Annotated in this window: 113 protein-coding genes, 2 tRNA genes, 3 pseudogenes and 1 riboswitch (1 of these 119 only partly in view); of the genes and pseudogenes, 72 read left to right on the forward strand and 46 right to left on the reverse strand. The window is 51.3% G+C overall.

The features are described from left to right. On the reverse strand, window positions 1-609 hold the beginning of the coding sequence (rlmKL, locus tag QLH52_RS00270) for a bifunctional 23S rRNA (guanine(2069)-N(7))-methyltransferase RlmK/23S rRNA (guanine(2445)-N(2))-methyltransferase RlmL (protein WP_033158554.1). The gene continues 1,587 nt to the left of window position 1, outside the view; the window shows 609 of its 2,196 coding nt (coding positions 1-609); its start codon is at window positions 607-609; its stop codon lies beyond the left edge, outside the window. 415 nt (window positions 610-1,024) lie between these two features. Between rlmKL and QLH52_RS00275 the strand changes: the two genes are divergently transcribed. Further along, window positions 1,025-1,600, forward strand: a complete 576-nt coding sequence (locus tag QLH52_RS00275; protein ID WP_033158609.1) for a chemotaxis protein CheD — start codon at window positions 1,025-1,027, stop codon at window positions 1,598-1,600. A 672-nt stretch (window positions 1,601-2,272) separates the two neighbouring features. On the opposite strand, the gene QLH52_RS00280 is transcribed toward QLH52_RS00275, so the two are convergent. The 3 genes from QLH52_RS00280 to QLH52_RS00290 form a co-directional block, all read right to left on the reverse strand. Next, complete coding sequence (locus QLH52_RS00280) at window positions 2,273-2,755, reverse strand: hypothetical protein (RefSeq protein WP_064006850.1); 483 nt, start codon at window positions 2,753-2,755, stop codon at window positions 2,273-2,275. Between the two features lie 597 nt (window positions 2,756-3,352). Then, the gene (locus tag QLH52_RS00285) at window positions 3,353-3,838 is read right to left on the reverse strand and encodes an FKBP-type peptidyl-prolyl cis-trans isomerase (protein ID WP_192392074.1); all 486 of its coding nucleotides are present in this window, start codon (window positions 3,836-3,838) and stop codon (window positions 3,353-3,355) included. Between the two features lie 36 nt (window positions 3,839-3,874). Then, window positions 3,875-4,465 (reverse strand): transglycosylase SLT domain-containing protein, encoded by a 591-nt coding sequence (locus tag QLH52_RS00290; protein WP_033158557.1) that lies wholly within the window; start codon window positions 4,463-4,465, stop codon window positions 3,875-3,877. A gap of 66 nt (window positions 4,466-4,531) precedes the next feature. On the opposite strand from QLH52_RS00290, the gene QLH52_RS00295 reads away from it, so the two are divergent. Next, on the forward strand, window positions 4,532-5,164 hold the full coding sequence (locus QLH52_RS00295; RefSeq protein WP_033158558.1) for a PilZ domain-containing protein: 633 nt from the start codon (window positions 4,532-4,534) through the stop codon (window positions 5,162-5,164). A 28-nt stretch (window positions 5,165-5,192) separates the two neighbouring features. Here QLH52_RS00295 and QLH52_RS00300 read toward each other — a convergent pair whose 3' ends face one another. Next, complete coding sequence (locus tag QLH52_RS00300; protein WP_033158559.1) at window positions 5,193-6,191, reverse strand: glycosyl transferase family protein; 999 nt, start codon at window positions 6,189-6,191, stop codon at window positions 5,193-5,195. Then, window positions 6,188-7,078, reverse strand: a complete 891-nt coding sequence (gene cyoE / locus QLH52_RS00305; RefSeq protein WP_033158560.1) for a heme o synthase — start codon at window positions 7,076-7,078, stop codon at window positions 6,188-6,190. The genes QLH52_RS00300 and cyoE overlap by 4 nt, the downstream gene beginning before the upstream one ends. Before the next feature lie 107 nt (window positions 7,079-7,185). Between cyoE and QLH52_RS00310 the strand changes: the two genes are divergently transcribed. The 17 genes from QLH52_RS00310 to QLH52_RS00390 all read left to right on the forward strand — a co-directional run bounded on the left by QLH52_RS00310 (window position 7,186) and on the right by QLH52_RS00390 (window position 22,408). After that, a complete protein-coding gene (locus QLH52_RS00310; RefSeq protein WP_319960168.1) occupies window positions 7,186-8,556 on the forward strand; it encodes a M16 family metallopeptidase in 1,371 nt (456 codons plus the stop codon). Next, window positions 8,546-9,844 (forward strand): M16 family metallopeptidase, encoded by a 1,299-nt coding sequence (locus QLH52_RS00315; RefSeq protein ID WP_319960169.1) that lies wholly within the window; start codon window positions 8,546-8,548, stop codon window positions 9,842-9,844. The genes QLH52_RS00310 and QLH52_RS00315 overlap by 11 nt, the downstream gene beginning before the upstream one ends. 1 nt (window position 9,845) lies before the next feature. Next, window positions 9,846-10,430 (forward strand): 16S rRNA (guanine(966)-N(2))-methyltransferase RsmD, encoded by a 585-nt coding sequence (rsmD, locus tag QLH52_RS00320; protein ID WP_319960170.1) that lies wholly within the window; start codon window positions 9,846-9,848, stop codon window positions 10,428-10,430. 26 nt (window positions 10,431-10,456) lie between these two features. Further along, on the forward strand, window positions 10,457-10,942 hold the full coding sequence (gene coaD, locus QLH52_RS00325; protein ID WP_033158564.1) for a pantetheine-phosphate adenylyltransferase: 486 nt from the start codon (window positions 10,457-10,459) through the stop codon (window positions 10,940-10,942). A gap of 2 nt (window positions 10,943-10,944) precedes the next feature. Then, on the forward strand, window positions 10,945-11,190 hold the full coding sequence (locus QLH52_RS00330; protein WP_171696737.1) for a YfhL family 4Fe-4S dicluster ferredoxin: 246 nt from the start codon (window positions 10,945-10,947) through the stop codon (window positions 11,188-11,190). A gap of 107 nt (window positions 11,191-11,297) precedes the next feature. After that, a complete protein-coding gene (locus tag QLH52_RS00335) occupies window positions 11,298-12,347 on the forward strand; it encodes an NAD(P)-dependent alcohol dehydrogenase (protein ID WP_319960171.1) in 1,050 nt (349 codons plus the stop codon). 186 nt (window positions 12,348-12,533) lie between these two features. Next, on the forward strand, window positions 12,534-16,496 hold the full coding sequence (locus QLH52_RS00340; protein ID WP_319960172.1) for a CHASE domain-containing protein: 3,963 nt from the start codon (window positions 12,534-12,536) through the stop codon (window positions 16,494-16,496). A 135-nt stretch (window positions 16,497-16,631) separates the two neighbouring features. Beyond that, entirely contained in the window at window positions 16,632-17,258 is a 627-nt protein-coding gene (locus QLH52_RS00345; RefSeq protein WP_319960173.1) for a glutathione S-transferase family protein, read from the forward strand. Window positions 17,259-17,286: 28 nt separating this feature from the next. Further along, the gene (gene murI / locus QLH52_RS00350; protein ID WP_033158568.1) at window positions 17,287-18,129 is read left to right on the forward strand and encodes a glutamate racemase; all 843 of its coding nucleotides are present in this window, start codon (window positions 17,287-17,289) and stop codon (window positions 18,127-18,129) included. Window positions 18,130-18,187: 58 nt separating this feature from the next. Beyond that, window positions 18,188-18,664, forward strand: coding sequence for a cupin domain-containing protein (locus QLH52_RS00355; protein WP_033158569.1), 477 nt, complete (start codon window positions 18,188-18,190; stop codon window positions 18,662-18,664). Window positions 18,665-18,678: 14 nt separating this feature from the next. Next, window positions 18,679-18,960 carry an antibiotic biosynthesis monooxygenase gene (locus QLH52_RS00360; protein ID WP_033158570.1) on the forward strand — a complete coding sequence of 94 codons (282 nt, stop codon included), beginning with the start codon at window positions 18,679-18,681 and terminating at the stop codon, window positions 18,958-18,960. Window positions 18,961-19,053: 93 nt separating this feature from the next. Beyond that, window positions 19,054-19,737 (forward strand): TIGR04283 family arsenosugar biosynthesis glycosyltransferase, encoded by a 684-nt coding sequence (locus tag QLH52_RS00365; protein WP_319960174.1) that lies wholly within the window; start codon window positions 19,054-19,056, stop codon window positions 19,735-19,737. Next, window positions 19,737-20,528: a sterol desaturase family protein gene (locus QLH52_RS00370; protein WP_319960175.1), complete on the forward strand. Its 792-nt coding sequence runs from the start codon at window positions 19,737-19,739 to the stop codon at window positions 20,526-20,528. The genes QLH52_RS00365 and QLH52_RS00370 overlap by 1 nt, the downstream gene beginning before the upstream one ends. Window positions 20,529-20,665: 137 nt before the next feature. Then, entirely contained in the window at window positions 20,666-20,815 is a 150-nt protein-coding gene (locus QLH52_RS00375; RefSeq protein ID WP_165385908.1) for a hypothetical protein, read from the forward strand. A gap of 155 nt (window positions 20,816-20,970) precedes the next feature. After that, on the forward strand, window positions 20,971-21,246 hold the full coding sequence (locus QLH52_RS00380; RefSeq protein ID WP_319960176.1) for a DUF5710 domain-containing protein: 276 nt from the start codon (window positions 20,971-20,973) through the stop codon (window positions 21,244-21,246). A 25-nt stretch (window positions 21,247-21,271) separates the two neighbouring features. Continuing rightward, window positions 21,272-21,775 carry a YgjP-like metallopeptidase domain-containing protein gene (locus tag QLH52_RS00385; protein WP_319960177.1) on the forward strand — a complete coding sequence of 168 codons (504 nt, stop codon included), beginning with the start codon at window positions 21,272-21,274 and terminating at the stop codon, window positions 21,773-21,775. A 165-nt stretch (window positions 21,776-21,940) separates the two neighbouring features. Then, window positions 21,941-22,408: a CBS domain-containing protein gene (locus QLH52_RS00390; RefSeq protein WP_319960178.1), complete on the forward strand. Its 468-nt coding sequence runs from the start codon at window positions 21,941-21,943 to the stop codon at window positions 22,406-22,408. Between the two features lie 76 nt (window positions 22,409-22,484). On the opposite strand, the gene QLH52_RS00395 is transcribed toward QLH52_RS00390, so the two are convergent. Further along, window positions 22,485-22,850 (reverse strand): Rieske (2Fe-2S) protein, encoded by a 366-nt coding sequence (locus tag QLH52_RS00395; protein WP_319960179.1) that lies wholly within the window; start codon window positions 22,848-22,850, stop codon window positions 22,485-22,487. A 125-nt stretch (window positions 22,851-22,975) separates the two neighbouring features. Beyond that, window positions 22,976-24,061 carry an AI-2E family transporter gene (locus tag QLH52_RS00400; protein ID WP_319960180.1) on the reverse strand — a complete coding sequence of 362 codons (1,086 nt, stop codon included), beginning with the start codon at window positions 24,059-24,061 and terminating at the stop codon, window positions 22,976-22,978. Window positions 24,062-24,214: 153 nt separating this feature from the next. Between QLH52_RS00400 and moaB the strand changes: the two genes are divergently transcribed. The 35 genes and pseudogenes from moaB to QLH52_RS00570 all read left to right on the forward strand — a co-directional run bounded on the left by moaB (window position 24,215) and on the right by QLH52_RS00570 (window position 55,759). Then, window positions 24,215-24,736 carry a molybdenum cofactor biosynthesis protein B gene (moaB, locus tag QLH52_RS00405; RefSeq protein ID WP_319960181.1) on the forward strand — a complete coding sequence of 174 codons (522 nt, stop codon included), beginning with the start codon at window positions 24,215-24,217 and terminating at the stop codon, window positions 24,734-24,736. Beyond that, the gene (locus QLH52_RS00410; protein ID WP_319960182.1) at window positions 24,736-25,107 is read left to right on the forward strand and encodes a DUF423 domain-containing protein; all 372 of its coding nucleotides are present in this window, start codon (window positions 24,736-24,738) and stop codon (window positions 25,105-25,107) included. Before moaB ends, QLH52_RS00410 begins: the two co-directional genes overlap by 1 nt. Next, window positions 25,108-25,656, forward strand: coding sequence for a phosphate-starvation-inducible PsiE family protein (locus tag QLH52_RS00415; RefSeq protein ID WP_319960183.1), 549 nt, complete (start codon window positions 25,108-25,110; stop codon window positions 25,654-25,656). Window positions 25,657-25,659: 3 nt separating this feature from the next. Next, on the forward strand, window positions 25,660-28,302 hold the full coding sequence (gene pepN / locus QLH52_RS00420; RefSeq protein ID WP_319960184.1) for an aminopeptidase N: 2,643 nt from the start codon (window positions 25,660-25,662) through the stop codon (window positions 28,300-28,302). 49 nt (window positions 28,303-28,351) lie between these two features. Further along, complete coding sequence (gene hisB / locus QLH52_RS00425) at window positions 28,352-28,945, forward strand: imidazoleglycerol-phosphate dehydratase HisB (protein WP_033158582.1); 594 nt, start codon at window positions 28,352-28,354, stop codon at window positions 28,943-28,945. A 47-nt stretch (window positions 28,946-28,992) separates the two neighbouring features. After that, window positions 28,993-29,634: an imidazole glycerol phosphate synthase subunit HisH gene (hisH, locus tag QLH52_RS00430; protein ID WP_319960185.1), complete on the forward strand. Its 642-nt coding sequence runs from the start codon at window positions 28,993-28,995 to the stop codon at window positions 29,632-29,634. Between the two features lie 68 nt (window positions 29,635-29,702). Further along, window positions 29,703-30,449 carry a 1-(5-phosphoribosyl)-5-[(5-phosphoribosylamino)methylideneamino]imidazole-4-carboxamide isomerase gene (hisA, locus tag QLH52_RS00435; RefSeq protein ID WP_026147134.1) on the forward strand — a complete coding sequence of 249 codons (747 nt, stop codon included), beginning with the start codon at window positions 29,703-29,705 and terminating at the stop codon, window positions 30,447-30,449. Between the two features lie 24 nt (window positions 30,450-30,473). After that, complete coding sequence (gene hisF, locus QLH52_RS00440; RefSeq protein WP_205452890.1) at window positions 30,474-31,247, forward strand: imidazole glycerol phosphate synthase subunit HisF; 774 nt, start codon at window positions 30,474-30,476, stop codon at window positions 31,245-31,247. Then, entirely contained in the window at window positions 31,244-31,630 is a 387-nt protein-coding gene (hisI, locus tag QLH52_RS00445; RefSeq protein ID WP_319960186.1) for a phosphoribosyl-AMP cyclohydrolase, read from the forward strand. The genes hisF and hisI overlap by 4 nt, the downstream gene beginning before the upstream one ends. Before the next feature lie 10 nt (window positions 31,631-31,640). Next, window positions 31,641-31,716 (forward strand) — tRNA-Thr (locus tag QLH52_RS00450). Window positions 31,717-31,890: 174 nt separating this feature from the next. Beyond that, window positions 31,891-32,022 carry a hypothetical protein gene (locus QLH52_RS00455; RefSeq protein WP_319960187.1) on the forward strand — a complete coding sequence of 44 codons (132 nt, stop codon included), beginning with the start codon at window positions 31,891-31,893 and terminating at the stop codon, window positions 32,020-32,022. Window positions 32,023-32,107: 85 nt separating this feature from the next. Next, the gene (locus QLH52_RS00460) at window positions 32,108-33,658 is read left to right on the forward strand and encodes a type I restriction-modification system subunit M (RefSeq protein ID WP_319960188.1); all 1,551 of its coding nucleotides are present in this window, start codon (window positions 32,108-32,110) and stop codon (window positions 33,656-33,658) included. Then, complete coding sequence (gene fic / locus QLH52_RS00465; protein WP_319960189.1) at window positions 33,655-34,260, forward strand: protein adenylyltransferase Fic; 606 nt, start codon at window positions 33,655-33,657, stop codon at window positions 34,258-34,260. Before QLH52_RS00460 ends, fic begins: the two co-directional genes overlap by 4 nt. A 129-nt stretch (window positions 34,261-34,389) precedes the next feature. Then, on the forward strand, window positions 34,390-34,920 hold the full coding sequence (locus tag QLH52_RS00470; protein ID WP_319960190.1) for an REP-associated tyrosine transposase: 531 nt from the start codon (window positions 34,390-34,392) through the stop codon (window positions 34,918-34,920). Between the two features lie 59 nt (window positions 34,921-34,979). After that, window positions 34,980-36,182: a restriction endonuclease subunit S gene (locus QLH52_RS00475; protein WP_319960191.1), complete on the forward strand. Its 1,203-nt coding sequence runs from the start codon at window positions 34,980-34,982 to the stop codon at window positions 36,180-36,182. Between the two features lies 1 nt (window position 36,183). Next, window positions 36,184-37,311, forward strand: a complete 1,128-nt coding sequence (locus QLH52_RS00480; RefSeq protein ID WP_319960192.1) for an anticodon nuclease — start codon at window positions 36,184-36,186, stop codon at window positions 37,309-37,311. Then, window positions 37,301-37,660 carry a virulence RhuM family protein gene (locus QLH52_RS00485; RefSeq protein ID WP_319960193.1) on the forward strand — a complete coding sequence of 120 codons (360 nt, stop codon included), beginning with the start codon at window positions 37,301-37,303 and terminating at the stop codon, window positions 37,658-37,660. Before QLH52_RS00480 ends, QLH52_RS00485 begins: the two co-directional genes overlap by 11 nt. Before the next feature lie 82 nt (window positions 37,661-37,742). Next, window positions 37,743-38,780 carry a PDDEXK nuclease domain-containing protein gene (locus tag QLH52_RS00490; RefSeq protein ID WP_319960194.1) on the forward strand — a complete coding sequence of 346 codons (1,038 nt, stop codon included), beginning with the start codon at window positions 37,743-37,745 and terminating at the stop codon, window positions 38,778-38,780. Continuing rightward, entirely contained in the window at window positions 38,777-41,875 is a 3,099-nt protein-coding gene (locus QLH52_RS00495) for an HsdR family type I site-specific deoxyribonuclease (protein WP_319960195.1), read from the forward strand. Before QLH52_RS00490 ends, QLH52_RS00495 begins: the two co-directional genes overlap by 4 nt. 477 nt (window positions 41,876-42,352) lie before the next feature. Then, entirely contained in the window at window positions 42,353-43,477 is a 1,125-nt protein-coding gene (locus tag QLH52_RS00500) for a fatty acid desaturase family protein (protein WP_319960196.1), read from the forward strand. Window positions 43,478-43,629: 152 nt separating this feature from the next. Beyond that, window positions 43,630-43,815, forward strand: a complete 186-nt coding sequence (locus QLH52_RS00505; protein WP_171696716.1) for a hypothetical protein — start codon at window positions 43,630-43,632, stop codon at window positions 43,813-43,815. 354 nt (window positions 43,816-44,169) lie between these two features. Beyond that, window positions 44,170-44,232 (forward strand): annotated as a pseudogene (locus QLH52_RS24560) (zinc-ribbon domain-containing protein); the annotation flags it as partial. A 6-nt stretch (window positions 44,233-44,238) separates the two neighbouring features. After that, a complete protein-coding gene (locus QLH52_RS00510) occupies window positions 44,239-44,637 on the forward strand; it encodes a DUF805 domain-containing protein (protein ID WP_319960197.1) in 399 nt (132 codons plus the stop codon). Between the two features lie 279 nt (window positions 44,638-44,916). Continuing rightward, the gene (locus QLH52_RS00515) at window positions 44,917-45,192 is read left to right on the forward strand and encodes a J domain-containing protein (protein ID WP_319960198.1); all 276 of its coding nucleotides are present in this window, start codon (window positions 44,917-44,919) and stop codon (window positions 45,190-45,192) included. 234 nt (window positions 45,193-45,426) lie between these two features. Then, window positions 45,427-45,585 (forward strand): hypothetical protein, encoded by a 159-nt coding sequence (locus tag QLH52_RS00520; RefSeq protein WP_319960199.1) that lies wholly within the window; start codon window positions 45,427-45,429, stop codon window positions 45,583-45,585. A gap of 554 nt (window positions 45,586-46,139) precedes the next feature. Next, on the forward strand, window positions 46,140-46,493 hold the full coding sequence (locus tag QLH52_RS00525) for a response regulator transcription factor (protein ID WP_205453090.1): 354 nt from the start codon (window positions 46,140-46,142) through the stop codon (window positions 46,491-46,493). Further along, the gene (locus QLH52_RS00530; protein ID WP_205453092.1) at window positions 46,483-47,106 is read left to right on the forward strand and encodes a chemotaxis protein CheC; all 624 of its coding nucleotides are present in this window, start codon (window positions 46,483-46,485) and stop codon (window positions 47,104-47,106) included. Before QLH52_RS00525 ends, QLH52_RS00530 begins: the two co-directional genes overlap by 11 nt. A gap of 2 nt (window positions 47,107-47,108) precedes the next feature. Continuing rightward, window positions 47,109-50,102, forward strand: coding sequence for a response regulator (locus QLH52_RS00535; protein ID WP_319960200.1), 2,994 nt, complete (start codon window positions 47,109-47,111; stop codon window positions 50,100-50,102). A gap of 1 nt (window position 50,103) precedes the next feature. Beyond that, window positions 50,104-52,179: a two-component system response regulator gene (locus tag QLH52_RS00540; protein WP_205454378.1), complete on the forward strand. Its 2,076-nt coding sequence runs from the start codon at window positions 50,104-50,106 to the stop codon at window positions 52,177-52,179. Window positions 52,180-52,541: 362 nt separating this feature from the next. Further along, complete coding sequence (locus QLH52_RS00545; protein ID WP_319960201.1) at window positions 52,542-53,165, forward strand: tyrosine-type recombinase/integrase; 624 nt, start codon at window positions 52,542-52,544, stop codon at window positions 53,163-53,165. A 770-nt stretch (window positions 53,166-53,935) separates the two neighbouring features. Next, window positions 53,936-54,004 (forward strand): annotated as a pseudogene (locus QLH52_RS24565) (hypothetical protein); the annotation flags it as partial. 22 nt (window positions 54,005-54,026) lie between these two features. Continuing rightward, a pseudogene (gene cas6e, locus QLH52_RS00555) lies at window positions 54,027-54,410 on the forward strand (type I-E CRISPR-associated protein Cas6/Cse3/CasE); the annotation flags it as partial. Window positions 54,411-54,457: 47 nt separating this feature from the next. Then, window positions 54,458-54,733: a type II toxin-antitoxin system Phd/YefM family antitoxin gene (locus QLH52_RS00560; RefSeq protein WP_319960202.1), complete on the forward strand. Its 276-nt coding sequence runs from the start codon at window positions 54,458-54,460 to the stop codon at window positions 54,731-54,733. Continuing rightward, a complete protein-coding gene (locus QLH52_RS00565; protein ID WP_319960203.1) occupies window positions 54,730-55,059 on the forward strand; it encodes a type II toxin-antitoxin system RelE/ParE family toxin in 330 nt (109 codons plus the stop codon). The genes QLH52_RS00560 and QLH52_RS00565 overlap by 4 nt, the downstream gene beginning before the upstream one ends. 478 nt (window positions 55,060-55,537) lie before the next feature. After that, a complete protein-coding gene (locus tag QLH52_RS00570) occupies window positions 55,538-55,759 on the forward strand; it encodes a hypothetical protein (RefSeq protein ID WP_319960204.1) in 222 nt (73 codons plus the stop codon). A gap of 242 nt (window positions 55,760-56,001) precedes the next feature. Here the strand turns inward: QLH52_RS00570 and QLH52_RS00575 are convergent. The 3 genes from QLH52_RS00575 to metG all read right to left on the reverse strand — a co-directional run bounded on the left by QLH52_RS00575 (window position 56,002) and on the right by metG (window position 58,905). Continuing rightward, window positions 56,002-56,078: transfer RNA gene (locus QLH52_RS00575), tRNA-Arg, on the reverse strand. A 136-nt stretch (window positions 56,079-56,214) separates the two neighbouring features. Continuing rightward, window positions 56,215-56,805, reverse strand: a complete 591-nt coding sequence (locus QLH52_RS00580; RefSeq protein WP_319960205.1) for an RnfABCDGE type electron transport complex subunit B — start codon at window positions 56,803-56,805, stop codon at window positions 56,215-56,217. 30 nt (window positions 56,806-56,835) lie between these two features. After that, window positions 56,836-58,905, reverse strand: coding sequence for a methionine--tRNA ligase (metG, locus tag QLH52_RS00585; RefSeq protein ID WP_319960206.1), 2,070 nt, complete (start codon window positions 58,903-58,905; stop codon window positions 56,836-56,838). A 259-nt stretch (window positions 58,906-59,164) separates the two neighbouring features. On the opposite strand from metG, the gene QLH52_RS00590 reads away from it, so the two are divergent. From QLH52_RS00590 to QLH52_RS00605, 4 genes are all read left to right on the forward strand, one after another. Further along, the gene (locus tag QLH52_RS00590) at window positions 59,165-59,566 is read left to right on the forward strand and encodes a hypothetical protein (RefSeq protein WP_033155831.1); all 402 of its coding nucleotides are present in this window, start codon (window positions 59,165-59,167) and stop codon (window positions 59,564-59,566) included. A gap of 286 nt (window positions 59,567-59,852) precedes the next feature. Then, a complete protein-coding gene (locus QLH52_RS00595) occupies window positions 59,853-60,101 on the forward strand; it encodes an EexN family lipoprotein (protein WP_033155832.1) in 249 nt (82 codons plus the stop codon). 583 nt (window positions 60,102-60,684) lie between these two features. Continuing rightward, window positions 60,685-61,023, forward strand: coding sequence for a hypothetical protein (locus tag QLH52_RS00600; RefSeq protein WP_033155833.1), 339 nt, complete (start codon window positions 60,685-60,687; stop codon window positions 61,021-61,023). Beyond that, window positions 61,020-63,287 carry an EAL domain-containing protein gene (locus tag QLH52_RS00605; RefSeq protein WP_033155834.1) on the forward strand — a complete coding sequence of 756 codons (2,268 nt, stop codon included), beginning with the start codon at window positions 61,020-61,022 and terminating at the stop codon, window positions 63,285-63,287. The genes QLH52_RS00600 and QLH52_RS00605 overlap by 4 nt, the downstream gene beginning before the upstream one ends. Window positions 63,288-63,300: 13 nt before the next feature. Here QLH52_RS00605 and QLH52_RS00610 read toward each other — a convergent pair whose 3' ends face one another. Beyond that, window positions 63,301-64,638, reverse strand: a complete 1,338-nt coding sequence (locus QLH52_RS00610; RefSeq protein WP_319960207.1) for a L,D-transpeptidase family protein — start codon at window positions 64,636-64,638, stop codon at window positions 63,301-63,303. 259 nt (window positions 64,639-64,897) lie between these two features. Between QLH52_RS00610 and apbC the strand changes: the two genes are divergently transcribed. Beyond that, complete coding sequence (gene apbC, locus QLH52_RS00615) at window positions 64,898-65,989, forward strand: iron-sulfur cluster carrier protein ApbC (protein ID WP_319960208.1); 1,092 nt, start codon at window positions 64,898-64,900, stop codon at window positions 65,987-65,989. A 43-nt stretch (window positions 65,990-66,032) separates the two neighbouring features. Here apbC and proB read toward each other — a convergent pair whose 3' ends face one another. From proB to rplU, 4 genes are all read right to left on the reverse strand, one after another. After that, window positions 66,033-67,154, reverse strand: a complete 1,122-nt coding sequence (proB, locus tag QLH52_RS00620) for a glutamate 5-kinase (protein ID WP_319960209.1) — start codon at window positions 67,152-67,154, stop codon at window positions 66,033-66,035. Beyond that, window positions 67,141-68,199 (reverse strand): Obg family GTPase CgtA, encoded by a 1,059-nt coding sequence (gene cgtA, locus QLH52_RS00625; protein WP_319960210.1) that lies wholly within the window; start codon window positions 68,197-68,199, stop codon window positions 67,141-67,143. Before cgtA ends, proB begins: the two co-directional genes overlap by 14 nt. An 82-nt stretch (window positions 68,200-68,281) precedes the next feature. Next, window positions 68,282-68,539 carry a 50S ribosomal protein L27 gene (rpmA, locus tag QLH52_RS00630; RefSeq protein ID WP_020484554.1) on the reverse strand — a complete coding sequence of 86 codons (258 nt, stop codon included), beginning with the start codon at window positions 68,537-68,539 and terminating at the stop codon, window positions 68,282-68,284. Window positions 68,540-68,556: 17 nt separating this feature from the next. Further along, a complete protein-coding gene (rplU, locus tag QLH52_RS00635) occupies window positions 68,557-68,868 on the reverse strand; it encodes a 50S ribosomal protein L21 (RefSeq protein ID WP_033156113.1) in 312 nt (103 codons plus the stop codon). 206 nt (window positions 68,869-69,074) lie between these two features. Between rplU and ispB the strand changes: the two genes are divergently transcribed. Continuing rightward, a complete protein-coding gene (gene ispB, locus QLH52_RS00640) occupies window positions 69,075-70,079 on the forward strand; it encodes an octaprenyl diphosphate synthase (RefSeq protein WP_319960211.1) in 1,005 nt (334 codons plus the stop codon). A 4-nt stretch (window positions 70,080-70,083) separates the two neighbouring features. Here ispB and QLH52_RS00645 read toward each other — a convergent pair whose 3' ends face one another. Further along, window positions 70,084-70,488, reverse strand: coding sequence for a hypothetical protein (locus QLH52_RS00645; RefSeq protein WP_319960212.1), 405 nt, complete (start codon window positions 70,486-70,488; stop codon window positions 70,084-70,086). 195 nt (window positions 70,489-70,683) lie between these two features. Further along, window positions 70,684-70,791: riboswitch (TPP riboswitch) on the forward strand. Window positions 70,792-70,823: 32 nt separating this feature from the next. Here QLH52_RS00645 and thiC point away from each other — a divergent pair. The 7 genes from thiC to yacG all read left to right on the forward strand — a co-directional run bounded on the left by thiC (window position 70,824) and on the right by yacG (window position 78,359). Continuing rightward, a complete protein-coding gene (thiC, locus tag QLH52_RS00650) occupies window positions 70,824-72,692 on the forward strand; it encodes a phosphomethylpyrimidine synthase ThiC (protein ID WP_319960213.1) in 1,869 nt (622 codons plus the stop codon). 201 nt (window positions 72,693-72,893) lie between these two features. Next, on the forward strand, window positions 72,894-74,609 hold the full coding sequence (gene pilB, locus QLH52_RS00655) for a type IV-A pilus assembly ATPase PilB (protein ID WP_171696693.1): 1,716 nt from the start codon (window positions 72,894-72,896) through the stop codon (window positions 74,607-74,609). Between the two features lie 2 nt (window positions 74,610-74,611). Next, on the forward strand, window positions 74,612-75,829 hold the full coding sequence (locus QLH52_RS00660; protein WP_205452935.1) for a type II secretion system F family protein: 1,218 nt from the start codon (window positions 74,612-74,614) through the stop codon (window positions 75,827-75,829). Between the two features lie 75 nt (window positions 75,830-75,904). Then, the gene (locus QLH52_RS00665; protein WP_319960214.1) at window positions 75,905-76,771 is read left to right on the forward strand and encodes a prepilin peptidase; all 867 of its coding nucleotides are present in this window, start codon (window positions 75,905-75,907) and stop codon (window positions 76,769-76,771) included. 3 nt (window positions 76,772-76,774) lie between these two features. Then, the gene (coaE, locus tag QLH52_RS00670) at window positions 76,775-77,386 is read left to right on the forward strand and encodes a dephospho-CoA kinase (RefSeq protein WP_319960215.1); all 612 of its coding nucleotides are present in this window, start codon (window positions 76,775-76,777) and stop codon (window positions 77,384-77,386) included. Further along, window positions 77,383-78,156 (forward strand): cell division protein ZapD, encoded by a 774-nt coding sequence (zapD, locus tag QLH52_RS00675; RefSeq protein ID WP_051669750.1) that lies wholly within the window; start codon window positions 77,383-77,385, stop codon window positions 78,154-78,156. The genes coaE and zapD overlap by 4 nt, the downstream gene beginning before the upstream one ends. After that, window positions 78,156-78,359, forward strand: coding sequence for a DNA gyrase inhibitor YacG (gene yacG, locus QLH52_RS00680; protein ID WP_319960216.1), 204 nt, complete (start codon window positions 78,156-78,158; stop codon window positions 78,357-78,359). The genes zapD and yacG overlap by 1 nt, the downstream gene beginning before the upstream one ends. A 16-nt stretch (window positions 78,360-78,375) precedes the next feature. On the opposite strand, the gene QLH52_RS00685 is transcribed toward yacG, so the two are convergent. The 11 genes from QLH52_RS00685 to QLH52_RS00735 all read right to left on the reverse strand — a co-directional run bounded on the left by QLH52_RS00685 (window position 78,376) and on the right by QLH52_RS00735 (window position 92,461). Continuing rightward, the gene (locus tag QLH52_RS00685; RefSeq protein WP_319960217.1) at window positions 78,376-79,320 is read right to left on the reverse strand and encodes a Nudix family hydrolase; all 945 of its coding nucleotides are present in this window, start codon (window positions 79,318-79,320) and stop codon (window positions 78,376-78,378) included. Window positions 79,321-79,333: 13 nt separating this feature from the next. Continuing rightward, window positions 79,334-80,548, reverse strand: a complete 1,215-nt coding sequence (argJ, locus tag QLH52_RS00690; protein ID WP_319960218.1) for a bifunctional glutamate N-acetyltransferase/amino-acid acetyltransferase ArgJ — start codon at window positions 80,546-80,548, stop codon at window positions 79,334-79,336. A gap of 679 nt (window positions 80,549-81,227) precedes the next feature. Continuing rightward, window positions 81,228-81,695, reverse strand: a complete 468-nt coding sequence (locus tag QLH52_RS00695; RefSeq protein ID WP_033155849.1) for a hypothetical protein — start codon at window positions 81,693-81,695, stop codon at window positions 81,228-81,230. Between the two features lie 267 nt (window positions 81,696-81,962). Beyond that, entirely contained in the window at window positions 81,963-82,451 is a 489-nt protein-coding gene (locus tag QLH52_RS00700) for a hypothetical protein (protein ID WP_033155850.1), read from the reverse strand. Window positions 82,452-82,814: 363 nt separating this feature from the next. Next, a complete protein-coding gene (locus tag QLH52_RS00705; RefSeq protein WP_319960219.1) occupies window positions 82,815-83,039 on the reverse strand; it encodes a sulfurtransferase TusA family protein in 225 nt (74 codons plus the stop codon). Then, entirely contained in the window at window positions 83,036-84,079 is a 1,044-nt protein-coding gene (locus QLH52_RS00710; RefSeq protein ID WP_205452956.1) for a tRNA (5-methylaminomethyl-2-thiouridylate)-methyltransferase, read from the reverse strand. Before QLH52_RS00710 ends, QLH52_RS00705 begins: the two co-directional genes overlap by 4 nt. 184 nt (window positions 84,080-84,263) lie before the next feature. Next, complete coding sequence (locus QLH52_RS00715) at window positions 84,264-86,018, reverse strand: methyl-accepting chemotaxis protein (protein ID WP_033155853.1); 1,755 nt, start codon at window positions 86,016-86,018, stop codon at window positions 84,264-84,266. Window positions 86,019-86,136: 118 nt separating this feature from the next. Beyond that, window positions 86,137-88,683 (reverse strand): putative bifunctional diguanylate cyclase/phosphodiesterase, encoded by a 2,547-nt coding sequence (locus tag QLH52_RS00720; protein WP_051669752.1) that lies wholly within the window; start codon window positions 88,681-88,683, stop codon window positions 86,137-86,139. Beyond that, window positions 88,680-89,102: a hypothetical protein gene (locus QLH52_RS00725; protein WP_129871332.1), complete on the reverse strand. Its 423-nt coding sequence runs from the start codon at window positions 89,100-89,102 to the stop codon at window positions 88,680-88,682. Before QLH52_RS00725 ends, QLH52_RS00720 begins: the two co-directional genes overlap by 4 nt. A 141-nt stretch (window positions 89,103-89,243) precedes the next feature. Next, on the reverse strand, window positions 89,244-89,876 hold the full coding sequence (locus QLH52_RS00730; protein ID WP_033155855.1) for a response regulator: 633 nt from the start codon (window positions 89,874-89,876) through the stop codon (window positions 89,244-89,246). Next, window positions 89,873-92,461: a PAS domain-containing sensor histidine kinase gene (locus QLH52_RS00735; RefSeq protein ID WP_319960220.1), complete on the reverse strand. Its 2,589-nt coding sequence runs from the start codon at window positions 92,459-92,461 to the stop codon at window positions 89,873-89,875. Before QLH52_RS00735 ends, QLH52_RS00730 begins: the two co-directional genes overlap by 4 nt. A 188-nt stretch (window positions 92,462-92,649) precedes the next feature. Between QLH52_RS00735 and QLH52_RS00740 the strand changes: the two genes are divergently transcribed. Continuing rightward, window positions 92,650-93,807: a PilT/PilU family type 4a pilus ATPase gene (locus tag QLH52_RS00740; RefSeq protein WP_033156117.1), complete on the forward strand. Its 1,158-nt coding sequence runs from the start codon at window positions 92,650-92,652 to the stop codon at window positions 93,805-93,807. Window positions 93,808-94,043: 236 nt separating this feature from the next. Here the strand turns inward: QLH52_RS00740 and QLH52_RS00745 are convergent, their stop codons facing one another. From QLH52_RS00745 to QLH52_RS00810, 14 genes are all read right to left on the reverse strand, one after another. Continuing rightward, window positions 94,044-94,367, reverse strand: a complete 324-nt coding sequence (locus QLH52_RS00745; RefSeq protein WP_026602326.1) for a YqfO family protein — start codon at window positions 94,365-94,367, stop codon at window positions 94,044-94,046. A 48-nt stretch (window positions 94,368-94,415) separates the two neighbouring features. Then, entirely contained in the window at window positions 94,416-94,565 is a 150-nt protein-coding gene (locus QLH52_RS00750) for a hypothetical protein (RefSeq protein WP_165385910.1), read from the reverse strand. A gap of 9 nt (window positions 94,566-94,574) precedes the next feature. After that, the gene (gene lexA, locus QLH52_RS00755) at window positions 94,575-95,204 is read right to left on the reverse strand and encodes a transcriptional repressor LexA (RefSeq protein ID WP_319960221.1); all 630 of its coding nucleotides are present in this window, start codon (window positions 95,202-95,204) and stop codon (window positions 94,575-94,577) included. 396 nt (window positions 95,205-95,600) lie between these two features. After that, window positions 95,601-95,861: a hypothetical protein gene (locus QLH52_RS00760; protein ID WP_319960222.1), complete on the reverse strand. Its 261-nt coding sequence runs from the start codon at window positions 95,859-95,861 to the stop codon at window positions 95,601-95,603. A gap of 182 nt (window positions 95,862-96,043) precedes the next feature. Continuing rightward, complete coding sequence (locus QLH52_RS00765; RefSeq protein ID WP_319960223.1) at window positions 96,044-96,517, reverse strand: winged helix-turn-helix domain-containing protein; 474 nt, start codon at window positions 96,515-96,517, stop codon at window positions 96,044-96,046. A gap of 184 nt (window positions 96,518-96,701) precedes the next feature. Further along, on the reverse strand, window positions 96,702-97,421 hold the full coding sequence (locus tag QLH52_RS00770) for a cytochrome c1 (protein ID WP_033155859.1): 720 nt from the start codon (window positions 97,419-97,421) through the stop codon (window positions 96,702-96,704). Between the two features lie 3 nt (window positions 97,422-97,424). After that, complete coding sequence (locus QLH52_RS00775) at window positions 97,425-98,822, reverse strand: cytochrome b (RefSeq protein ID WP_319960224.1); 1,398 nt, start codon at window positions 98,820-98,822, stop codon at window positions 97,425-97,427. After that, window positions 98,819-99,418, reverse strand: coding sequence for a ubiquinol-cytochrome c reductase iron-sulfur subunit (gene petA / locus QLH52_RS00780; RefSeq protein ID WP_033155861.1), 600 nt, complete (start codon window positions 99,416-99,418; stop codon window positions 98,819-98,821). Before petA ends, QLH52_RS00775 begins: the two co-directional genes overlap by 4 nt. 148 nt (window positions 99,419-99,566) lie before the next feature. Next, window positions 99,567-100,646: a histidinol-phosphate transaminase gene (hisC, locus tag QLH52_RS00785; RefSeq protein ID WP_319960225.1), complete on the reverse strand. Its 1,080-nt coding sequence runs from the start codon at window positions 100,644-100,646 to the stop codon at window positions 99,567-99,569. Window positions 100,647-101,008: 362 nt separating this feature from the next. Further along, window positions 101,009-101,560 carry a formaldehyde-activating enzyme gene (fae, locus tag QLH52_RS00790; protein WP_319960226.1) on the reverse strand — a complete coding sequence of 184 codons (552 nt, stop codon included), beginning with the start codon at window positions 101,558-101,560 and terminating at the stop codon, window positions 101,009-101,011. A 256-nt stretch (window positions 101,561-101,816) separates the two neighbouring features. Further along, window positions 101,817-102,263, reverse strand: a complete 447-nt coding sequence (locus tag QLH52_RS00795) for an ankyrin repeat domain-containing protein (protein WP_319960227.1) — start codon at window positions 102,261-102,263, stop codon at window positions 101,817-101,819. 5 nt (window positions 102,264-102,268) lie between these two features. Then, window positions 102,269-102,949: a hypothetical protein gene (locus QLH52_RS00800; RefSeq protein ID WP_319960228.1), complete on the reverse strand. Its 681-nt coding sequence runs from the start codon at window positions 102,947-102,949 to the stop codon at window positions 102,269-102,271. Continuing rightward, entirely contained in the window at window positions 102,936-103,718 is a 783-nt protein-coding gene (locus QLH52_RS00805; protein ID WP_319960229.1) for a 4Fe4S-binding leucine-rich repeat protein, read from the reverse strand. The genes QLH52_RS00800 and QLH52_RS00805 overlap by 14 nt, the downstream gene beginning before the upstream one ends. Continuing rightward, window positions 103,719-104,273 carry a flavodoxin gene (locus QLH52_RS00810; protein WP_319960230.1) on the reverse strand — a complete coding sequence of 185 codons (555 nt, stop codon included), beginning with the start codon at window positions 104,271-104,273 and terminating at the stop codon, window positions 103,719-103,721. A 363-nt stretch (window positions 104,274-104,636) separates the two neighbouring features. Here QLH52_RS00810 and QLH52_RS00815 point away from each other — a divergent pair, with 363 nt between their 5' ends. Both QLH52_RS00815 and QLH52_RS00820 read left to right on the forward strand, forming a co-directional pair. Next, a complete protein-coding gene (locus QLH52_RS00815) occupies window positions 104,637-105,635 on the forward strand; it encodes a hypothetical protein (RefSeq protein WP_319960231.1) in 999 nt (332 codons plus the stop codon). 179 nt (window positions 105,636-105,814) lie between these two features. Next, window positions 105,815-106,192 carry a hypothetical protein gene (locus QLH52_RS00820; RefSeq protein WP_033155869.1) on the forward strand — a complete coding sequence of 126 codons (378 nt, stop codon included), beginning with the start codon at window positions 105,815-105,817 and terminating at the stop codon, window positions 106,190-106,192. Between the two features lie 140 nt (window positions 106,193-106,332). On the opposite strand, the gene QLH52_RS00825 is transcribed toward QLH52_RS00820, so the two are convergent. The 4 genes from QLH52_RS00825 to dcd form a co-directional block, all read right to left on the reverse strand. Next, window positions 106,333-108,756, reverse strand: coding sequence for a sensor domain-containing protein (locus tag QLH52_RS00825; protein WP_319960232.1), 2,424 nt, complete (start codon window positions 108,754-108,756; stop codon window positions 106,333-106,335). A 116-nt stretch (window positions 108,757-108,872) separates the two neighbouring features. After that, the gene (glk, locus tag QLH52_RS00830; RefSeq protein WP_319960233.1) at window positions 108,873-109,856 is read right to left on the reverse strand and encodes a glucokinase; all 984 of its coding nucleotides are present in this window, start codon (window positions 109,854-109,856) and stop codon (window positions 108,873-108,875) included. An 8-nt stretch (window positions 109,857-109,864) separates the two neighbouring features. Then, window positions 109,865-113,080, reverse strand: a complete 3,216-nt coding sequence (locus QLH52_RS00835; protein ID WP_319960234.1) for a glycoside hydrolase family 15 protein — start codon at window positions 113,078-113,080, stop codon at window positions 109,865-109,867. Window positions 113,081-113,122: 42 nt separating this feature from the next. Continuing rightward, window positions 113,123-113,689 carry a dCTP deaminase gene (gene dcd / locus QLH52_RS00840; protein ID WP_319960235.1) on the reverse strand — a complete coding sequence of 189 codons (567 nt, stop codon included), beginning with the start codon at window positions 113,687-113,689 and terminating at the stop codon, window positions 113,123-113,125. A gap of 300 nt (window positions 113,690-113,989) precedes the next feature. On the opposite strand from dcd, the gene QLH52_RS00845 reads away from it, so the two are divergent. Beyond that, window positions 113,990-114,586: a TetR/AcrR family transcriptional regulator gene (locus tag QLH52_RS00845; RefSeq protein WP_319960236.1), complete on the forward strand. Its 597-nt coding sequence runs from the start codon at window positions 113,990-113,992 to the stop codon at window positions 114,584-114,586. A gap of 52 nt (window positions 114,587-114,638) precedes the next feature. After that, window positions 114,639-115,010 (forward strand): lysozyme inhibitor LprI family protein, encoded by a 372-nt coding sequence (locus QLH52_RS00850; RefSeq protein ID WP_319960237.1) that lies wholly within the window; start codon window positions 114,639-114,641, stop codon window positions 115,008-115,010. Window positions 115,011-115,087: the final 77 nt, after the last annotated feature.

The following is a 115,087-nucleotide window of genomic DNA, read 5'->3' on the forward strand; positions in this document are numbered from 1 at the left end:
CGGATCGAGCAAGGATCCGCCTTGCTCGGCGATTTTCGGCCAGCCGGCGCGCAGCAAAATTGCTGCCGCCAGGTTTTCCTTGATCGGCGCGGCGATGTTGACGTCACGGTAGCCGCGCTTGTGCAAGCTCTCGCCGGATAAGTCCAGGCTTAGCTGGGCAGTTTCGTTATGCAGATACACATTGACGCGAATGCTGGGCCGGTCGGTATCGATATTGGGCCGCTTGTTGAACTTGGCGCGCATCTGGTCGACGATGGCGTCCTTGACTTTCAAGGCGCCGAAATGGGTGTTGTTAATGGCCGGATTGTTTTTGCTGCTAAACGATACCGCCAGGCTGTCGTCCGGTTTGATGTGTTCGAACCAGTTGATCTTTTTGACGCCATCGTACAAATCCTGCTGGGATTTGACCTCGAAACTGCTCAAGGGCAGAAACACCCGGTTGGCGGTGCGCGACCACAGGCAGACCCGGTAAGCCAGTGCCAAATCACCCTCAAAAGCCACGCCGGCCATTTTTTCGCGGACGTTTTGGCCGCCCAGGGCTTTGATTTCGTTGGCAAGGATGCCTTCCATCGCTTTAGGCGTGGTGGCAAAAAGTGGGTATTGGCTCATGGTTGACGGCTGGGTACGGAATGGCTGGCTAGGATACTAAAATGTGCTGCGACTGCGGCGGATATTTTTATAGCAAAATTGCAAACCACGGTTCCATTCGACATCGTTCGCCCGGTCTGCCGAACGATATGCCGGTGATGACTTGGGTTGGGATAATAGCAAGTGCGCCAATCGCGAGCGCTACGCACCACTCCGGCTCGTTGCTCGTTCTGACTGTCGATAGCCCGGGTGCTTGTGTCTCGGCGCGCTGAGACAGATACCCAATCAATCAATAGTTGTCGAAGCGGTTTACAATCGCTTCGGCAAGGTGGCGCGCTGAAATGCTAAAGATTTGAGGTGGAAACCAAATTTTATAGTGGCCGATTTATTGCTTGATAAGTATTAATGTTCTGCAACTCTCAAGATGGTCCTGGCTATGCATCCGCAAAAATACTCCGAAACCTACTACGACCCGCACCAACGCATCCGCGCCTGCAAAATCACTCCCGGCGAATATTGTGTCACCAATTCCGGCGAGCTTATTGTCACCGTGCTGGGGTCCTGCGTGATTGCCTGTATCCGAGATAGGCGGCGGGGCATAGGCGGCATGTATCAATTCATGGTGGTGAACGTCAACGAAGACCAGCCGCTCAATCAACGCATGGAGAACATGGCTAGTAACGGCATGGACAATTTCATCAAGCACCTGGTCGGCATGGGTGCGGAAGAGAGCGAGTTGGAAGCCAAAGTGTTTGGCGGCGGTAATATTCTTAACGGCATGCAACGCAACAATGTCGGCGCGCGTAGTGCGCAGTTTTTACGCAGTTATCTGGCCGGCCGGAATATTCCGGTCCTGGCTGACGACATGCTCGGTATCTATCCCCGCAAGGTGTATTTCTTTCCGGAAACGGGGGAGGTGTTGGTGAAAAAACTCAAGGATATAAAAAACGAAACTATTTTGCAGCGGGAGCAGGAATATTCTCACAGGCTGTTTGCTAGGGTGTTGGCGTAGGGGATTTGTGTTTTTGTGTCGCTGGCGTGACGGCTGATTTTGAAGTCGGGTCTCGGCCCGACAGCCGAGATACTTTCTTTTGCTTGGCCAAAAGAAAGTATCCAAAGAAAAGGCCACCCGGATGCCGCTTTGATCCTGCGCGCCGGAACTTTTATCGAGGGTCGGCAGAAGGGGCTTCCCAGCCCCTCCGCCGACGTGCGGCATCCCTGCCGCACCCCTTCGGGCTATTCTCGATAAAAGCTCCGGTGCTCGGCGCGGCATGCGGGAGAAAACCCTCGCGCGATTTGCGGGGTTTGAGTTTGCAAAAATGTAGCCTCAGGGGAGTAGCTCCGAATAGCGAAGCGTATTCGGAGGAATGGAGGTCGCTCTAGCATCGTTTGGCTTATTAGCCACAACGCAGAGCAGCGTAATCCAACATGCGTCCGATTACGCTGTGCTAATCAGAATCTACGGCTCTAATTATCTTTAGGTGTAAGTTCGACATCAATCTGTTGAAGCACTTGATGCAAGTCATGATTTAGCTCTTTCCATTTGTCAATTATCTCTGTCATGGATATGAAATAAGGTTTGAAGCGAGGCAGGACCATAAGCGCCTAACGTGGGGCTAAGGGGCGCGGAGCCTGCATTGCAGGCGGAGCGTCCCTCTTAAGCGCAGTGTTAGCCATAGTTCGGTTAATCAGCCGCATATTGCGGGGTGACGCCACCGCGATAACCAGTGGGGATTTGCGCTTTGCAAACAGGGCAAGCGTAGTGAACCCACTTTTGAGAATCCTCGACCGGATTAAGGATGGACTTGCGCCCAATCTCGTAGCAGTTTGTACATATCAAATGCGGTGGTTCGGAGTTGCTCATGGATTCTATAAGAGCATAGGCAACACCGGCAGACCAGGGTTGTACCAGTTTGTACCTTTGCTTTTGTGTGTCCCATGCTTTTACGCGAGCAATTTCTTCTTTCAGTGCGCGTATTTCCTCAACCATCGCAGATTGGTCCGCATTAGCAGAAAGTGCATTTCCTTGGGCGGACAGAATGGCGCTCTGAAGTTCAATTACTTTTCCCTGAACTTCGGAAAGCGTCTTGAGTTCAAGGAGGCCCTTTGCGATGTCACCAGCTACCTTGAGTCCGGAAATCGTACCTTGGATAAGAGACAGGTCCATAGTGGCTCCGATATTGAAGTGGATAACAAGTGATTACATAGTTTCTGGATATCTTCATGAATCCGGTGATATACATATTCTGTGAATTCACGGGATAGTCTAGCTGGAAAAAGGATTCGGATTTTGTTCGAGCCAAAACAATATTCCTACAGGGTTGAGGCTGAAAATCGAATTAGGTTGGTTTGGTTTGGTTTGGTTTGGTCTTCGATTGTGGGATGGGTTTATCCCGTATGCCGCGCCGAGCACCGGAGCTTTTGGCGGGACAAATCGGCAGGATAGCCGATTTGCATGCGCAGCACCCGAAGGGCGAGGTACAGGGAGGTACCGAGTGAATAGCCCGAAGGGGCGCCGCAGGGATGCGGCGCGTTGACGAAGGGGCAGGAAGCCCCTTTCGTCAACCCCCGGCAAAAGCGAGGAGCGCAGGGAATAAGCGGCGTCCGGGCCGCCTTTTCTTTGGATACTTTCTTTTGGCGGAGCAAAAGAAAGTGTCTCGGTTGTCGGTCCGAGAACCGACATTAAATCAAACCGTCGCGTTAGCGACACCTCAATAAAGTCTTAAGCCAACAAACAACCGTTAGTTAAAAAGACAAAACAAACTCAGTTGACCTTAATCAACTCAACATCAAAAATCAGCGCCGCATTAGGCCCAATATCCCGTCCCGCGCCACGCTCGCCGTAAGCCAGGTTAGAAGGAATAAAGAAACGGTATTTCGCGCCTTCTTTCATCAATTGCACGCCTTCGGTCCAGCCCGCGATGACGCGGTTCAATGGGAAAGTGGCGGGTTCGCCGCGGCCGTAGGAGCTGTCGAATTCCTTGCCGTCGATGGTGGTGCCTTTGTAATGGACGGTGACGTTATCGGTGGCTTTGGGTTGCGCGCCGGTGCCTTCGGTGAAGACCACATATTGCAGACCGCTGGCGGTGGTTACCACGCCGGCGGTTTTGGCGTTTTCGGCCAGAAATTTTTCCCCGGCTGCTTTATTTTCGGCTGGGGTTGGGGCGTTGGCGTTGGCCAGTGAGAACATAGCAAATCCTGTAATAAATGCGATTAAAATGGCGATGACACGTTGTTTCGTGGATTTCATGAAAACTCCCGATAGATGATTGGGGCGGCTAGTTTATCAGTTTTTTTGTTCCAACTCCTGCCGGCAACTTGCCAGTTGCGCGTCGTAACGCAAGGCGCGTTGATGGACTTTTTGCGCGGTATTCATCAGCCATTGCTTGGATAAAAAGCTGTTGCGCTGATAGCCGCCTAAGCCTTCGTGATAGGTTAAATACAGATTGTTGGCGTCTGAGGTGGGGATGCCCAGCTTGCGGTTGCTGGTGGCGCAATACCAAGCCACAAAGTCGCAGCTGTCGGCAAAATCTTCTCTATCGGCCCAGCCGTTGCCGGCTTTTCGCTGATAGTCCGCCCAGGTTTCGTCCTTGGCTTGCGGGTAACCGTAAGCGCTGCTGGAACGAAACCAAGGGATAAAGCCGAGAATCAATGGTCGGGGCGGTTGGGCGTCGGCGACGAAGCTGGATTCCTGATGGATGATCGCCATCTGCACCGCAATGGGGACGCCCCAGCGCCGCGCGGAGCTTAAGGTTGCTTGATACCAGTCGTCTTTTTCCCGGAAGATTTGACAGATATTTTCCGGGTTTTTCGGCGGCATGGTTGTACACGCCGATAAAACGGCTAGACTAGCCAGACAAATTATTCTGCTTTTCATATCCCAATAAATTAGATTGCTAAAAGGATTTACCTTTAAAAAGCCCTGCCAAACAGAAGGATTATTATGCCAACAACCGAAAAACGCGCCTATCGCAAAAACCTGGCTAGCCAAGGATTGCTGTATTTAGGCTTTGAAGAGCACGAAATTTGGGTCGTGAATCTGTCGCTTTCCGGCTTGCTGGCAGTGCTGAAGGTCGAGCCGCAGGTCAATGGCATCAAAGACATTTTTAATGCTTTGCAAGTTTCGCCGATAGTCGATTTTTATCTGCCGAGCATGCGCTTGGCTGGAGAGGCGGAAATGGTGCGCGCCGAAGCTACCGAGGGCGGATTTGAAATTGCCATCGAGTTTCGCAACTTGTCTTACGATACCGATAATTTACTCTACAGCCGCCGCGCCTACCGCAAAAACATGACCGCGCCCGGTCATATTGTCTTCAACGGCAATGATTATGCGTTTAATACCGAAAATGTCTCGGTGGACGGTTTGATGATACGCATGCTGGGCAGAATTGAAGTGGCGGACGGTACGGTGGCCAAATTCGATTACAAGCACTTGAATCTGGAAGGCGAGGTTAAGGTAGTGTGGGTCGATCACGACGATATTTCCACGCTGATGGGCTTGCAGTATCTGCATTTGCAACGCGACTATATCAAGGGTATTCCAAACTTTAGCTATCCGCCTCTGGAAGCCGGCTAGAACTGAGGGTTAAACCGTCGTCGGCCACTCAAAAACGTTGCCGGTTACGCGCCTGCCAAAATTCGGTCGCCAATTGCTGAGCTTGTTCCTGATTATCGGCTTTGCCCAATAGCTTTAACGCAACCGCGGCAGTCGCTATCACGGTTGCCTCGCCAAATTCGTCGTTAAGCTCTCCACGCCAGCATTGCGCCAATAACTGCGGGTCCATGTCTTCGGCTTTCATGTGCCGGCGTTCGAATAGGGCCGGCCAGGTCTCGTCGTTCAGTTCGCCGTTATTGACGCTTTGTACCAGGCATTCCACGTCCGGATTGCGCTCGGTTTCGCCGCCTTCGCCTTTTAACACCGCCATGTTTTTCTGATTCAGCAGCAAAGCGGCTTTTTGATGCACTTGCCGGTAGCTGGGATGGAAGATGCCTTGAATGCTGGCCGTGGCATCGAACGGATTCAACAATCTGACCAATGTATGCACTGGCGAACGCAAGCCCATCACCGGTCGCAGATTGATCATGTCGTACAGTTTTGGGCAAATATATTCCAGCGACAGATAGCTGAAATTATCTTGCTCCAATTGCTGGCCGGCTTCGGTTATCGAGGTTGCAGCTTTGATGCCTAAGGCTTGCAGCACATTTTCAGTGTACAAACGCCCTTCGGTATGACCACCGGCGCCGTGCATGAATACTTTTATGCCGTTCTCGGCCAGCAGCAGGGTGGATAATAAAAACCAAGGCAGATGGCGGCGTTTACCGGCATAAGACGACCAGTCCAGATCGACAGCTACTTTGGCTTCGAAGGCAAAACTTTCTCGTGCGGCTTGCACGAAGCCGGCCAGCTCTTCGCAGGTTTCTTCCTTCACCCGCATCAGCATCAAAAATGCGCCGAGTTGAATCGGCTCGACCTGGCCGTCGGCCAATATCATTTGCATCGCCCGATAGGCTTCGTCTTGGGTCAGCGGCCGGGCGCCTTTTTTGCCCTTGCCGAGTATCTTGATAAATTCCGCGAACGGATGTTCCTGGGTCAACAAGCTCATGAGAATGACAATGGAAAATAATGATCGATCAGCAATGCTGCGAAAATCAGCATCAGATAAATAATGGAGTAGCCGAAGGTGCGCATTGCGGTTTTATTGTCCTTTTTACGCATCATTTGCACGGCGTAATAGATAAAACCCAAGCCCAATACTACGGCGGCCAGTAAATAAATCACGCCGCTCATGCCGGTTAGATAGGGCAGCAGCGTACTAATCAGCAACAAAATGGTGTAAAGCAGAATCTGTAGGCGGGTGAATTCCACGCCATGCGTCACCGGCAGCATCGGGATGGCAACTTTGGCGTATTCGTCTCGCTTAGCGATCGCCAAAGCCCAGAAGTGCGGCGGGGTCCAAACGAAGATAATCAAAAACAACAGCAAAGCATGCGGATGTACTTCGCCGGTGATCGCCGCCCAGCCCAACACCGGCGGCGCTGCGCCGGCCGCGCCGCCAATGACGATATTCTGCGGCGTTAATTTTTTAAGGTATACCGTATAAATCAGCGCGTAGCCGATCAGTGACAAAAAGGTCAGAAAGGCGGTCAATACGTTGATTTTGATGGTCAATATCGCCATCGCTACAAGGCCGATAAAGCTGGCGAATACCAAGACCTGATGAGAGTTCAAATGACCGGTGGGTAGTGGTCTATTCTTGGTGCGGCCCATTTGCGCATCGGCTTTTTGGTCGATGAAATGATTGATCGCCGCTGCCGAGGATGCCGCCAGGGCGATGCCTATGCTGCCGTAGAAAAAGTTATCCAGCGGCGGCATCCCTGGCACGGCCAGCAACATGCCGACGATGGCGGTAAACACGATCAATGCCACGACTCTGGGCTTACAGAGTTCTAAGTAGTCTTTCCAGGATAGCGCTGAAGTGGTGTCGGTCATCAAGTACCAAATAGATTTGCGGGTCTTTAAACATATAGAATAACAGTGAACCATTGATTATTAAAATAATCACAAGCGCTCACCATCTTTTAGTCAACGAGGGATTTATGAACTATAGGCTCGCGGCGTTAGCGCTGCTTTGCCCTGCTGTCGCGGCGCATGCCGAGGCCGGCAAGGTACACGAACATGTTTTTAGCAACGGCTTGAAACTATTGGTAAAGGAGGATCATCGTTCGCCGGTGGTAGTATCGCAAGTCTGGTACAAGGTCGGCTCCAGTTACGAGCCCGGCGGCATCACCGGTATCTCGCACATGTTGGAACACATGATGTTTAAAGGCACCGCAAAATATCCGGCCGGCGAGTTTTCCCGGATCATCGCCGAAAACGGCGGCAACGAAAATGCCTTTACCGGTCAGGATTACACCGCCTATTTCCAAACCCTGGAAAAGTCCCGTCTGGAAATCAGCTTTAAACTGGAAAGCGACCGGATGCGCAATCTGGACTTGAAAGCCGAGGAACTGAAAAAAGAACTGGAAGTAGTCACCGAAGAACGGCGCATGCGCACCGACGATCAGCCTCGTTCGAAAGTACATGAGCAATTCATGGCTACTGCTTTCACCAACAGCCCATACCAAAATCCGGTGATCGGCTGGCCGTCCGACATCGCCAATTACAAAGTCGAAGACCTGCAAGCCTGGTATCAGCAATGGTACGCGCCGAATAACGCCACGCTGGTGGTGGTGGGCGATGTCGATGCGCAGCAAGTTGAAAAGCTGGCGGAGCAATATTTTGCGCCGCTGCAACCCAGCGTGTTGAAGCCGGTAAAGCCTCAGGATGAAAGCGAACAGAGAGGTGTGCGGCGCATCACCGTGAAAGCCCCCGCCAAACTGCCTTATCTGATGATGGGTTATAAAGTGCCGGTACTGAAAACCGCCAAGCCGGAATGGGAGGCCTACGCGCTGGAAGTGCTGGCGGGTGTGCTGGACGGTGGTGATAGTGCCCGCTTGTCTTCGCGTCTGGTCAGGGGTAAGCAAATCGCGGTATCGGCGGGTGCGGGTTACGACTTCACTTCGCGCTTGCCCGAGATATTCCTGTTGGAAGCCACCCCCGCCGAAGGTAAAACCGTATTTGATCTGGAATATGCTTTGCTGGACGAGGTATATCAACTCAAGAACCAGTTGATCGACAAGGATGAATTGCAACGCATCAAGGCGCAAGTATTGGCCAGCGCGGTGTATCAGAAAGATTCCAACTTCTATCAAGCCATGCAATTGGGCACGCTGGAAACCGTGGGTATCGGTTGGCAGAAAGCTGACGAGTATGTCGATAAGATCAATCAAGTCACCGCCGAGCAGGTCAGGGAAGTGGCGCGTAAATACCTGATCGAAGACACGCTGACCGTAGCCTATCTCGACCCGCAACCCATCACCCAAGCCGCCAAACCCGCAAAAGCCATAGGAGGCCATCATGCGTTTTAATTTAATCGGCTTGGTACTATTGCTGTTGAGCCAGACCGTCTGGTCCGCCGCCAAAATCGAAAACTGGCAAACCCCGCAAGGCAGCCGGGTTTACTACGTGCGCACCGCCGGTTTGCCGATGGTGGATGTGCGGGTGGTATTCGATGCCGGCAGCGCCCGCGACGAGGCGAAGTTCGGCGTCGCCGCGTTGACTTCCGCCTTGCTGGATAGTGGGGCCGGCGACTTGAGCGCCGATGACATCGCCCAGCGCTTCGAATCGGTAGGCGCCAACTATTCAGCTGGTGTCAATGAAGATATGGCTTGGCTGGCGATACGGACCTTGACCGAAAAAGCCTTGTTCGACAAAGCTTTGGCGACCTTCGAAACCGTATTGAGCAAGCCGGCCTTTAATCAAGCCGATTTCGAGCGGGAAAAAGCCCGCACCTTGGCTGGTTTGAAACACCGGGAAGAATCACCGGGCGAATTGGCCGGCATCGCGTTTAACAAAGCCTTGTATGGCGATCATCCCTACGCCCATCCCGAGACCGGCGTGGTGGAAACCGTGGCCGGTTTTAGCGCTGACGATTTGAAAAGCTTTTATCAAAAATACTATGTGGCTGCTAACGCGATGGTGGTCATCGTCGGTGACGTCAGTCGCGAGCAAGCCGAGCAGACCGCTAACCAGTTACTGAGCAAGTTACCGGTTGGCAGTAAGCCTGCCGAAATTCCGGTGGTGACGATGCCTAGCAAAGCCAGCAAACAGCACATCGAGTTTCCGTCCACGCAAACCCACGTACTGGTTGGCTTGCCCGGCACCTATCGTAAGGACCCGGACTATTTCGCCTTGTATGTAGGTAACCATATTTTGGGGGGCGGCAGTATGGTGTCAAGGTTATTCGAAGAAGTGCGGGAGAAGCGCGGTTTGGCGTATGGTGCTTATAGCGTGTTTGCGCCCTTATACCGGCAGGGGCCGTTCATGATGAGTTTGCAAACCCGCAATGACCAAACCGAACAGGCTTTGGATGTGTTGCTGAAGACCTTCAACGAGTTTCTGGACAAAGGCCCCAGCGATAAGGAACTGACCGCCGCCAAGCAAAACATCACCGGCGGTTTTGCGATGCGCTTCGATACCAACAGCAAGCTGACCGATTACGTAGCGATGATTGGGTTTTATCAGCAGCCGCTGGACTATCTGGATACCTTTCAGAGCAATGTCGAAGCCGTCAGTATCGAGCAGATCAAGGATGCATTTAAACGCCGGGTAAAACCGGAGTTGTTGCAAACCGTGACGGTCGGTGCCGGTAAATAAAATGGCTAACCAAATCCGCATCATTGGCGGCGAATGGCGTAGCCGGCAAATCGTATTCGACGACGCGCCGGGTTTGCGGCCGACGCCGTCGCGGGTGCGGGAAACCTTGTTCAACTGGCTGCAAGCCGACGTTCTGAATAGTCGTTGCCTGGATTTGTACGCCGGCAGCGGCGCGCTAGGGGTGGAAGCGGCTTCCCGAGGTGCCAAGCAAGTGGTGCAGGTGGAAAACAATCCGGTCAGCTGCCAAAAGCTGCACGAGAACATCGCCAAATTGGCGGCAAAGCAGATTCAGGTGGTGCAGCAAGACGTTGGGCAATTTCTAAACGCGCCGGCTCAACCGTTCGACTTGGTGTTCCTCGATCCGCCGTTTGGGCAAGGTTTGATCGGGCAGACCTGCCGACTATTGGACGCCCAAGGCTGGCTGGCCGATTACGCCAAAATCTATCTGGAATGCGAACGCAATCGGCCGCTGGACGATCTGCCCGCCGGCTGGCGATTGTTGAAAGCCAAGACGGCCGGCGAAGTCAGCTACCACCTGCTGCAAAAGCAATCGGATACTTTTGCCGCGGCGAATGGTTTAAAATAAGCCGCTTTTGCCTGTTTCCAAAGCCGATGAACATTACCGCGATTTATCCCGGCACCTTCGATCCCATCACCAATGGTCACCTGGACTTGATCCACCGCGCTTCCCGGCTTTACCGGCATGTGATTGTTGCCGTCGCGGTTAGCCGCGGCAAACAGCCACTGTTTTCCTTGGAAGAGCGCGTGGCGTTGATTCAGGAAGTGGTCACGGAATTCAGCAACGTCCGCGTGATTGGCTTCGACACCTTGTTGGTCGAATGTGCCAAGCAACATCAAGCCAGCGTCATCATCCGCGGCTTGCGCGCGGTGTCCGATTTTGAATACGAATTTCAATTGGCCGGCATGAACCGCCGTTTGTCGCCCGATATTGAAACGGTGTTTCTGACCCCGGCCGAACAATACGAATTTATCTCGTCCAGCATGATCCGCGAGATCGCCCAATTGAACGGCGATGTGTCCAGCTTCGTGCCTGATGTGGTCAAACAACGCTTAACCGAAAAATTTTCCGAGGAGTAATTATGGCGCTCATAATCAGCGACGACTGTATCAACTGCGATGTCTGCGAACCGGAGTGCCCGAACGGCGCCATTTCGCAAGGCGACGATATATACGTGATCAACCCGTCCCTATGCACCGAGTGCGTCGGTCATCATGACAAGCCGCAGTGCATGGAAGTTTGTCCGGTGGATTGTATCGATAAAGATCCGGATGTGGTCGAGGACAAGGACAGTCTGTACAAGAAGTATTTAAAACTGACGAGTTGACATGCGTTAGCAGCGTCAGGCGCGTATTTGCACCTGACGCAAACAAAATCAATCGACGGGCTGAGCCCTGGTGCCGGCACCGTACAATCTAAATTTCGGGGATCGATATGCTCAAAAGTGTTGGCTATGCCGCCTATAACCCGCAAACGCCGCTACGCTCGTTTCATTTCGAACGCCGGCAACCCGGTTCCGAGGATGTGCGTATCGAAATTCTGTATTGCGGGGTTTGCCATAGCGATTTGCATCAGGTGCGCAACGAATGGCGCGGCACGACGTTTCCGATAGTGCCGGGCCACGAAATTGTCGGTCGGGTAGTGGAAGTCGGTTCCCAAGTGACTCATTTTAAGGTGGGTGATTTGGCCGGGGTAGGCTGCATGGTGGATTCCTGCGGCGTCTGTCCCGATTGCCTTGATCATCAGGAACAGTTTTGCGACCAAACGGTGTTCACTTACAACAGCCCGGATAAACACACCGGCAAAATGACTTACGGCGGCTACTCGAATCAGATCGTGGTCGATCAGGATTTTGTGTTGCAGGTGTCCGATAAGCTGGAGTTGGCGGCGGTAGCGCCGCTGCTGTGCGCCGGTATTACGACCTATTCGCCGCTGCGGCATTGGCAAATCGGCAAGGGCCATAAGGTTGGCATCGTCGGTTTGGGCGGTCTGGGGCATATGGGCGTGAAGTTTGCCCACGCCTTTGGTGCAGAGGTCGTGCTGTTTACGACATCGCCAGGCAAGGAAGCAGATGCCAAACGCTTGGGGGCGAGCGAGGTAGTGATTTCCAAAAACGCCGACGAGATGGAAAAGCATTTAAACAGCTTTGATTTCATTTTAAATACCGTCGCCGCGCAGCACGATCTGGATCAATATTTAAGCCTGTTGAAGCGCGACGGCACGATGTGTCTGGTCGGCGTACCGTCCGAGCCGCATCCCTCGCCGAACGTCGGCAACCTGATATTCCGTCGCCGCGCACTGGCTGGGTCGCTGATCGGTGGCATCCGTGAGACCCAGGAAATGCTGGATTTCTGCGCCGAGCACGGCATCGTGTCCGATATTGAGCTGATTCCGATGGCCGGCATCAATGATGCTTATCAACGCATGTTGAAAAGTGACGTGAAATACCGCTTTGTGATCGATATGGCAACCCTGCCGGGCTGACGCACTATCCTAACCTCCTAAATATCGTCGCTCCCGCGCAGCCGGGAGCCCAGTTGCTAAACTGGATTAGCGATGAGTCCTCGCAATGCCGGATGGCCCAGGTTTTGGCCTATCCGCATCCCTAGCAGAACATTTGACCTATAATCACCTTCTCTCACTTTTCTTGGCTTGTTGGGCAGAGAAGGAATGCGTTTGAGCTTTTACCGATATATTTTGCTGATAGCCAGTATTGTGTTCGCGGGGTGGGCAGGGCTGCGTCTGGCCTTACCGCCGGGCTATGCCAGCCCGATTTGGCCGCCGGCCGGCATTGCGCTGGCTGCGGTATTGCTCTGGGGAAAGAAAGTCTGGCCGGCGATAGGGTGCGGCTCGTTCCTGACCAATCTCTCGCAAGGATATGATTTAAGCGGCGAATTAACGCCGCCGACGGTCTTCGTCGCGATGGGCATCGCGATCGGCAGCACATTGCAAGCATTGACCGGTGCTTGGCTGTCGCAACGCTTTCTAGGGACCGGCGTACCGCGTTTGGATAAAGGCAAAAACATTTTTCGGTATGTGTTACTAGTCGGGCCTTTGACTTGCTTGATCGCCGCCACCGTCGGGGTCAGCACCTTGCTTGGATTCGGTGTTTTAACCGATGCCAATGTTTTGGTGGCTTGGTGGAATTGGTGGATAGGCGATTGTCTCGGAGCCATCATCATATCGCCTTTGGTTTTTTGCTTGTTTGCAGAGCCAAGAGCGCTTTGGCGTCCCCGGCTGGTAGGTGTGGCTATGCCGCTGGTAGCCATGTTGGCTGGGCTGATCATTACTTTTCTATTGGTTTTACGAGCGGAAGACAGTCGGCTGCAACTGCAATTTGACAGCAATGCCGGCGCGGTTAATAAAGCCTTAGCAGACAATTTTTCCGCCGTGTTGAAAGCGTCTTTTTCGCTCAATAGTTTCTTTCAAGCGGCCGGACCGTTAGACCGGGATAAATTCGGCGTTTTTGCCAATGGCGTGCTGACACAGAATCCGCACATTCAAGCGCTGAGCTGGGTATCGCAGATCCCCAGCGAACAGCGGGCGTCTTACGAACAATCGATCCGCGACGAAGGATATAAAGATTTTACGATCAAGGAACTAGGTGCGGATCGCCAGTTCATCAAAGCTCAGGAGCGTACCGAGTATTTCCCGGTTACCTTTATCGAGCCTTTATCAACCAATAAGCTGGCGCTGGGTTTTGACTTGAATTCGGAGGCCAATCGCCGAGCAGCGCTGACAGAAGCCAGGGCCAGCCAAGCAGTCAGCGTCACCCGGCCTATTCAACTGGTGCAGGACGGGCAAGCCAATCAAGCTTTATTGCTGATGATGCCTGTATACCTGGCTAATGCCAATAGTTCGGAGCCGGCGTTTAGCGGGTTTTTGTCTACAGTGGTGCGTATCGATTCCCTGGTGAAGGCGGCCATGCAAGACTTAAATCTTGACGATATGAACGTGGCGCTACTGTATTACGATGCGGAAAACCACGCCATACCGTTATACGGAGCGCTGAAAGCATTGACGACCGGTGTTAATGAGTCCAGGCATTCCATCCGTTTTGGCAATCGCTTGTTGGAAGTGATTGTCCAGCCGGAAGCCGTATTCATTGCGACGCATGCCTCCTGGTTACCGTGGCTGGTGTTGTTGGGCGGATTGCTGTTTACCATGCTGCTAAGCGTGTACTTGTTATCCGCCACCGGCAGGGCGGCTATGGTGGCGGCACTGGTCGATCAGCGCACCGCTCAGCTTGATGCGGCAAACTCAAGTTTAAAGGATGCGTATATTCGTTTGGCGGAAAAAGGCCAAAAGCTCCGCGACTTATACGAGCTGTCCCCCTTAGGCATCGCTTTGCTGGACGTGCACGGCAAATTCGTTGAATTCAATCATGCTTTTCAACGCATGACCGGGTACACGGAAGAAGAACTTCAACGGCTCGATTACATGAGTTTATCCGCCGATAAAGAGCAGAGTTTGGCCGAACAATTAAGTTGGTTAGCCAGAACCGGGCAGTATGGTTCGGACGAAGCGACGTTTATCCATAAAAGAGGGCGGCCGGTATCGTTGCAACTAAGCGGCACCAAAGTCGCCGGTACCGAGGATCAGGATTATATTTGGTTTATTGCCGAGGACGTCACCCAAGCCAAAGCCAATAAAGAAGTGCTGCGACAAAGTGAGTTGAAGTATCGAAAGCTGTTCAACAGTTCCAGCGATGCGGTCATGATGGCCGATAGCAGCGGATTTCTGGATTGTAATCAGGCCACCTTGGATTTATTTGGTTACGACGCTGTGTCCGAGTTCTGCCGCTTGCACCCCGGTAAAGTTTCGCCGCCAAATCAGGCAAACGGCAGGGATTCGGTAGAATTGGCGAACGAGTATATGGCTACGGCGATCAAAAACGGCCACTTGGAATTCGAGTGGCTGCATAAGCGTGCCGACGGTCGTATTTTTCCGGCTTTGGTGACGCTGGCGCGGGTTAGTCTGGACGGCCACCTGGTATTACAAAGCGTGGTGCGCGATCTAAGCGAGCAAAAGCGGGTGGAGCAGGCCTTGATCGAAGCCAAAGAAACCGCCGAGAGCATGGCAGCCTTCAAATCGGAGTTTCTGGCGAACATGTCGCACGAAATCCGCACGCCGATGAACGCGGTGATCGGTTTGTCGCAGTTGGCATTGAATAAGCCGGTATCCGCTGAGGTAAGGGATTATCTGCAAAAGATTTACAGCAGTTCCGTCAGTTTACTCGGCATACTCAACGACATTCTCGATTTCTCCAAAATGGAGGCCGGTAAACTGGGACTCGAACAGGTCGAATTCAACCTGAATACCGTATTGGATAACCTGCATAATCTGTTTGCCTTGTACGCCGCGGAAAAATGCCTGGACATCAAGATAGACGTTGCGCCGGATGTGCCCTTATGTTTGGTGGGGGATGCGTTGCGTTTGCAACAGATTCTCTCCAATCTAGTGGGAAATGCGCTGAAGTTTACTGAGCAAGGCAGTGTCACATTGCAAGTGGCTTTGCTGGAATGGCAGGATGCTCAGGCCAAGCTGCGTTTCAGCGTGATGGATACCGGTATCGGTATTCCCGAAGCGGATCTGCCTAAGTTGTTCCGTTCCTTCAGCCAGCTGGATGCGTCGATTACTCGCCGCTTCGGTGGTACAGGCTTGGGCTTGAGCATCAGCCAAAAGTTGCTGCAACTAATGGGCAGCGATTTTCATGTCGAAAGTAAGCCGGGGCAGGGTTCGAATTTTAGTTTTGACTTAATGCTGGGCGTTAGCGCGCAGCAAGCCGACTTGCCGGCGGCGCGGCCGGATAATGACACCCAGGCCGGTGGCTTGTCTAAGACTCTTGCCGATCAAGGTAGCGCATTGCGGGGCATGCGTATCTTGGTGGCCGAAGACCACGCTATCAATCAGAAAATTTTGCAGGAATTTTTGGCCTTATGCGGGGTTAGTGTCGATCTTGCCGGTAACGGCCGCGACGCCTTGGCCATGCTGGCAGAGCAAGCTTATGATGCAGTGCTGATGGATATTCATATGCCGGTGATGAGCGGCCTGGCCGCCACCGAACAGATCCGCCGTAACCCCGAGTATCAATCGCTACCGATTATCGCGCTGAGTGCCGGCGTGACCCAAGAGGAGCGGGACAAATGCCTGGCCAGCGGTATGAACGAGTTTGTGGTCAAGCCGATTCAACCGATGCAGTTGGTTAAGGTGTTGTGCCAGCAGATAGGTCGAAGTCCGGTTGGCGCTTCGGTAAACGGGCCTGTTACAAATGCGCGTGACGTTTCAGCGTTTTGCTTACGAGATTTGCCCGGTTTTGATTTCAGCAACACGCTGGATTTGCTGGATGGCGACGAAAGCTTTTTGAGCGAGTTGCTGGGTAGTTTTAAAAATAGCACCGCAAGCACCTTGATAGCGCTGGATGATTTGCTGGAGAAGCGCGATTTGCAAAAGGCGCGAGACGTGCTGCACGGTTTGAAAGGCGTCGCCGCTAACTTGGGGGCAAATCGTGTGGAGCAGGCCGCGACGAGATTTTGTCTGTCACTCAAGCAGGACAGTTTAAATCCTGCTGACTATGCCGAATTCAAACGGATAATGACCGAAGCGCTGACTGCACTGGAACCGTTGGGATAGTCGCTCGACATTGTTCCTGATGGAACAGTGTCTACAGCCGGTCCCAAAACATCGTCTGAGTCCGGTCCGGTTTATCGGTGTAAAATCCGCCGCCATATTGCCTTTAGTAAAACATCCCGCCAAGGAGAACGCACAATGAACGATCTGGTGTTTTATACCAATCCGCAGTCGCGTGGGCGCATCGCTCACTGGATGCTGGAAGAAATCGGCGAGCCTTACGAAACGGTCTGGCTGGCGTTCGGCGCCGCGATGAAAAATGCCGACTATCTGGCTGTCAATCCAATGGGCAAGGTGCCGGCGCTGAAACACGGTACTGCGTTCGTCACCGAAACCGCGGCCATTTGCGCGTATTTGGCGGATCGTTTTCCGGAGAAAAATCTGCTGCCGGCCGCAAACCATCCCGCGCGCGCGGACTATTTCCGTTGGCTGTTTTTCGCGGCCGGTCCGCTGGAACAGGCCGTTACCGCCAAGACGCTGGGTTGGCAAGTGCCCGAGGGCAAAAGCGGCTTTGTCGGTTTCGGTAGTTACGAAGCGACCTTAGCCGCCGTCGAAACAGCCCTGCAGCCCGGACCTTACATTTGCGGCGAGCAATTTACCGCCGCGGACGTGTATGTCGGCTCGCAGCTTGGTTGGGGGATGATGTTTGGCAGCATCGACAAGCGTCCGCTGTTCGAGGATTATGTGGCGCGGATCTACGCACGCCCGGCAGCCCTGCAAGCCATTCGTCTCAACGAAGAATATTTGCAACAGCGCCAGGTCTGATCGATTGGATAATAGACAGCATCCATCCATGACAGCGTTGCGCACCGAGGCCCCCATTGGCGTATTCGATTCCGGCGTCGGCGGCCTGTCCGTGCTGCGAGCCATCCGTGCGGAACTGCCCATGGAAGACTTGTTGTATGTGGCCGATTCCGGCTACGCGCCCTACGGCGACCGCGATGCGGAGTTTATTGCGGATAGGGCGACAACGATCACCGAGCGGCTGCTCGATGCCGGCGTGAAGGCCATCGTGGTGGCCTGCAACACCGCCACCGTGGTCGCAATCGAAAAACTGCGCGCGTGGTGTCCGGTGCCGGTGGTGGCGATGGAGCCGGCCATCAAGCCGGCGGCGCAAACCACCCAATCCGGAGTGATCGGCGTGCTGGCCACCAGCCGCACGCTGGCCAGCCCCAGCGTCGCCAGGTTGTGCGCGGCCTACGGTAAAGACATTGAAATATTGTTGCAGCCTTGTCCCGGTCTGGTCGAACAAGTTGAAAAAGTCCAATTGCACAGCGATACGACGCGCGAGCTTTTGCTCGGTTACCTGTCGCCGTTGCTGTTGGCCGGTGCCGATACCATCGTATTAGGCTGCACGCATTACCCGTTTCTGGCAGAGCTGATTCGGGACATTGTGGGGCCGGATCTGACGATAATCGACCCGGCTACCGCCGTGGCAAAAGAGCTGGTGCGGCGTTTGCAGGGCCATCTTAGGCCTGTTCCGAGTGCGCGAACCGCAGAGGTCCGCTTTTTTTCCAGCACCGCGGTCGAAGAGGCCAGCCAGATCATATCCGCGCTCTGGGGTAGTCCTGTACTTGTTCAGGCGCTTGCTCGGAGCGCTAAGGGCAAGCAGATCGGTTCGGCAGCTTTGGGCTAGTCTCCACCGGATTTTTAATAAACCGTTCGAGCCGGTTATCTTCCATTTGTAGACCATCATGAACGATAAACACACTCCAATAGCCGTGTCTGCGGCAGATGTCGAGTCACGCACCACATCGCTGTATCCGGAACCGTTTGCCTCGCGCATGGCGGGAAGGGAGAAACGCCGTCTCGGCGATTTATTCGATCTGGCAAATTTTGGCGTCAATCTAACCACGCTAGCACCCGGTGCCAGATCGGCGTTGCGGCACAGCCATTCGCGGCAAGACGAGTTTATTTATATATTGCAAGGCCATCCGACATTGGTGACGGATGCAGGCGAAACCCAGCTGGCGCCGGGTATGTGCGCGGGATTTAAAGCCGGCACCGGCAATGCGCACCAGTTGCTGAATCGCTCGAACGCAGACGTGCAGTACCTGGAAGTTGGCGACAGGACGGCCGGAGACGCGGTGATCTATCCGGACGACGATTTGCAAGCGATGTCGGTTGACGGGAGCTGGCGTTTTGCCCACAAAGGCGGCGAGCCATACTAAAAAACGGAGTCTGCATGCCACACGTATTAATCATCCATGAGGTCGCCGACTATCCGGCCTGGAAGCGGATTTTCGATCAGGCCGTCGAGATCAGAAAACGCGCCGGAGAAATCAGCTACCAACTGCTGCGCTACGACGACGATGCCAATAATATCGTGCATTTTTCTGCCTGGACCTCGCTGGATAATGCCCGGCGCTTTTTCGAATCCCCCGAGTTGGTGGAAATCAGGGAGCAGGCTGGGGTAAAAGCCCCGGAATTTATCTATTTGCAAGAGATAGAGCGGGGCGTGCTTTAATCGCGGCCTTGCTGAATGCTACTGGTATAAGCGTTGCTGCCTCTGTTAGCAACGAACTGTAATCGGTAGCGCTGACGAAGATGTGCTAGCGCAATGAAACCGCAGATTAGTATTGTCATTCCGGTAGTCAACGAGGCGGCGCGGCTTGCCGATACGTTGCAAGCCTTGCAGTCTCTGAGACCGCGCTGCGAATTACTGGTGGTCGATGGCGGCAGTCTTGATGTCAGCCCGCTTATTGCGAAGCCTTTGGTCGATCAGGTTTTGCCCAGTCAGCCTGGCCGGGCCAGGCAGATGAACCTGGGTGCGCATCACGCCCAAGCTGACGTGTTGCTGTTTTTGCATGCCGATACCCGGCTGCCGGATCAGGCTATCGCTTTAATTTTGTCGGCGGTCGAGCTGGGCTGGTCGTGGGGGCGTTTTGATGTGCAATTTGACAGCCCACAAGCCATTTTTAAATTGATTGCCGGCATGATGAACGCGCGCTCCCGCTTGACCGGTATTGCTACCGGCGATCAGGCCATCTTCATAACACGCCAAGCATTTCAGGCTGTGGGCGGTTTTCCGGAGATTGCCTTGATGGAAGATATTGCCATCAGTGCGGCGCTGAAAAAGCTAGGTAAACCTTGCTGTTTAAAGACTAAGGTCGTCACTGCCGCGCGGCGTTGGCAACAACACGGTATCCTCAGAACGATCTTATTGATGTGGTGCTTGCGGCTGCGGTATTTTTTCGGAGCTAATCCGGATGAACTGGCAGCGCAGTATTATCGGAGACGGTGATGGAAGCAATGGTGCGCTTGGGCGTGTTTTTGGGGATATTTTTGCTAATGGCGGCTTGGGAGTGGCTGCGGCCCAAGCGGCGATTGGCGGCAGAGCGCCGCCGCCGTTGGTCGGTCAATTTGGGACTGGCGATTCTGAATGTCGGCGTGATGCGGCTCAGCATCGGTGCCGCGGCCTGGCTGGCGGCGAACTGGGCTGCCGAGCAACAAATCGGCGTATTCAATCTGCTGCCGGTGCCGAATTGGCTGTCGATAACACTGAGTTTGCTGCTGCTGGATTTGGCCATTTACGCCCAACATATCGCCGCCCATCGCTGGCGCTGGTTTTGGCGGCTACATCAGGTACACCATAGCGATATGGATTTCGATACGACGACTGCCGTGCGCTTTCATCCCCTGGAAATCATGCTATCCATGCTCTACAAGGTCGCACTGGTGCTGTTACTCGGGGTCGATCCGCTCGCGGTGATCGCTTTTGAAGTGATATTGAACGGTTGCGCGTTATTCAATCACGGTAATGTCGGCTTGCCGCCTGCGCTGGAGCGCGGCTTGCGCTATTTGATAGTGACACCCGACATGCACCGCATTCATCACTCGGCATTTCAACCGGAAACCGACAGCAACTACGGCTTCTCGCTGTCATGCTGGGATAGATTGTTCAAAACCTATTGTCCACAAGCGCGCGAAGCACAGACTGCCATGATGATAGGTTTGTCCGAGTTTCAAGATAGTAACCAAATGGGATTTGTCGGCCTGTTGATGCTGCCGTTTCGCCGTCTACGCAGTCGATAAGCCGAGGTAAACCGGCTTGCGGTTTGGCTTATTGGGTTGTTTCCTTTTAGCGATTAATCAATGCGTTTTTAGTGTCATTGTTAATTAATGTAGGCGGGCATATAGTCTAAATGCCTTAATTACTTTGGGAAGCGACCATGAAACGCTTACATAAAGACATTTTGACCGGGCTGGTGTTTGTGACTGGCGTTATCGAGTTTATTTCGGGTGATTTTATTGTTTCCTCGGCATTGTTCGCGGCGACCACTTTTGCCAGCACTATGGGTTCGAGCCGCAAAAAACCGTAGGACTGGATTGTTCTGCGGTGTAGCCGAACCGGCAGATGTTTTGATAAATGCGTTCAGCGTTAGGTTTTCTGGGTAACATTGGATTATCCGAACCACTTGCATAAGCAATGTTTTACAATATTGCGATGCAATTAAACTTTGACCGGCTGCGGTAAATGGCTGACGCGAAAACTTATCTGAATGTACCCTATGCCGAAAAGGATGCGGCGAAAGCGCTTGGCGCCAGGTGGGATGCTGCTGTCAAGAAATGGTATGTCCCCGCCAATAAAGACGTGGCGCTGTTTGCCAAATGGCAGGTGGAGTTCGGGCTTGGGCAATTGCCCAACGGCGAGGCGAAAAATTCAAAAGCCGACAGTGTCGGCGGCGGCACAACCCGGTCAAGCGATAAAAACTTCGTAGCCTATGACGGGGATGAGCCGCCATGGGATTGAGCCAAGCGGTGCGCGGTTTTAGCTTGTGCGCCCGTTAAAATACCTGGCTGGCTATGCGCCCGCCATCACCGCGCAAGTGCATGCGCTGATCGACAGCGACAAACTGCCCGCGCTGCTGCTAAAAAAATACCCCCGGCCGCATGATATAAAGACCGACAAGGCGCTTTATGTCTACACGATGGATCTTAAAAATCAATTTCTGCGGCAATCCAACCCTCTCAGCAAAGTCGTTTACGACGACAAAATCGATGTATTGCATCAGGCCTTGGGCTTACATTCCGTGGTCTCGCGGGTGCAGGGCGGCAATTTAAAAGCAAAAAATGAAATTCGTATCGGTGCGATCTTTAAAATTGCGCCGCCGGAGTTTTTGCAGATGATCGTCGTTCATGAGCTCGCGCATCTGCGTGAAAAACAGCATAACAAGGCGTTTTACAAATTATGCGAGCACATGGCGCCGGACTATCACCAATTAGAGTTCGATATGCGGCTTTATCTGACCTGTCTGGATTTGGGCCGGGCGATTTATTGAGTCGATCCAAGCGCCGCGGGCGAGGGATTCACGGCCGTGCTTCGCGAATGAATGGTTGTGTGTAGCCATCAAGCAGCGATATTTCTTAATTTTGCCTGGCTATAGTGGCACTATTGCGTCAGAATTTACTTACTTTTATACAGACATTTTTATGGGAGAAACAGCATGCGCGTAGCAGAGTTAATGACCAGCAAGGTATTTACCGTCGAACCTCACGATCTGATCGATCGCGTGTTCTTTTTGATCCATTACGAGAAAATCCGCCACTTGCCTGTGGTTGAAAAAGGCAAATTGGTCGGTATCGTTTCCGACCGGGATTTATATAAAGCCCTGGGCCCCAAAAGTAATTCCAATGCGGTGGAAGCTAGTAAAGACAGCACCCAATTGCATGTGGTCACGCAAAAAGTCGTGCATATCATGCATCGCGGCGTTTATACCGTTACCCCGGAAACGCCTGCGTCGGAAGCGGCGGCGATGATGGCGGAACACCGCGTCGGCGCGCTGCCGGTGGTGGAAAAAGACAAACTGGTAGGCATATTGTCCGCTACCGATATTTTAAGAGTGTTTGCCAAGTTGGAACGCGCGCACGAAAAGCTGGAACAACAGATCAAGGAAGGCGCGGCGCACGGCTAAGGTAGGATGAGTTTGCGGCGCAAACCGTCTGAAAGCAAATGGGGCGATGCTTATTGTTTCGCCCCGGGCCAAAGCCTCAACCGGTAATCGCGGCTCTTTTATCCACTAAGTAAATCCAATCGTCTTGTTCTTTGACCTTCAACGCGGTCAGCTTTTTGCCTAGGCAAATTTCGCTTAAAGACTCGCCGCTGATTGGGTCGTAGCAAATGCTGTGCATGGAACACTGCAAATAGCGTCCCGTTTCGTCGAAAATGTTGCTGTTCTCACAATCCAATGCCCTGGGCATGTGGACGCATTGGTTTAGATAAGCGTATACCTCGCCTTGGAAACGCACCAGAACCGCAGCGCGTGGCGAGCCGCGATAGAGCAGTTCAAACGGAAATTTGCCTAGCTCGGGAACTTGTTGAGCAGGGCAGATGGCAAATGGGTGTTTCACCGACATGGCTGTTTATCCTCCCACACGTTTGCCAGCAAACCTTGGGCCACAATGCTTTATTTTTTCGATGGATTTTCGGCAATTGAGCAAGCGCACGGCGTTACTCGGCAAATCAAACTGACAGCGAATATCTAGCAGTCTTTACCTTCAGTGCTCGTTTGGTTGTCCAGCTCCTGCTGTTCATTGCGAATCAGCCAGTCCAGCACCAAGGCGTAGCTGGTGGCCAGCAAGGTCGGGCCGATAAATACGCCGATAAAGCCAAACGCCAACAGCCCGCCGAAAATGCCGAACACGATCAACACGAACGGCAATTCCACTTCCCGGCTGATCAGAATTGGCCGGAGCCAGTTGTCGATGGTGCCGACGAATAACAAAAACCACAGTGCGATAAAAACCGCCCAACCGGTCTCGCCTTCAGCCAGCAGCCACAAGGCAATCGGCAGCCAGATCACCGTGCCGGCCGCTGGAATGATCATCAAAAAGAAGGCGATGACGCCCAGCACAAAGGCGTAAGGCACGCCGGCAATCACAAAACCCAGGATAGAAGCCAGTGCTTGCACCAGCGCGGTGCCGAGGATGCCGTATACCACTGCGCGCAGACTGGAACGCACGATATGCAGGATGCGTTGGGTACGCTCGCCGGCCAAGCGTTCGACGCCAATCACGACATGCTGAGCCACGTGTTCACCGTCGCGATAGAAAAAAAACAGCACCAAAATAGCCAGGCCCATATGCATCAGTTCGCCGGCCAAGCCAATGCCTTGTTGCAGCAACCAGCTACTGGCGCCCAGAGCATATTGCCGGGCCAGATTGACGAGGCGGCTGGAGTCTTCGCCGACACTTTGCCAGGCGGCAACAGCGTTGTCGCCGACTACCGGCAACGATTGCAGCCAAGCCGGAGGTTCCGGCCACACATGCCGGCTTTGATTAAGCCATTGCAGCAAGTGGTTTATATCTTCGGTAAATGTCAGCGTGGCGGCGACGAACGGCGTCAGCAGTAATATGCCTATCGGCAGGACCATGGCGGTAGCAGCCCAGTTGGCGGTCAACTTCCAATCGCGCAAACGCAAATACAGGGGCCAGGTGACAAAACACAGAATCGCCGCCCACAACAAATCGAAAATAAACGGTTTTAATACCTGATAACAGGCAAACAGCAGCAGGCACAAGGCCGCCAGACTGGCGATTTTTTCGTAACGGGAAATCTGGATAGGCATGATCGAGTGGGCGGCAGCTAACTGAATTGGAATCAATGTCCGGAGTTTACGGCATTATCGGTTAAGCCGGTATGACAGGTGCGAATTAAACAATGCTTGCTTGTCCGGCGGCGCTTTACATAGAATGCGGTAGCCTTTACCTGGAGCCCTGCCGTGAGCGAAGTCCGAGAGTTTATCCCTATCAATATCGCCGTATTGACGGTATCCGATACGCGGACTGAATTGGATGACGTATCCGGGCAAACCTTAGTCACCGGTTTGACCGCGGCCGGGCATAATTTGATCGACAAAAAAATCGTTCCCGACGATATTTACCAAATCCGCGCCGCCGTCAGTCATTGGATCGCCGATCCGCAGGTTAATGCGGTTATTTCCACCGGGGGTACCGGTGTGACGGGCCGCGACGGCACACCGGAAGCGATTCAGCCGTTGTTGGATAAGGTGTTGGATGGCTTTGGTGAAGTGTTTCGGATGATTTCCTACCAGGACATCAAAAGCTCAACGATGCAATCGCGGGCTATTGCCGGCGTGGCCAACGCTACTTATATATTTTGCGTGCCCGGTTCGTCCGGTGCTTGCCGTACTGCCTGGGACTCCTTAATCAAGGAACAATTGGATTACCGCACCCGGCCGTGTAATCTGGTGCAACTGATGCCGCGCCTGTTGGAGAAATAATGCGTCCACCTTTTTTGTTTCTGGCCGCCGTCGGCGGATTTGTCGGCGTGGCGATGGGTGCATTCGGTGCGCATGGCTTGAAGCATTTATTATCCGAGCATCTGCTGGAAGTTTATAAAACCGCGGTAAGCTACCAGATGTGGCACGTATTGGCCTTGGCCTTGATTGCGGTGTTACCGGAACATAAATTATTGCGAAGGGCCGGCTGGTGTTTGGTGGTCGGCATCGTGCTGTTTTCCGGCAGTCTATACTTACTGGCGATATTCAATATCGGTTGGCTGGGGATCATTACGCCGTTTGGCGGCCTAGCCTTTTTAGCGGCATGGGCCTTATTGGCTTATGTGGCTTGGCAGAAAAACCAGGAGTTGTAGATGGACACTAAACCGCCCGTTCGACCTTCCATGCCGCCACCGGCATCTTCGCGGCCCAGCGCTAACCGCAATTTGCGGGAGGAAAGCCACGAAGTAAAAGTGCCGCCGGTTCCAGAAGATGCCATGCTCAAGGTCCTGCACGCGGTAATTCATTTCGCGGTCAGAATATTGGCGGTACTGATGGTGCTGGTGATTTTGTGGGGCGTGGCTGATGTGGGCTATGTGATGTACCAGCGAGTGGTCGCAGCGCCGTTTTTGATGATGACGGTCTCAGACATACTGGTGATTTTTGGTTCGTTCATGGCGGTCTTGATCGCGATCGAGATATTTATCAACATCACGCTGTACATTAAACACGACACACTACCGATTAAAATGGTCATAGCCACTGCCCTGATGGCCGTGGCCCGAAAAGTCATCATGCTGGATTTCAAGGATTTGGATCCGGCTTATATTACGGCCATTGCTGCGGTCATCGTGGCTTTGGGCCTTACTTACTGGCTGATTTCTTATAAACCGCCACAACCTGTCAAACAAGACGAGCGATAAATAATGCGTGATGCAAGCCCGCAAACTGTTTTCCTGAAAGACTACACCCCACCGGAATATCTGATCGAACAGATTGAACTGAATTTTGATTTGGATGAGCAACATACGCAGGTCCGCTCGACCTTGAGTCTACGCCGCAATCCGCAGAGCCAGGACAGCAGTGTCGCATTGAAATTGCTCGGCGAGGAATTGCAGTTGGTCAGTATCGCGATAGACGGCCAGCTGCTTGAGCAAGGCCAGTATGTGCTGGGCGAGGAAGTCTTGGTCTTACATGAAGTGCCGCAGGATAGACCGTTTCAGATCGTCATCGAAAATGTCATTAATCCGCAAGCCAATACCGCGCTGGAAGGTTTGTATTTATCCAGCAGCATGTTGTGTACCCAATGCGAGGCGCAGGGCTTTCGCAAAATCACCTGGTTTCTGGACCGGCCGGATGTTATGAGCCGTTTCAAAACCACGTTGACCGGCGACAAGAGCAAATATCCGGTTTTGCTGTCCAACGGCAATAAAGTCGGTCAAGGTGAGCTGGAAAACAACCGGCATTGGGTGAGTTGGGAAGATCCGTTCGCCAAGCCTTGCTATTTGTTTGCGCTGGTAGCCGGACAACTGGAATGCGTCGCTGACGAGTTCATCACGATGACCGGTCGGCGTATCGCACTGGAGATATTCGTCGAGAAGCACAATGTCGACAAATGCGACCACGCTATGCAATCCTTAAAAAACGCCATGGCTTGGGATGAAGAAACCTACGGTCTGGAATACGACCTAGATTTGTACATGATCGTCGCGGTCGACCATTTCAATATGGGCGCGATGGAAAACAAGGGGCTGAACGTATTCAACACCAAGTTTGTGCTGGCTCGGCCGGATACAGCTACCGACAGCGATTACGAACATATCGAAGGCGTGATCGGTCACGAATATTTCCATAACTGGTCCGGCAATCGCGTCACCTGTCGCGACTGGTTTCAGTTGAGTTTGAAAGAAGGCTTTACCGTCTTCCGCGACCAACAATTTAGCGGCGATCGTACCTCGCCAGCCGTAAAACGTATAGAAGACGTCAACGCCCTGCGCACTCGGCAATTTGCCGAAGATGCCGGCCCGCTGGCGCATCCGATTCGTCCGGAAGCTTATATCGAAATCAACAATTTCTACACGCTGACCGTCTATGAAAAAGGCGCGGAAGTGGTGCGGATGCTGCACACCTTGCTGGGTGCGGCCGGTTTCAGAAAGGGCTGTGATTTATATTTTCAACGCCATGACGGGCAGGCGGTGACTTGCGAGGATTTTGTCAAGGCTCTGGAAGATGCTAACGGCGGGGAATTAAATCAATTTCGTCTTTGGTATTCACAAGCCGGCACGCCGGTATTGACGGTGAATCAGCAATACGACGCCGAATCGCAACAACTGCATTTGACCATTCAGCAAAGCTGTCCGCCTACCCCAAATCAGCCGGTGAAAGCGCCGCTGCATATTCCTTTAAAACTGGGTTTGCTGGCCGCCGATGGCTCGGCTGCGCAGATTCACTGCAACGGTGCCAGTCAGACGGAAATCACCTTGAATGTCACGGAAGCGGAGCAAACTTTTAGCTTTGATAAGTTATCTCAGCAGCCGGTCGTGTCACTATTAAGAGGTTTTTCCGCGCCTGTTACCTTGAAGATTGAGCGTAGCCTGGAAGAATTGGCGTTTTTGCTGCGGCACGACAGCGATACATTTAACCGCTGGGAAGCGGGACAGCAACTGGCCGTGCAGGTAATTTTCAAGCTGATCGATGCGATAGAATTGGGCCGGCCTTTGCAACTGGAGCCGGTTATCGTCGATGCCTATCGCAGCGTGTTGACCGATAGCGGCGGTGATTTGTCTTATCAAGCGTTGTTGCTGGCGCTGCCGGAAGAAAGTTATTTATCCGGGCAAATGGCTGTTATTGATGTTGAAGCTATCCATCAAGCCCGCGAGTTTGTCAAAAAGACCTTGGCAGACCAATTGCAAGCCGAGTTTAAGCAGTTGTACCAGCAACATCACCGCGACGAATCCGGTAGTTTCGATGCCGGTGCGGTCGGGCGGCGGCGCTTGAAAAATGCCTGCTTGAGCTATTTGAGCAAGCTGGAAAATCAGGATGTTTATCATATCGCCGAGCAGCAGTTTTATAGCGCCCGGAATATGACCGATCAGTTGGCGGCGTTGTCGGTCATCGTCAACAGTAACCATCCGGCCAAGGCCAGAAGTCTGGATAGTTTTTACGTGCAATGGCGGCAGGAAGCGCTGGTGATAGACAAATGGTTTACCTTGCAAGCCACAAGCAGCATGCCCAATACCTTTGCTACTGTGCAGGCCTTGATGAAGCATCCGGCTTTCGATATGAAAACGCCCAACCGCGTGCGCTCATTGATTGGTGCCTTCAGCCAGGCCAATCCACTGCATTTCCATGCCATAAACGGCGAGGGCTACCGCTTCCTGGCCGACCAAGTGTTGGCGCTGAATACCCTCAATCCGCAAATCGCCTCGCGGATGGTCACCGGGCTGGCGCAATGGCGGCGTTATGATGCAGCCCGGCAGGGCTTGATGAAACAGCAATTACAGCGTATCGTCGCTACCGAGCATCTGTCCAAGGATGTCTATGAGATCGCCAGCAAGAGTTTGGCGTAGTTGTCACAATCACGTAAACTAGCGCCGAAATAAGCCATCCGCATCAAGCATGAACCCACGCACCGCCCAGGTTGAGCGCAATACGCTCGAAACCCAGATCAAAGTTTCCATTAATCTCGACGGTAACGGCTCGGCTTCGTTTACCACCGGTTTGCCGTTTTTGGACCACATGCTGGATCAGATAGCCCGGCACGGCTTGATAGACATAGAGGTTGTCTCGCACGGCGACCTGCACATTGATGCCCATCACAGCGTGGAAGACATCGGCATTACGCTCGGTCAAGCCTTTGCCAAAGCGCTGGGCGATAAAAAAGGCATTTACCGTTACGGCCACGCTTATTGCCCGTTGGATGAATCGTTATCGCGGGTGGTGGTGGATTTCTCCGGCCGTCCGGGCTTGTTCTATCAAGTGGAATTCAAACGCGCGTTCATCGGTAATTTCGACGTGGATTTGTTTAAAGAGTTTTTTCAAGGTTTTGTGAATCATGCCGGCGTGACCTTGCATATCGATAATATCAAGGGCGGCAATGCGCATCATATTGCCGAAACCGTATTCAAGGCATTCGGCCGGGCCGTGCGGATGGCAATCAGCCATGACGAGCGGATGGCCGGTATCATGCCTTCCACTAAAGGCAGTCTATAATTCCCCCATTTTTCGCCTAGAAACCCCGACCTTGTATCTCTAGTTTTATGTCATCAGTAGCCGTTATCGATTACGGAATGGGAAATCTGCATTCCATTGCCAAAGCGCTTCAACATGCCGATAGCCGGGTAAACGTACAAATAACCGCCGAAGCCTCGTTGATCCGCGCGGCGGATCGCGTGGTATTTCCGGGGGTCGGCGCGATACGCGATTGTATGCAAGCCTTGAACGAGAGTGGTTTGGCGGATGTGATCCGTGAAGTAGCGCAAAGCAAGCCTTTTCTGGGCATCTGCCTGGGGATGCAGGCCTTGCTGACCGACAGCGAGGAAAACGACGGCATCGCCTGTCTGAATATATTCCCCGGCCATGCCCGCCGTTTTGCCGATCACATGTTGGATGCCAACGGCAATGTTCTGAAAATTCCGCATATGGGCTGGAATCAGGTCAAACAACATCCGCATCCGCTCTGGCGCGACATTCCGGATCGTAGTCGCTTTTATTTTGTACACAGCTATTATGCGGCGCCGGACGATTCGCGCCACAGCGCCGCAACGGCCGATTATCCGCAAGCCTTTACCTGCGCACTGGCAAAAGACAATATGTTTGCCGTGCAATTTCATCCCGAAAAAAGCCAGACTGTCGGATTGCAGCTATTGCAAAACTTCCTGGCTTGGGATGGGACCGCGTAACTCCCCAACCCTTAGATGTTGGCTTTACTAACCTTTAGATTTAGTGTTTTAACTGTCGAGATTTAAATATGTTGCTGATACCCGCAATTGACTTGAAGGAAGGAAAATGTGTCCGTTTGCGCCAGGGTCGTATGGAAGACGATACCGTATTCTCGGACGATCCGGTGGCTGTGGCCGGGCGTTGGGTTGAAGCAGGGGCGAAGAGATTGCACCTAGTGGATTTGGACGGCGCCTTCGCCGGTAAACCGAAAAATGCCCAGGTTATTAACGCCATCGTCCAAGCTTATCCCGATGTGCCGGTACAAATCGGTGGCGGTATCCGCGACGAAGACACCATCCAGGCTTACTTGGAAGCCGGCGTACAGTACGTAATTATCGGCACCAAGGCGGTGAGCGAACCACATTTCGTGCGCGACGTATCGATCGAGTTTCCCGGCCACATTATCATCGGCCTGGATGCCCGCGACGGTAAGGTAGCAATCGACGGCTGGTCGAAACTGTCCCGCCACGACGTGATTGACCTGGCGCAAAAATTTGAGTCCAACGGCGTCGCGGCCATTATCTACACCGATATTTCCCGTGACGGCATGATGCAAGGCGTCAATGTCGAAGCGACCGCCAAATTGGCGCGCTCGGTGCACATCCCGGTCATTGCCTCCGGCGGCATCACTAACTTGGACGACATTCGCGCGCTGGGCGAGGTAGCCCACGAAGGCATCATGGGAGCCATCACCGGCCGGGCCATCTACGAAGGCACGCTGGATTTTGCCGAAGGCGAAAAACTGGCCGAGTCTTTCGGCGGAGCAGATGTCTGAGCTAATGCTGCTAAATCGTAAACCATGAGCCTAGCCAAACGTATTATTCCCTGCCTGGATGTCGATAACGGCCGCGTCGTCAAAGGCGTGAAGTTCGTCGATATTCGCGATGCCGGCGACCCGGTGGAAATCGCCCGTCGCTACGACCGAGAGGGTGCCGACGAGATCACCTTCCTGGACATCACCGCCACCCACGACAACCGCGACACCATCGTCCATGTGGTCGAGCAAGTGGCCAGCGAAGTATTTATCCCGCTGACCGTGGGTGGCGGCATCCGGGTATTGGAAGACATCCGCCGCATGCTCAACGCCGGCGCGGACAAAGTGGGCATCAACAGCGCTGCGGTATTTCGCCCGGAGTTTGTTAAGGAAGCGGCTGAAAAGTTTGGTTCGCAATGTATTGTGGTGGCTATCGACGCCAAAAAAGTCAGTCAGGAAGGCGAGGAAAACCGCTGGGAGATCTTTACCCACGGCGGCCGTAAACCGACCGGTATCAATGCCGTCGAATGGGCCGTCAGAATGAAAGACTACGGCGCGGGTGAAATTCTTTTGACCAGCATGGACCGCGACGGCACCAAATCCGGCTTCGACTTGGCTTTGACCCGTGCGATCAGCGAAGCGGTCAGCATCCCGGTCATCGCTTCCGGCGGTGTCGGCAATCTGGACCATCTAGCCGACGGCATTACCCAAGGTAAAGCCGATGCGGTCTTGGCCGCCAGCATTTTCCATTTTGCCGAATATACGATAGAGCAGGCCAAGAAACATATGCAATCCAGAGGCATAGAGGTGCGTTTATGAGCTTGGCTTGGTTGGAGGAAATCCAGTGGACCGAAGACGGCTTGGTGCCGGTCATCGCTCAACTGCAGGATAGCGGCCGCGTGGTGATGTTTGCCTGGATGAATCGCGAGTCACTGGCCTTGACGGTTGCCGAAGGTTATGCGGTATATTGGTCCCGCTCCCGCAACCGTTTGTGGCGCAAGGGTGAGGAATCCGGGCATAGGCAAAAAGTGATCGATATGCAACTGGATTGCGATGCTGATGTAATATTGCTTAAAATTGAACAGGAAGGTGGCATCGCCTGCCACACCGGTCGGGAAAGCTGCTTTTTCCGCAGTCTGGCTGATGGCGAATGGCAAACCACCGAGCCAGTATTGAAAGACCCTAAAGCCATCTACAAATAGATAGTCACACGCCGGCATAGCTCAGCAGGTAGAGCAGCGCACTCGTAACGCGAAGGTCGTAGGTTCGATTCCTATTGCCGGCACCATTTAAATGTTTGATTTGTAATAATTTTCAACAAGATTGCCCGTCGAGTTGCAGCAACAGTCCGTAGCAAGGCGCAAATTTAGGCGCAGTGCTGCTTAACTTTGCTCAATGAGGTGGCGCATGAGCCTCAAAAAATATCCAATTCGATTTCATTTTTCGTTGTTGGAGGTATGTGATGGCCTACATCAGACCCTTGGCAAACGGAATCTTCCGCGCCGATGTTCGCATGAAAGGCATCGTCAAAAACAAAACCTTTCCTTCCAAAAAACTTGCTCAAGCCTGGGCGGATACCGTTTGCAACCAGTGATTAATTAGAGCGCCTTTGCTTGTTAAAATGCCAAGTTGCTTATTAGCCGATAACTATTCAAAACATCTATAAACAGGACGACAGGATGACCAGCACCCAACAACGCGCTGCGCTGCAACGCCAAATCTGGCAAATCGCCAACGATGTACGCGGCGCGGTGGATGGCTGGGATTTCAAGCAGTACGTACTCGGCACCTTGTTCTATCGCTTTATCAGCGAAAACTTTGCCAGTTATATAGAAGGCGGAGATGAGAGCATCCATTATGCCGAGCTGCCGGACAATGTCATCACCCCGGAAATCAAGGACGATGCCGTTAAAACCAAGGGTTACTTCATTTACCCGAGCCAACTGTTCGTCAACATCGCCAAAGGCGCGAATAGCAACGACAGCCTGAATACCGATCTCGCAAAAATCTTTTCTGCCATCGAAAGCTCTGCCAACGGTTACCCCTCAGAAGGCGACATCAAAGGCCTGTTTGCCGACTTCGACACCACCAGCAACCGCCTCGGCAACACCGTAGCCGACAAAAACAGCCGCTTGGCCGCCGTGCTCAAAGGCGTGGCGAAGCTAGATTTTGGCGATTTTGACGACAGCCACATCGACCTGTTTGGCGATGCCTACGAGTTTCTGATCTCCAACTACGCCGCCAATGCCGGTAAATCCGGTGGCGAGTTTTTCACGCCGCAGCACGTGTCCAAGCTGATTGCCCAGCTGGCCATGCACAAGCAAACCAGCGTCAACAAAATCTACGACCCTGCCTGCGGCTCGGGCTCGCTGTTGCTGCAAGCCAAGAAGCAATTTGACGACCATATCATTGAAGACGGTTTTTTTGGGCAGGAGATCAACCACACTACTTACAATCTGGCGCGGATGAACATGTTCTTGCACAACATCAACTACGACAAGTTCAACATCCAACTCGGCAATACTCTGATCGACCCGCACTTTGGCGATGACAAACCCTTCGATGCCATCGTCTCCAACCCGCCTTATTCGGTGAACTGGATAGGCAACGACGACCCCACCCTGATTAACGACGAGCGCTTTGCTCCCGCAGGCGTGTTAGCACCCAAATCCAAAGCCGACTTTGCTTTTGTGCTACATGCGCTCAGTTACCTGTCCAGTAAAGGCCGGGCGGCCATTGTCTGCTTTCCCGGCATTTTTTACCGGGGCGGCGCCGAGCAGAAAATCCGCCAGTATCTGGTGGATAACAACTATGTCGAAACCGTGATTTCACTCGCGCCCAACCTGTTTTTTGGCACCACCATTGCCGTGAATATTCTGGTGCTGTCCAAACACAAAACCGACACTAAAACCCAGTTTATTGACGCCAGCGGTCTGTTTAAGAAAGAAACCAACAACAACGTGCTGCAGGATGAGCACATTGAGCAAATCATGACAGTGTTTGACAGCAAGGCCAACGTCGATCACTTTGCTCAGTCCATCCCGCTTGAGAAGGTGGCCGCCAATGATTACAACCTGTCCGTCAGCAGCTACGTCGAGGCCAAGGACAACCGCGAAGTGGTGGACATCGCAAAGCTCAATGCCGAGCTGAAAATTACCGTCGCCAAGATCGATCAGCTGCGTAAAGACATTGATGCCATCGTCGCGGAGATTGAAGGAGATACCCAGTGATTTTGGAAAACAAATTCAACCTCACCGACCAAATCGAACTGGCCAAGACGGAAGAAAAAATCAGTAAACAAAAAGCCAAGCAGCTTTTTGATTCCGGCGACATTGCCAAGGTGGAAGTCGGCACTTTTGCCGGGCTTAGCTATATCCATGCCTATTTGTTTGGGGATATTTATGAATTTGCCGGCAAAATCCGCGACGTCAATATCGCCAAGGGTAACTTTCGTTTTGCGCCGCTGATGTATTTGGAGCCATCGCTGAAACATATCGACACCATGCGGCAAGGCACGTTTGATGAAATCATCGAAAAATATGTCGAGATGAACATTGCTCACCCCTTCCGTGAGGGCAACGGCCGCGCCACTCGAATCTGGCTGGATCTGATGCTGAAAAAAGAAATCCGGCAGGTGGTGGATTGGAATCGAGTGGATAAAGACGAATACCTATCCGCCATGAAGCGCAGTGTGGTGAAAGACCTGGAAATTAAAGCCCTGCTGAAATCCGCCCTCACCGACCGGATTGATGACCGCGCCTTGTTTATGAAAGGGATTGATGTCAGCTACTACTACGAAGGCTATAGCGAATTTAAAACTGAGGAGCTATAGGGATGAGTCATTCGAGTTTTATGGAAAAGCTGCTGGATGGTGTTGAGATGGAGTGGAAGGCGTTAGGAAAAATCTGTGAAGTTTCTCGTTCCCACGCTCCCGCGTGGGAATGCATACGGACGCTGAATAATGGGTAGAAGCCGCTACAAAATAACTCAACCCCAACAGCCGCACTTCGTCACCCTGACAGTGTTACATTGGATTCCGGTATTCACCCGCCCTGACACCGTCAACATTCTGCTAGAGTCCCTGCGTTTTTTAAGCAAGGATGGGCTTCAAGTGTATGCGTGGGTCGTGCTGGAAAATCACTGCCATTTTGTACTTCAAAGCCAGGGTTTGGATCATGACATTGCCCGATTCAAATCATGGACGGCGAAAAGCCTGATTCAATATCTTGCGGCCCATAATGTCAGGCAAATTCTGGATCAGCTGGCGTTTTATAAAAAAGCTCATAAGGATGATCGTGCGTATCAATTCTGGCAGGAGGGCGTTCACCCTGAACTGATCCAGGGCGAGGATATGATGCGGCAAAAGATTGAATATATTCACCAAAACCCGGTGAAGCGCGGTTATGTAGACGAAGCCGCACATTGGCGCTATTCCAGTGCCAGAGATTATGCTGGGAAATCAGGGTTATTGGAGGTTAGTCGAAGATGGTGAGTAAGGTATGCATTCCCACGCGGGAGCGTGGGAACGAGAAAAACCGAGGAGCTATAGGGATGAGTAGATTAAGCTTTATGGATAAGCTGCTGGATGGGGTTGAGGTGAAGTGGAAGGCGTTGGGCGCAGTTGGAAATTTTATTCGTGGCAACGGATTGCAAAAAAAGGATTTCGTTGATGCCGGATTTCCAGCGATACATTACGGCCAAATCCATACAAAATACGGCTTATCTGCCGACAAAACCTTTACTTATGTGTCAGAAGAGTTGGCGAGCAAATTGAGAATGGCTCGTAAAAATGACCTCTTGCTGGCAACAACCTCAGAAAATGATGAAGACGTAGTCAAGCCACTGGCATGGCTTGGAAAGCAGGCAGCCATTTCTGGCGATATGATGGTTTACAGGCATAATCAAAACGTTAAATACCTTGCTTATTTCTTTCAAACAGAAGCATTCCAAGAGCAGAAGAAAAAGTACATTACTGGGGCGAAGGTGCGCAGGGTTTCAAGTGGTGATTTAGCTAAGATAATTGTCCCCATCCCGTGCCCTGAAACCCCCGAAAAATCGCTGGAAATCCAAGGTGAAATTGTCCGAATTTTGGACAATTTCACCGAGCTGACCGCCGAGCTGACCGCCGAGCTGACCGCCGAGCTGACCGCCCGCAAAAAACAATACAACTACTATCGCGACCAGTTTTTGAGTTTTGAAGCAGGGGAAGTGGAGTGGAAGATGTTGGGTGAGGTGGCTGAATTTCGTCGAGGCACGGCAATTACACAAAAGCAAACAACGGCCGGCGATATTCCTGTTGTTGCAAATGGCCCAACTCCAACATACCTCCACGGAGAGAGTAATAGGGAAGGCGAAACTATTGTCATCGCAAGATCAGGAGCCTATGCGGGCTATGTGAGCTTTTGGAATCAGCCAATATTTCTAACTGATGCTTTCAGCGTTCATCCTGATTCTAAAATTCTAAAGTCAAAGTTTGTTTACTACTTTCTTCAAAACAAACAGGAACATATTCACACAATGAAGAAAGGTGCTGGAGTTCCTCATGTTCGTGTTAAGGAATTTGAGTTATACGACATACCTATTCCCTCACTGGACGAACAAGCCCGCATCGTAGCCATCCTGGACAAATTCGATGCCATAACCAACTCCATCACCGAAGGCTTGCCAAGCGAAATTGCATTGCGCCAAAAGCAATATGAGTATTACCGAGATTTACTATTCAGCTTTCCCAAGCCTGAAGAGGTAGGCGCCTAATATGAGCAAAACGCTAACGGAAATAGCACAACAGCTGAGAGACGCCAATAAAAAAGTGCAGTTGATCTATGCCTTTAATGGCACGGGTAAAACTCGACTATCACGCGAGTTCAAAGAGTTAATTTCGCCAAAAACTGATACTGAAGACGCTCTGCAATCAGCGTTGGCACAAAAGAAAATCCTTTATTACAGCGCTTTTACGGAAGATCTGTTCTATTGGGATAATGATTTGCAGCTTGATGCCGAACCAAAATTAAAAATCCATACAAATGCTTTCACTAGATGGGTTCTGGAAGAGCAAGGCCAAGATCAGAACATTACCGCTATTTTCCAGCACTACACTAATGAAAAATTAACGCCGCATTTTAGTTCGGATTTTTCAGCAGTCAGCTTTTCATTTGAGCGTGGCAATATTGAGCAAGAATCAAATATTAAGATTTCCAAGGGTGAGGAAAGTAATTTTATTTGGAGCGTATTTCATTCGCTGATTGAGCAAATGATTTCCGAATTAAACATTGCTGAAGCTTCCGAACGATCAACCGATGCTTTTAATAATTTGGAATACGTTTTCATTGATGACCCGGTCAGCTCGCTGGATGAAAATCATTTGATCGAGCTGGCAGTCAATTTGGCGAGCCTGATCAAATCAAGCCAATCCCCTGATCTACGGTTTATCGTTACGACGCACAGCCCGCTTTTTTATAACGTCCTCTTCAATGAGCTGAACGGCAAAACTTGTTATCTGTTGGAGCGTTTTGAAGATGGCACCTTTGCCCTCACAGAAAAACACGGCGACTCCAACAAGAGCTTTTCATATCATCTGCATTTAAAGCAAACTATCGAACAGGCGATTGCTGAAAATAAGGTTGAAAAGTATCACTTCACACTGCTGCGTAACCTTTACGAAAAAACGGCTAGCTTTCTGGGTTATCCAAAGTGGGCGGAGCTCTTGCCTGATGACAAACAGCTCTATCTGAGCAGAATCATTAATTTTACAAGCCATAGCACGCTATCCAATGAAACCGTTGCAGAGCCAACGCCGGCAGAGAAAGCGATGGTCAAATTATTGCTCGATCACTTGAAAAGCAATTATGGTTTTTGGCAGGGGGAAGCAAATAATGCCCAATAAGAACCTAAGCCTGCGAGACCAAAGCACGGAGTTTTTGCTCTACACCGCGCCCAATGGCGCGATCAAGGTGGAGGTGTTGCTCAGTAATGAAACTATCTGGCTAACGCAGGAACGCATGGCGGAGCTGTTTGGCGTGCAGCGCCCAGCTATTACCAAACACCTGAAAAACATTTTTGACAGCAATGAGTTACAGGAAGAAGTGGTATGTTCCATTTTGGAACATACCTCTACGCATGGTGCGATTGAAGGCAAAACCCAAACCAGCAAGACCAAGTATTACAACCTGGATGCGGTGATTTCAGTCGGTTACCGTGTCAATTCGGCGCAGATAAGTGTTTGCGCAATATGAAAAGTTTAACAAGCAATAAGGCATCGAATCCGATTTCGACCGTGAAGTGAAAAAGCTACTGTAAAGCAAGGGACACAGAGGCATGAGCGAGATTACCCATCACAGCGATTACCGTCAGGCGATGGCAGTGATTAAACAGCGCATTCAAACATCGCAAATCCGTGCGGTGTTGGCGGTTAATTCTGAGCTTTTGAGCCTGTATTGGGATATCGGTCGTCAGTTGGAGGCTTGGCAACGCGAGCGTGCTTGGGGCTCGGCGGTGGTGGAGCAAATGGCGCTGGACTTGCAGGCCACTTACCCAGGTATGAAGGGGTTCTCGCGGACAAGCCTGTTTGCGATGCGGCAGTTTTACGCCTTCTTCAGTCCGCAGTTTGAATTTGTCCCACAACCTGTGGGACAAATGCCATGGGGGCACGTGCGCACCTTGCTGGCCAAGGTCAAGTCAGTGGAGGTGGTTTTGCTGTACGCGCAGGCCTGCATTGAGCATGGCTGGAGCCGCACGGTGCTAGCGTGGCAAATTGAGCAACGTTTTCACGAGCGCGTAGGCAAGGCAGTCGGCAATTTTGTTCAAACTTTACCAGCACCCCAATCTGAGCTGGTGCAACAGAGCCTGAAAGACCCTTATGTATTCGATTTTTTGACTCTCGCACCACAGGCAGTTGAACGCGATATCGAAAACCAGCTGGTGGCACAAATCACCCGATTTTTGCTGGAGCTAGGCAAGGGCTTTGCCTTCCTGGGGCGGCAATACCCCTTGGCCGTAAATGGCAAGGATTACTTTCTGGATTTGTTGTTTTATCACGCTCGCCTGAAGTGCTATGTGGTGATCGAATTAAAGGCCGGCGAATTCAAGCCCGAGTACATTGGCAAGCTCAATTTTTACTTGTCGGCAGTAGACGACCAACTGCGTGCCGAGGATGATCAGCCCACGATTGGCCTAATCTTGTGTAAGGACAAAGACAAGCTGGACGTGGAATACGCCCTGCGCGACATCAACAAACCTATGGGGGTGAGTTCGTTCATCACCAAAGATATTCCCTTATCAGTGCAGTCACAGTTGCCAACGGTGCAAGAGATAGAAAGCGAATTCGCACAGGGATATGGAGAATCAAACCAGTGACCGACTATAAAACCATCGCCGAATCGAATAATTTTATCGTTCTGGATAAATACACCAAGGCATCGCAAGTTAGCGAAAGCTACCAAAGCGAATACGATTTGGAGCGGGAATTCATCCAGGATTTGCAGAATCAGGGCTATGACTATCTGTCCGATTTAAACACGCCGGAGAAACTGCTGACCAATGTGCGTGAGCAGTTGCAGGCCCTGAATAACATGCAGTTTTCCGACGGCGAATGGTTACGCTTTGTGGAAACCTGGCTGGACAAACCGAGTGATAGCATCGTGGACAAAACCCGCAAAATTCACGATGACTATGTTCACGACTTTGTGTTTGACGATGGTCGCATCCAGAACATTTACCTGCTGGATAAAAAGAACATTGCCCGCAACAAGGTGCAGGTGATCAAGCAGTTTGAACAAACCGGTAGTCACGCCAATCGCTACGATGTGACAATTTTGGTGAATGGCTTGCCGCTGGTGCAGATAGAGCTGAAAAAACGCGGTGTGGCGATTCGTGAAGCCTTTAATCAGGTGCATCGTTACAGCAAAGAAAGCTTTAACAGCGCGCATTCGTTGTTCAAATACTTGCAGCTGTTTGTGATTTCCAACGGTACGGATAGCCGTTATTTTGCTAATACCACCCAGCGCAACAAAAACAGTTTCGATTTCACCATGAATTGGGCGAAATCAGACAACAACCTGATTAAAGATTTAAAAGACTTTACCGCCACTTTTTTCCAGAAAAATACGCTGCTTAATGTGTTACTGCATTATTCGGTGTTCGATGTGAACGATACGTTGCTGGTGATGCGTCCTTACCAGATTGCCGCGACCGAGCGCATTCTGTGGAAAATCAACAGCGCCTATCAAGCGAAAAACTGGAGCAACACGGAAAGTGGCGGCTATATCTGGCACACCACTGGTTCCGGCAAAACTTTAACTAGTTTTAAAGCCGCGCGATTGGCAACGGAACTGGACTTTATCGATAAGGTATTTTTTGTGGTGGACCGCAAGGATCTGGATTATCAGACGATGAAGGAATACCAGCGCTTTTCGCCGGACAGCGTGAACGGCTCTGACAGCACTGCCGGTCTAAAGCGCAATCTGGATAAGGACGACAACAAAATCATTGTCACCACCATCCAGAAACTCAACAACCTGATGAAAGCTGAAAACGATTTGCCGATTTACAACAAGCAGGTGGTGTTTATCTTCGATGAATGTCACCGTAGCCAATTTGGCGAAGCACAGAAAAACCTGAAGAAGAAGTTCAAGAAGTTTTACCAGTTTGGTTTTACCGGCACCCCTATCTTTCCGCAAAACGCCCTCGGCGCGGAAACCACCGCCAGCGTATTTGGCCGTGAGCTGCATTCCTATGTGATTACTGATGCCATCCGCGATGAAAAAGTGCTCAAGTTCAAGGTGGATTACAACGATGTACGTCCACAGTTCAAAGCGATTGAAACGGAGCAGGACGAGAAAAAACTTAACGCCGCAGAAAACAAGCAAGCGTTGTTGCATCCTGAGCGCATCCAGGAAATTTCGCAGTACATTTTGAAGAACTTCCGGCAAAAAACCCATCGCCTCCAGGCGCGAGCCCAAGGTTTTAACGCCTTATTTGCCGTCAGCAGTGTGGATGCCGCTAAGTTGTATTACGAGTCGTTCAGGGACTTGCAAAAAGCCAGCGATAAGCCACTAAAAGTCGCTACGATTTTCTCGTTTGCCGCCAATGAAGAGCAAGATGCGGTGGGCGATATTCAGGATGAAAGCTTTGATGTTTCCGCTATGAATAGCAGCGCCAAAGAGTTTTTGAGCGCGGCCATTGCTGACTATAACGCGCTATTCAGAACCAACTTCAGCGTTGAAAGTAAAGCGTTTCAAAACTACTACCGCGACCTTGCATTGCGGGTAAAAAATCAGGAAGTGGATTTGCTTATTGTGGTGGGCATGTTTTTAACCGGCTTTGATGCGCCGACCTTGAACACCTTGTTTGTTGATAAAAACCTGCGTTATCACGGTTTGTTGCAGGCCTATTCGCGCACTAACCGTATTTATGATGCGACCAAGACTTTTGGCAATATCATCACCTTCCGCGATTTAGAGAAAGCCACGATTGACGCTATTACCTTGTTTGGCGACAAGAACACCAAAAACGTGGTGTTGGAAAAAAGCTATAAAGAGTACATGGAAGGTTTTACCGATGTGATCACCGGGGAAGCTCGACGTGGCTATATGGATGTGGTGACGGAATTACAACAGCGCTTCCCTAGTCCAGATGAAATCGTTACGGAAAAGGATAAAAAGGACTTTGCCAAGTTGTTTGGTGAATATTTGCGCGTTGAGAATGTGCTGCAAAACTTTGATGAGTTTGCCGGCTTAAAAGCCTTACAAGGCTTGGACATGAATGACCCTGCGGCTGTGGAGGCGTTTAAAACGCAACACTATTTGAGCGATGATGATTTGGCGGCCATGCAAGCGGTTCACATACCCGCCGAGCGTACTATTCAGGATTACCGTTCAACTTATAACGATATTCGTGATTGGCTGCGTCGCGAAAAAGCCGCCAACGAAAAAGCCACTTCCACCATTGACTGGGATGATGTGGTGTTTGAGGTGGAACTGCTCAAATCGCAGGAAATTAATCTGGATTACATTCTGGAATTGATTTTCGAGCACAATAAAAAGCTTAAAGATAAAAGCGCACTGGTTGAAGAAGTGCGCCGATTGATCCGTGCTAGTCTGGGCAACCGCGCCAAAGAAAGTTTGCTGGTGGATTTTATTAACCAGACCAACTTGGACGAAATTGTCGACAAAGCCAGCATTATTGATGCCTTCTTTACCTTTGCTCAGGCTGAACAAAAGCGCGAAGCGGAAGAGTTAATTAATGCTGAAAATCTGAATGCAGAAGCGGCCAAGCGTTACATCGGTGCATCGTTGAAACGCGAATTTGCCAGCGAAAACGGTACTGAACTAAATGCCATTCTGCCCAAAATGAGCCCACTTAACCCACAATACCTAACAAAAAAACAAAGCGTTTTCCAAAAAATTGCCGCGTTTGTTGAAAAGTTTAAGGGTGTGGGTGGGCAGGTTTGATTCAGGTTCTTGTGGTAACGAAGTTATTGGTTAAATACTCTAGGCGTTAATTTATGAGTACATATCAAACGAATTGAGTCAAAAGCAACTCATATTGAAACATACTGGAACTTACGATATATAATGCCTGCGCAGTAGTTTCCGGTTGTTTCAATTCGTCCAACAAGCACTCGTAACGCGAAGGTCGTAGGTTCGATTCCTATTGCCGGCACCATTTAAATCAACACTCTATCCTTTTTAGACATTTGCAAAAGTTGCTTCGTTATACTCGCGCGCGGGATGTCGGGGAGTTTGATAGCACGTGCAAAGATGCGGATGGTTTATAGACTTATACCGTTTTGGCCGGCCAGTTTTGGTTAGTTCCGACCCTATAGGCCGCAACCGCTAATTTTAAGCGCCGTCCGGACGCTTTAAATCCTGACTTTTTATCCGAAGGTATTCAAATCCTTTCCTTGCACTTTACAGAGACAACACATTTTGAGTTTAAATAGTTACCAGTCGGTTGATCGCGAACAATTAGCCAAAGACATCAGCCAAATTCATAAACAAGCGTTAGCCGATATTGGTCCTGCCGATTTCGAACATTTAAAAAAAGTCGAACGTTGGGGCAAGGTTTGCTCTCTCGTGGGTTACGCGACCGCCTGGGTTTTTCCCAATCCGGTTTCCGCGTTGTTGATCAGTCAGGGCAGTTTTTCCCGCTGGACCGGGGTAGGCCACCCCATCGTGCATAAAGCCTTCGATAAAATGCGGGATGTGGACAAAAACTACACCAGCAAGAAGTTTGCAAAGGGTTGGCGGCGGTTTTTGGATTGGCCGGATTGGATGACCCCGGCCGGCTGGCATCACGAACACGATTTATTGCATCATTACAACCTGGGTGAGGAGACCGATCCCAACAATGCCCAGCACAACATGGAATGGCTGCGGCAATCCAAACTGCCGATGTGGCAACGCTATGCCATCGTGGCTTTGTTTTCCGGTATCTGGAAAATTATTTATTACACGCCGCGCACGCACAAAGAATTGGTTTTAAATGCCGCCCGCCTGCAAGGTAAACCCAAGCCCGAGACCACACGTATCGGTGCCTGGAGCCTGTTTACCCCGCAAGGTAAGGCGCTATGGCTGCAAAGCGTATTGCCTTATAGCGCGTATCGTTTTGTATTAATACCGCTGCTATTCTTGCCGCTGGGCGGGTTTGCCGCTGTCAGCGTATTGATCAATTCGATTCTGGCGGAAATTTTCACCAATATGCATAGCTTTTTGGTGATGATCCCCAATCATGCCGGCGACGACGTGATGATGTTCGATGAAAAATCGCATAGTAAAGGCGAGTTTTATCTGCGGCAGATTTTGGGTTCGGTCAATTACCCAACCGGGTCTAATTTGAATGATTTTTTCTACGGTTGGTTGAATTATCAAATTGAGCACCATTTATGGCCGGATTTGCCGCTAAGCCAATACCAAAAATTGCAGCCGCAAGTGAAAGCGCTGTGCGAGAAACATAATATTCCTTACTGCCAGGAATCGGTGTTTAAGCGCATGCTGAAAGCCGCGGATATTATGGTAGGCAAAACCTCAATGCTGAAGCCGGCGGTTGTTTAATACGTCCAGCGCGAGTTGTTTAAATAGCCCACTGAATCAAACTTTATGTTTTAGGCGAAGTGCCTATGCGATTCTGGGTGACTGGCGATGCGCGCTAATTTATGTCAATGCAGTTAATCTGCCCACAAACGAGTGTAATCAACGAAAATACTATGAGCGACATCAGAGATACCAAGCCCGAACCCATCGCAGCAAAACCAAACTGGAATTACGACTCGTACTTTCTAGCCCAGCTTGAACGGATCAATCAGCAGACCGCTATCAAGAAGCCGAAAAAGCGTGTTGTCGATGCCGCCCCGAAAGACGACAACGACACTGTGGATGAGCAGAATAAATAGTTAACCCGGGTAAACCGTGCAACGCGGTTTAGTCGTGTTACGCCGCCTTTTGGCGGAGGACTGCCAGCGGTTTTGTGGTAAACGCATTCAGGCAAGGTTTCACCTGCTTTTTCTGAGTCTTACCGTGTCGTGGAAAATGGCGATAAACCTGGTGAGGCGGTGCGTTCGCTATTTGTCGGGATTGCTTTATTTGCTGGCGTGCATTGCAAGCATGGTCACTGGTCAGCATTGCAAAGTGTTTGATCCCTATCGTCAAAGCCGCTAAACGAAACTAAATGAAAAATGTGCGAACGGGCTACACATTTTTCCATATCGCAGTAATATCGTCACTTAAAGAGTCTGTCGGAGCGCAAAATGTACTGCCCAAACTGTGGAAAACAAAACCCGGACAATGCAAATTTCTGCCTTGAGTGTGGCGCAGCCATGCAAGCGAATAACGGCTATCGCGGGCCAGTGGCTAACGGACGGAATATGACGTTTACCGAATCGGTGTCCGGCTGTTTTGCAAAGGCATTTGTTTTTACAGGTAGAGCATCACGCGCTGAATACTGGTGGTTTGCGCTGTTCACGCTATTGGTATCGATGATGGCTGGAATCATCGATCAATCGTCCTACGGCGAGCCGGCTACCGTCACGGCGATCACCAATTTGGTAATTCTATTTCCGTCGCTGGCTGTTAATATCCGCCGATTACACGATACCGGGCATAGCGGCTGGTGGTATCTGATTATTCTGACCATCATCGGCATCATTCCGTATTTCATCTGGATGGTGTCAAAAGGCGATGACCGTGCAAACGAGTATGGGGCGCCGCCTGTTTAACCCCCTTCATTTTAAATTTCGTCGATCAGTCAATTAGCCGGGATGATGATCAATATTGTTTTGTCCGCATCGCTAATATTGAACATTATTTTGGTCGCGCTGCTGGTCTTCAATGCCCGAAAAGTTCGACGCAAACATCAAAATCAAAAGCAGCCCACCCTTAGAACGCCTGCCAATGTAAGGACAATTTCCTGTCCATCCTGTGCGCAACACATTAAATTTACGTTACCCATCGAAGGTAACAAAGCGCGATGCCGAAAGTGCCATGCACAATTCAAATTGGATATCGACGAACATCGCAATGTGTATATAACCGAAATAAAACTGCCTGAAGATGGTCGAAACATCAAATCGTTAGCGGATTGTTATTTAATTCTCGGCCTGACTGCCGATGCCATACCGATAGACATCAAAGCAGCATACAAAAAGAAAATTTCCGAATACCACCCGGACCGAGTCGGCGTGTTTGGCGAAAAAATCAAACAACTCGCCGAGGAAGAAACCCGGCAAATCAACGCCGCCTACGCCATGCTGCAAGAGCAGGGCATGGTGTGACATCGCCAAGTTGGTTTTAGGATGATTGGCGCTGACAAAAGCTAAAAGATTTTAACCGGCCATCGATTTTTAACATTGGCGTGTAAGCATCACCAGCGGCGTAGCACTTAACAAACGCCGAACTCTTGCTGTGCCGGATCGACTCAGCATTTATGAATACCTGCAAACGACTACACTACCTGGCGGCGTAACATATCTGTCGGATATGGGTTTCAATCAAATCAAGGACTGAGCGTGACAGCACCGTATTTCCAATATTGGGGTAAAGCCAAGCCAGAATCCGATGACGGTCTGGCTTACCATTGTGTGGATGTGGTGGTGGAGTGGAAATTGTTTAAGTTACTGACCGGCAATGATCGTTCACTGAAGTTGCGTATTTCGACCCATTTTTGACGGTCGCGTTTCTCAAAAGCAGCCAGTCAGCAAGATCAAGATTCTGCGAACTAGAGGGCTACAAAGCAGCCATTGGGGACCTCACACAACGGCTAAAAGGAGACTTTGGATGAGGTTGAAGATGAATGGGTCTTACAGACTGCTATGGGTAGCATTGCAGCTCATCAAAAGGGTCGAGTGATAACATTGAATAGTTGATTCTGGAAATTTTCCAAAAACCCGCTTGTACCATCTTTACTAGGGGTTGTAAGCCCGTTTCGGCCTGACAATGCTGTATACACTCCGCTCGGGTAATCGGCAGCACATGTCCAGAATCGAGCCTTGTTGGTATGCCGGGGGCGCAAGCACGAAAGGCTCCTAGGCACAACGGTATCAGGAGGCTTTGATAGATGGTGCTGACAGGCCACGTTAGAGATTCATTCCAAATTTAGAACTACACTTATCATCTTTAAAATGAGTAGGCGATTATTTTCTGCTAATTTTCATTTATCGTCCTTTTTTAAACTTTCATGAGCAAGATAAAACCCTTACAAACTATCGAGGACCTAAAAAATATGACTGTAAAAAACTGTCTAATCGTTGACGACAGCAAGATGTCGAGAATGATGGTTAAAAAAATTATTCTTGATGCGCACCCCGATTGGATTCTTGCGGAAGCCCAAAACGGCCAAGAGGCCATTGACCGGGCCAGCGAGGCTGGGTTTGATATTATTTTGTTGGATTACAACATGCCGGTGATGGAAGGTGGTGCGGCGGCAGCGGTGATTCGACCGTTGCAACCTGAGGCCCAAATTGCTTTTTTAACCGCAAATGTTCAAGAGGCGGTAAAAAATCTGGCAATTCAATTAAGGATTGATTTCATCCCCAAACCTATTACTGAAGAAAAAATTAAAAGATATGTCGGATAACATCGATAACACTGATGAAGATTTTCTGGATGCCGTAGCTGAAATTCTCAACATCGGCATGGGGTATGCCGCCAGCGCACTCAGCGAGATGGTCAATGAGGAAGTCAAGCTGAGTGTGCCGGGTGTCATGTTTGTGAGCCGGCCCGATGCCTTAAAAATCCTGCAAGCCAAGACCGAGAAGGAAGTCAGCGGTGTTTGTCAGCATTTCGACGGGATTATGGGGGGCGACGTATTATTGCTGTTCCCCGAGGAGAAAAGCCTGCAATTGGTCAGGGCTGTTTTGCAACAGGATATTTCTCTAGACGATTTGACCGAAATGGAGCAAGAAGCCATGGCGGAGATCGGCAATGTCATTCTAAATGGTTGTTTGTGTGCGATAGCCGATTTGTTCGAGCAGCAAATTACCGGCGGTATTCCGGAATTCGTAAAAGGATCCTTGACCAGCATTCTCACCGATGAGCCACTTGTGAATAAGGTCGAAGCCTGCGTCCTGCTCTTGAATATGGAGTTTTCATTGGCTAAACAGCATGTTGAAGGGTATGTCTCATTTTTAATGGATGTAGATTCAATGGATGTCTTCAAACAAAGTGTTAAGACCTATTTAGGTCTGTAATTTTGGAACAAACACTGATGGCCAGCGGCAATACATTGATTCAAGAGCTATATCCAGCTATTTTCGAGAATTGCCAGTTTGGATTGATCGTGCTCGATACACAAGGGTATGTTATAGATTGGAATAACTGGGTCACTAAATTCAGCGGCCTGAAACTTGAAGAGATAAAGGGCAAACAATTACGGGAGATATTTCCCCGCGCCATGAGTGGCAGCCTGGGTCGAGCCGTAAAGTTGGCGCTGAGCCGTGGCATGAGTTCGGTTATTTCACACACCTTAAATCCAAACATCCTGCCCTTGTTTTCTAGTTCTGGAGCGGCAATCGATCAGCAGCTTAAAGTCCAACCGTTAAATGTCAATGAACATAGCCAGTTGTGCCTGATCCAGATCACCGATATTACCGCCGCGGTTAAACGTGATAAACAGTTGCTCGAAAACTTGGCTGAAATGAATTTCCAGAAGTCTGCGTTGGATCAGCATGCCATAGTGGCTATTACCGATGCAAAAGGGACGATTACTTATGTCAATGATTTGTTTTGCCGGATTAGTCAATACGGTCGCGAGGAGCTGTTAGGGAATAATCATCGCTTGATTAATTCTGGGGTTCATCCGAAAGAGTTCTTCCGCGATATGTTTCGCAGTATTACTAGGGGTAAAATCTGGGCAGGTGATATTTGCAATCGAGCCAAGAATGGCGATTTGTATTGGGTATCGACCACGATAGTGCCCGACATGGGTAAAGACGGTAAACCCAAACGTTATTTTGCGATCCGGGCGGATGTCAGCAAGCTAAAACGCGCCGAAGAGGCTGCCAACGCAGCGGCGATTGCCAAATCGCAATTTCTGGCCAATATGAGCCACGAAATTCGTACCCCGATGAATGCGATGTTAGGCCTAACCCGCCAAGTGTTGGAAACCGAATTAACCCATGATCAACGCGATCAGCTTAACAAGGTATCCACATCCAGCCAGGCCTTGGTGCGCATAATTAACGATATTCTGGACTTTTCCCGGTTTGAATCCGGCTACATGGTGCTGGAACAGGTACCGGTCAAACTGGAAGCCGTTCTGATGGAAGTGTCCAATTTGTTCGGCGCTCAAATTGAAGAAAAAGGTATAGAACTATTTGTTGAGATTGATCCGGACACGCCGTTGTATATCAGCGGAGATGCCTTGCGGTTGGCGCAAATACTTAACAATCTGCTCGGCAACGCCGTCAAATTTACCGATCACGGCGAGATATATGTGTCGGTGCAAACCGAACGTCGAGATGGTGAGTCGCTCTTACTAAGCTTTACTGTGAAAGACACCGGGATAGGCATTTCGTCGGAGCACATTAAATTGCTCTTTAAACCTTTTGTGCAGGCCGATAACTCCACAACGCGTAAATTTGGTGGCAGCGGACTTGGTTTATCGATCGTCAAAAAGCTGGTCGAACTGATGGGCGGCGACATTCAGGTAAGCAGTGTGTTCGGTCATGGTGCCACTTTCAAGTTCACCATCAAAGCCGGGGTGGTACCCGATGAAATGCAACTTCCGTACAAAGCTCACCACGATTTGCAGCGTTTACGTGGCAAGCGCGTGCTGGTGGTGGACGATCAAGAGACCTCACGCCATATCTTGTCGCGATTATTGACGGCTTGGGGAATTCAAGCAGTTACTGCTGAGTCCGGCGATGAAGCTTTGCTGCTGCTCGCCCAAGCAGATTGGGAGAACCAACCTTTTTATGCGGTATTGTTGGATTGGCGAATGCCTGGAAAGAACGGTTTGGAAGTAGCAACGGAAATTAAGAGGCAACTGAAGCAGGGCGGCAAGGAAGTCGAATTAAAACTGCTGATGGTGACAGCTTATGATAAACAAACTTTGCTAAATAGTTCGGGCGTCGAATGTGTGGATGGCATTTTAAATAAACCGATCGTGCCCTCCATATTGTTCGATGCACTATTGCGTCGTCAAGCGCCTGAAACGAACGACCGCGATAAACATACTGATCGAACCTTCAACGGGTTGCGGGTATTGCTGGTCGAGGATCATGAGCTAAATCAGGAAGTCGCTGCCAATTTTATGAAAAAACGGGGTGTAGCCGTCACGGTTGCTTCGCATGGCGGCGAAGCCGTGGAGATAATCAAGCATAAAACCTTCGATCTGGTTTTCATGGATTTGCATATGCCGGTTATGGGAGGAATCGAAGCCACACAATTAATTCGCGAACTACCCCAAGGTCAAAATCTGCCTATTGTGGCCATGACCGCAGCTGTATTGGAGGAAGATAGGAAAAAATGCGCGGATGCGGGTATGGACGATTTTATTTCCAAACCGGTGGAACCCGAGGATTTGCTGCGGGTAATGAGCCGGTATTTTCTCGTTTCTGACCAAGCCGAGTTGGCGAATTCGACTGTGCTGCGCAATGAATCCATCCTGGATTTGGCGCAAGGCCTACATCGTTTAGATGGAGACAAAGTGTTACAGCAGCGGCTCTTGTTACATTTCAGCGAGCGGTGTCAGTTTATTGCAAAACGTTTCGAGACATTGATCTCGGACGCGGATACCGAGGCCCTCATTGAGTTGATTCATGGACTAAAAGGCGTCTCCGCCAATCTTGGCGCTGTTGGTTTGGCCGAAGCTTGTCGGCGCGTGCTCGAGGAAGTGAAAGTCGGCGGCAAACTATCTCGCGCTCATTTTGAAGCCACTCTGTTAGAAACTCGGACGCAGATACAACAATATCTTATGGATTACACGCCACCCAATATGGATAACCAGGTGGCGGAATCCGTTTCCATAACCGAATTCCTGGGAGAGCTGGAACGGTTTATCAGCAAACAGGAAGTGATTCCGGATGATTTACAAGCACTACTGGCTCAACTTGCTGATTCTGAATTGCCGTATTCGCCTGGATTACGCCAATTGCAACATTATCTGAGTCACTTCGATCACCAAGGGGCCGGTGAAGTCTTAACGGTGTTAATGTCCAATTTTACGAACAAGCATGATGAGTAATATGGCGGAACAACCCGATAAACCACTCGTTTTGCTGGTAGACGATTTACCGGCCAATCTGCACGTTCTCGTCTCGGCGCTGAAGGCCGATTACCGGCTAAAGACCGCGACCAGCGGCCTGGATGCATTGAAATTATTGCAACAACCGGATAAGCCCAAGTTAGTTTTGCTGGATGTCAAAATGCCTGGTATGAATGGTATAGAAGTGCTTCGCCGCATGCGGGACGATTTACAAATCAGTGATATTCCGGTGATTTTATTGAGTGCCGACGCGTCCGAACAAAGCGAGCTAGCCGGATTGCATCTAGGCGCGGATGATTATCTGTTCAAACCCATATCACCCAACGTACTCACGGTAAGAGTGCGTAATCAAATACAACGCTATGCTGATCGCATTCAGTTGCGTTTGGCGGCCCACGTGTTTGAACATAGTGGCGAGGCGATTCTGATTACCGATCAACATAACCGCATTATCGACGTCAATTCGGCCTTTGTCGCATTGACGGGGTACGATAAATCCGAAGCCTTGGGTAAGGATCCTCGCTTCCTGTCCTCCGGACAAACCGAACGTGAAGTCTATACCTCAATGTGGGAGGCGATTCATAAAAATGGGTTCTGGCAGGGGGAGTTGTGGGACAGAAGTAAGTCGGGGGATATCTATCCTAAAATGGCAACCATATCGGTGGTGCGCGACCGCACAGGCAACATCGAATTTTATTTGGCCAGTTACATAAACATCAGCAATATCAAGGAAGCGCAAGCCCACATCCAGCATCTGGCTCATCACGATCCATTGACGGGATTACCCAACCGCCTGCATTTACAGGTATTTTTGGAGCAATCCATGATGATTGCCAAGCGCCAATCAGAGCAATTGGCGGTCATGTTATTGGACTTGGACCGCTTTAAAAATATCAACGACACCCTGGGTCATTCGATCGGCGATGAATTGTTGATACAGGTGGCGAACCGTATCAAATCCAGCATACGGAAAAATGATTTGGTTGCCAGACTGGGGGGCGACGAATTTGTCGTGGTGCTGAGAGGCGAAAACATACAGAGTATGGCGGCCTCGGTAGCGCAAAAGATCTGCGAAAATTTGCAACGTCCTTTCGGATTGGCGGGTACTAACTTGCGCACCGCAACCAGTATCGGCATTGCGATTTATCCCGACAATGCCCAGCACATGGAAGGCTTGATGAAAAATGCCGATATGTCCATGTATTTTGCCAAATCCGAGGGCGGCGATGGCTTTCGGTTTTTTTCGGCTGAAATGAATCGGCATGCGCATGAACGTATGGATTTGGAAAATCAGCTGCATTTTGCGGTGGAAAACCAACAGTTCGAGTTGTATTACCAGCCACAGTTTTCTTTACCCGACCTGCATCTCATCGGCGCGGAAGTATTGTTGCGTTGGCAGCATCCGGAAAAGGGCTTTATTTCTCCCGCCGTATTCATTCCCTTATCTGAAGAAACCAATCAAATCTATAAAATTGGCGAATGGGTGCTGGAACATGCCTGTGAACAGGGAGTTAGTTGGATACGGGAAGGGTTTCCGTTAAAAAGAATCAGCGTCAATGTTTCGGCAAAACAGTTTCAGAATAAACATTTTTCCGAATTGGTAGCTTCCGTATTGGCAAAAACAGGCCTCCCCAGGGAAAAATTGGAATTGGAGTTGGAAATTACCGAGACCGCAGTGATGACATCCCCCGGCGACGCTGGCGCCTTACTCCAGTCTTTTCGGGAAGGCGGTATTATGGTGGCGCTGGACGATTTCGGCCAAGGGTATTCATCACTGGGTCAATTGAAAAACTTACCCCTCGACCGATTGAAAATCGATGCCGCGTTTGTGCGGGATATTTCCGGGGATATGCACGACAAAAACAATGGTGCCATTGCCGCAGCGACTATTGGCTTGGCACACAATTTGGGATTTCAGGTGATTGCGGAAGGTGTCGAAACCCAAGAGCAATTGGCGTTTCTGATCGCACATGGCTGCGATGAAGTACAGGGTTTTTACTTTGCTAAACCTATGCCAAAACGTGAGTTCGAGAAATATTTGCGTGATTGGCTGTGAGTAATTTAGTGGTGTAAGGGGGGCTCAACGGGAAATACCCTAGAGTTGCGGGTCGATATTAGAACTACTCTTTACTCACGACCAGTATGTATTACTTGTAGATTCAAGTTTTCCCTGAGGTAGGCCGTCCGATGACTTTTCCTTGCATGAGATATGCTTGACATTGAGCACCAGATGATCACATCCAGCTATATATTCATAACACAGTCTGATCTTAACTTTGAATAGTAGCTCAGTGACTTTCACCTGCCGTTGACTTGAAAAGCGCGACAGTCTGCAATTTGGCCGTCAGCGCCCGTTCCAGCAGATTCAATTTAGTAGTTTGACAATAAATCTCCTTAAACAAAAGCTAGGAGTATGTCATGAACCCGGAAAATCAAAACAATCAGCACACACCCTGGAATAAAGGCAAGTTGATTGGACAAAAATCGCCACTAAAATTGAAGGAAATCTGGGCCATTCGGATGCGTTTACAAATGGCCAAAAATACACGCGAACTAGCGTTATTCAATCTTGCCATTGATAGCAAGCTCCGAGGCTGTGATTTGGTCAAGCTTAAAGTCTGCGATGTGGCTCAAGGTGGCCGGGTGTTATTACGCGCAATGGTCATGCAGCAGAAAACGCATCGACCGGTTCAATTTGAGATAACGGAACAAACTAGAGAGTCTTTAGCAAACTGGATTAAACAAGCGCAATTAAAATCTGATGAGTATCTTTTTAACAGTCGAATTCATCGGTCACCTCACCTTTCCACACGACAATATGCGCGAATAGTTGAACATTGGGTAACATCCATTGGTCTTGATCCGGCTGCTTATGGCACTCATACCATGCGCCGCACAAAGGCGACCTTAATTTATCGTCGGACGAAAAATTTAAGGGCCGTTCAGTTATTGCTGGGCCATACTAAGCTGGAAAGCACTGTTAGGTATCTCGGCATTGAGGTTGACGATGCGCTTGAAATTTCAGAGCAGACTGAAATTTAGCGCTCATTAACCCGGTAGCAGTCATTTTTATGGCTGCTACCCATCAACACATTGATTTGGCCTTGGTAAAGCGAATGGGTTTTGGTCTGGGTGAGACATCGACAATTTCAATTTGCTCGCCGAATACCGGACATTCAATTGGATATCGGAGGCCTTAAATAGTTGAAATTGGATAGTGACCTCGACCGGCAGGTAATGGCCGGTCGGCGACGTTGATGCGTTTCGATTGGAATACGCTGTTGGTTTAGACATAGGAATCGGTGGCGGATTTCATCGGAATACTCAGGCTGCAAAACGCTAAGCTTTGTATGGTTTACAGCAAAAGGCCGCCCAAAAAGGCGGAAAAATCCGGCTTCAGCTCCGTCAATTTCACAGGGGAACTGCAAATCACCGACCCTGAAAAATTCCGTTAACTCCCTTTTGGTGGCCAGGGTTGGAACAAGGCCTTAGATTATGTCTGGCTGATGGTAATACAACCGGGTAATGGGTAGTCATTGGGGGGCAACGCTTTGTGGGGGCTTACAGAGGGATTGTCGGTGCGCACAAGCGTTTCGGAGGTGCCGACGCGCGTTCTGTGGACGCCCCCAAACGGTCTGTGCGTGCGTCCAGACCTCCCGTGAGTGCCGCCAACCGTTTCGGGCGTACATCCGAGTCTCCCGTGCGTACACTAGAATGCTTCGTTGGTACGCTCGAACCTTCTATGGTTGCCCATGAAGGCTTCGTTAGTGTCGCTTTTTCCGGATTGATTTTGCTCGTACCGCGAACAAGAAATGAAACCGGCGATACGCTTTCGGTTGCGTGCCAATCCGATCAAAACTATCAAAGACAGCAGCAAAGGTATGGTCGAAAAACAGGGCAAAACCTTTACCAAAACCGTCCGTGTGCCTTTGTTACACGAAGAACAGCAGCAAGCTTGGTTGGTGCAAGCTAAAGGATTTTGCCCAGTTGGAAACTTTGATTATCCAACCAGAACCGGTCACCTATTTTCGCAAAGCCAAGGAAGGCCGTAGCGGCAAAATACAAACGGTTTTGTTTGATGGTGTCATCACGGTAACCGATCCGGCCGAATTCGAATCGCAAGTGATGCAAGTCATCGGCTCGGCCAAAGCCTTTGGTTGCGGTTTGTTATCGATTGCCAGAGTGTGAGATCGACTTATGCAAATCATTTTCCGCTAAACCCTGTTCACCGGCCTGGGCCGGGCCAAGGCATTTGGCTGTGGTTTGTTGATGGTGCGGCGGTTATAATTCGGACTTAATTCAGTCTGAATTTATTTCATTGCGAGCAAAACCAAATGAAACTATCCGAAAACATAAAACCCATCAGTTACTTAAAAGCCAACGCCGCTGAGGTGATCGAAAAATTAAAAGCCGATCATCAGCCTATGGTCATCACCCAAAACGGCGAGGCGGCGATGGTGGTACAGTCGGTAGTCGATTACGAGCAAACTCAGGAAACCCTGGCCTTGCTGAAAATGTTGGCGCAAAGTCAGCAAGCGCTAGCGGAAGGCAAAACGGTGTCCAGCGCAGAGGCGTTTAGTCATTTACGCGAACAGCGCGGCTTGGCATGAGTGTCCCGGTAAGGCTGACCGAACCGGCCTTGGCCGATTTGCTGGCTATCAATGATTATTTCCTAGTGGGAGTCAGTGATAAGGTGGCAGCAAAAATCATCGACGCCCTCGAAACAGCCGTCAATAGCCTCGCGGACTTGAACGAGCGTGGAACCGTACCTAAAGAGTTACTGGGTTTGGGCATACGCCAATATCGACAAATCATCGTAAAACCCTATCGCATCATCTATCAACGCATGCCTGAACAAGTGGTCGTCCATGCCATTCTGGATGGGCGGAGCGATATGCAAACGCTATTAACCCAGCGTCTGATCGGAGTTCTCTAGCAGACACAACCAAGAAAATTAAGGACGAACCGCTTTGCTAGAGGTTTGTCAAACGGTGCCCGACGCATTCCCCGCACCGCGGGGATGAACCGACGTTCGGGTGGAAGCGATTGTAGTCTGTACGCCGTTCCCCGCACCCGCGGGGAGGAATGACTTACTGCTGTTGCCTTTCCTAATATCGATTCGTGACACTGGTGTAAGTGTCGAGGCATGGAATGCGGGGCGTATTCTGTTACAACCGCTATTTCTGATCGGCTTGCCGGCAGGGAAATTGCTAAAATGCCTTGTTCGCCGGCGAAATGGAGGTTCTCTGGTATTCGTTGCCCCAGTTTGTATTGGCTCGGTTCCCCGGGATTAGAAGAGGAGTTTATTTGATGTTGCAGCAACACTTCGCCGAAGTTACCAGGGTCTATGCGCTGGAGATGATGGCCTTAAGCGGCCGCAAGTGCTGCGGATTTGTTGTTGTCATTAAATTGATATGAATAATATTCCACCCAAACGCGGCCTGGGCCGCGGGCTTGAAGCTTTATTAACCGATATGCCGGCTAAATCGGCAGCGGATAAACCAAGCATTAAGGCGGAAACCGTTCCGGGGCCAGCCGTCCGCCAAGAAAATAGCCATTTGCTTCAAGAAGCCGAAGTGTTAAAGACCCTGTTGGAGGAACTTGAAAACGCCTTGAGTGACTTCAATCCGGATTAGCCTGTTTATTAGTCTTTAAATATCGATTTTCCAGCTATAACCATAACCCAGCGGCTATTTTGGATTTCTGCTTTCGCGGGTATGGCGACTCCAGAGACGTTAAGGGGCAGGCTAATATTAAATGCCCATTAGATCAGGGTTTCGGAAGCGGGTTTGCCGGGCATGGCAAAAGACTATTTGCTACTAAAGGCCTCTCGGCACCATCGTACGCAGAGTCAAGATAGGGTGGGAAACATGTCAAATGGCGCGCCCGAGAGGATTCGAACCTCTGGCCTCAGCCTCCGGAGGGCTGCGCTCTATCCAGCTGAGCTACGGGCGCTATGTGATTTGCAGTCAAGCGGTTTAGGCTTTTTACCCTAACCCTGAAAACCCAAGGGGATTTCCTTTCAGGATACGTATCGGCCACTGGACCGAATCGGGTAAGCGCGCCATTATAAGATTAAATGCCGTTAAAGTCATTGCCAATCCTGGCTTAAACAGCGGTTTTTTCCTTTATTAAGTTTCGCCAGCAGCTGTTTTTGCCGATTCAGCCGTTCGGACTTTTCCGCTTCCGCTTTGGCTTGGCGCCGGTTTTTGGCTTGGTGGCGCTGTCTGGATTGCTCCGCATTAGCGGCGGTCCATTGGGCGTTTGCCGGGATCATGCTGATGCAGTTGACCGGGCAGGGGGCGATGCATAATTCGCAACCGGTGCATAAGGTGGCGATGACGGTATGCATCTGCTTAGATGCACCGAGAATGGCGTCGGTGGGGCAAGGCGGCAGGCATTTGGTGCAGCCTATGCAATTTGCCTCGTCGATTACGGCCACTTGCAAAGGCTGCGTCATACCGAACGCCGGATTCAACGGTTTGGCGGGGACGTTCAGGAAATCCGCCAGTAGACGGACACCCTGGTCACCGCCCGGCGGACACTGGTTTATGTCGGCTTCACCGTTTGCGATAGCTTGCGCATACGGCCGGCATCCCTGGTAACCGCATTTGCGGCACTGGGTTTGCGGTAGCAGCGCGTCGATCTGTACGGCTAGAGATGCCTCGTGTTGCTCGCTCATGACCAATAAGCTGTCTTGCGGCCTCTTGCTTTATTTAACCCGCATGCCCGGTTGCGCGCCTTGGTCCGGCGACAGCACCCAGATGTCTTTGCCGCCGGGGCCGGCCGCCAATACCATGCCTTCCGAGGTGCCGAAGCGCATTTTGCGCGGCTTTAGATTGGCCACTACCACGGTCAATTTGCCTTCCAGTTCTTCCGGGGCGTAAGCCGATTTAATGCCGGCGAAGATATTGCGGGTTTCGGTCCCCAAATCCACCGTCAGTTGCAGCAGCTTTTCGGCGCCTTCCACCGATTCGGCTTTGACGATGCGACCGATGCGCAAATCAATTTTGGCAAAGTCTTCGATCTCGATCGCTTCAGCAATCGGCTCGGCTATCGCTTTTGCTACTTGCTCGGGATTGTTTTCCACTGCGGCAGCTTGTTTGCCTGGCTTGGCTACAACCGGTGGCGTCTTTTCCAGATTTTCTTTGGAGGCTTCTACAATCGCGGCGATTTTGTCCGGCTCTACGCGGGTCATCAACGGTACGAAGCTGTTGATTTTATGGTCGAGCAGCGGTTGAGCATCGCTCGGCCAGCTTTGCGCCGGGATGTTTAAAAAGCTTTCGGCATTGGTTGCCAGCGTTGGAATGACCGGGCGTAAATATACGACCAGCAGTCGAAACAGGTTGACGCCCATGCTGCATACAGCATGCAGCTCGGCATCTTTGCCTTCTTCTTTGGCGATCAGCCAGGGCTTTTTCTCGTCGATATACTGATTGGCTTTATCGGCCAGCGCCATGATTTCGCGCATCGCTTTACCGAACTCGCGACTTTCGTATAAATCGGCAATCGTGCTGTTGGCGTCGACAAACTGCTGGAATAAGGCCGGTTCGGCGCATTCTGCCGAAAGCAGGCCGTCGAAACGCTTGGCGATGAAGCCGCTGCAACGGCTGGCGATATTAACCACTTTGCCGACCAAGTCGGAATTGACACGCTGGCTGAAATCGTCGAAGCTCAAGTCGATGTCATCGACGCCGGCGCTGAGTTTTGCGGCGAAGTAATAGCGCAGATATTCCGGATTGAGATGGTCCAGGTAGGTGCGGGCCTTGATGAAGGTGCCGCGCGATTTGGACATTTTCTCGCCGTTGACGGTTAAAAAGCCGTGGGCGAAGATCGCGCTGGGTGTTCTAAAGTCTGCGCCGTGCAGCATGGCCGGCCAGAACAGGGCGTGGAAGTAAATGATGTCCTTGCCGATGAAATGGTACAGCTCGGTGGTGCTGTCTTTTTGCCAAAACTGGTCGAAGTCCAGGCCTTGGCGGTCGCAGAAGTGCTTGAAGCTGGCCATGTAACCGATGGGCGCATCCAGCCAGACGTAAAAATATTTGCCCGGCGCGTCCGGAATTTCGAAACCAAAATACGGCGCGTCGCGGGAAATATCCCACTGCTGTAGGCCGTTTTCCAGCCATTCGGCCATCTTGTTGCTGACTTCCGGTTGCAAGTGGCCGGCGGTGGTCCAGTCGCGCAGCATCTCGGCGAAATGGCCGAGTTCGAAGAAATAATGCTCTGAATCTTTTTCGATGGGGCGTTCGCCGGAGATGGCTGAAACGGCGTTTTTCAGTTCGGTGGGCGAATAGGTGGCGCCGCAGGCTTCGCAGCTGTCGCCGTATTGGTCGGCCGCGCCGCATTTCGGGCATTCGCCCTTGATGAAACGGTCCGGCAGGAACATGTTTTTCACCGGATCGTAGGCCTGGGTAATGCTGCGTTGGCTGATGTGGCCGCCGGCGCGCAGGCGTTTGTAGATCAGCGCGGAGTATTCTTTGTTTTCGGGCGAATGGGTGCTGTGGTATTGGTCAAACGCGACACCAAACTCCTGGAAATCAGCGCGATGCTGCTTTTCCACATCGGCGATCAGTTGTTCCGGGGTAATGCCTTCCTTGTCGGCTCTAAGCATGATCGGTGTGCCGTGGGTGTCGTCGGCGCAGACGTAGTAGCAATTTTGCCCGCGTTGTTTCTGGAACCGCACCCAGATGTCGGTTTGAATGTATTCGACAAGGTGGCCCAAGTGGATAGGGCCGTTGGCATACGGTAAGGCGCTGGTAACAAGGATTTTTCGGTTAGACATGGGGTTAAAACAGCCTGGGAAAATGAGGGCGGATTATGGCATAAATCGCCAGGGCTTTCATGGTTTGGGCAGCGGTTTGCCGATTGCCGGCGCGTTACCCTGATGCGGGGGCTAGGGATGTTTGGTAATAGGGATCAGTAAGGTACAATCCCAACCAAGCCTCCAGCTTAAGCGCTATACCGTCCGGCATGGCATACTTAAAGTCGGATCGGCCTTAGCCCTTTTTGAATCACTTAAACTTATAAGAAGAGGTAACATCATGAGAAAAACGTTGTTTCTGGCCATCGCGATGCTGGCTTCCGGTACTGCGGCGGCGGCTACTGACCATTATCTGTTGCGCGACGGCAATCATGTACAGCATTTGAAGATTACGACCTTGGGAAAAGACATTAACGCCACGGTGGATGTGGATTTCGAACCCAATCCCGATGAAGCCGGCAAGCACGCTTGTTCCGCAACGGTATCCGATGAGGCTAAAAGTGTTGGTGAAAACGAATTGGTCTTGAAAAAGCACATTGAGGGCGAAGCGCGCTCGTGCTCAGTGAAAATTCATCTGACGCCTAACGGTGCCAAGCTGGAGCAATCGGACGAATGTACTTATTTCGCAGCCGGTATCTGCAGTTTCTCCAGCAATGGTAAGGAACTGGTCAAAATCAAATAAATCCCTGGCGCAATGGCTTTGGCTTATTGCGCCGTCTTTTCTCCAACAAACCTGCCTGGGCTGTCCCGCTGTGTTTTGCGGCCATTTGTTATTAACGCTTTTTGTCAGCCGCATTTAGGGCTTTTTGTGCAAAATTGTGTGATATGCCGCACTGTAGAGACATATTGTCGCGCGGCAATCGGCCACATTTTAAACGTTAGGATTCTTTGCTAGATTATCGCCAGCTCATGCGGGTTTGCATGGGCGTTAATCGTTCCCCCGATAATCGAGAAGCCAAGGAGTTTTTATGAAAAAAGCACACATGATGATAATAGCCGCTGCCGTTGCCGCGCTGGGTTTGACTACGGCGTTGAATGTTACTAATGCCAATGAAGCGGCTGGCGAGGATGTCAAAACCGTCGCTTGGTATGTGGCCAACATTAAAGAGGCGCGTACCCAAAACCAAGCTTGTCACGATGATCCGGCTATTCAAGGCAGCGCTAATTGCGCTAATGCCTTGCACGCGCTGGAAATTACCTTCAAAGGTGGCAACTGATACCCGTTGAACCTATTCGGTTCGACAACTTGCCGGCCAAGACTTTACGAAACGATTAATCCAATTCTTACATATCGTCGCTCCCGCCAAGGCGGGAGCCCAGCGGCTATCCCGGATTCGCTGAGAATTCTTTAACGGTTGCGACCTTCTCGGGAATGACGAATCCAGGGAGTTTAAGAGTCGGTTTGATAGAGGTTTTGAGCGGTTTGGTTTGAACCGAGATAATTGTTTTTGGCGGTCACTGCCGCCTGTTTTGTGACCGGGCAACCTCCTTTAATCGATTGTCCGGATAGCGTTTACCGGCGTGCTTAGTTGACAGCTGTCGTCTAATTAGGCAAGCCGGCAAACGCAATGCAAATTCCCTCTTTCCGAGTGCTTTCTTTAGTCGCTGCGGATGAATAGTCGCTAAAGCGCATGATTTTAGCGGTAACTTTTAAGTCCTTCCTTTCTTCATTTCCATAGCACGTGGTCGAGCGGCAAGTGAAGTCTCTGAGCTAGCGTCGGCTGCTACTGAAATAATTCTCAAAACTGAAAATCTGCTAAATTAACCTTTCAATTTGTCAGATAATTCGGCCATTAGACCATGTACAAAGCCAGCCAAAATCAAATTCATATTTCTGCCAACTTGGGCGAATACGCTATTCCGCCGTTAAAAGATATGTTGGTGTTAGGCAAGGAGTCTCCGATTGGCTGCATCGCCATGCGCCGGGCAATCGAACTATTGGTAAAAGCGCCGTTTGAGCATATTGAGTTTGATGACGATGTGATCAGTGATCTTTTGGTAAGACAGAGCTTGCTAAAACGTATCAGCAAGGCTGCGTTAATCGATTTCGTGTTGACTCAGATAAAGCCCTTGATGAGTGCCGATGAAATATTGCATGCGGAGATGGATATTTCCGTTCAGCTAAATACCAAGTTATGAAACAACTGGCGGTTGGCGATTGTTTATGGCCGCACGTTCGTCGGGTTATGGAGGAGGAGCGGCCTTGCAGCGTTGAGCGCAATATCGTTTTTGCCGTTTTTCGGGAAGCACCGGTGGAAGAGTTTTGCGGTTTGGCCACCGATCACGATATATCAAAACATCCCAATTGGATTTTTGCAGATTTGGTCGAGCATCGGCCTATGCTTAGTGTCGCTCCCAAGCTTGGCGTCCGCAAAGCGCTATGTCTGATGGATGAAAATCAGCTGGGAGCCTTGGCTGTGCTCAACAAAGGTCAATTCGTCGGCGTGGTTACCCGGCAAAGTATTTTGGAAGTTCTGCTGAACCGTGAGCGACTGCTGCTGAAAGAGACTATGCGCCTTAAAATTGCGGCGGAAACCAACCACGAGCAAACGGTGGTTTGGGTTGGGCGTCTGGCCGCATTGAACGACGCTGCGCGCAGCTTGCTGGGGGTGTTGGCCCATACATCAATCGAAACCGAGTTATTGCAGGCCGGCATTGATGCGCTTTGTAATTTGTTGGATGCTCGTTATGGTGCTATTGGGATAGTTGACAACGGCGGCGCGTTGACGGAGTTTATTTATGCCGGTATCAGCGACGAGCAAGCTCAGCAAATAGGTCATTTACCTGAGGGGAGGGGCTTGTTGGGGGTAGTCATTGAGGAAAACGTCTCCTTGAGGCTTGCGGATATGGGCAAGGACTCGCGCAGCGCCGGCTTTCCACCGCATCATCCGCAGATGACATCCTTATTGGCGGTGCCTATTTCTCATCAAGGCCGGGTGTATGGGCGTATCTATCTCAGCGATAAATACAGTGGTGAGCTGTTTACCAAGAACGATGAAGAGTTGGCGTTGAGTTTTGCGCATTCGTTGTCGCTAGTAATCGATAATGCCCGTGAAATTGAGGAAGTGAAACGCGCACGGCAACGCCTGGATTATATTGCCCATTTCGATGCGCTTACCGAGTTGCCGAACCGGACTTTGTTAACCGATAGAGCGTTGCAGTTCATTACGCAAGCGCAGCGCAGGCAAGGCATTATCGCGTTTCTATTTCTCGATCTGGATAATTTCAAGGCGATCAACGATACCTTTGGGCATGCCGTGGGTGATGAATTACTCAGAGCTGTTGCCAAGCGAATTTCCGGTTGTTTGAGGGAAGGCGATACGCCCTCCAGGATGGGCGGGGATGAGTTTATTATTATGCTGCCCAATATTGCAGATAGTCTGGATGCCGCCAAAGTGGCCATCAAGATATTACATGCCTTGAACGAGCCTTTACAGGTTCAACAGCATCAAATCTATTCAAGGGCCAGTATTGGTATCAGTATTTATCCGGATAATTCGCTTTCGTTCGACGAATTGCTGGCGCAGGCCGACTCTGCTTTGTATCACGCCAAAAAATTGGGCAAAAATAATTATCAGTTTTTTACCCCGGAAATGAACAGCGCCGCTCAGCATTATCTGAAGCTCGAGCATCATTTGCGTCAGGCCTTGGAGTTGGGCGAACTTGTATTGCACTATCAGCCGCAGGTGAAAATCGATAACGGTTGCATCATCGGTATGGAGGCCTTGATTCGTTGGCACAATCACGCCATGGGTATCGTCATGCCGGATCAATTCATCGGCTTGGCTGAAGAAACCGGGCTGATCGTGCCAATTGGGGCTTGGGTATTGCGAACTGCATGCAAACAGGCACGGGCCTGGCAGTTGGCCGGTATGCCGATTCGAATTGCGGTCAATTTGTCCGGACGGCAGTTTCACCGTTTCCAAGATCAGCGTCAGCTGCTGGATGTAGTGTTGGATGTGCTGAAAGAAACCGAGCTTTCGCCGGAGTTGTTGGAGTTAGAGATTACCGAAAGCATCTTGATGCATAAGCTGGATACGACGCTGGACACGCTGAATCAGATCAAGCAGCTGGGAGTGCGGATTTCGGTGGATGATTTCGGTACCGGTTATTCTTCGCTCAGTTATTTGAAACGTTTTCCGCTCGATACCTTAAAAATCGATAAATCGTTCGTGAAGGATATTTGCACCGACGCCAACGATAGAGCGATTGTGTCGGCTATTTCGGCCATGGCGGGCCAGTTGAAGCTGGAACTGGTGGCCGAAGGCGTCGAAGATCAGAGTCAGTTGGATTTTTTGGGTGGACAGCAGTGCAATTACGGACAAGGGTATTTTTTCAGCAAACCCGTGCCGGCCGAGCAGGCGTCGGCCTTGTTGCGGCAGTCCTTGCTGGGCCGGCAATAAGTCCTGGCCGCACTTAGTTTCTTGCAGCCTGTTTCGGATCGATGGCTTTAACGTCCATGTCGAAATTCTGCTTGATGCGTTGCGCTACGGTTTTGGCTTCTTTCTTGTTCTTAAACGGTCCGGCAACCACTTGAAAGCCACCATCTTTGGCAATTTTTCGGGCAGGAATCGGCGGTCCTTGGTGATTGAGCATGGCTGCCAGCTTTTGGGCGTCGGTCTCATTTTCGAAGCTGGCGGCCAGAATGGACCAGTCGCTGTCGCTCAATTCGTTGATGACCGGTTGGCCGTAGAATTGCTCAGGATGGGCAAGTTGCACCGCATCCGCTGTTAATTCGGGTAGATCCGCACTGCCGGGTAGTACTGGAGTGGGGACGCCGTCGGCACGTTGCAAGATGCGCTCAACTTTACTCCAATCAACCGTTGCTTGCTTTTCGGATGCTAGTTGTTGCAATTTTTTCCGAATGTCTTTTTGCAGCTGTTTTTGTTGTTTTTCCCATTTGTCTAAGGGTCGATGGGCTTCCAGATAAAGCATGTCATCTTGCCAGGTTGCCATGTACGGCTGATGGACGATACGAACCGGGGTGCCGACTTCTACTTTGTTGAATAGGACTTCTATATCTTCAGGGTATAGCTGTACGCAGCCATGGCTGACTTGTAAGCCAATCCCGTAAGGCTTGTTGGTGCCGTGGATCAAATAGCCGCTGAAACCCAAGGGCATGGCGTAGTTGCCCAAGGGGTTGTCCGGGCCGGAACGTATCACTTTCGGCAACGGGTCGCCCAATGCCTGATGTTCGCGGTGAATCGATTCCGGTACCGTCCAGTCAGGATTGGCCTTTTTTGCGACAATTTGGGTTTGTCCTAACGGCGTGTTCCAGCCTTGGCGGCCAATGCCGACCGGATAAGTCAGTACGGTATTGGCTTGATTTTTAGGGTAATAAAACATGCGCATATTGGCCAGATTCAACACGATGCCTTTGCGGGGAGCGTCGGGGAGTACGAAACGCAATGGCAACAACACGGTTTGCTCGGCAGGCAAGGTCCAAGGGTCGAGATGGGCATTGGCGATGGTAATGTCGTTGTAACCCAAGCCGTAATGGCGGCCGATGTCGGACAGCGTATCGTTTTCGCGGCTGCTGATACTGGCTAGCGTGCCGACCATGCCTTGGCCGCTGCTCAGGTTAAACTCATGACTGGCAATACTGTCCGGTTTGGAGTTCCAGACGATGTGTTCCGGCTGGTTGTCGGAAAACAACGGTATGCTTTGACAGCCGCTAAGCAGGGCGCTGACTACTGCCACAACGAAGACTAGCGGTATCGGTGAAACAGTACGGTTTTGAATGACTGCTGACATGTTTATGATAGGCGCATGTAGTGACGGAGCTGGATGATTGAAGGTAAGCGATTCAAATTAAAATCAGATTAAGGCGGCATTAAGTCCTAATTAAGAATTAACTATTAAGGCTAATAGTTAAGTCATTACGATAAAGCATTATTCTTAAAGAGAAAACTATTTTTTAACAATGGCGCGGATTTAATGGCATCCTGTTAAGGTGCTATCATATTCACACTATTTTACTTGGTTATTATTTCCCCTTACTTCGGAGTTCCGCATGGCGAGCATTGACAAAACGGCTGTCGAAAATTTACTTAAACATTTTATCGATCCAAATGTGGAAACCGATTTGGTGTCGGCAAAATCCGTTAAGAAAATCAGTGTGGATGGCAATGATGTCAGCGTGGTTATCGAATTGGGTTATCCGGCTAAAAGTTATCTTGAAGAGTTAAAGGCAGCGGTAACTCAGCGTCTGCAAACTTTGCCGGACGTTGGCAAACTGGATGTATCGGTCAGTTTCAATATCGTTTCGCACTCGGTGCAAAAGGCGCTGAAACCCTTGCCGAATGTGAAAAACATCATCGCGGTGGCCTCCGGCAAGGGCGGGGTGGGCAAGTCCACCACTTCGGTGAATCTTGCTCTGGCCTTGGCGGCGGAAGGCGCCAATGTCGGTATTCTGGATGCCGATATTTACGGCCCCAGCATTCCGACCATGCTGGGCTTGTCCGGTAAGCCCGATAGCCCGGACGGCAAAAGCATGTTGCCGAAAATCTCGTTCGGTGTGCAGACCATTTCCATAGGCTATTTGATTGACCCGGACCAGCCTATGATCTGGCGTGGCCCGATGGTTACCGGGGCATTGCAACAATTGTTGAATCAAACGCAATGGCAGGATGTGGATTATCTGATTATCGATCTGCCGCCCGGTACCGGCGATATTCAGCTAACGCTGGCGCAACAGATTCCGGTCAGCGGCGCGGTGATCGTGACCACGCCACAGGATATTGCGCTAATCGATGCACAACGCGGCTTGGGGATGTTCGAAAAGGTCAACGTGCCGATATTGGGGCTAGTGGAGAATATGAGTGTGCATATTTGCAGTAATTGCGGGCATGAAGAAGCGATTTTCGGCCAAGGTGGTGGCGTGGCGATGGCGGTCAAGAATAAGCTGGATTTACTGGGTTCTTTGCCGCTGGATATTCAGATTCGCGAGTATGCCGATAGCGGCAGGCCTACAGTGGTGGCTGACCCGGATGGCCGGCCGGCGCAAATCTACAAAGCGATTGCCCGGAAAATGGCCGCCAAGCTGGCAATGCGTGCGCGGGATTATAGCGGCCGGTTTCCAAATATTGTTATCCAGAATACCTGAGCTTGATGGCAGACGACTTGGCTAGTCGCGAAGTCGTCTGGTCTCAGACCAATACTAAATTATCGCGATGGATAAGTTCGTCTTCGTCGGCGTAGCCCAGCAAGGCTTCGAATTCGCTGCTGGGTTTGCCGGCGATTTTATTGGCGTCGTCCGCGCCGTAATTGATTAAGCCGCGGGCGATTTCATTGCCTTGCAAATCCAGGCAAGAGACCAGGTCGCCACGTTTAAACGAACCTTGTACGCTTTTAACGCCGACCGCGAGTAGGCTTTTGCCTGCATCTTTCAGGATTTTTACCGCGCCATCGTCCAATACCACACTGCCTTTCAGTTGCAATTGCCCGGCCAGCCATTGTTTGCGCGCCACCAGTGGTGCAATGTTGGGTATTAAATAAGTACCTAAATCATTGCCGTCGAATACCGCGTGGATGACGTTGTCAATTTTGCCGGATACGATCACTGTCGCTGCTCCAGAGCGCGCGGCCAGTCTGGCGGCCCGGACTTTGGTGTACATGCCGCCACGTCCCAGGCCGCTGATGCTGCCGCCGGCAACTTCGTCAAGCAGACTTTCGTTGACGCTAATGCTGGAAATTAGGCGAGCGTTTGGGTTCAGGCTAGGATTGGCGTCGAATAAACCGGTTTGGTCGGTAAGAATGATCAGCAAATCGGCTTCTACCAAATTGGCAACCAGCGCGCCCAAGGTATCGTTGTCGCCGAAGCGGATTTCTTCGGTAGCGACGGCATCGTTCTCATTGATGACCGGCACGACACCGAAATCGAGCAGCGTGAGTAAAGTGCTGCGGGCATTCAGGTAACGCTGGCGGTCTGAAAGGTCGTCATGGGTCAGCAATACTTGCGCTGTCAGCAAGTCGTGTATTTGAAATTCATCTTCAAAGCGTCTGACCAAGCCCATTTGCCCTACTGAGGCGGCCGCTTGTAATTCATGTAAGGTTTTCGGGCGGGCTTTTAGCTTTAAGCGGGACATGCCTTCCGCAACGGAGCCGGACGATACCAATACCACGTCGACGCCTTGGCGTTTGAGGGCGGCCATTTGCGCAACCCAGTCGGCGATGGCCTGTTTATTAAGGCCGCGTCCGCCGTCGGTCAGCAACGAGCTGCCGATTTTGACGACAACGCGCTGGGCTTGCGAAAACTCAGAACGGCTCATGGCGCGGCTCCTGTGTTTGCAAATCCCGCTCGGCTTTTTGTTGGTCGAGAAATTCCATGATGGCGTACATCAGTGCCTGGGTGCCTTGATTTTTTAAAGCGGAAATCAGGAATACCGGGCCGGTCCAATCGAGCTCTTCGACGATGGCTTGGCAATGTTGCTCGACTTCGTCGTCGGGCACATTGTCGATCTTATTCAATACCAGCCAGCGCGGTTTGTTGGATAGGTCGTCGCTCCATTTTTCCACTTCGTGGATGATTTTGCGCGCAGCGCTCACTGGCGTTTCGTCGCTTTCGTAGGGGGCGATGTCGACGATATGCAGCAACAAGCCGGTTCTGGATAGGTGTTTCAGAAACTGTAAGCCAAGGCCGGCGCCTTCTGCGGCGCCTTCAATGACGCCGGGAATGTCTGCGATGACAAAGCTACGTAAATCGTCTACCCGCACCACGCCCAGGTTGGGGTGTAAAGTGGTGAATGGGTAGTCCGCGACTTTGGGGCGTGCGGAAGAGACCGTGCGGATTAGGCTGGATTTGCCAGCATTGGGCATACCCAATAAACCTACGTCGGCGATAACCATTAATTCCAGGCGCAACATGCGGTGTTCGCCGGACGAGCCTTTGCTGGTTTGTTGCGGCGCGCGATTGACGCTGCTTTTGAAGCGGGTGTTGCCGAGGCCGTGGAAGCCGCCTTTGGCGACCAATAATTGCTGGCCGGGCTTGGTCAGGTCGCCGATTTTTTCGCCAGTGTCGGCTTCGTAAACGATGGTGCCGGGTGGGACCGGGACGAAGCAGTCGTCGCCTTTCTTGCCGGTGCAATCCCGGCTGCCGCCATTTTGTCCGCGTTGGGCGCGGTGTACTGAGTGGTAGCGAAAATCCACCAGGGTGTTGACGTTTTCGGTGGCGACCAGATAAACGCTGCCGCCGTCGCCGCCGTCGCCGCCGTCCGGGCCGCCCAAGGGAATATACTTTTCACGGCGAAATGAGGCCTTGCCATTGCCGCCGTCGCCTGCTTCTACGCGGATTTCCGCTTCGTCAACAAATCTCATAATCTACCGGTATAAACAAAAAAGCCCCGCTGAAAACGAGGCTTTTATTTTTAGTTGTGCCAATCAGCACAGCCAAAGAAATTTACGCTGCTGCAATGCTGACGTATTTGCGGTTTTTAGGACCTTTTTCTTCAAAAACCACTTTGCCATCGACTGTTGCAAACAAGGTGTGGTCTTTGCCGATGCCTACGTTGGTGCCGGGGTGGAACTGGGTGCCGCGTTGACGAACCAGAATGTTGCCGGCTTTAACCACTTGACCGCCGAAACGTTTTACGCCGAGGCGCTGAGCCTGAGAGTCGCGGCCGTTACGAGTACTACCGCCTGCCTTCTTATGAGCCATTTCTTATCCTCGTTATATTAAGCAGAAATGCCAGTAATCTGGATTTCTGTGTAGTATTGACGATGCCCCATTTGTTTCATGTGGTGCTTACGTCTTCTGAATTTAATGATTCTGACTTTTTTGTGTCTGCCCTGGGAAACCACGGTCGCAGTCACTTTGCCGCCTTCGACAAATGGCTGGCCTACTTTTACGGAGTCGCCGGATTGGACCATCAGTACTTTGTCGAACTCTACGCTGTCGCCTGCGCCCAACTCAAGTTTTTCTATTTTTAAGGTAGTACCCTCTGCGACCCGATACTGTTTACCACCTGTTTGAATTACCGCATACATCAGCGTAAGCTCCATCAAGCATAATCTGTTAATAGTGAACAGAGGATTATATTTTTTATTTAAGTCACAGTCAAACTAAAATTCCAGGGGAAACCTGCTGTCTAACAGGCCTATGCGGGGAGTACTATTGACACTAATCAGTATTCTTCATAGCATGACCGGTTATTCACGTTATACGCTAACGAGCGACAAGTTCACAACATCACATGATAGCTAAAGTTTCAACGCCAGCGTCAGTCACTATAGACTTCGATTCCATCAAAAATTTAACCAATGCGGAAACTCAAGCCGTCGACCGGTTGATTTTAGAGGAACTGAGTTCCGATGTTGTGCTGATTAATCAAATTGGGCATTACATAATCGGTAATGGCGGAAAAAGATTACGACCGATGCTGTTGCTGTTGGCGGCAAAAGCCTTGGGCAAGGTTGATGACCATCATCTGATTTTGGCAGCAGTGATCGAATTCATCCATACCGCGACGTTGTTGCACGACGATGTGGTCGACGAATCGGCTCTGCGGCGCGGCAAGGAGTCGGCGAATGCGGTGTGGGGCAACGCGGCTAGCGTGCTCGTAGGTGATTACTTGTACTCCAGTGCCTTCGAAATGATGGTCCGCACCGATAACATGCGGGTGATGGCCATTATGTCCAAAACTACCACCGCGATTGCTGAGGGTGAGGTGCTGCAATTGTTGAATTGCAATAACCCGGAGACCAGTGAAGCCAGATATTTAGAAGTCATTGCCCGTAAAACCGCCATTTTGTTTAGTACGGCCACCCGTTTGGCGGCAGTCGTTTCTGCAACAGACCCGGCTACGGAAGAAGCGTTGGCGGTTTATGGTCAGCAATTGGGCGTGGCGTTTCAGTTGATAGACGATGCATTGGATTACAAAGCCAATAGCGAAGAACTGGGTAAAAACTTGGGTGACGACCTGGCTGAAGGTAAGCCTACCTTGCCGTTGATCTATGCCATCCAGCACGGGAACGAGCAGCAGGCTAAAATTGTGGTCGATGCGATCCGGCAAGGTTCGCGCGAGGCGTTTAACGATGTCTATGAAGTAGTTAAGGCCACCAATGCCATAGAATACACAGAGCAATGTGCGGACAGGGCCGCTGCAAAGGCGATTGCCGCACTGCAATGCCTGCCTGATTCCGATTACAAACAGGCTCTTGAAGAGTTGGCGCGCTTCTCGGTGCAGCGCAGTCACTGAGCGTTTACAGCTTATCCGGCATCGCAGTTAGTTGCTGGATGGACGATAGTAGCGGCGAATACAGTTTTTCGATTTTATCGAGCAACTGTTGGAAAAACTCGCCTACTTCGCCCGATTCTTGATCAGCATGAGCTACAAACAGTCGTTGTTCCAGTGTGCTGATCGGATCGCTATCGATTAGCTCGTCCAATATCTCCAGTATCTCCGATTCTGCCAGGGTGGCGTTGAATTCTGCCTTTTTTAATCCGGCTAATTGGCGGTTTAATGTCTCGATGTTTGTTTTTAGGTTTAGCGCCAGTTTGTTTGTGTCTGCAAGCAAGCTTAAATCGCTGGTCAAAAATACTAACTGATTTACTGAACCCTCTATGTCGTTCAGCAGGCGTTTGCTTTGCTTTTTTTGGGATGCCATGTTTTCTCCTGTTTTTTAGTGCGTTGATTGCTGCGGCGGCATATGCTCTGGTTTGGCTGTGAATGCTTATGATAGCAAGAGCGCCGGGAGGGATTGATGGGCTTTAAAACCCATTGTTTTATAAGCTTTTTGCGCCTTGGGAGCTTGGCGCTGTGCTTGCAATTGGCTCGATTATCATTTAACTTAGCAAGTCACCTGAAAGGCTAGGGGTGCTTTCCGCTGTATGCAAGCCCGGAAAGCTGAGAAAAACCCTTCGAACCTGAACCGGTTAACACCGGCGTAGGAAAGCCCTATCTTCCCTGCGCTTGCGATTTATTGAGATTTTGGAGATAAGCATGAGCGCTGTCCGTAATGAGATTACTACCGATACCGGTAGTAGCGTAAGAATTGATTCCTACCCCGCTTCCGAGAAAATTTATATTCAGGGCAGTCGCGCGGATATTCAAGTGCCGATGCGTAAGATCAGCATGTCGGATACGCCGGCCCACTTCGGTGCGGAAAAAAACCCACCGATTTATGTTTACGATACCTCAGGTGTTTACACAGATCCGAATGTCGATGTGAATTTGCACAAAGGCTTGGGTTCGATTCGTGGTAACTGGATTGCGGAGCGCGGCGACACAGAATTATTGAAAGGTCCGACCTCAAAGTATGGTCACGAGCGTTTACACGACCCGAAAACCGCGCACTTACGTTTCGAATTGACCCGTAATCCACGTCGTGCCAAATCCGGCCACAATGTCTCGCAAATGCACTATGCCCGTAAAGGCATCATTACTCCTGAGATGGAATACATCGCCATCCGCGAAAACCAAAATCTCGAAGCAATGCGTGATCGTTACCAAGGTCAGCACCCCGGTTTTTCCTATGGCGCGAACATTCAGTCGTTTATCACGCCAGAATTTGTCCGTTCCGAAGTTGCCAGAGGCCGTGCGATTATCCCGGCCAACATCAACCATCCCGAATTGGAGCCGATGATTATCGGCCGCAACTTCCTGGTCAAGATTAACGGTAACCTAGGTAACTCTGCCGTGACGTCTTCTATCGAAGAAGAGGTCGAGAAAATGCTGTGGGGCATCCGCTGGGGCGCTGATACCATCATGGATTTATCCACCGGCAAAAACATCCACGAAACCCGCGAATGGATACTGCGCAATTCGCCGGTACCTATTGGCACGGTGCCGATTTACCAAGCCCTGGAAAAAGTCGATGGTAAAGCCGAGGAACTGACTTGGGACATCTTCCGCGATACGCTGATTGAACAAGCCGAGCAGGGCGTGGATTACTTCACCATCCACGCCGGCGTGCGTCTGCATCATGTGCCGTTGACCGCCAAGCGTCTCACCGGCATTGTTTCGCGTGGCGGCTCCATCATGGCCAAATGGTGTCTAGCTCACCATACCGAAAGTTTCCTTTACACCAACTTTGAGGAAATCTGCGAAATCATGAAGGCTTACGATGTGTCGTTCTCCTTGGGCGATGGTTTGCGTCCCGGCTCGATTTACGACGCCAACGACGAAGCGCAGTTCGGCGAACTGGAAACCCTGGGAGAATTGACTCAAATCGCCTGGAAACACGACGTACAAACCATGATCGAAGGCCCCGGTCACGTGCCGTTGCAAATGATCAAGGTCAACATGGACAAGCAATTGGAAGATTGCTACGAAGCGCCGTTCTACACCTTGGGCCCATTGACCACCGATATAGCCCCCGGTTACGACCATATTACTTCGGCGATTGGTGCTGCCAACATTGGCTGGTATGGCTGTGCGATGCTGTGCTACGTGACTCAGAAAGAACACTTGGGTCTGCCCAATAAGCAAGATGTGCGCGAAGGTATTGTGACCTACAAAATCGCCGCGCATGCCGCCGATCTGGCCAAAGGCCACCCCGGCGCGCAGATCCGCGATAACGCCATGTCCAAGGCGCGCTTCGAATTCCGCTGGGAAGACCAGTTCAACTTGGCGCTCGATCCCGAAAAAGCCCGCTCTTTCCATGATGAAACTTTGCCGAAGGATTCTGCAAAAGTCGCGCATTTTTGCTCGATGTGTGGTCCGCATTTCTGCTCGATGAAAATCACCCAGGACGTGCGCAATTACGCCGAGCAAAAAGGTCTGGAAGAAGCCGAGGCCTTGAAAATTGGTATGGAAGAAAAGTCCAAGCAGTTCCTGGAAGAAGGTGCTGCGATTTATCACGAAATCTGATTCTTGTCCCCTTCGTCGGCGGTGCTGTTCTTGGCACCGCCGGCCGTTCCAAATGATCGCCAGCTTAAAAACAGCGCTTGGCGGCATGCCAATATAACCATGTTAAAGTCTTGGGCATGGCTTGATGAGTTTGGATAAAATCCTTACTTCATCTATAGTTGCAGCACTTAGTTGCAGTAAAACCAATCCAGACTTTTTTTCATGGCGACAGCACCCACTAACATCCATTTCAGCGGCTTGGTCAAATGCCTGATTCAAAAAGGTTTGTTGACCGAGGAATCGGCGGCGACCTGTTTGCAGGAGGCGCAGAAGCGTAAACAAGCGTTTATCAGCTATTTGGTGGAACATAAGTATGCGGACAGCAAAACCGTGGCTACGCTGGCTTCGGCGGAGTTTGGTGTGCCGTTTTTCGATCTGGATGCCATAGATCCTTCATTCTTGCCGATCAAACTAGTCAGCGAGAAATTGATTCGCCAGCATCATGCCTTACCTTTATTCAAGCGCGGCAACCGCTTGTTTGTCGCCACCGCAGATCCGACCAATTTTCAGGCGCTGGACGAGATCAAGTTTCATACCCGGCACAACACCGAAAATATTCTGGTTGAAGAAGACAAGCTGATCCGCATGATAGACACGGCGCTGGAGGCTGCCGATACGTCGATGAAGGATCTGTTGGACGACGATCTGGACAATATCGATATTTCCGCAGGCGACGACAGCAAACCGGCCGACGAAGCAATAGGCTCGGATATTGATGACGCGCCTATCGTCCGTTTTGTGAACAAAATCCTGCTGGACTCGATCAAACGCGGAGTGTCGGACATACACTTGGAACCCTTCGAGAAAAAATTCCGTATCCGTTTTCGGGCCGACGGTATTTTATCGGAGGTGGCCAGTCCGCCGGTGGGCATTGCCAACCGGATTATTTCCCGGCTGAAAGTCATGTCGAAAATGGACATTGCCGAACGGCGGGTACCGCAGGACGGCCGGATCAAAATGCAGATTTCCAAGAACCGGGCCATCGATTTTCGGGTAAACACCTGCCCGACGTTGTTCGGTGAAAAAGTGGTAATGCGGATTCTCGATCCGACCAGTGCGCAAATTGGTATCGAAAAACTCGGTTTCGAACCGGACCAGCAGAAAAATTTTCTGGAGGCGATCCACAAGCCTTACGGTATGGTGCTGGTCACCGGGCCGACCGGTAGCGGTAAAACCGTGTCGTTGTATACCGGGCTGAATATTCTGAACAGCATCGAAACCAATATTTCCACCGCCGAAGATCCGGTCGAGATCACCGTGGAAGGCATCAACCAAGTCAATGTCAATCCCAAGGCCGGCCTGACCTTTGCCGAAGCGCTACGGGCGTTTTTGCGGCAAGACCCGGACATCATCATGGTTGGCGAGATTCGCGACCTGGAAACCGCCAGTATCGCGGTCAAGGCGGCGCAAACCGGTCACATGGTGTTGTCTACCTTGCATACCAATGATGCGCCGCAAACCATCAACCGGTTGGTGCAAATGGGCATAGAACCGTTCAATATTGTTTCGGCGGTGATTTTGATCATGGCACAACGGCTGGCGCGGCGCTTATGCGAGCATTGCAAGCAAGAAGTTGATTATCCGGAAAGCACCTTGCTGTCGGCCGGGTTTAAGCAGGAGGAAATCGGTACGTTTAAAGTCTACGGTCCAGTGGGTTGTGAACATTGCAATAACGGTTACAAGGGCAGGGTAGGGATCTACCAGGTAATGCCTATCACCGAAAAAATGCGTGCGCTGATTTTGAACGGCGGTAATTCCATGCAAATGGCGGAATTGTCGAAAAGTGAAGGGATCAACGATTTAAGAATGTCGGGGCTGTTAAAAATTAAGCAAGGCGTCACCTCGCTGCAAGAAATTGACCGGGTCACCAAGGAATAATCATGGCAAAGCAAGACGAACAAATCGAGTTCAATTGGGACGGTTTCGATAGGCAAAACAAGAAAACCAAAGGTACCATCAGCGCCAAGAGCGAGGTCATTGCGCGCACCGAATTAAGGCGGATGGGCATTCGGGTCATCGGTATCAAAGCCAAGTCCAAGCCCTTGTTCGGTGCCAGAGTGCAGAAAATCACGCCCGGCGACATCGCGGTGTTCGCCAGGCAGTTGGCGACTATGCTGGCCGCTGGTGTGCCTTTGGTGCAATCGTTCGATATTATCGGCAAGGGACACGACAACGCCAGTATGTCGGAGTTGCTGTTATCGATAAAAGCCGATGTGGAAGGTGGCGATACCCTGGCCCAGGCCTTAAACCGTAAGCCACTGTATTTTGATGCGCTGTTCTGCAATTTGGTCGAAGCCGGCGAACATGCCGGGGTATTGGAAACTTTGCTCGACAAGATTGCCACCTACAAAGAAAAAACCGAATCGATCAAAAAGAAGGTTAAAAAAGCATTGACCTACCCGATTGCAGTGTTGGTCGTCGCGTTTATCGTCACCGCGATTTTGCTGATTTTCGTGGTGCCGGTGTTCGAGGATTTGTTTAAAGGTTTCGGTGCCGACCTTCCGGCATTCACCCAATTTGTTATTGAGCTGTCGGCCTGGGTGCAGGAATGGTGGTGGGCGGTGATTGGAGTGATCGCCATTACCGCTTACGTGTTTAATTATTTTAAAAAACGCTCGAAGGCGTTTAACCATTTTCTCGACAAGACTTTGCTGAAAATCCCGGTTGTCGGGATGATTCTGGAAAAATCGGCCATCGCTCGTTTTGCCAGAACACTGTCCACCATGTCTGCGGCTGGCGTACCCTTGGTTGAAGCACTGGTTTCGGTGGCAGGGGCTTGCGGCAATATTTTGTTCTACGAAGCGGTAATGGCTGTGCGCGACGACGTTTCCACCGGCCAGCAATTGAAATTTGCCTTGGAGACCACCGGCATGTTTCCGAATATGGTGGTACAAATGGTGGCGATCGGCGAGGAGTCCGGTTCCATTGATGCGATGCTGGATAAAGTCGCGGACTTTTACGAAGAAGAGGTCGATAACCTGGTCGATAACCTGAGCAGTTTGATGGAGCCTATCATCATGGTGATCCTGGGCATTTTGGTCGGCGGTTTGATCGTCGCGATGTATCTGCCTATCTTCAAGCTGGGCGCCGCTATTTAATTTTTGTTATTCCCTGGCTGCTTGCCATCGTTGGGCCGAGCGCCGGGGCCGAATTACGGATATCCTCTCTTCCTCATGGTTTTTGCCACTCTACAACAATATCCGCTGTTTATGATTAGTGTCGTTTGCGTGCTGGGCCTGTTGGTCGGCAGCTTTCTGAACGTGGTGATCTACCGTTTGCCGGTGATGATGCAGGCGGGTTGGCGGCGTGAATGCCGGGAATATTTGCAGCTCCCGCATGATGAAGCAAGCGAAGTGTTCAACCTGATGTTGCCGGCCTCGCATTGCCCGTCTTGCAAAACCGAAATCAAAGCCTATCAAAACATTCCGGTCATCAGTTACCTGTTGTTGGGCGGCAAATGCGCACATTGCGGGGTGAAAATCGCCATCCGTTACCCGCTTATCGAAGCGTTTACCGGTTTATGTTCGGCCGTGGTGGCTTGGCATTTCGGTTACGGTTGGGCTTTAGCGTTTGCATTACTTCTGACTTGGTGTTTGATCGCATTGAGTTTTATCGACATCGATCAGCAATTATTACCGGACTCGATCACGCTGCCGATGCTGTGGCTGGGCCTGTTGTTAAGCCTGTTTGATATATACACGAATAGCCACGACGCGATCATCGGCGCGGTGGCTGGCTATTTGAGCTTGTGGAGCGTTTATCAACTTTTTAAATTGCTGACCGGTAAGGAAGGCATGGGCTACGGCGATTTCAAGCTGCTGGCACTATTCGGGGCCTGGCTGGGCTGGCAATATCTGCCGCTGATCATTCTTCTGTCTTCTCTGGTGGGTGCGGTCATCGGTATCGCGATGATCGTGTTCGGCAAACGCGATGCCGGCAAACCAATACCTTTCGGGCCTTATCTGGCCATGGCCGGCTGGTTGGCAATGTTGTTCGGACCGGAGCTGAATGCCCTATATCTACATACTGCCGGTCTGTAGGCGATGCTGAAAATAGGTCTGACCGGCGGCATAGGCAGCGGTAAATCCACGGTCTGCCGGTTGTTTGCCGAGTTTGGCGTGCCTATTGTCGATGCGGATCTTATTGCCAGGCAGTTGGTCGAGCCGGGGCAAGCAGCTCTGTCGATGATCGCCAGGTTTTTTGGGCAACAGATGCTTAACCAGGACGGTAGCTTGAACCGCGCCAGGCTGCGCGATGCGGTATTCACTGATGCGGACAAAAAGCGTGAATTGGATGGCATCATGCATCCCTTGGTCTATGCGCAAATCGCGGCGGAGGTAAATACGCTAACGGCCGACTATTGCATTATTGCCGTGCCGCTGCTGCTCGAGTCGAAAAATCCTTATGTCGTGGATCGGGTGTTAGTAATCGATTGCCCGGTGGATGTGCAAATAGCACGGGTTACCGCGCGCGATAAACTCACTCGCCAGCAAGTGCAAGCCATCATCGACAGTCAGATGTCGCGGCCAGAACGTTTAAGCAAAGCGGACGATGTCATCGAGAATATCGCCGGCCCGGAGCAACTTGCAGAACAGGTTAAAAGACTGCACAATTCCTACACTTTATTAGCCACCGTCAGGACACAATCGGCTTGAATACACAAACTATCTACGAATTCCCTCTCAATGAACGAATTCGGGTGTTTATGCGCTTGGAGCAACTCTTTCAACAGCTCAGTCACTTCATGTTGGGCGCTTCGGTCTTCGATAAACGCGCCGCCATTTCGGTTTTACTCGACATCTTGATGATCTTCAGCCGCAGCGACTTGAAATCCGAGTTGATCAAAGAGCTGGATAGACACACCAAAGTACTGAATCAACTGGCGCATAGCCATGGCGTTGATGATGAGAAATTGCAGGAAATACTGCTTGAGCTGAATCAAGCCAGCCGTAATTTGTATAGCGCCAACGGCAAAATTGGCATCAGCGTGATGGAAAGCGATTTGTTTCAAAGTATCTCGCAGCGCAACTCCATCCCCGGCGGTAGCTGTTCCTTCGATTTGCCGGCCTTTCATTACTGGCTGGAGCAGCATGAGGCCGAGCAACAAAAAGATCTGGAACGCTGGACCCAGCCTTTCGTGGACATTCGGGTAGCGATTGATTTGATCCTGGGTTTTATTCGGCAAAGCAGCGTGCCCACCCAGGAGCTTGCCAAGGCCGGATTTTTCCAGTTAGCGCTGGACAATAAAAACCATCCGGTGCAATTGCTTCGAGTTGGCTTAGCGGCTGACACCCCGTGTTTTGCCGAAATCAGCGGTGGCAAGCATCGGTTCAGCATCCGGTTTATGAATCCATCGGTTGACGAAAACCGGCCCAGCCAGACGTTGGACGATATTGAATTTTCTTTGACCCGCTGCATGTTCTGATGACCGCGAATACCCCGACTATGGTGGCATGTCCCACTTGTCGCAAGCCGGTAGCCTGGATAGCTGCCGAAACATTCAAGCCGTTCTGCTCGGAACGTTGCAAACTGATCGATTTAGGCGATTGGGCTACCGAAGCCCATAAAATCCCCGGCCCGCCGCTGCTTGACGAAGACGGTGAAAATTCGGATTTCGAATCCTACTAAGCCGGGTTTTATCCTGCTAATCTGCCGCTAAAAAGGTGCTGATGCCGGCTATGCCCTGAGCGCCGGCGGCTAGGGCTCGGTTCAGGTCGTGCCTGCCCAAACCACCCAAGGCAAACACCGGTAAATTGATGTGATCGAGCAGTTCGCTCAAAGCCTGCCAGCCTAGCGGCGTGGCGTCCGGATGGGATGCGGTCGCTTGGATGGGCGCTAAAACCGCAAAGTCCAGGCCCAGCGCTTCTGCGTGTTGCAGTTCATCAAGGTTATGACACGATGCCGCTACCCAGCGATAGCCGTTTGGCCGTTCATGACAGGCCAGCAAGGCGCGGCTGCTCAGGTGCAGGCCTTGCGCATTAACCGTATCGACAGGCAAATCGGCGTTGACCAGCAAGCTAACCTGTTGCTGCCGGCAAAGCTGAGAAACCTGCTCGAAGACAGTTTGCAAATCGGCAATAGGTAAAGACTTGACGCGAAATTGCAGCAGCTTGACACCGTTTGCCAAAATCCGTTGGCAATTGTCTAGCGCTTCCGTCGCGCTGCGGCCTTCCAGGATGGCGTAATAATGCGGAAGTTGCGCGGCGGCGATGATGGGGATGTTGGCGGCCGGAAAGGTAAACTCCTTTAGTTGCTCGGCATCAATCCAGCGCATCGCCTGACCTTCGCAGCCTCTGGCTTGGCCGGCAAAGGCGCTGACATTCCAAACATCCAGCAACACATGCCTGTCGCCATAATCGTGGTTGATTTTGATCAGCGGTGTTGCGGTTTCTACCTGAATACCGACTTCCTCCGCCAGCTCACGGGCCAGTGCTTGCTGTACCGGTTCATCTGCTTCCAGTTTGCCGCCCGGAAATTCCCACAATCCGCCTTGATGGGCGTGTTTGGCCCGCTGGGTAATCAAAATCCTGCCGTCGTTGTCGCGGATCACGCCGACCGCGACATGCAGATGCTGGTTATGGTTGGACATGGTTTTCCCGCGCTTAGGTACGGTATTCAGCGTTGATTTTCACGTAATCGTAGGAAAAGTCGCAAGTCAGCACTTCCTCGCTAATTACGCCGCGACCCAGTCTGACGGTGACAACGATTTCCTCCTGATTCATCACGCGCTGGCCGTCTTGTTCGGTGTAAGAGCGGGCTCGGCCGCCGTTTTCGACGATGCACACCGTGCCTAGGTAAATTTCGATTTTATCCAGGTCCATGTTTTCGACCCCGGCCCGACCAACCGCGGCCAGAATCCGCCCCCAGTTAGGGTCGCTGGCGAAAAAGGCGGTTTTCACCAAGGGCGAATGGGCGATGGTTTTGGCGACTTGCACCGCCTCCGCGCTATCGCGGGCTTGCTCGACGACGATGCGCATCAGCTTGGTCGCACCTTCCCCGTCGCGAATAATCAGCTCCGCCAGGCGTTTGCAAATCGCCATCACGGCCTCGGCGAAGGTTGCATATTCCGCGCTACCGGCCAGAATTTCCGGCGCCGAGCTACTTCCGCTGGCCAGCAAGACGCAGGCGTCGTTAGTCGAGGTATCACCATCCACGGTAATCCGATTAAAGGATTTTTCCGCCGCCGCGCTCAGACACTGTTGCAACAGCGATTGCTCGATACGGGCATCGCTAGCCACAAAACCCAGCATGGTAGCCATATTGGGTTGAATCATGCCGGCGCCTTTGGAAATGCCGGTGATCGTCACAGGATGACCGGCTATATCGATAATGACCGAGGCGCCCTTGGGAAATGTGTCGGTTGTCATGATGGCGCGCGCGGCTTTGTCCCAATGCGCTTCGGCCAAATTCGCGACGGCGCTCGGCAACGCTGCCGTGAGCTTTTCCACCGGCAGCGGTTCGCCGATGACGCCCGTGGAGAACGGCAACACCTGTTGTGCCAAGGCCTCCACTTCGCTGGCCAGATTGGCGCAACAAGCGAAGGCATCTTGCAGGCCTTGCTTGCCGGTGCCGGCGTTGGCGTTGCCGGAATTGACCAGCAACCAACGTGGGTTTTGCGACAAATGGGCTTTGGCGATATGTACCGGTGCCGCGCAAAAGGCGTTTTGGGTAAACACCGCCGCGCAACTGCCGCCGTCCGCCATTTCGATCACTAAAATATCGTCGCGGACGGTTTGTTTGATGCCGGCATTGCAGGTGCCGAGTTTGATGCCTTTGACGGCATGCATGGTGGGGAAGTCGATTTGTCCTACTGCCATTTTTGTAACCTGTTAATTTGTGTCGCTAATGCGACGGCTTGATTTAACGTCGGGTCTCGGCCCGACAGCCGAGGTACTTTTCTTTGCTTGTCCAAAGAAAAGTACCCAAAAGAAAAGACACCCGGATGCCGCTTTAATCCTCCGCTCCTCGCTTTTGAACGGGGTTGCCGAAAGGGGCTTCCTGCCCCTTCGGCAACGTGCGGCATCCATGCCGCACCCCTTCGGGCTGATCCGTCCAAAAGCTCCGGTGCTCGGCGCGGCATACGGGACAAAACCATCCCGTAATTTTGCAAGTAATTCACGCCCCAAAGCCTTTTATTTAACCCTCGTAGTGTGCATTAGCGATAGCGTAATGCACCGAATAATCGAAGGCCAACATGCGGCGCAATACGGCTTCGCCTATTGACGCCCTACTGATTGCGCCTTACCGCGTTCATCTCACCAAAAGCTGCGATGCTCGGCGCGGCATACGGGAGGAAAACCGTCCTGAACTTCAAGGAAATATCGGAAATATGTAGGGTATGCATTGCGCAACTACCAATATTTTACAGATTGTAGGTCAGGGTGCACGATAGCGTTCCCTGACACTTTGGTTTAAATTGTCACGTAACCGCTATCACCGCAACGTGACCTACCGGGCTTCGTCTGCATTGCTTGCCTAAACAGTAGGGTTGAAATTTTAGGGGCTATCTTTACTAAAACTAGATTTAATAGAATTAACTAACCGATTACGTACCTCGGAACAATAATTAGCCGTTTCAATACGCGGATCATCCCTTTGGCATGATTTAAAAAATTCTAAATCACCGGCTTTCAATTCTTCTTCCGCCTTGCCTATATCACCATTGGCTTGGTAATAAAAAGAGTTTATCCAGTGATCATCACCATCCCAATATTTCCAAACACAGGGCGAGAATGTTTTACATTGGACAGGCGTCGTTTTTGACAATAGATGTGCCTTTAATGCGTCGCTATACAGCCCAAGATCATAAAAAGCTGAAGCTTCTACTTCAAGAGAAGGCCCGTCAAGGAGCCCTTTACGCTTTAGTTTTTCCGCAATTTTAATTACCTTAATGGGTTGATTCTTTAAATGTAGTTTTACATGCTCTTTGACGCACCCATCTTGACTTAATTCATGTTGATTCATATGAATCAATGCTTCGAAATCTGGGCGTTTGCATGGATAAGCTGTTGAGCTAACTGTAAATAACACTGAAAGCGATACAACTAATTTCCGACTAAACATATATTTCTCTAACTTTTGTTCATCATAAGGTACTTGATACGTGCCCTACAGGACTTTAATTGTTACATAACCGCTATCGCGGCAACGTGACCTACCGGGCTTCGGGTGGCCGTGCGCAAGCGATGCGGAGTCTATTGCATCTGATCTCATGGCCTTGTTAGGCACTTTCTACTTGGAAAAGCCAAAATCGGCTTCACTCTGCGTGATGTAAGCGCAAAACCTTCCTGTTCCACGATTCTCTGCTTTGTTCAACGGAAAATCATAAAGATCGAGCAAGAGCTGTTCTACGTACTTGGCTTTTCTGTTGGCGATGTCAATAAATGTAAAATAGACGATATTTTCTTCGGTGAATCCCTTGCTGTTGGCGTGATCGAAGATTCGCTTTTTCACGAAACCTTTACCTACATAAATCGCCCTAGCATGAAATCGATCATGCTTAGGACAATAATCGTTTTTCTCCCAAAGCAAATAGACGCCATCATTTTCTGAAATCGGCCACGCCCCATTTTTTAGATCATGGAAACCACAGAACCAGCCTAAATTCGAATGCGCTAAATCTTTCGCTGACACTTCGATTTGAGTTTCCTCCGAGATTATCTCATCGAATTCGCGGCCTTCCGCGCTACAGCAACAATCGCATCCTGTGTAACAAGTCATATTGCGCCTAACAAGTATTTAAATGGTTTCTGTATATCGTCCAGTGTTCGCATATAAATCGTTCATTTCTGTCGCGACGGTTTTTCCTCCTGTATGCCGCGCCGAGCACCGGAGCTTTTGGCGGGAATAGCCCGTAGGGGTGCGGCATGGATTCCGCACATCGACAGAGGGGCAGGAAGCCCCTTCTGTCGATCCCCGTCGAAAGCTTCGGCGCGCAGGATCAAAGCGGCGTCCGGGTCGCCTTTTCTTTGGATACTTTCTTTTGGCGATGCAAAAGAAAGTATCTCGGCTGTCGGGCCGAGACCCGACGTTAAATCAACCCGTCGCGATAGCGACACAACAACTCAATCGACCAGAACCAACTCATCCCACTTCCAAAACAATCACATACTCACCATCGACAACTCGTGTATCCAAAACCCGATGCCCATTAATCCGACACCAAGCCGGAATATCCTGCATCACGCCCGGATCAGTGCATTCGACAGTCAACACGTCGCCCACTTGCAAGGTTTTGACTTTGTCCTGGGTGCGGATCACCGGCAAAGGGCAGAGCAGCCGGCGGGCGTTCAAAACATGGCCACTCATACGAACCACTCTTGCGGAATGTCGTCGGCAAGCAAGGGCTTAACGAACACATTGCGCTCGTTGCCTTCCCGGTCGCGGATGGTCACTTCCACTTGTTCGGCTTCGCGGCCTTGGCCGTAGCGGGCGGTAATCTGCGCGGCTTGCAGCAGATCGTCTTCGCTGGGTGTGCCGTCGATTAAGGCTAGCGGGCCGCGATGGCTGGCGCAGTTCATACTGATAAATTCTTTTTTATAACCGCTCATGAAGCGGGCTTCGCCGTCCTCGCGCGCTATGATGACTTTGAAATGTGGTTTGGGGCGGATATGCCGGCCTACTTTCAGTAGCATCACATCGTCCAGATCGTAATCCCGCTCGCCGCGGGCTTTCCATAGATCAACCAGCTTTAATGAATAGGCTTCGTCGGTCAAAAAGCAGCAGCCGCCGGCGGGTTGAGCATAGTCGGTAAAGCCGTATTCTTTCGCCAAGGTCATTTGCGGTTTACGCGACCGACCGCTAAAACCGAACATTTTCTCACGGCTGATCCAGCCTTCGCGTTCCGGTAAGGTGGCGGGTAAATTTTGCGCGGATAAGGGGCGGACCAGTAAATCGTCGGCACCGGACTGGGCTGCGACGATGGGCATGGTTTGCTTGCGCTGCGACATTGGCCGTTGGCCGACCACTTCGCCGGTGATGATGAAATCGAAGCCGTTTTCCACCATCCACTGTTTGGCCTTGTTGACCATGAAAATCTTGCAATCCAGGCAAGGGTTTAGGTTGGCACCGTAACCGTGCTTGGGGTTTAGAAGGACGTTTTTGTATTCTTCGATAACATCGATGATATGCAGTTTGATACCCAACTGCTCGGCCACCCACAGCGAGTTGTTGCGCTTGACCTTGTCGGCGTCTTGCTTGCGTATCGCATGGGTGTGGCCTTCCACGCAAAAGCCGGTGAAAAAATTGATGCCCTCGACGTGGATACCTTGCTCAAGGATGGCTTGGGTAGCCAGCATGGAGTCCAGACCGCCGGAAATCAGCGCCACCGCTTTTCTTTGTTGACTCATAACTCATATGTCTAGCAGGAAAAACGCCGCATTATACTGTGGATTTCAGCAATATGCGGCCGTCAGCGACGTGGGCAAACAATTAATTGGGCAACTTTCGGCGGGAAAATCCACCAAAAAAACAGGGGTTTGCCTTGGTGGGTCGGTGATTCGCCGGCCGCTGACGGCCGGCGAAGCGATGGCTTTAAATTCTAAAATGGCCAACCGTCTGGCGTAATTGATTGGCCAGCTCAAGCAACTCATGGCAGGCATCGGCGGTATGTTTGGCGCCGCTGGAGGTTTCCTGGGACACATAGCTGATATTGCTGACATTACGGTTAATTTCTTCCGCGACCGCTGTCTGTTGCTCTGCGGCGGTGGCGATCTGATTATTCATGTCGTTGATGGTAAATATTCTCTCGCTGATGGTATTGATCGAATCACCTGCCGAAGCGGCTTGCTCAACACTGGAGGCGGCGCGTTTTCTGCCGTTTTCCATCACCGAAACCGCTTGTTTCGCCCGGCCTTGCAACCTTTCTATGGTTTGGCGGATTTCCAGCGTCGAGTTTTGCGTGCGGCTGGCCAAGGTGCGGACTTCATCCGCCACCACTGCAAAGCCGCGGCCTTGCTCGCCGGCGCGGGCCGCTTCAATGGCTGCATTCAACGCCAATAAATTGGTTTGCTCGGCGATGCCCTGAATCACGCTTAATACTTCGCCTATGCTGTTGCTGTCGGTTTCCAGATCGTGAATCACATTGGCGGCATTTTCCACTTCGGTGGCTAATTCGTTAATACCGCCAACTGCTTGCGTGACGATATTTTTGCCTGACGTGGCTTCCCGGTCCGCATTTTCGGCGGCTTCGGATGCTTTGACCGCGTTTTTGGCAACCTCTTGTACAGTCGATGTCATTTGTTTCATCGCATTGGCCACCAGCGTGGTTTCTTGCAATTGCCGCTCTACGCCTTGTTGGGTGGATTGGGTGATGGTTGCCAGTTTGTTGGCGGCCTGAGCCAGTCGGTCGCTGGTCACGCTGATTTCTTCAACGGTTTTGGCGATTTTCTTCACGAAGGCATTAAAACTGGAGGCCACCCAGGCAAACTCGGATTTACCCGACGCGCTGAGCCTGGCGCGCAAATCGCCGTCTCCGCTGCAAATGGCTTGCAGGTTCAGCGCCAATGCAGTCAGTGGGCCGATGATGATTTTGCTCATCACCAGATAACCGGTGATACCGATGATTAAAAGCGTCAACCCCAAAAAGCCGACAGCATAAAACACGGTTTGTTTTAACTCGCTAAAGGCGTTGCTGAAGGGAGTGATGATTTCGAATGCGCCGTGCAAGTCGCCGGTCCGGCGGTTTTCCATGGCATAACCGAGTAAATCCTGGCCCTTGCCGTTGCCCCATAAGGCTTGCGAGGTTTGCGGGTCGCCGTGACAAAGCTCGCATTGTTTGGTCATTTTCACCGGTCTGAAATAGCGAATTTCTTGTTTCTCTTCGTCGACCATGCTGTATTCGGTTAGCGCCGGGTCTTTTTTGAATTTGTCCAAAACCTGTTGTTCCAGTTGGTCCGGCATGTTTCTGGGCGGATTGCGCGGATTCAGTGCCGGCGCTTTAAAACGAAAACCGCCTTCCTTGGCTTTGGCTTCTATCACGTCCCAGGCATTGGCGGTGGGGACGGTCGCGATAATCAACGACCGGCGGCTGGCTTCATCCTTGCCTTGCACCAACTGCCGGAGGTACTCCGGCGAATAAAGGCCGCTTTCCCAATTTTTGGCTACATTGTCACGAATCGATTCGGAAAGCAGCAGCAATTGTCGGGACGATTCAATCTTGCGGTCTATCAGTTTTTGTTTTTCGATGTTGGCAAACATCAACAACAAGCCCAAGCTCAGGACGAAGAGTATGCCCGTGGTTATTGCTACCACTTTGACTCCCACCGAATGCCAGTTCATTAAGAACATAAGATTTCCCCCGTTAAATTTATTGTTATAAGAGTGAGTGAAACGGCAGATGGATGATCAAACATGCCATGTCGCCAAGTCGTGTAGAAAATCAATGAGGGCTTAAAATGACGGCCATTTAGCTGCCGTTGCGGATGTTTTCCGGTCGAATCGCCCGGTTCAAGCTGTGTATTACACGTTCGAATTCAGGTAAGGGCATGGGTTTGCCGAACAGGTAGCCTTGAAAGGCATCGCAGCCTATACGCTCCAGGCAGATGCGTTGATCCTGGGTTTCCACCCCTTCCGCAATCACATTCAGGCCCAGGTTGTGGCCCATGCCGATAATGGTTTGGGCAATGACCGCATCGTTAGGGTCAACGATAAGGTCACGCACAAAGCTTTGATCGATTTTGAGTTGGCTAAGCGGTAACTTCTTTAGATAACTCAGTGAGGAATATCCGGTGCCGAAGTCGTCCATCGAAAAACGTACGCCCAATGATTTCAGCGTTTGCATTTTTTCAATGGCGTCTTCGACATCGTGCAATACCATGCTTTCGGTCAATTCCAGTTTGAGTTTTGCCGAGTTGGCGCCCGAGTTGTTAAGAATTCGGCAGATCGATTCGACGAAATCGGCTTGACGGAACTGTCTGGCGCTTACATTGACGGCAAGCTGTAAATGCTGGGTGAGCGGATTCTGTTCCCAGGCCTTGAGTTGCTCGCAGGCGCATTGCAACACCCATTCGCCGATGGGCAGAATCAAGCCGGATTCTTCGGCTAGCGGGATAAACTCGGCCGGCGAAATCATGCCTTTTTGCGGATGTTTCCAGCGTAATAGCACTTCTGCGCCAAAAATCTGGGCGTTTTTATCGACCTGGGGTTGGTAATGCAGGCTCAGCTGATCTTGGGCCTGGGCATGGCGTAAATCGAACTCCAGCAGTACGCGCGATTCCAATAAGGCCTGCATCTGTGGATCGAAGAAGCGCAGCGTGTTGCGGCCGGCATCCTTGGCCTGGTACAGCGCCGCGTCGGCGCGCCTCAGCGTGTCGTCGAACGAGTTGTTGTGTTCGTCGAATATGGCAATGCCGATACTGATGGAGCCGAGATGTTCCTTGCCGTTTAACAACATGCCGGTATTGATGGCGCACAATATTTTGTGTGCAACGTCTTCGGCATTCGCGGTTGCCTCTGCTTGCGCGCTGCCCAGATTTTCCAGCAGCACGATAAATTCGTCGCCGCCCAGCCGGGCAACGGTATCGCCTTGACGGACGCAGGCCTTTAGGCGCGAGGCAATCTCTATTAGTAGCTGATCGCCGATTTGGTGGCCCTGGGTATCGTTAATCGTTTTGAAGTTATCAACGTCGATCATCAACACCGCGCCGTGCTTACGCGCGCAACGGCTGTTGTGTAAGGCCTGCTGTAGCCGGTCTTGCAACAGGCGGCGATTGGGCAGGTCGGTGAGTGGATCGTAATAAGCCAGGCGGTGAATGGCGGCTTGCGCTTCCTTGTGCTGGCTAATGTCGGTAAAGGCCGCCACGTAGTTGCAAGTGTGGCCGTCCGCGCCGGTTACTACGCTGATTGTCAGCCACTTCGGGTAAACGTCGCCGTTTTTACGCCTGTCCCACACCTCGCCTTGCCAGAATTTTTCGCGCTTCAGAGCGGCCCACATTTCCCGGTAAAACTCTTGGCCGTGACGGCCGGATTTTAAAATCGAGGGTTTGTTGCCGATGACTTCGTCCGGCTGATAACCGGTCAGCCGGGTGAAGGCGTTGTTGACGCGCAGGATGATATTATTTTCATCGGTAATCATGATCCCTTCCTGGGATTCGATAGCGCGCTCGGCGATGCGCAATTGGCTCTCCGCCCAGCGGATGTTGCTGATGTCCCGGCTAATCACCACCATGCCTTTGCGTTGGCCGTTTTCTTGGTAAATCGGCGTTTTGCGTACCTCTATTTCGATCAAGCGGCCCTCGTCGTTGAGAATATGATCTTCGAACATGATCAAGTGTCCGGCCTGCCATACCGCTTCTTCATCCGAAAATAGTTTTATATGCTTGTCCAGTGCGTCCGGCTGTTGATCGGCCAGTTCCAGATAGGTCTTGCCCTGCCAATCCATACCGTCAAATCGGAATAACTGTTGCGCGTGCTCATTGGCGAATAACAAGCGGCCGTCGCCGTCTTTGAACAGAATAGCGTCGGGAATGGCTTCTATCAGGCTGATGAGTTGCTGGCTGAGGGCTTTTAGCTTGCTTTCGCTTTCCTGTAGATCCTGTTGCGCCTGGGTGCGCACGGCAATTTCGGCTGCCAGTTGCCGATTGCTCGGTAGTTTCAATGCATGCGGCACCAACTTGATCAGCAATATTGCCGCTGCCAGGGAGATGGTCGCCGTCAAGGCTTTTATGGCGGTATCCAACCAATACAAGGGTTGCCAGATCAGGAAGATGGACATCAAGTGCGATGCCCCGCAGGCCAGAATAAATGAGCTGAACATCAAATAGATGCCGCGAAATTTCAGGTCTCGGCGCTGTGATACGACATAAGCCAGAATGACGGCAATCGCGAAATAGGCCAGAGTGATTAAGGCATCGGAAATCACATACGACCACAGCAGGCCGGGCGTCCACTTTAGGCAAAACCCGTGCGGCATCAGTCCGCCCGCACTGAAAAAATCGAAGAATGGTGTTTTCACGCTAATTTTCCAGCACGGTTTGGTCCGGACGTAACCGTGGGCGGGTTTTGCGTATCGGGCAATCCTTGGCTAAACGCGGCTTTGTGCGCTCCAGGCACATGGTGGGTGGTGCGAATGTAGGGGGTGTGTTTGCTGAAGTATTTATCGAATATGCCGGTATCGAAAATCTGATGTACGTCGCCGCCACAGCCTTGCAGATTCAGCTCGACGCCGGCCTGCATCCAATCGCAGATTAGCGAGATGGTGGCGATGCCGCACATATTGAATGTAGGGATATTCTCGAGTGTTATCCTGGCGCCGGCGCGCGTATTGACTTTGGTGTGAGCCTTGCACGACGCCAGTAATTCATGGCATTTTGCAAACTCCAACGTGTTACGGATAGTCACCTCAAACCATTCACCTGTTACCGATACTTGCATAGATGAACCCCGATGCATTCAAAATTCTGGATCCTGCATCATATTTAAATGTAGAGCGGCTGAATATCAGTCAATCCGAAATTTCAGGCAGGTAAAAGTGTAATTTGTTGTAGGCTATTTCCTTCTTATGCGGGCATGGGACTACATGTTCAGGCGGTGTGCATCATAGTAGCGTATCAATTCGGCGTTATTGCTGATGTGCAATTTTTCAAACAGCCGGGCTTTGTATGTACTGACAGTCTTGTTGCTGATTGCCAGGTCCCTGCCGATGTCGTTCAGGCTTTGGCCTTTAGCCAGTAACTGCAAGATTTGAAACTCGCGTTCGGATAGTTTTTCATGCGGTTTGCTTGGCTCGGAGCTCTCGAATTCAAATACCATTTTTTCGGCGAGTTTAGGGTCGATAAATCGGCCGTCGCCGGCGACTCGGCGGATGGCTGTCAGTAAGGTTTCCGGGTCGTTATCCTTGGTTAGATAGCCATTCGCACCGGTTTTTAATGCGCGCGAGACGATTTGCAATTCGTTGTGCATGCTCAAAATCAGGATGGGCAATGCCGGATATTGGCCGCGAATCCGGCTGATCATCTCCACGCCGCCAAGATCGGGCATGGTCAGATCCAGTAGCACCAGATCAACGGCGTTTTCATCGAGAAAACTCAACAGTTGCTGGCTATTTTCGGCTTCGCCGACGACGGTAATATCGGTGGAGAGTGCGAATAGTTGTTTCAGACCGCCCCGCACAATGGCATGGTCGTCGGCAATAATTAATCGGATCATAGTTCTGGTCTTTTAGGGTTAGCCGGGATACGTACCTGGATAGAGGTACCTTGGCCCGGGGCACTGGAAATACTGGTTTCTCCGCCCAACATCAAGGAGCGTTCACGTATGCCGATCAGGCCAAAAGACTTGGTCTTAGTGGGCGCATGGGTGTCGAAACCACGACCATTATCGTCAATTTTCAGGCAATAGTGGTCCTTATCCAAATTGACGGCAATTTTTACCTTGCTGGCTGCCGCATGCCGCAGCACATTGGTCAGCGATTCTTGGGCGATGCGAAAAATCACGATTGCGCATTCCTCGTCCATATCGAAATCATCTTCCGGATACAACAGATCGCACTGAATCCCGGATTGTTCCGCGAATTTCCTTACCAGCCACTCCAAAGCCGGCACGATTCCCATTTCTATCGCCGAGGGACGTAGGGAGGTTGCCACGTCGCGGGTAACCTGGATGGTTTGGTCCAGCAATTCCATAATGTTGCGGATTTGTTCGGCCAGCTCTCGGTTGTTGATGGCGAATTTCATGCGCAGCAGCGACATTTCCATGCGCAGGGCAGTCAACATTTGTCCCAGCTCGTCGTGAACTTCACGGGCCATGTGCTTGCGTTCTTCTTCACGGGCCTTTTCCCGACGAGCGGCCAGTTGCCGTAATTGCAAGCGGGACGATTCCAGGTCTTTTTCTATTATTTTCAGCTCGGTGATGTCCTGCGATGTGCCTATGCCGCGCACGAAACTGCCATCCCCGGCAAATACCAGATCGGCGCGTTCCCTCAGCCATTTTATTTTACCGTTCGCCACGATACGGTGTTGGATGTCGTAAGGCGCGCCACGCATGGCCGCTTCCCAGGCGTGGCGTACGTAATGTCGGTCAGCCGGATGCACACATTTCAAGAAGCGCTCGTAGCTTATCGGTGTGCCCAAAGGCATACCGAAAATGCGGTAATTTTCGTCAGACCATTTCAGAGAATGCTCTCTAAGGTTTAATGACCAACTGCCCAAATGCGCCTGGGCTTGGGCGTGAGCCAGATGCGCTTCGCTTTCGCGCAAGGCATTTTCGATCAACTTAAAATTGCTGACATCTCTGTTAACCCCCACGATTTTTTGCCCGCCGCTCTTGGGATCGCCGGCTATGATGGCTGAAGCCTGAATGAAGCGTAAGGCGCCGTCGCTTTGCCGGCGAATCCTAAATTCCCAATGCTTTTCCTGCTGGTCTCGAATCAGCTTGCGTAGGGTGGCTTCGGTGCGCGGTAAGTCTTCAACCACCACCAAGGCAGACCAGATTTGGTAGTCTATGGGCGTTCCCACAGGAATGCCGAACATTTCGTACATGCGTTCATCCCAATCGCCGACGCCCAACGCCAGATCCCACTCGCAAATGCCGATTGCGGCGGCTTTGGTGGCCAAGCTCAAGCGTTCGTTGTAATTGCGGAGTCGCTCCTCCGCGCTACGGCTTTCGGTTATATCGCGTGCCAGACCGATGGTGCCCAGCACATCGTCTTTATCGTCGACGATGGGGGCTTTGATCGTTTCGGTCCAGGTTTCCCGTCCAGCGTCGAAGGCTCTCTCGGTCAGCGATATTTGTTGCCGAGTCAGCATCACTTCTTGGTCAACCGCGCGGTAATGCTCGGCCAGGCCTTCCGGCCAGATATCGAAATCAGTCACATCTTTTGAATCGTGCAGATGGTCGATGCCCACGGCGTTTAGCCAATGTTTGTTGGCTTGAATATATTTCCCGTTTCTGTCCTTCATCCAGGCCAAGAACGGTAAGCTATCGTACATGGCACGCAGACGGGCTTCCGATTCGCTAACCCGTTTTTGTGCAGACTTCAATGCGGTAATGTCGGTCACCAAGACGAAAAATCCTTTCACTTGACCTGCTGCGCCATCCGGCAAATAGGCGGCTTGCGTATGGCGAGTTGCCCCCGCGAAATTGACGATGGTACGCTCAAAATACTGCGGTTCTCCTTTCAGAACGGCATCGATAAACGGCTTATTCAACGTGTATAGATGATCGCCGATGACTTCGCGAATATGTTTGCCGAGCAAGTTTTCCGAAGTAAAGCCGAACCATTCTTCATAGGCTTTGTTGCCAAATTTGTTGATAAGATTTTTGTCCCAGTAGCCGATCATCGCCGGCATATGGTTGAGGACGGAGCCCAAGTTATGTTGGTAGTCTAAAATTTCGGCATGTTTCTCCGGGTTATTGGGCACCGGAATGTCCGAAAGTATCGTTAACCACGCCGATATAGTGCCATGTCGGTCTGCTAGGCCTCGACCGCTAACGTTGACGCGGACTGCGCTGCCGTCTGCGCGCTTTACAATTAATTCGATAGCCTCTTCCGTCATGCCTGGGTCAACAGGCTGGAAACACGGTAAAAGCGCAACGGGAAAAGGCGTGTTGCCGTCGGCGGTAAACAGGTAATGTCGATTCTCCCAATCGGCTGTTGAGCCAATCCCCAGCATAAGTTCAGCGGCGCGGTTGACGCAGACGATTGTGTACGTCGTGTCGAAAACAATGACGGCTTCTTTAATGCTGTCTATGATCCCGTAAAGCAAGTCGGTTTCATGGGCAAAATTACTCAAGTTGAGTCGGCGGTTTGGCATCTCGACGAATTAGTAATGGTTTGGGAAGGCAAGCATAAACGAGCTACGACATTTTTCGGCGAAGAAATTAACAGACATTTTTGGGTAAGCGAGCGAATAGCGTCCCGGCTTCACTTGTGGGCGGATTGGCCTACACTTTGGGCATTATCAATTCGAGAGCCGCCCGCATGGAATTTAAAGACTATCTAAAAATCCTCGTCCAACACGATGGTTCGGACCTTTACCTGACGGCGGGCGCTCCACCGGCGGCCAAGTTCCAAGGCAGCTTAAAACCGTTGGAAAACGTCAAACTTAGCCGTGAACGCATCAAGGAAATTGCTGACGGTATCATGGACGCCGAGCAACGCGCCGCCTTCGAACAGGTGCCGGAAATGAATCTGGCGATCACCGAAGAAGGAATCGGACGGTTTCGGGTGAATATTTTTAAACAGCGCAATTGCCATGCCTTGGTAATTCGCAACATCAAGGTCGATATTCCCAGTGCCGACGCCTTGGGCTTGCCGCAAATCCTCAAAGATAAAATCATGGAAAAGCGCGGGCTGATTTTGTTCGTTGGCGGCACCGGTTCCGGTAAATCGACGTCCTTGGCGGCCTTGATAGATTATCGCAATAGCAACTCATCCGGGCATATCATTACCATCGAAGATCCTATCGAGTTTGTGCATCCGCATAAAAAATCCTTGGTCAATCAACGCGAAGTCGGTGTCGATACCCTCAGTTATGAGGATGCATTGAAAAACACTTTGCGGCAGGCGCCGGATGTGATTCTGATCGGCGAAATTCGCAGTCAGGAGACCATGGAACACGCTTTGGCTTTTGCCGAAACCGGGCATTTGTGCTTGTCCACGTTACACGCCAATAACGCCAATCAGGCCTTGGACCGGATCATCAACTTTTTCCCGGAAGAGCGCCGTCCGCAGTTGTTGATGGACTTGTCCTTGAATCTGCAAGCGTTTATTTCCCAACGCCTGGTACCCACCGTGGAAGGTAAGCGGGTGGCGGCTATCGAAATTTTGCTGGGTACTAAATTGGTCAGCGATTTGATCCATAAAGGCGATATTCACGCCATTAAGGAAGCGATGGAAAAATCCGAAAATATCGGCATGCAGACTTTTGACAGCCATTTACTCAAGCTCTACAAAGGCGGGGTGATCACCTTGGAAGAGGCCTTGCGCAACTCGGATTCGCCGAACAATTTAAAACTGAAAATCAATTTGAGCGAAGGTTTGGGGTCGGCGACCAAAAAGCCCAGTTCTTTGGCTGGCAGTCTTGCTTTGGAAGAAATCACCAAGAAAGAGGGGGATGAGGAAAGTGAGGGACATTAAGGAAATTCCAACGAATGTCCCAAACATCTTTGCTTTGTCGTTACAACGAAAGCGGGAAGCCGGGAAATTCAAAAAACTGGATTTCCTATTGTGGGAATGATGGGGCTATCAAAACATAAAAACGGACGATGGGCCATTTTGCAAGCGAGTGGCAATCGATAGATTTCGTTTGGACCAGCTATCGTATTCCCCATGGAATCAGCTTGTTCATAGAGCTTAAAGCCGTTTTGAACAGGCTAGGATAAGTCTGCGACGCTGAGGATCTTATAAACCTCGTAGGCTGGCTGCTGATAAGGATGGCAAGCCAGCAAGGTTTGCACCACCGTTTTAATTAAATCATCGGCGCAGACCATTTCTATCTTATATTCGGCGACCTGCTGAATTTCACCGATACTGCCCAGATAAGGGTGGCTACCGGCGAGAGGCCGGAATTGGCCCTCGCCCAGCACTTGCCAGGCACAACTGTCGTAATCGCCGATACGCCCGGCGCCTTGCTCGAACAACGCTTGTTTTAGCTGTTCGGCATGGCTGACCGGCACATAAAAACTCAGTTTATACATAGTGCCGGATGCCAGGTGACCATGCCAAGCAGGTTAGGGTTACTAACATCAGCCGGTAGCCAGTAAAAACACGCCCCACAGCACCACAACCAGCGTAATTTCCTCGATCATGTTGATGGCGGCCTGTCGGTCCGCTCTGTTCAGCATGGCTGTTTGATTGGCTTTTTGATCGCGCATATGAACGGATTGATGAAGCATAATCTCCTCCTAGTGGTGGTTGGTATAGCTACGCATTTGTCCGACTAATACCCCTTGTATTTCCAATTGCTCGGGCCGGTAACGCATGGTCTGCATCGAGGAATTGGCGGGGATTAGCAGGGTTTCGTGTGGGTACTGCTCGATAAATTTCAAAGTCGCTTCGGCTTTTTCAACCAATGCAACGACGATTTCGCCGTTACGGGCATGGCTGCGTTGTTCGATGATGACCCAGTCGCCGTCGAAGATGCCTTCTTCCTGCATCGAATCACCCTTTACTTTCAGGACATAACAAGGGTTCTCGGTTTTCAATTCTTCCGGCACAGCCATATAAGAAATGTTTTCGATGGCTTCTATCGGTCTGCCGGCGGCTATGGTGCCGACAAAAGGCAGCATGCCGGATGCCACGGTTTTGTTGACCAGCGATTTGGCGTGTTCGGTCAGGCGAATGCCGCGTTGCTTGCGCTGCGGCGCTTCGATCAAATCGGCATCGATTAGCGCCTTAATCTGGCTATGCAATGAACCGCGTGATTTCAAGCCCATCGCCGCGCACAATTCTTCCAATGTCGGCGGATGACTGAATCGCTCCTGATTTTGTAGCAGGAAGTCGAAAATTTCTTGTTGTTTACGGGTAAGCGTCATATTTGTTCTGTGTTTGTTTTGATAAAGAATACAACTAAAACAAATACAGAACAAATAATTTTTTTCGTTACCGGAAAAATTTTCTATCGATGGGCTGTTGCTGCTTGGGTGAGGTAAAGCGGTCTTCTCGAAACCGCTATGGTTAATCCGCTTCTTAAGTTTCTTGAGGTCGTCATTCAGGAGAAGAGGGGGCTCCAGTGCGGCAACTGGGCTCCCGGCTTTGCGGGAGCGAGCTTATTGAGGTGCGGTGTTAATAGCTGTTGCGTATGTGTCAGTGGGACTGAAACACGTCATTCCACAAAAAACGTATTTTCGGAGTGATTGCAACTATGGGGGCAAGCAGATATTCGTTGCTGGCGTTCCTGAGGGACGGAGGACTCGCGTTTATCGAAAGTGCTATTTACTTGTGTCTGCGACACATTTCTTGGTGAAACTGTTCTTGGCCGCGCCTTTCAAGTTTTTCTCGGCCGCTTTTGTATCGCAACTGGCTTTAGCGGCAGCGATCTTGGCGTCTTTCTCGCATTTTTTAAGAAAGCTATTTTTGGCGGCTCCGGCCAGCTTTTTTTCAGTCGCCTTCGCTTCGCAATCTGCGTCGGCCGCATACGCCGTTTGGCCTAAGAACAATAAAGCTACGATTGCCAAAATAATGTTTTTCATTGTTTATCCTCCGAATAATTGATAGTGCGCTTATTCGGTCATTGCTGAGGTTTGGATGGCTCTCGCAATTGACCGTCTGTTGCTTGTCGTTTAAAGCCAGAGGTCTTTATGCCTCAACAATCGTTATTTTCATGGCAAGCGGCTAAGTGTTGCGTGAGGAACGATTCGCTCAGTCGCAAATACTAGCCCTTCAGCACGATGGTTTCGACTTGGTCACCACCTCTGGCCGACAGCGTGATTTTGTCCTCTTGAGCTAACCAACCGATACTTCTTTGAATGACGGCCTCTTCCTCCGGAAGTACATAAACTAATTTGGCAACCGGTGTCGCGCCGTTTTCAGCCAAATGATGCCAGATAACGCCAGCGGTCAAACCTATGCGTTCGAGCATGGAAATCTCGGCTGACTCGGTGCCGCTTGGCTCGGCTTCCACATTAGGCTCTACTTTGGCGGCCTTTGGTTTTGGATTGGCTTTTTTCGTGGCTGCTTTGGCAGCGGCAGCTTCCGGCGCTTTTTCGATACTTTCCGGGGCAGCCGGTGCTTCAGCCGTTGTTTTTACGGCAACGGATTTGGTAGGGGATTTTTTAGTCGCTTTCGCTGGAGAGGGCTTTTCAGCGATAGAGACTGGTGTTTCGGAGGTAGGCGTAGTTTTTTTCATATTGGCTTTCGACGGTCAAGGATAGAGTTGTTTCCAGCGTTAGAGCTTAGCGTATGGCTATGCGGGGAGTTTACCCGAGATTTTAACCGGATTTACAAATCGATTGCTGGTTAAACCCTTGGTCATAAAAAAACCGGTATCAGCTCAGCCGATACCGGTTTGATATAACGCGCTTAAGCTGTGGTTAGTGTACGTCTTTCCAGTACTCTTTTTTCAGCAGATAAGCTAGAGCGATAAACATCAGGATAAAGAACAACACGTATTTACCCATTTGTTGTCTTTCCAACTGTACCGGTTCACCGACGTAAACCAGGAAGTTGACCAGATCGTTGACCATTTTGTCGAATTCCTGGGGTGTCATTTGGCCGGGTTGATCCAGTTTCAGACCAGTAATCACGTCATGGCCGTCGATTTTCTGCGTAATTGCCGACTGCGTACCTTGCAGTTGCCAGAACACGTTGGGCATACCGACATCAGGGAATACCGCGTTGTTAACGCCTAAAGGTTTTCCCGGTTCCGCATAGAAACTGCGCAGGTAGGTATATAGCCAGTCGGCACCGCGCGAACGGGCAATCAACGATAAATCCGGCGGTGTGGTGCCGAACCATTTTTCCGCGTCGTGCGCGTTCATGGCTGAATGCATCTGATCGTAAATGCCTGCCCCGAAAGGCGCTACCACTTTCAGAACTTCCGCTTCATCCAGTTTCAAATCGATCGCGATACGTTTGTAGCGGATGTGTTTTGCCGAATGACAGCCCAAACAATAAGTGACGTAATACTTCGCGCCGCGCTCCATCGACAGGTTGTCGCTCAAGTCGATGTCGGCGCTATCCAGTTTGACGCCGCCACTGGCCAGCACGTTGAAAGGCAGCAAAAACAAAAGAGTGTAGAGTATTTTTTTCATGGCTTAATCCAGGCTCTTTTTTAGGTTTTTTGCAAAACGAATCAGCACGGCTGAGATGCCGGACCAGTTCGGCCTTTTCTTAGCGATAGTGCCACCCATATTGTCGGGAACTTGCTGTACCTCAACGACTTCATCGACTAAGGCCAGCAGAGCGGGAATGCGATCTTCCAGGCTAGGCTGGTTGGTCAGGCGATTCGGTACCGGTTTGGTTTTTTCCCAGCGGGTATATAAAGGCATCAACAGGAAAAACCCGAAGTAAATGGCGGTCAATATCCGCGCAACCGTCGTGGCGCCTGGCGTAGCAGGCTGGGTACCCAAATAACCCAAGCCGATAAACGCCACTACAAACAATGCCACGGCTTTTTTGAAGATGCCGCCACGGTAACGGATAGACTTGACCGGGCTGCGATCCAGCCAAGGCAGCATGAACAGCACCACAATCGCGCCGCCCATCGCAATCACGCCGGCAAACTTATCCGGTACCGCGCGCAAAATGGCGTAGAACGGGGTGAAATACCAGACCGGGGCGATATGTTCCGGGGTTTTCAATGGGTCAGCCGGGATAAAGTTGGCATGCTCCAGAAAGTAGCCGCCTAATTCCGGCATGTAGAAAATTACCGTCGCAAAGAAGAACATGAACACGCCGGCGGCCATGATGTCCTTAACGGTGTAATACGGATGGAAGGGTACGCCGTCGACCGGATGTCCCCAAGGGTCCTTTGATTGCTTGATTTCAACGCCGTCGGGGTTGTTGGAACCCACTTCGTGCAAAGCCACGATGTGCAGGAATACCAGGATCAGCAATACCAGCGGCACAGCGATGACGTGAAACGCAAAAAAGCGGTTCAAGGTAGCGTCGGAGACCACATAATCGCCGCGTACCCACAGCGATAGCTCGTCGCCGATCACTGGAATCGCGCTAAACAAGGAGATAATTACCTGCGCGCCCCAGTAAGACATTTGGCCCCAAGGCAGCAGGTAACCCATAAACGCTTCGGCCATCAAACAGACGAAGATCAGCATGCCGAAAATCCAGATCAGTTCGCGCGGTTGCTTGAACGAGCCGTAAATCAGGCCGCGGAACATGTGCAGATAGACGACGATGAAGAACGCCGAGGCGCCGGTGGAATGCATATAACGCACCAGCCAACCCCAGTTGACGTCGCGCATGATGTATTCGACCGAATCGAAAGCCAGTTTGGCGTCCGGCTTGTAGTTCATGGTCAGCAAAATGCCGGTGATGAACTGATTGACGAGCACAAACAGGGCCAGAGAGCCAAAGAAATACCAGATGTTAAAGTTTTTGGGCGCGTAGTAGTGCGCCATGTGTTCATTCCACAAATCGGAGAGTGGAAAGCGCTCCAGCAGCCATTCGCTGCATTGATTCATTTTACGCTTCATGCTTTGTCTGCCTCGCTGTCTTCGCCCACGACAATCAGATTGTCTGTTTCATATCGATAAGGCGGTATTTCAAGATTGGTAGGGGCGGGAACGCCGCGATACACACGACCGGCCAGATCGAACCAGGAGCCGTGACACGGGCAAAAGAAACCACCTTTCCAGTCCGGGCCTAAATCATTAGGGGCAATTTCCGGGCGAAACGTAGGCGAGCAGCCTAAGTGCGTGCATAGGCCGACCGCGACAAAAATTTCCGGTTTAATGGAGCGCAGCGGATTTTTGCTGTTCTCCGGCTGCATGGATTCGTTGGATACCGGGTCAGCCAGTTTGCTGTCCAGCGTCGCCAGAGTGGATATAACCTCCGGCGTCCGGTTCAAGACCCACACCGGCTTCCCTCGCCAAGCTACACGAATTAGCTGGCCGGGTTCCATCTTACTGATATCGACATCGACGGGGGCTCCTGCTGCCATGGCCTTGGCGCTGGGCTGCATTTGCGAGAGAAAAGGGACGGCCAAATAGCCGGCACCCACTGCACCAACCACCGACAGTGCCGAGGTCAGAAACTGGCGTTTGGAATGATCGACGCCTTCGTGGTTCATAAGTAACACTCCTGATGATGTGATGTATATCGCGATACATCGATTATTATAATTTTCAGCAAATATACCCTACTGTCCGTGATTATTGAAATTGTTCTTGCGACAGCGCTATTCAAGGGTTTCAGGCGTTTGCGGATGCTGAGAATTATCACTTTAAAGCAACTGCCAGCGCGTTTAGAAAGGCTTGATTTTCTTCCGGTTTCCCGATGGTGACGCGCAGGCAATTGTGTAACAGCCCGCCTTGCGGGGACAGATTCTTGATCAACACGCCTTGCGACTTCAATGAAGCAAATACGTCGTCTGCGGCTTTGTTGAGGGTGCGGAACAATATGAAGTTAGCGGCGCTGGGGTAGGCGTGGACGCCGGGTGTCTCGTCTAAGGCTTGAAGAACTAAAGCGCGCTCCGCTCGCAGCGTTTGGGTTTGTTCTAACAGAAACTCGCCATGATCCAACGCAAAGCCCACCGTGATTTGGGTCAGACTATTGATATTGTATGGTAAGCGGACTTTATGCAGCTGCTCCACAATGGCCGCATCGCCGGCCAGAAACCCCAGGCGCAAGCCGGCCAGCCCCAGTTTGGAAACGGTACGCATCACCAGTAAATTAGGATAATGTCCTAGCTCGCCGATAAAACTGGCGTCGGCAAACGGCGCATACGCTTCGTCGACCACGACCAAGCCCGGTGCAAGGCTGAGTATTTCCTTGATGGCGTCTGCATCGAATAAGTTGCCGGTGGGGTTGTTGGGATAGGCGATAAAAATCAAGGCAGGTCGAGATTCGGCAATCGCCGCGCGCATGGCCGGCATGTCCAGTTCAAAACTGTCTGCCAGCAATGGCACGCCTCGGTAACGCAGGCCCAGGCTTTGCGCCACTTGTTTGTACATCACAAATCCGGGTTCCGGTGCCAACACGGCGGCATCGGCGCTTAAAACCATTAGTAATATTTGAATTATTTCGTCGGAGCCGTTGCCGAGCAGCAAGGCCGATTGCTCCGGAATGCTATTCGCCCGGCGTAATGCGATCGCCAGCGTCTTGGCTTCCGGGTCGGGGTAGCGGTTAATCGGGCAGGTCTTCAGCGATTCCAACCAGCGTGCTTGAATGTCTTCCGGCCAGCTATAAGGATTTTCCATGGCATCGAGTTTGATGAAGTTGCTGGCATCGGCAACATGGTAGGCCGACATGGAGAGAACTTCGGAGCGGAACAGCGTTTCGAGCGGTTGGGTTGGCATGTAGTCAAACTCTGCGGAATTGGAACGAGCGGCATTGATATTACACCCTAGCAAACTGGGTTGGCCGCGAGGGCAAAAGTCGGCGGGTTTTAACAAAGCGGAGGACGAACGTATAACCTTGAAAACCAGCCTCTTGCGTCCCCGTTGACGCGAGTCGCTCGCTACGGTGCGGGCGGATATAGGGCGCGGGGATAATAACACTGCTTGCTGGAGGTGGCAAAGGGATTAGGCGGCAGAGCGGGCTAATATGCCGATTTGCCTTTGGCGGCGGTGATGCTTATGGCGATACACTTTTATGGCGCGTCAATTATAGTAGGTCAGGTTGCCGCTATCGCGGCTTCCTGACGATTTGCTTTATAAGGTTACCACTGCGACTCGCCCGTTTCCGGGTCGTACATTTCGTGGAATATTTTGTGGCGGTTGGCGATCAATTCGTCGATGCTGGGCGAGTTGCTCATGGCTCGGGAAATTGCCAGCTTCATGGCTTCGTAGTTGGTGCGGTACAAATCCTTGCGGTCCAAATCCGGGTTTTCCGCGCAGGAGGGGTCTATCCAGATCATGGCGACAATGCACAATTCGTTGGCTTGCAGGCGCGGAATGACGCCGTCGGCAACACTATCGATCACTGCATCGGCCACCGCGGACTGTACCGGGCCGCCCAATAAATTGACGTAAGCCGAGGATTTGATCGTGACTTTGGGCACCATGATCGTGGCCGGACGCACTTGTTGGTTGGTGGCGCGGATCGCAAACATGCGCGTGTGGCCTGCGGTTTGGCCCATCAGATTGGCAAAAGCATGACCAGCCGGGCCTTTGACGTCGCCAATCAGGATTTCCGGCATCGCGTCGGTGCCTTGCCCTTCGCTGGAAAATACGGTGGCTTCGCCGGTTCTAAACCAATAAGAGTCTGACATGGTGCGTCCTCGGGGTATGTTGAGAAAGGCCGCATTCTATGCCCGCGCTGGGATCGCGGCAATAGGCGGACTCCGGCTTAGGGTTTAGATTGGTGGCTAAGCATGCGGGTGTAGCGCTGTTAGCGGATGCGATCCCGATACGCGCAGGTAAGGCTGGAAGGTTGTGAGACGGCGCAACCACTTCAGCGTAGCTGCTGGTCTCCCGCCTTCGCGTGAGCGCACTATTTAGGGTAAGAGTGAATAATGTCCAGTTCCGCTATGTATGCACGGCTTTCATCGCACTGCGTAACAACTGCAAACATTGGCGATTGGCGGCTAGGTCCAGCGCGCTGAAATCGTCCTGCGTAGTCAGTAGCGGATCAGCGCCGGCTTCCAGTAATTGCTTGACCACCGCGTGCTTGCCACTGGATGATGCATAAGTGAGCGCGCTGGCGCCGCTCGGGTTTTGATAGTTAATATCGATGCCGGCTTCCAGTAACAAGCCGATGCAATCGCCGGCTTCGGCAAAACATGCGGCCCACAGCGCGTTGTTGCCGTAAGCGTCCAGCGCCGTAAGATCTGCACCTTGCTCCAACAGAAAGGCCAGCACGTCGCTCCGGCCTTGTTGGACGGACAGAATTAATGGGTGTTTGCCGTGTGGATTGAGGCCTAATTGAAAGCCGTTTTCCAGTAGCCAGGCGTCTATTTCGGGTGTAAGAGGCATACAGATCAGACCAGAGAAGGGCGGTGGAGTAAGGACAGATGGTCGACACCGGCGGTTTTCAGTTTGTCGGCTAATTCGTGGCGGGCCAGCTCGCCTTTGCCGCGCAGATACTTCAATTCGCTGCCGGTCAGTAAGGTGATGGCAACCAGTTTTATCTCGCCGCCCGCGAGCGTTAAGGTTTTGCCGGGTTCGTTGTTAGCGCCCAGCAGTGCACCGATTTGCCCTCGGCCGTCTTTGATATGGTCGATTGCGAATTCCATCGATAATAGCTCGCCGTTCAACAGCCGTTCGCTCAAACGCGGAAAGCCGGCCAGGGTGTGGCTGACTTCGGCGGTTAACGGAAATAGCCAGGTGTCGGCGAGTTTGCTGAGCGGCGCATCGGCGGCGGTGCCGGAATCCGGGCTTTCGATAAACACTTCCAGGCCCAGGCCGGTTTCCGGTCGGTCGCGCTCCACCCAGGGATCGGATAAACCATCCGAGATCACGCAGGCGTTTTGGCCATGCCGTGCTGCCAGCCAGGCTGCGCCGGCCGGCCATTCCGGCCCGTCGCTCATCGGCCCCATCAGCGAGGTCAGCGCCGCCAATTCAGAACCCAGCTGTTCCTGCAGCGCTTGATGGCGAGATTCGGTTGCCATGCGCAATCGATCCGCATAAGTCAGGCCGACGATGTGTTCAGTCTGCTGCATGCGCTGTCTCCATGGTGAGGGCTTCCCAGCGCTCGCGGGCGGTAAAGCTGACTTCTTCGTCGGCATCGTCGAGCATCTGTTTCAACAGTTCCGGCTCGGCGCGCAAGGCCACCTCGTAACGTACGGTCCAGTCTTCGTCTTTACTCATCATGACCAGATCGTCGACGTCCATGCGCTGCGCGACGATGCGGCGAATGTTGACTTCGTGATCTTCGGCCATCAAGCCCAAACTGACACTGGGTATGCGTTCGGCGACGGTGCGGCGCACCTCATTGTCCGGGTCGGCGACCAGGCGGAACAGCCGCCCGGCGGGCAAGCGCTTGGCTACGTAGGTTCGCACCAAATAATCCGGGTCGTTGGCCATCAGTTCAAGTTGCGTTTCGGGCAGACGATCAGCTACGGTGACCCGGACTTCTCTGTCGCTGTCCTGACTCAACTCCAGTAGCCAGTCAACGGGGATGCGGTAGGCCAATACCCGGCGCACCGCTTCGTCCGGATCAGTCAGTAGTGGGCGCAAATGATTGGTGGAGAGGTAGCGGGCGGCGATTGCCCGGCGTTCCCAGAACGGATCATTGGCGTAATTCGGCGCGAAGCCCGGATGAACTTTAAAAAAACGGTCGATTTGCCGGCCGCTTTCGGCGACCACACAGCGGTCGCCCGGTTTGCAAGTGCCGGCAGCCAATAAGCTATCCCGGTAAGCACAAGTCGAGCAGTCGGCTAACGGGGTTAGATCCACGGAATCGTGGTCTGCTAGGAATGAGGCCACCATTTAGGCGGCCTCCGCTAAGACCGGCAGTAGCTGCGGCGTGATTTGCGCCAGCCAGATTCGAATGCGCTCGTCGGTCAAATGCGGTTGACCGCGTTGATCCAGCACTAGGCCGACGAATTGGTTGTCGATTATCGAGTCGGAATGTTCGAAAGTGTAGCCTTCCGTACTCCAGCGGCCGATCATTTCGGCACCGTAGTCGTAAAACACCCGGTAAAGCTGGATCAGCGAGCTGGCGAAACGCGAAGCGTAGCGTTCTTGATGACCCAGGCCGAATAGCGCGATGCGTTTGCCGGAGAGATCGGCGCCGTCCAGGGAGGGTACGAACTCTTGCCAGCTGCGTTCCTGGCATCCGGCTCCCAGGCCCGGCAAGTCGCCTATGCCATAGCTGGGCGTGCCCAAAATCAGCGCGTCGTACTGCAATAATTCTTCGGGTTTTACTCGATTGATATTTTTGGGCTTGTCGGCCAGCTCTTCGCCTAACAGACTAAAAATTTTTTTTGCCACTAGCCGGGTGCTGCCGGCATCCGTTCCGAAAAAAATGCCGATTTTGCTCATAAATCACCTGTGATCGAGAGTGCGGGATAAGGCTTGTGCAGCCGTTTTAAACTTCTCAGCAAATTTTGATCCAGATTAAAAAATAACCCGTGCATCTGGTTTTTTGTTTTATATCAGTTAGATAGGTATTTTTGCCGTATTTTCAGGTTGAGGTCTGTGCAGGCATGTCTACAATTGCCAGACCGATGGGGTGATTTGTGACACAGCGGCCGGTGTTATCCGTTAGATTCAGGGTGGATTGTTAGCGCCAAGATGCGGCTCTTCAGTGAGCTAAACGCCTGTTTTTAGTGCAAGCTGATTGCGTGGTTATTTTGAATTCAGCCAAGTACAGTCATTACCGTAATAAATATTCAAGGACGCCATATGGCAATTCTGCGCTGTAACAATTGTGCCTATTTACGTGAAGTGCCGAACGAGCATGTGGGCAAAACGGTTAAGTGTCCGGTTTGCGGGCAAGCATCGGCAATTCACGATACCGTGGTTTTTTTGAAGAAACTGATCGATGAATACGGGGTGCTACTGGCTAAATACCGGGAGTTGGAACAGGCGAGTAATCCTGTAACGGAAATGGCGCCATCCGATATTCGCTTGCCTAAAGACGAAGAGGTGGATTTGCACAACACTGCTGTGATGACTAACAGTATGCAGTACAAACCCATCATCAGCTGGTTCGAACGTAAAAATATCCAGGTCGAAGTAAATCATAACGCCTTGGATACGCAAGGTTTTTATGATGAAGTGGCGGTTGAATTGGGCGATAACTTTCCGGTTTTGCAGGATGTACTGGATAGAATTAGGAAAGCCCAAAGAAATAACTACGCATCGGTTGTTTTGAATTTAAGCGATTACAGTCAAAATCAAATTAAAACCATTACCGGCTTTTGTAAAAACCTTTACGAATTCTCGTTTGTCGCCAAGTATTTTTATAATAAAAATGAAAAGAGAGTCCATCTGACGTTACAGAGTATGTCGGCCATTGTCGGATTTTTTAATGGTGAATGGTTGGAGTGGTATGTGTTTATGAAATTGCTGAAACATTTCTACGAAAGCAAAGGGCTTTTCTCTTGCTTAAGAAGCTTTAATATTCAGTTTGCCAATGAAGATAAATATGAAGTGGATGTGTTTTTTCTAATTAATGGGCGTATACCGGTATTTATAGAATGTAAATCCGGAGAATTTCGTTCGTTTATCGACAAGTGCTGCAAAATGCGGCGCAGGCTGGATATTGCCAAGGAAAACTTTCTGTTACTGGTCTTGGGTGTTAGTGATGAGCAGGTGTTGGGGTTGACTAGAATGTACGATATTACCTTCGTCAATGAAGCCGGCTTTATCAAACATATTGCCGGTTTGGCGTCGCAATAAATTATACCTCTTAATATTTGTGGTAATTAGGCTATTTTTCCCGGTTTTGCTGATATTTTCAGAATCTATGGTAGGATGAAAAGGCTTTGAGCAAGCAACCGGATTAAAATATACAGTCATAAATTTGTAATTTTAATGTGGTTTAAAAAAACACTTAGTTATCAATTGATAGGATTTGTATGAACACAGTAAAAAAAACCTTGGCTTCATTTTTGGTGATCGCCGCAGCATTGGTTTCCACATCCGCTAATGCAAACAGCGCTGGCGACGCCAAAGTACGTGCAGCCGGTGAAGCTACCGTTGCCAAAGTAGAAGAAGCTGTAAGCTTGTTGGAAAAAGGCGACAAAGAAGGTACTTTGAAAGCACTGGGCGACGTTCGCCAGTCGCAAAAAGAGTTCCGTTATGAGCAAACCGAGCGTTTGCGTCAAAGAGCTGGCGACAAACTGAAAGTTGCCCGCGATGAGATCGAAAAAGGTGATGCCAACGCCGTAGCCAGCTTGAAAGCGACTCTGGACCTTTACAAAGAAATGATGAAAGTTTACAGCGCCGCTCACTAAGGACGCATCGAATCAATCCAATCCGGATTGATTAACGGCTGCCACCGGAAGACGTGTTTTCTCGGTGGCTCCCAACTAAACTGTTTCCGATGTTCATGCCTGCTTGGCATACTTCCCTTACTCCCTCCGCTGCCGATCTTTCAAAGCTTGCAATCGGCAAACAATCTTTCGAATTCCTGAGCTTGTAATGGCTTTGCGAACAAATAACCCTGTCCGAAATCGCAACCTGCCGCAGTAAGCAAATCCCGTTGGCTTGAGGTTTCTATACCTTCGGCAATCACTTTTATGCCCAATTTGTGAGCCATCACGATGATCGCTTCGCATAAGGCCATGTCGTCGGAGCCAACTGCCAGATTGCGGACGAAGCTCTGATCTATTTTCAGATAATCGATGTCGAATTTTTTCAGATAAGACAGCGATGAATAGCCGGTGCCGAAATCATCCAGCGACACCTGAATGCCGGCGTCGCGGAACGACAACAGTTGCTCGGCCACGCTGCTATTGGCATCCAGTAACAGGCCTTCGGTAATTTCGATGACGACACTTTGCCCGGAAAGACTCAGCGCCTCCAGTGTGTCCAGCCAATCGCGATGACTGTCGCGTTCATTCCGAAACTGGACCGGCGATTTATTGATACTGATCTGGAATTTTTCGTGTATCGATTGCCGCCAGCGACTGGTTTGCTCGGCGGCTTCCTGAAAAATCCAATTCCCGATGCTGCTGATCAAACCTGTTTCTTCGGCAATCGGAATAAAGTCCGCCGGGTTGATCAGGCCGCGTGTTGGATGTTGCCAGCGGATTAGTGCTTCCGCTTTGCGTACAGTATTAGTAGCCAGTTCGACGATGGGTTGGTAGCACAAATAAAACTGCTGCCCGGCCAGAGCCTGTCTTAGGTCGTTACTGAGCCGCAGCCGCGCTTGTGCGGATTCCTGCATGGTAGGGATGAAAAAACAATATTGGTTCCGGCCCTGGCGCTTGGCGGCATACATCGCCTGGTCCGCATGCTTTAACAGCGATTTCAGGTTGTCGGCGTCATCCGGGAAAAAAGCGATGCCGATACTGGTGGAAATATAAGCAATTTCGTTACCCAACTGAAAACATTCCGTCATTTTGTGCAACAGCTTGCCGGCTATACGCTCGGCGTTGTCGGGGTCGCCGACATCGCTCAGAATCACAGTAAACTCGTCGCCGCCCAGGCGGGCTACCGTGTCGGTTTCCCGCACGCTGGTCAAAATCCGTTGGGCGGCAATTTGCAGCAGCTCGTCGCCCATGTCGTGTCCCAGTGTGTCGTTCACTTCCTTGAATAAGTCCAGGTCGATAAACAACAGCGCCAGACGCTTGTGTTCCCGGTGGGCTTTTTTGATCTCCTGACTCAGCCGGTCGTAAAACATGCGCCGATTCGGCAATTGGGTTAATGGGTCGAAATTGGCTTGTTGCCAGATCACGCCTTCGGTTTTTTTCTTTTCGGTAATATCGGAAAACAAAGCCACCCGCCGCTGCATGGTCTGTTGAGCATCAAAGATGGTATTGACGGTTAACCACTTGGCGTATAACTCGCCGTTCTTACGTTTGTCCCAGATTTCGCCCTGCCAGCTGCCCTTGCTTTGAATGGCTTGCCACATAGCTTCGCTGTGGATGCTGCTGTTTAAAATGCCAATGTGCTTACCGACTACTTCATCGGATTGGTAGCCAGTAATGGTGGTGAAGGCGGCGTTGACTGTCAGGATGCGATCATCCGAGTCTGCCAACAGCATGGCTTCGCTGCTGTTTTGATAAATCAGTGCGGCCTGTTGCAGGGCTTCTTCGATACGCTTACGTTCGCTAATGTCCCGAGCGATAGCCAAGTTATAACCGACATTGGCGTATTCAAAATAATTGGCCACGACTTCCACCGGAAACAACCTGCCATCCTTGGTTTTGTGGATGGTTTCCAACTTGTTCGAGCGCTTAATTTTCAGCTCCGCCCAGTGCGCGGCCCAGACTTGGCGCGGAAAGCAAGGGTCTACATCGAATACGCTCAAGCGCAGCAGCTCTTGATGGCTATAGCCCAAAGCCTTGCAGGATTGGTTGTTGATATAAATGAAGCTGGCATTCTCTGTAATCAAATAAGCGCTGTCATGCATTTGATCCATACCAAAGCTTAATTGGGCTAAGCGCCTGCGCGAGGTTTTTTGCTCGGTGATGTCCCGAAAACTCCAAACCCGGCCCGCCGGTTGTCCGTCCAGATATTGTGGTTGGCAATAGCTTTCGATAAAGCGGCCGTCTTTAAACTCCAGTTCGCTGGCGTAACGTTGCTTAGGGTATTTATAAATCTCTTCGATTCGGTTTAGGAAGGCGGTTCGGTCTTTTAGCAGTTTCAGGGCATAGCTCAGGGACTTCTCATCGTCGCCGATCTTTAAAGAACCTGGCGGGATGCCCCAAATCCGCATGAATTGCGGGTTGAAAGTGGCGATCTTGCCGAACAGATCGACTACCAATATAGCGTCGGTGCTGGAGTCGAGCGCGGCTTGAAGGATTGATAGCGATTTTTGCAAACTGGCTTGTTTCTGCTTGGGTTGGACCATGACTCGGCTACACTGCTAGCAAGTAAATCTAGCAAAGGCTTATTTAAAAGGTTGATTTATAAGCCTAGCCGATTCCGACGCTGCCGTACCTTTTTCTATAGCTTGATACGAAATGCTTATTGTGCGGCAAAGTAGTGCATTGCTCCCAGCAAAGGTGTGCGCGGATTCAAAGCCAGTTTGACCGATAATTTGGCGAGCATGGGCTGAAACCGGCCTTTGGCGACAAAAGCCTGGATAAATTCTCCGGATTCCAGCACCGATCTGATTTTAGGGCCGATGCCGCCGCCGATGAATACGCCGCCGGTAGCGAAGGCTTTTAAGGCCAAGTTACCCGCTTCGGCGCCGTAAAGTTCCGCAAACAAGCGCACGGTTTCGCGGCACAAGGGATCTTCGTCGTCCACGCCCAAGCGCGAAATCAGCGCATTGCGATCAACGCCGCTGGCATTGGCGGGTGCGGGCACCGCCGGGCAGGGCGGGGCGAAGCGGGTTTGGACCAGGAAGTCGTAGATATTGCTGAAGCCGATACCGGACAATATCCGTTCGCAACTGACATGCGCAGGATAACGGCCGCGCAGGAAAGTCAGCAGTTGATCTTGTTGCGGGTTTTGCGGCGCAAAATCGCAATGACCGCCCTCTGTGGCGATGGGGTGATACTGTTCGCCGTCCCAATGCAGCATCGCTTCGCCCAAACCGGTGCCGGCGGCGATCACCGCAATATTGCCGGTTTGCGGCTCGGCGTTGGGATTTAGCTCGACGAAGTCCTGTTCCTGTAGGTGCAGCATGCCGATTGCCATGGCTTCCAGATCGTTCAGCAATTTCACCCGGTCGGTGCCCAGTCGAGCTTTAAGTTGTTCGCCATCCAATAGCCAGGGCAGGTTGGTGGTCTGGCAGCGTTGATTGACGACGGGTCCGGCAATGCCGAAGCAAGCCGATGCCACCGTTGGGGTGTCGGTCAAAAACAGATCCAGGATTTCCTCAAAGGTCTGAAACTCGCCGCTGGCAAAAGTTTGTTCCTGCAAACAGCTCAGCGTGCCGTCGGCTTGTCTGTCGAGTAAGGCCAGAACCGTTTTGGTTCCGCCGATGTCGCCGGCTAGAATCATATGCGTCCTCATGAGGTTGGGGTGGCGTTGTTGAGCAAGTGGATCAAGGCATCGAGTATCGCGTTGGCCAGCGCATGCGGCGGCAGTTGGTAAAACGCTTGCCAAGCCAGCGACACGCATTCTTCGTAGTGGTCGCGGTAGTGCGGGTGTTGTTGCAGCCAGCTAATTCTGACCGCATGGCCGATCAAAATATCCGTGACCAAGGTGTCGTCAATGTACAGGTCGGGATAATCGCGGACAATGGAGGCCAGCGCGCGCAGGGCTTCCACGCTCAATTGCCGATACACCGGCGCCTGAATTTTATTCAGAATATGGTTGATATGTAATCTAAAGCTTTGTTCGCCGGCGGTCATCTGTGCCAGCATGATCTCGCTGTCGATTCGGCGTTTGCTGTTGTATTTTTCGCCGACCATCAAACCCTTGCAGTGATGCAACAAGTCCCATACGCCAGCGAAGAAGGCTTCGTTCTCGCGGCCGACGCTGCCTTGCTGTTCACGCCAGGCATACCAATCGTCGGCATCGCCACGGTCTTTCGGATTCATCGACTCCGGAAAGCGCGCGGCGGTCAGATCGCGCTGCGGGCCTTCGCAATGCAGGGTTTCGACTTGTCCCAGCTGGTTTTCGCTGTTGTTGTAATCTTCCAGGGTTTCCTGCAACAGGTCCGCCAGCTGATGTGGCGGCAGCGACAAAATATCGCTAAACGCCTGGTCCAGAGAGGTACTGCTCAGGCGTTTTTGTCTGGCAATGATCAATTGCAGAATGTGGCCGACGCGAATGGTGTGCATGTCGGCGAAGAGTTCCGGCTTTAACTTGATCAGCATGCCCAGGTAGATGATCAACTCCTGGACGATGATTTGCTGGCTACTGTCGTTGGGGTTAAAGGTGCGGATAGTGTCCAGGATTTGCCAGGAGTCGGTGGGGCGGCGCAAGGTGGCTTTGCCGCTGTAAGCGCGGCCTACCGTCAAGCCATGCTGGCGCACCAGAATCTCGGTGGCGGCTTGTTCCAGGTTGATGTCGTACTTGCCCAGTAAGCTGGCGCAACGCCGCACCACATACCAAGCATGGCGGTCGCCGGCTCGGGCATACACTTCTTCTAGCAAGTCGCGCACGTACCCTGGCTGGTTTTCGTCGTTGCGTAAGCCGGTGTCGTAATCAAGTCCGTGGCGTTGGCAGAGCAAGGTGAGGGCTTCCAACTGGGCATAGAGGTTGGGGTTATTGCGCAATTGTTCTACTAAGCGGCCATCGTCACCAATTTCCCACTCGGTCAGTACGAAGCTATCCAGTGCTTGCGGCGCTTGGTCGTCGTGGGCCAGCAAATTAGCGAATGGTCGTTCCACTTCTTCCCAACTGGCTTCGGAAAAGCTGAAGTCGTGCAGGTAGCCGATTTTTTCGTGGCTGGCGGTTTTTACAAAATCGGTCAACAGCCCCAGTTTAACCGGTGTGCCTTGCACGTTGCCTTGGGCGAGTTGTTCGATAAAACCCAGCAAAACCTGCCGATCCTCGCTACCGAGCATGTTGTGCTTAATGTTGATGACCAGCAAGGGGTGGGCGGGATTGTCCCAATGGCGGATGATGTAGGCCAGTTCAGTACGCAGCCGTTGAATCAGCAACTGGTTGTCCATGGCAATATAAAAACCTTTTTGGTTCATAAATTGCGGTAAAAACAATAAAGGCTCGCCCGCCAGCACGTAAAGCTTGGATGTGGCTAGCGTGCGTAATTGTCTTAGGGGTCGGCCAGTGAGTCCAATGCGGTCGTTGCGCCCTACTTGGGTGTAGGCTGCGGCGAGTTCACTGGCATCTCGCACTTGGATCGGTGCGATTTCAGTTAAGGTTTGCGAGGGGATGCCGCGCCCGCGCAATTCTTCTTGTACCTGTTCGTCCTCGGCCAGTAGGGCAATCTGCAATGTGGAGTTCGGGTACAGGCGGGTGGCCTTGTAACGGCCCAGCGGGTCAATGTCATCCAGGCCAATCAAACCGTCTTGCAACAGTCCGCCCAAAATATACAAGCTTTGCGCCCAAACCAGCGGGACATTTTCATTGGGAACGCGCGTTTGGCTGTGCGGATGGCGTTTTTCGGCGGCGATGGCACTGTCCGGGACGATGTAAAGTTCCGGCAACAGCCATTGACCGTTCTGCTCCACCAGCAAGTCTTCCAGGCGGCGGCGATAATCGCCAACCCCTTCCGCGTCGTCGGCAAACAGTTTATTTAGTAGTAAGTAGCAGAAAAACAGCGGCCATTCGCATTCGATGTCCATGAATTGCTTCAATTCGTTCGGTTCGTAATGCAGGCGCTGATGATCTTCGAGAACGGTTTGATGGCCGTCCAGCAAGAAGCGTTTGCAACCATAGCGCCCTTGCAGTTTTTCGACGATCAGTGTCTCGGTTCTTTCGCGCAGTGCTTGATTGTCCACCGCGAACGCCGGAAAACCGGTGACGCTGAGCACCGCTGAATCGACTTCCTTGGAGATAGACTCGCGCGGCAGCAGGGCTTCCAGGGTAATGCGGGTGCGGGCGATGTCGTCGCTGATCACGTGGATGATCGCGGTCTGACCGCCGTCCTTACCGAACAAATTGCAGCCGGACATCGCTTCCAGCGCGGCTTTGGCCATGCCTATCGAGCTGGCGTTCAATTCCGCCAGACCGTGATTCATCTTATTGCCGCGCTCCCAGATGCCGTAGTCTGGGGTGCGATAGGCCCGGCTGACGTAATGCACCAGGTTTTGCACGAAATTGACTTCGTCTATGCTGAACACAATCCGCAAGCCCGAGGCGGTCATTTGCGCCAGCATCAACAAAAATAACGAAGTGGCGTCCAGTTGCAAATGGCCCCATTCGCTATCGCCCACCACAACTTCACCGCTATTGGTTTTGTATTTGGCGTGCAGCGCATCCAGCGGGTCCTGGCTGTGCTTGAATTTTTCGACTTTAGCCGCTTGCCGCATCATCGCCGTCAGCAGGCCGCGCATCAATTTGACGACGCTTTGCTCCAGTAAATAGGTGCGTTCCTGCTGGCCCTCCACTTTACGGTATGCCAGCCCCAGGCCCCAGGCCGCCAAGATGCTATAGACATTGTCCCGCACCCAAGCGTCGGTGTAATTGCCGTGGGTGGTGACGGCGGTACTGGCTGGTAGCAGACCGCTGATCCAATCCTGGCGTTTCAGGATAATGTCTTGAACTTGCTGATAATACTGGTCGAGCGTCTCGGTTTGACTGGTCGGCATCATGTATTTAATGGAGTGTGAGGTGGCGTTTAAGGAATTGGGCACTCAAGCCTTAGGCAAGGTTACTCCGGTTTGGCCTTGATACTTGCCGCCGCGATCCTTGTAAGAGGTTTCGCAGACTTCGTCGCCGCCGAAAAACAGCATCTGCGCGACGCCTTCGTTGGCATAGATTTTTGCCGGGAGCGGGGTGGTGTTGGAAAACTCTAAAGTCACATGGCCTTCCCACTCCGGTTCCAGCGGGGTGACGTTGACGATGATGCCGCAACGGGCATAGGTCGATTTACCCAGACAGATGACCAGTACGTCGCGTGGAATCCGGAAAAACTCCACGGTGCGCGCCAGCGCAAACGAGTTGGGCGGAATAATGCAGACGTCGGATTTCACATCCACAAAGCTGCCTTCGTCAAAATCTTTGGGATCGACGATGGTGGAATTGATGTTGGTGAAGATTTTAAACTCGTTGGAGCAGCGTACGTCGTAGCCGTAACTGGAGGTGCCGTAAGAAATGATGCGTCCTTGCGCGTATTCGCGGACTTGCCCGGCCTGAAACGGCTCTATCATGCCGTGTTGCTCGGACATGCGGCGTATCCATTTGTCTGATTTTATGCTCATGTTGCTGGTTGGGTAGGGAAAAATAACAGAGGCTTCAAAATAGCATATTAGGCGGGAAAAATCGCTAGTTGCCTTGCCGAAAGGCGCTAATTTGTTGAGGTTTGGCGGTTGCTGTGCTGGGTTATGGGGTAAGAAGCAGTATCAGCTAGGTCAGGTTGCCGCGAAAGCGGTTAATTGACAGGCTTAAATTGTCAGAGAGCACCGTCTCCCACCTCGACTTGATAAGGATCGAACGGTTATTTTTCTAAATTAGAAAAAACTTATTTACAAAATAAGACGACCGGTCGCATAATGCGGCCCATGGCGAAATTGGCACCCAAACAGCTCAAAAAAGACAAGCTCCTGGAGCAGGGCGTCAGCTTGCTGCTGGAAAAGGGCTATCACGCCACCGGTCTAAAAGAGATCCTGGATACGGTGCAAATCCCCAAGGGCTCGTTTTACGCCTATTTCGAAAGCAAGGAACGCTTCGCGGCGGAAGCAATTCATCACTACATCGAGCCGTTTATCCTGCGCTTATCCGGGCATTTGCAAAACCCGGAAACGGACGGCTTGGCGGCTTTGAAGGCTTACTACTTGGGATTGATAGCCGAAGTGGCGCAAACGGGTTTCAAAGGCGGTTGTCTGCTGGGAAACTTGATGGGCGAGATTGGCGATACCAGTCCATTGTGCCGAGATGCCTTATTGGATGCCGTCGGTCGATACAGTGCCCTGCAGCAAACGGCATTGGAACGCGGGCAAAAGCAAGGCTCGGTGCGGCTGGATCGCTCGGCAAAGAGCATGGCGGATTTGATGCTCAACGGTTGGCAGGGGGCGCTGCTGCGGATGAAAGTTGAGCAATCGGTAGAGCCTTTGCAGGCGGTTTGCCGGGATTTGTTGGATGATTATTTTAGGGCTTAAGTTTTTGTAATGTTTTGACATAAACTAAGACGTTGCCTAAAAAATTGACCCTATGCGTGCACTATTTTTTGCTTCTCTCTTGTTTAGTTATTCGCGGATATTGTTGGCGGAAAGCAATTGTGTGGTGCCCAATGCACACTATGAAGATATTGCTTGCGCTATCGAGGCTTTCAATAGCGTGGAAGGGCAGCTTAACCACACTTACAAAGCTCTATTCGAGAGTATGGGTTCAGAAGATAGGGCAAAACTTAAGGAAGCTCAGTTGGCATGGGTACAATTTCGTGATGCCGACACCGCTTTTGCCTACGCAAGTTCGGGAGAAGAAGGTTCATTGGGTGCGTTAATATCGACCAACCACAAACTGGATATTACTCTTGAGCGAATTAAGCAGTTGAAGGGCTTTGCAATGGATAGGACGAATTAATGAGGGGCATAGGAGCTTAACGATGAGAAGTGTATCGCATCTCTCACTGTCGATACCCCCGTTACATTGCGCGTCCG

The sequence above is a fragment of the Methylomonas defluvii genome (assembly GCF_033949435.1).
GTDB lineage: Bacteria > Pseudomonadota > Gammaproteobacteria > Methylococcales > Methylomonadaceae > Methylomonas > Methylomonas defluvii.

Coding starts and splice junctions, on each gene's coding strand:
- QLH52_RS00275 (WP_033158609.1), top strand. CDS start 1,025: ATGCATCCGCAAAAATACTCCGAAACCTACTACGACCCGCACCAACGC.
- QLH52_RS00280 (WP_064006850.1), bottom strand. CDS start 2,755: ATGGACCTGTCTCTTATCCAAGGTACGATTTCCGGACTCAAGGTAGCT.
- QLH52_RS00285 (WP_192392074.1), bottom strand. CDS start 3,838: ATGAAATCCACGAAACAACGTGTCATCGCCATTTTAATCGCATTTATT.
- QLH52_RS00290 (WP_033158557.1), bottom strand. CDS start 4,465: ATGAAAAGCAGAATAATTTGTCTGGCTAGTCTAGCCGTTTTATCGGCG.
- QLH52_RS00295 (WP_033158558.1), top strand. CDS start 4,532: ATGCCAACAACCGAAAAACGCGCCTATCGCAAAAACCTGGCTAGCCAA.
- QLH52_RS00300 (WP_033158559.1), bottom strand. CDS start 6,191: ATGAGCTTGTTGACCCAGGAACATCCGTTCGCGGAATTTATCAAGATA.
- cyoE (WP_033158560.1), bottom strand. CDS start 7,078: ATGACCGACACCACTTCAGCGCTATCCTGGAAAGACTACTTAGAACTC.
- QLH52_RS00310 (WP_319960168.1), top strand. CDS start 7,186: ATGAACTATAGGCTCGCGGCGTTAGCGCTGCTTTGCCCTGCTGTCGCG.
- QLH52_RS00315 (WP_319960169.1), top strand. CDS start 8,546: ATGCGTTTTAATTTAATCGGCTTGGTACTATTGCTGTTGAGCCAGACC.
- rsmD (WP_319960170.1), top strand. CDS start 9,846: ATGGCTAACCAAATCCGCATCATTGGCGGCGAATGGCGTAGCCGGCAA.
- coaD (WP_033158564.1), top strand. CDS start 10,457: ATGAACATTACCGCGATTTATCCCGGCACCTTCGATCCCATCACCAAT.
- QLH52_RS00330 (WP_171696737.1), top strand. CDS start 10,945: ATGGCGCTCATAATCAGCGACGACTGTATCAACTGCGATGTCTGCGAA.
- QLH52_RS00335 (WP_319960171.1), top strand. CDS start 11,298: ATGCTCAAAAGTGTTGGCTATGCCGCCTATAACCCGCAAACGCCGCTA.
- QLH52_RS00340 (WP_319960172.1), top strand. CDS start 12,534: ATGCGTTTGAGCTTTTACCGATATATTTTGCTGATAGCCAGTATTGTG.
- QLH52_RS00345 (WP_319960173.1), top strand. CDS start 16,632: ATGAACGATCTGGTGTTTTATACCAATCCGCAGTCGCGTGGGCGCATC.
- murI (WP_033158568.1), top strand. CDS start 17,287: ATGACAGCGTTGCGCACCGAGGCCCCCATTGGCGTATTCGATTCCGGC.
- QLH52_RS00355 (WP_033158569.1), top strand. CDS start 18,188: ATGAACGATAAACACACTCCAATAGCCGTGTCTGCGGCAGATGTCGAG.
- QLH52_RS00360 (WP_033158570.1), top strand. CDS start 18,679: ATGCCACACGTATTAATCATCCATGAGGTCGCCGACTATCCGGCCTGG.
- QLH52_RS00365 (WP_319960174.1), top strand. CDS start 19,054: ATGAAACCGCAGATTAGTATTGTCATTCCGGTAGTCAACGAGGCGGCG.
- QLH52_RS00370 (WP_319960175.1), top strand. CDS start 19,737: ATGGAAGCAATGGTGCGCTTGGGCGTGTTTTTGGGGATATTTTTGCTA.
- QLH52_RS00375 (WP_165385908.1), top strand. CDS start 20,666: ATGAAACGCTTACATAAAGACATTTTGACCGGGCTGGTGTTTGTGACT.
- QLH52_RS00380 (WP_319960176.1), top strand. CDS start 20,971: ATGGCTGACGCGAAAACTTATCTGAATGTACCCTATGCCGAAAAGGAT.
- QLH52_RS00390 (WP_319960178.1), top strand. CDS start 21,941: ATGCGCGTAGCAGAGTTAATGACCAGCAAGGTATTTACCGTCGAACCT.
- QLH52_RS00395 (WP_319960179.1), bottom strand. CDS start 22,850: ATGTCGGTGAAACACCCATTTGCCATCTGCCCTGCTCAACAAGTTCCC.
- QLH52_RS00400 (WP_319960180.1), bottom strand. CDS start 24,061: ATGCCTATCCAGATTTCCCGTTACGAAAAAATCGCCAGTCTGGCGGCC.
- QLH52_RS00410 (WP_319960182.1), top strand. CDS start 24,736: ATGCGTCCACCTTTTTTGTTTCTGGCCGCCGTCGGCGGATTTGTCGGC.
- QLH52_RS00415 (WP_319960183.1), top strand. CDS start 25,108: ATGGACACTAAACCGCCCGTTCGACCTTCCATGCCGCCACCGGCATCT.
- pepN (WP_319960184.1), top strand. CDS start 25,660: ATGCGTGATGCAAGCCCGCAAACTGTTTTCCTGAAAGACTACACCCCA.
- hisB (WP_033158582.1), top strand. CDS start 28,352: ATGAACCCACGCACCGCCCAGGTTGAGCGCAATACGCTCGAAACCCAG.
- hisH (WP_319960185.1), top strand. CDS start 28,993: ATGTCATCAGTAGCCGTTATCGATTACGGAATGGGAAATCTGCATTCC.
- hisA (WP_026147134.1), top strand. CDS start 29,703: ATGTTGCTGATACCCGCAATTGACTTGAAGGAAGGAAAATGTGTCCGT.
- hisF (WP_205452890.1), top strand. CDS start 30,474: ATGAGCCTAGCCAAACGTATTATTCCCTGCCTGGATGTCGATAACGGC.
- hisI (WP_319960186.1), top strand. CDS start 31,244: ATGAGCTTGGCTTGGTTGGAGGAAATCCAGTGGACCGAAGACGGCTTG.
- QLH52_RS00455 (WP_319960187.1), top strand. CDS start 31,891: ATGGCCTACATCAGACCCTTGGCAAACGGAATCTTCCGCGCCGATGTT.
- QLH52_RS00460 (WP_319960188.1), top strand. CDS start 32,108: ATGACCAGCACCCAACAACGCGCTGCGCTGCAACGCCAAATCTGGCAA.
- QLH52_RS00470 (WP_319960190.1), top strand. CDS start 34,390: ATGGGTAGAAGCCGCTACAAAATAACTCAACCCCAACAGCCGCACTTC.
- QLH52_RS00475 (WP_319960191.1), top strand. CDS start 34,980: ATGAGTAGATTAAGCTTTATGGATAAGCTGCTGGATGGGGTTGAGGTG.
- QLH52_RS00480 (WP_319960192.1), top strand. CDS start 36,184: ATGAGCAAAACGCTAACGGAAATAGCACAACAGCTGAGAGACGCCAAT.
- QLH52_RS00485 (WP_319960193.1), top strand. CDS start 37,301: ATGCCCAATAAGAACCTAAGCCTGCGAGACCAAAGCACGGAGTTTTTG.
- QLH52_RS00490 (WP_319960194.1), top strand. CDS start 37,743: ATGAGCGAGATTACCCATCACAGCGATTACCGTCAGGCGATGGCAGTG.
- QLH52_RS00505 (WP_171696716.1), top strand. CDS start 43,630: ATGAGCGACATCAGAGATACCAAGCCCGAACCCATCGCAGCAAAACCA.
- QLH52_RS00510 (WP_319960197.1), top strand. CDS start 44,239: ATGCAAGCGAATAACGGCTATCGCGGGCCAGTGGCTAACGGACGGAAT.
- QLH52_RS00525 (WP_205453090.1), top strand. CDS start 46,140: ATGACTGTAAAAAACTGTCTAATCGTTGACGACAGCAAGATGTCGAGA.
- QLH52_RS00530 (WP_205453092.1), top strand. CDS start 46,483: ATGTCGGATAACATCGATAACACTGATGAAGATTTTCTGGATGCCGTA.
- QLH52_RS00540 (WP_205454378.1), top strand. CDS start 50,104: ATGGCGGAACAACCCGATAAACCACTCGTTTTGCTGGTAGACGATTTA.
- QLH52_RS00545 (WP_319960201.1), top strand. CDS start 52,542: ATGAACCCGGAAAATCAAAACAATCAGCACACACCCTGGAATAAAGGC.
- QLH52_RS00560 (WP_319960202.1), top strand. CDS start 54,458: ATGAAACTATCCGAAAACATAAAACCCATCAGTTACTTAAAAGCCAAC.
- QLH52_RS00565 (WP_319960203.1), top strand. CDS start 54,730: ATGAGTGTCCCGGTAAGGCTGACCGAACCGGCCTTGGCCGATTTGCTG.
- QLH52_RS00570 (WP_319960204.1), top strand. CDS start 55,538: ATGAATAATATTCCACCCAAACGCGGCCTGGGCCGCGGGCTTGAAGCT.
- QLH52_RS00580 (WP_319960205.1), bottom strand. CDS start 56,805: ATGAGCGAGCAACACGAGGCATCTCTAGCCGTACAGATCGACGCGCTG.
- metG (WP_319960206.1), bottom strand. CDS start 58,905: ATGTCTAACCGAAAAATCCTTGTTACCAGCGCCTTACCGTATGCCAAC.
- QLH52_RS00590 (WP_033155831.1), top strand. CDS start 59,165: ATGAGAAAAACGTTGTTTCTGGCCATCGCGATGCTGGCTTCCGGTACT.
- QLH52_RS00595 (WP_033155832.1), top strand. CDS start 59,853: ATGAAAAAAGCACACATGATGATAATAGCCGCTGCCGTTGCCGCGCTG.
- QLH52_RS00600 (WP_033155833.1), top strand. CDS start 60,685: ATGTACAAAGCCAGCCAAAATCAAATTCATATTTCTGCCAACTTGGGC.
- QLH52_RS00605 (WP_033155834.1), top strand. CDS start 61,020: ATGAAACAACTGGCGGTTGGCGATTGTTTATGGCCGCACGTTCGTCGG.
- QLH52_RS00610 (WP_319960207.1), bottom strand. CDS start 64,638: ATGTCAGCAGTCATTCAAAACCGTACTGTTTCACCGATACCGCTAGTC.
- apbC (WP_319960208.1), top strand. CDS start 64,898: ATGGCGAGCATTGACAAAACGGCTGTCGAAAATTTACTTAAACATTTT.
- proB (WP_319960209.1), bottom strand. CDS start 67,154: ATGAGCCGTTCTGAGTTTTCGCAAGCCCAGCGCGTTGTCGTCAAAATC.
- cgtA (WP_319960210.1), bottom strand. CDS start 68,199: ATGAGATTTGTTGACGAAGCGGAAATCCGCGTAGAAGCAGGCGACGGC.
- rpmA (WP_020484554.1), bottom strand. CDS start 68,539: ATGGCTCATAAGAAGGCAGGCGGTAGTACTCGTAACGGCCGCGACTCT.
- rplU (WP_033156113.1), bottom strand. CDS start 68,868: ATGTATGCGGTAATTCAAACAGGTGGTAAACAGTATCGGGTCGCAGAG.
- ispB (WP_319960211.1), top strand. CDS start 69,075: ATGATAGCTAAAGTTTCAACGCCAGCGTCAGTCACTATAGACTTCGAT.
- QLH52_RS00645 (WP_319960212.1), bottom strand. CDS start 70,488: ATGGCATCCCAAAAAAAGCAAAGCAAACGCCTGCTGAACGACATAGAG.
- thiC (WP_319960213.1), top strand. CDS start 70,824: ATGAGCGCTGTCCGTAATGAGATTACTACCGATACCGGTAGTAGCGTA.
- pilB (WP_171696693.1), top strand. CDS start 72,894: ATGGCGACAGCACCCACTAACATCCATTTCAGCGGCTTGGTCAAATGC.
- QLH52_RS00660 (WP_205452935.1), top strand. CDS start 74,612: ATGGCAAAGCAAGACGAACAAATCGAGTTCAATTGGGACGGTTTCGAT.
- QLH52_RS00665 (WP_319960214.1), top strand. CDS start 75,905: ATGGTTTTTGCCACTCTACAACAATATCCGCTGTTTATGATTAGTGTC.
- coaE (WP_319960215.1), top strand. CDS start 76,775: ATGCTGAAAATAGGTCTGACCGGCGGCATAGGCAGCGGTAAATCCACG.
- yacG (WP_319960216.1), top strand. CDS start 78,156: ATGACCGCGAATACCCCGACTATGGTGGCATGTCCCACTTGTCGCAAG.
- QLH52_RS00685 (WP_319960217.1), bottom strand. CDS start 79,320: ATGTCCAACCATAACCAGCATCTGCATGTCGCGGTCGGCGTGATCCGC.
- argJ (WP_319960218.1), bottom strand. CDS start 80,548: ATGGCAGTAGGACAAATCGACTTCCCCACCATGCATGCCGTCAAAGGC.
- QLH52_RS00695 (WP_033155849.1), bottom strand. CDS start 81,695: ATGAATCAACATGAATTAAGTCAAGATGGGTGCGTCAAAGAGCATGTA.
- QLH52_RS00700 (WP_033155850.1), bottom strand. CDS start 82,451: ATGACTTGTTACACAGGATGCGATTGTTGCTGTAGCGCGGAAGGCCGC.
- QLH52_RS00705 (WP_319960219.1), bottom strand. CDS start 83,039: ATGAGTGGCCATGTTTTGAACGCCCGCCGGCTGCTCTGCCCTTTGCCG.
- QLH52_RS00710 (WP_205452956.1), bottom strand. CDS start 84,079: ATGAGTCAACAAAGAAAAGCGGTGGCGCTGATTTCCGGCGGTCTGGAC.
- QLH52_RS00715 (WP_033155853.1), bottom strand. CDS start 86,018: ATGTTCTTAATGAACTGGCATTCGGTGGGAGTCAAAGTGGTAGCAATA.
- QLH52_RS00725 (WP_129871332.1), bottom strand. CDS start 89,102: ATGCAAGTATCGGTAACAGGTGAATGGTTTGAGGTGACTATCCGTAAC.
- QLH52_RS00730 (WP_033155855.1), bottom strand. CDS start 89,876: ATGATCCGATTAATTATTGCCGACGACCATGCCATTGTGCGGGGCGGT.
- QLH52_RS00740 (WP_033156117.1), top strand. CDS start 92,650: ATGGAATTTAAAGACTATCTAAAAATCCTCGTCCAACACGATGGTTCG.
- QLH52_RS00745 (WP_026602326.1), bottom strand. CDS start 94,367: ATGTATAAACTGAGTTTTTATGTGCCGGTCAGCCATGCCGAACAGCTA.
- QLH52_RS00750 (WP_165385910.1), bottom strand. CDS start 94,565: ATGCTTCATCAATCCGTTCATATGCGCGATCAAAAAGCCAATCAAACA.
- lexA (WP_319960221.1), bottom strand. CDS start 95,204: ATGACGCTTACCCGTAAACAACAAGAAATTTTCGACTTCCTGCTACAA.
- QLH52_RS00760 (WP_319960222.1), bottom strand. CDS start 95,861: ATGAAAAACATTATTTTGGCAATCGTAGCTTTATTGTTCTTAGGCCAA.
- QLH52_RS00765 (WP_319960223.1), bottom strand. CDS start 96,517: ATGAAAAAAACTACGCCTACCTCCGAAACACCAGTCTCTATCGCTGAA.
- QLH52_RS00770 (WP_033155859.1), bottom strand. CDS start 97,421: ATGAAAAAAATACTCTACACTCTTTTGTTTTTGCTGCCTTTCAACGTG.
- QLH52_RS00775 (WP_319960224.1), bottom strand. CDS start 98,822: ATGAAGCGTAAAATGAATCAATGCAGCGAATGGCTGCTGGAGCGCTTT.
- petA (WP_033155861.1), bottom strand. CDS start 99,418: ATGAACCACGAAGGCGTCGATCATTCCAAACGCCAGTTTCTGACCTCG.
- hisC (WP_319960225.1), bottom strand. CDS start 100,646: ATGCCAACCCAACCGCTCGAAACGCTGTTCCGCTCCGAAGTTCTCTCC.
- fae (WP_319960226.1), bottom strand. CDS start 101,560: ATGTCAGACTCTTATTGGTTTAGAACCGGCGAAGCCACCGTATTTTCC.
- QLH52_RS00795 (WP_319960227.1), bottom strand. CDS start 102,263: ATGCCTCTTACACCCGAAATAGACGCCTGGCTACTGGAAAACGGCTTT.
- QLH52_RS00800 (WP_319960228.1), bottom strand. CDS start 102,949: ATGCAGCAGACTGAACACATCGTCGGCCTGACTTATGCGGATCGATTG.
- QLH52_RS00805 (WP_319960229.1), bottom strand. CDS start 103,718: ATGGTGGCCTCATTCCTAGCAGACCACGATTCCGTGGATCTAACCCCG.
- QLH52_RS00810 (WP_319960230.1), bottom strand. CDS start 104,273: ATGAGCAAAATCGGCATTTTTTTCGGAACGGATGCCGGCAGCACCCGG.
- QLH52_RS00815 (WP_319960231.1), top strand. CDS start 104,637: ATGGCAATTCTGCGCTGTAACAATTGTGCCTATTTACGTGAAGTGCCG.
- QLH52_RS00820 (WP_033155869.1), top strand. CDS start 105,815: ATGAACACAGTAAAAAAAACCTTGGCTTCATTTTTGGTGATCGCCGCA.
- QLH52_RS00825 (WP_319960232.1), bottom strand. CDS start 108,756: ATGGTCCAACCCAAGCAGAAACAAGCCAGTTTGCAAAAATCGCTATCA.
- glk (WP_319960233.1), bottom strand. CDS start 109,856: ATGATTCTAGCCGGCGACATCGGCGGAACCAAAACGGTTCTGGCCTTA.
- QLH52_RS00835 (WP_319960234.1), bottom strand. CDS start 113,080: ATGATGCCGACCAGTCAAACCGAGACGCTCGACCAGTATTATCAGCAA.
- dcd (WP_319960235.1), bottom strand. CDS start 113,689: ATGAGCATAAAATCAGACAAATGGATACGCCGCATGTCCGAGCAACAC.
- QLH52_RS00845 (WP_319960236.1), top strand. CDS start 113,990: ATGGCGAAATTGGCACCCAAACAGCTCAAAAAAGACAAGCTCCTGGAG.
- QLH52_RS00850 (WP_319960237.1), top strand. CDS start 114,639: ATGCGTGCACTATTTTTTGCTTCTCTCTTGTTTAGTTATTCGCGGATA.